We start from the raw sequence: 113,574 nt of genomic DNA on the forward strand, positions 1-113,574 counted from the left end.
GGGCCTTCGTGCGAGGCGGGTGCCGGAGGGGATCCGGCACCCTGCCTGTCAGGTGTTGGGACGCTTGCCGTGGTTGGCGCCGCGCCTCTTGCGGTCGCGGCGCTTGCGTGCTCGCTTGCTCATGTTCACTCCTTCGGATAGACCCGTTGATTCTCCCACAGCCGCAGACGAGCGGCAAAAGCGCGCAGGCTCAGTCCTCGCCGAGGACGTCCGGGACGCCCAGCCACTCGAACCACCCGCGATTGAGCACGAGCCAGGCGAGGAGACCGTAGCCCTCCTGCGCCGGTGTGCCTGAGCGCGAGGCGGCGAGTTCGCGCTGCCACACCGGGTGGGAGCGCAACGGGGTGAAGGCGTCCACGTAGGGGATGCCGCGGCGATGGGCGACATCGGAGAAGCCGGTGCTGAGCTCCGCGAGCCGGCGGTTGCTGTCGGCGTCGCGCACCGGGGTGGGCCCCACCACGAAGGCGGAGACCTCCTGCGTGAGCGCCGTGTCGAGGACGTTCGCGATGTTGAGGCGCGCGCGAGCCACCGAGATGCCGGTGTCCGCGTCCGCCGCGCCCAGACCCAGCACCAGGCGGTTCTCCGTGTCGTCGGAGAACCGGCGGCAGGCCTCCGTCATGCAGCGCTCGGACAGCCCGGTGGTGTCTTCCCCGGCGACGGCCAGGGCGTGGAAGTCCGCCTCCGGGGCGGAGGGATAGGTGCGTGCGGCGACGCGGCCCACCCAGCCCATTCCACGCCCATCGCCGTGGCCGGCGACCAGCTGGTCGCCGACCACGACGATGGTCTGCCTGCGCTTGGCGATCACCGAGCGAAGACCTGCTCGACGAGATCGGCCTGCTCGGCGTCGTGCACGTGCTTGAGACCGGTGGCCGGGGAGGCCGAGGCCGCACGGGCAATGACGCGGAGCTCACGGCCGCCCAGCACTGCGGGCAGGTTGAGCGCCATGAAGGGCCATGCGCCCTGGTTCTCCGGCTCCTCCTGAGCCCAGACGAACTCGACGTCCGGACCGTAGGCGCCCAGCGCCTGCTCGATCGAGTGCTCGTCGAGCGGGTAGAGCTGCTCGAAGCGGACGAGCGCGGTCTCGGTGTCCTCGAGCTTGCTGCGCTTGGCGAGGAGGTCCCAGTAGAGCTTGCCGGAGACCATGACCACGCGCTTGGTCTTCGCGGGCTCCACCGCGGTGTCCGCGATGACCGGCTGGAAGCTGCCGCTGGTGAACTGCTCCACGGACGTCGAGGCGGCCTTGAGGCGGAGCATCGACTTGGGGGTGAACACGACGAGCGGACGCTTCACACCGGCGTGCGCGTGGCGGCGCAGGAGGTGGAAGTAGGACGCGCCGTCCGCCGGGTTGGCGACCGTCATGTTGTCCTCCGCCGCGAGCTGCATGAACCGCTCGATGCGCGCCGAGGAGTGGTCCGGACCCTGGCCCTCGAAGCCGTGGGGGAGCAGGAGCACCACACCGGAGGTCTGCTGCCACTTCTGCTCGGACGCGGAGATGAACTCGTCGATGACGGACTGCGCGCCCTGGGCGAAGTCGCCGAACTGCGCCTCCCAGAGGACGAGGGCCTCCGGCCTCTCCACCGCGTAGCCGTACTCGAAGCCCATCGCGGCGTACTCGCTCAGCAGCGAGTTGTAGATCCAGAAGCGGCCCTGGTCCTCGGAGAGATTGGCGAGGGGGGTCCACTCGTTGCCGTTCTCGTAGTCGACGAACACGGCCTGGCGCTGGGTGAAGGTGCCGCGGCGGACGTCCTGGCCGGACATACGCACCGGCACGCCCTCGAGCAGGAGCGAACCGAATGCGAGCTGCTCCGCGAAGCCCCAGTCGATGCCGCCCGAACGCGTCATCTCCCGGCGCTTCTCCAGCAGGCTGCGCAGCTTCTTGTGGACGGTGAAGCCCTCCGGGATGTCCATGAAGGCATCGCCGATCCGCTCCAGCACATCGGTGCTCACGGCGGTCTCCGGTGCGGTGTAGCCCTCGATCTGACGCGAGTTCTGATCGATGCCGAACGCGGACGGACGGTTCTCCGACTTCTCCGCCTCGCGGGTCTCCGCGAAGGCGGTCTCCAGCTTCTGCTGGAAGTCCGCGAGCGCCTCCTGCGCCTCGTCCGCGGTCATGCACTTCCTGCCCACGAGCGATTCCGTGTAGATGCGGCGGACCGTGGACTTCTGGTCGATGAGGGAGTACATGATGGGCTGCGTCATCGAGGGGTCGTCGCCCTCGTTGTGGCCGCGGCGGCGGTAGCACACGAGGTCGATGACGATGTCGCGGTTGAAGGCCTCACGGTACTCGAAGGCGAGCTGGGCGGCGCGGTAGACGGCCTCGGGGTCGTCGCCGTTCACGTGGAGGACGGGAGCGCCGATGATCTTCGCGACGTCCGTCGAGTAGAACGAGGAGCGGGCCGAGGCCGGGGAGGTCGTGAAGCCCACCTGGTTGTTGATGACGAGGTGGATGGTGCCGCCGGTGCGGTAGCCGCGCAGCTCGGAGAGGTGGAGGGTCTCCGCCACGACGCCCTGACCCGCGAAGGCGGCATCGCCGTGGACCAGCACGGGGAGCACGGTGAAGGCCGTCTGGTCCGGGTCGATGACGTCCTGCTTGGCGCGGGTGATGCCTTCGAGGACCGGGTCCACCGTCTCCAGGTGGCTGGGGTTGGCGGCGACGTAGACCTTGGTCGTGTTGCCGTTGGGGGACGTGAAGGAGCCCTCGGTGCCGAGGTGGTACTTCACGTCGCCGGAGCCCTGCACGTTCGCCGGGGAGAGGGAGCCGTCGAACTCCTGGAACACCTGGCCGTAGGACTTGCCGGCGATGTTCGTGAGGACGTTGAGGCGGCCGCGGTGGGCCATGCCGATGGTGACCTCGTCCATGCCGGAGTCCGCGGCCTGGTTGAGGATCTCGTCGAGGAGGACGATGGTGGACTCGCCGCCCTCCAGCGAGAAGCGCTTCTGCCCGATGTACTTGGTCTGCAGGAAGGTCTCGAAGGCCTCCGCGGCGTTGAGCCGGCCCAGGATGTGGCCCTGCTCGTCGCGGGTGAGGTCCTCGTGCGGGACCTCCAGCTTCGACTGGAACCAGCGGCGCTGCTCCGGGTCCGCGATGTGCATGTACTCGATGCCGGTCGTGCGGCAGTAGGAGTCGCGCAGGAGCCCGAGGATGTCCCGCAGGGGCATCATGCGCTTGCCGCCGAAGCCGCCGGTGGGGAACTCGCGCTCGAGGTCCCAGAGGGTGAGGCCGTGCGTGTTGATGTCCAGGTCCGGGTGGGAGCGCTGGCGGTAGACGAGCGGGTCGATGTTGGCCATGAGGTGGCCGCGGGAGCGGTAGGCGTCGATGAGCTCGATGACGCGCGCGGTCTTGTTCACCACGTCGTAGTCGTCGGCGGAGACGTCCGGCACCCAGCGCACCGGCTCGTAGGGCAGGCGCAGGGACGCGAAGATCTCGTCGTAGAAGCCGTCCTCGCCCAGGAGCAGACCGTGGACCTGCTTGAGGAACTCCCCGGAGCCGGCTCCCTGGATCACGCGGTGGTCGTAGGTGGAGGTGAGGGTGAGGACCTTCGAGACCGCCAGCTTGTTGAGGGTCTCCTGGCTCGCGCCCTGGAACTCCGCGGGGTAGTCCAGCGCACCCACGCCGACGATGCAGCCCTGGCCCACCGTGAGACGGGGCATGGAGTGGACGGTGCCGATCCCGCCGGGGTTGGTGAGCGAGACGGTGGTGCCGGCGAAGTCCGCCGCCGTGAGCTTGCCGTCGCGGCCGCGTGCCACGAGGTCGTCGTAGGCGTCGACGAACTGCTTGAAGGTCAGCGTCTCCGCCTTCTTGATGTTCGGCACGAGGAGGCTGCGGGTGCCGTCCTTCTTGGGGACGTCGATGGCGATGCCGAGGTTCACGTGGCCGGGCTGGACCATCACCGGCTTGCCGTCGCGGACGTCGTAGTAGACGTTCTGGCTGGGGATCTCCCGCAGCGCGCGCACCACGGCGAAGCCGATGATGTGGGTGAAGGAGACCTTGCCCCCGCGGGTGCGGCGGAGGTGGGAGTTGACGACGATGCGGTTGTCGATCAGCGCCTTCGCCGGCAGCGCCCGCACGGAGGTGGCGGTGGGCAGCGTGAGCGAGTCGTCCATGTTCTTGGCGATGAGCTTGGCGGGCCCGCGCAGCTTGGTGACGACGTCCTCGACGTCCTCCTGCTGCGCCTGGGGCTTCTCCGGGAGGTTGTTCGCCCCGGCGGACTTGCTCTCTGCCTTGGTCGTCTCCGACTCCGCGACGGAGGGGGTCACGCCCTTGGGGGAGTCGGTGGCTGCGGCGGCTGTCCGCGCCGGCGCCTTGGCGGGCTCGGCGGTCTGCGCGGGAGCGGCCGACTGCGCCGGAGCGGTCTTCGCGGCGCCCACGGCACCTCCGTTCCGCTCGAACTCCTGGAAGACAGGCCACCAGGACTTGTCGACGGAGTTCCTGTCGGCCTTGTACTGCTCGTACATTTCCTCAACCAGCCACTCGTTCGAACCGAAGTCGGACGCAGTGGTCGCGGGGGTGCTCGTAGACACGGGGTTGTTCGCCCTCTTCCTCGTATGGAGATATCCCAGTGCGGCCAGTGTATCCGCGTTGGGTGCGGCTGCACGAGGATGGTTCACAATGGTCGTATGCGATTCATCACCGGCCGTCCCGAGACGGACCTCACCTACTCGGACGTGTTTCTCGTCCCCTCCCGTTCGCAGGCGGCCAGCCGCTTCGACGTGTCGCTCGAGACCGCGGACGGGACCGGCACGACCATTCCCCTCGTCGCCGCCAACATGACCGCCGTCTCCGGCCGGCGCATGGCGGAGACGCTGGCGCGCCGGGGAGGTCTGGCCGTCCTCCCGCAGGACATCCCCCTCGACGCCGCCGCGGCGACGATCCGCTGGGTCAAGGAGCGCCATCCGGTGCTGGAGACCCCGGTGCGTCTGGGACCGGACGACACCGCGCTCGAGGCCCTGCACCTGGTGCGCAAGCGCTCGCACGGGCACGTGGTGGTCACGGACGCCGAGCGCCGCGTGCTGGGAGTCGTGTCCGCGGACTCGCTGGAGTCCGTCGACCGCTTCACCCCGCTCTCACGGCTGCTGGACTCGTCCTCGCGCACCCTCGAGCTCGACGCCCTGGCCCACGCCCGCCCCACGCGGGCCGCGCTCTCCGCGCTCTACGACGACTTCGTCGCCTCCCGCTCCGCGTTCGTCCCGGTGGTGGACTCCGGAGAGCTCGCGGGTGTACTCACACCGCAGTCCCTCCTGCGGGCCTCGGTCTACAGCCCCGCGCTCGACGGCGAGGGCAGGCTGCGCATCGCGGCGGCGGTGGGGGTCAACGGCGACGCGGCGGGCCGCGCGGAGGCGCTCGTCGCCGCGGGGGCGGACGTCCTCGTCATGGACACGGCGCACGGACACCAGGAGAAGATGATCGAGGTCCTGCGTCAGGTGCGCGCCGCCGGCCTGGGCGTGCCGCTCGTGGCCGGCAACGTGGTGACCGCCGAGGGCGTGGAGGACCTCGTCGAGGCGGGGGCCGACATCGTGAAGGTGGGGGTGGGCCCGGGCGCGATGTGCACCACCCGCATGATGACGGCCGTGGGCAGGCCGCAGTTCTCGGCGGTCCTGGATGCCTCCGCACGTGCCCGCGAGCTGGGCGCGCACGTGTGGGCGGACGGCGGGGTGCGCTACCCGCGCGATGTCGCCCTGGCCCTGGCCGCGGGCGCCTCGCAGGTGATGATCGGCTCCTGGTTCGCCGGCACCTTCGAGAGCCCCGGCGACCTGCTCACGGACGCGAGCGGCCGGCAGTACAAGGAGAGCTTCGGCATGGCCAGCGCACGGGCGGTCGCGGCCCGCACGCAGTCGGAGGAGTCCGCCTTCGAACGCGCGCGCAAGGGCCTCTTCGAGGAGGGGATCTCCTCCGGGCGCATGCCGGTGGACCCGCAGCGGCCCGGGGTGGAGGACCTGCTCGACCAGATCACCTCCGGTGTGCGTTCGTCCTGCACCTACGCCGGAGCGCGGACGCTCGAGGAGTTCCACGCCCGCGCGGTGGCGGGCGTGCAGTCCGCGGCCGGCTACGAAGAGGGCAGGCCGGTCCAGAGCGGCTGGTGAGGCCTCCGTCCGGAGCGGAGGCTGAGAGATCCACGTGAAGGCGGGGCGGGGACGGTGCAGAGACGCCCTCGCCCCGCCTTCCTCGGTAGGATGTCTCCATGACGAGTGACAGTCCGTGCCGGCGTGAAGCCGGCACCCCCACGTTCTCCTTCCGTCCCGTCGCGCGGCCGGTGCACACCGCACCCGCTGCGCCGCCCCGTCCCCGGCGGAGAATCCTCCGCCGCCGCGAGGTGAGCGCCTGAGATGGAGTGGCTCCTCCTCTGCCTCGCCCTCGTCCTCATCGGAGGCACCGGCGTCTTCGTCGCCGCCGAGTTCGCCCTCCTCACCCTCGACAAGCACACCGTCGAGAAGGCGGTGGCCGACGGCTCGCGGTTCGCGGGCACCATCCAGAAGGCCACCACCCACCTGTCCACCCAGCTGTCAGCGGCGCAGGTGGGCATCACGATCACCACTCTGCTCACCGGCTACCTCATGGAGCCGTCGCTGGGCGCCCTGCTCACACCGGTGTTCACCGCGCTGGGCGTGCCGGAGTCCGCGGCCGCGCCCGTGTCCCTGGGACTCGCGCTGCTGGTGTCCACGATCCTCTCGATGGTCATCGGGGAGCTCGTGCCCAAGAACCTCGCGATCTCCTCGCCCCTGCACGCCGCGCAGATCGCGGTGCCACTGCAGTATGCGTTCTCCGTGGCGTTCAAGCCGGTGATCGCCGTGCTCAACGGCACCGCCAACCGCGCTCTGGTGTCCATGGGCATCGAGCCGCAGGAGGAGGGCTCGGCCGGTCGCTCGCCGGAGGAGCTCACCGCCCTCGTGCGCCACTCCGCGGAGGAGGGGACCATGGCCGAGCAGACCGCGGATCTTCTCGAGCGGACGCTCAGCTTCTCCGCACGCACCGCGGAGGACGTCATGACCCCGCGCACCCGGATGGTCTCCGTCGCCCGGGATGCGACCGCGGCGGACATCGTCGAGATCGCCCGCAGGACCGGCTACTCGCGATTCCCCGTGATCGGCGAGAACCGCGATGACGTCGTGGGCGTCGTGCACATCAAGTCCGCCATGTCCGTGCCGCTGGACAACCGTGAGGACGCCTATGCCGGCGGCCTCATGACCGAGGTGCAGCAGGTGCCGGAGACGCTGCCGCTCGACCGCCTGCTGCTGCGTCTGCGCGCGCGCTCCACGCAGATGGTGGTCGTCGTCGACGAGTACGGCGGCACCGCTGGTGTGGCGACCCTCGAGGACGCGGTCGAGGAGCTGGTGGGCGAGGTGGCCGACGAGCACGATCGCATGCGCGTCATGGTGCGCCCCGCGCGCGACGGCTCGTGGATCGTCCCCGGGCGGCTGCGCCCGGACGAGGTGGCGGCGGCGGTCGGGATCGAGATCCCGGAGGACTCCGAGTACGAGACGATCGCCGGATTCGTCATGCTCCGCCTCGGGCGCGTGCCGCAGGAGGGGGACGAGGTGCGACTCGAATCCGCCCGGCTGGTCGTCGAGCGCATGCACATGCGCCGGGTGGAGAGGCTGCGGCTCATCCCGGACCTCGTCGTCGCGACTCCGGGGGAGGTGAGCGCGCATGAGTGACTGGATGGGTCTCGTCTGGCTCGTGGTGCTGCTGCTGGGCAACGCGTTCTTCGTCGCGGCGGAGTTCGGCATCGTCTCCGCCAAGCGCTCGCAGATCGAGCCGTATGCGGACGGGGGCTCCAAGCGCGCGCAGACCACGCTGTACGCCATGAGCCACGTCTCGGTCATGCTGGCGATCTGCCAGCTCGGCATCACCGTCTGCTCGCTGCTGCTGGGCAATGTCGCGGAACCCGCGATCCACCATCTGCTGGTGGGTCCTCTCAGCGGTCTCGGCATCCCGGCCGGTCTCTCCGATGTCATCTCCTTCGTCCTGGCGCTGGCCGCCGTGACCTACCTCCACGTGGTGGTGGGGGAGATGATCCCCAAGAACATCGCCATCGCACTGTCCCGGCAGGCCGCGATGATGCTGGCGCCCCCGCTGGTGTTTCTCGCCCGGGTCTTCGGCTTCGTGATCCGGCCGCTCAACTCCTTCGCGAACGGCGTGCTGCGGCTGCTCGGCGTCACCCCCAGGGACGAGGTCAATGCGGCGTACACCGTCGAGGAGGTGCAGTCGATCGTCGTCGAGTCCCAGCGTGAGGGACTGCTGCGCGACGAGTCGGGGCTGCTCAAGGGCGCCCTGGAGTTCTCGGACAAGTCGGTGGCCGAGGCCATGGTCCCCCGGGCGGATCTCGTCACGGTCTCGGAGCAGGCCACCCCGGAGGAGGTCGAGGGACTGGTGGGCCGGACGGGGTACTCGCGGTACATCGTCACGGACTCCGCCGGCACTCCGCGCTCCTATCTCCACATCAAGGACCTCCTCTACGCGGACAACGAGGCGGACTACCGTGCTCCGGTGCAGTCCAAGCGCTTCCGCTCCATGACCTCGGTCGCCGCGGACGCGGAGATCGAGGACGCACTCGACGAGATGCGCAGTGCGGGCAGCCACGTGGCGCGGGTGCTCGACGCGGCGGGGGAGGCCGTGGGCGTGGTCTTCCTCGAGGACGTGCTCGAGGAGCTCGTGGGCGAGGTGGACGATGCCATGCAGCGGCACCGTGCCCGAGGCCTCCGCTGAGGCGGAGCAGCTGCGCTGTCGCTGCGGCCGGAGGGCTCTCCTCCGGCCGCAGCGCTCGTGACGCATGCCGTTCGTGGTGCACGCCGTTCATGGTGCACGTCACGGGATGTGGCATCGGATATATCAACTGGACGTCTTTGTAACGTTGTCGTTATAGTGTTGTGACAGATGGACGGAGACCCCGCTCAGCAGGGCGGGGTCGCACACTGTCGAGAGCTTTGGAGTGAGTGAATGGCCGAGGGAACCGCTGAACAGGTGTTCACCAGCCGTCGTGCCCGCCGCGAGGCGGAGGGACGCACCCGCCGTGAGACGCGGCGGACGTTCCGCACCGTGACGGAGGCGCCCGCCTCCGCGCAGGCGACGGACCAGGTGAACGCCGGCACGGTTGCCTTCCGCGGTTCGGACGGCTCCGTCGTCCGCTCCATGCGCCGCCGCCGTGCGGCGACGGTCTCCGCGCTGACCTCCGTGTCCGCGGCGGGTGTGGCGATCGCCGCCGTGCTCGTGGCCGGCAACGGCACCGGGCAGGCGCAGGCCGCAGAGGCTCCGGCCGAGGACGCTCCCCGCCTGACCGCTCTGGACGCGGAGTCCGTGAGCGCGGACGTCGCGGAGGCGGACGTCGCGGTGGGCAGCACGGCCTCGGGCTCCGTTCCCAGTGCCGAAGGCGGGAAGGCGGAGGCCGCGGGGCGCTCCATCACCAAGACGGTCCTTCCTGGCTGCTCAGCGGAGCACGACTGGGACGCGAACGTGAGCAACGGGCAGCTGCCCGAGGAGTGGCTGTGCGACCTGGGGATCGGCAAGCACCAGCTCCGCGCGGACGCGGCGGTGGCGTTCGCGAAGATGAATGCCGCCTACAAGGCTGACACCGGCAAGGAGTTCTCCATCACGGACTCCTACCGGAGCCTCGAGGGGCAGATCTCCGTGGCCGGCCGCAAGCCCGGCCTCTCCGCCCGCCCCGGCACCTCGCTCCACGGCTGGGGCATCGCCCTCGACCTCGGCGGCGGTGTCGAGAGCGAGTCCGGCCCCTGGAACTGGCTGGTGGAGAACGCCGGCGACTTCGGCTGGGAGAACCCGGACTGGGCGAAGTCCAGCAAGTACGAGCCCTGGCACTGGGAGTACGTCCCGGCGCGCGAGACGATCAAGGGCCACTGAGGGCCGTATGTGAGATATGCCACCGCATCCGGGCGGGTGCGGATATGACGGCGGAAGCCGGCGGTGCTAGAGTTGCACCGGTAAGCCCGCGTAGCTCAGTGGATAGAGCGTCTGCCTCCGGAGCAGAAGGTCGTAGGTTCGAATCCTGTCGCGGGCACCACGGAAGGCCCCTCACCTGGGAGAACAGGTGAGGGGCCTTCGTCATGCATCTTGCCGTGAACTGCGGGTTCGAGGCCTCCCGTGAGACCGATTGTCCGCGCGCACCGTCCACCCACTATCCTGTGCGGGTGACTCCGGAAGAACTCAGGGCTACCATCGCCCGCGCACTTGAGGAATACAGCACGCAGACCGGCACGGGGATCGAGGTGCCCGCCAAGCTCGTCGTCGAACGTCCCAAGAACCGCGACCACGGCGACTGGGCCACCAACGTGGCGCTGCAGACGGCGAAGAAGGCCGGGCTCGCCCCGCGCGATCTCGCGCAGGGGCTGGCTGCGATCCTCACGGACGTGGACGGCATCGAGTCCTGTGAGGTGGCCGGGCCCGGCTTCCTCAACATCACCCTCTCCGCCGGCGCCGCCGGGGCGCTGGCGGCGGAGATCGTGGCCGCAGGCAGCGACTACGGGCGCGGCGAGGCGCTGGCCGGGCACGTCGTCAACATGGAGTTCGTCTCCGCCAACCCCACCGGACCGCTCCACCTCGGCCACACCCGCTGGGCCGCGCTGGGCGATGCGATCGCCCGCGTCCTCGCCTTCGCCGGGGCGCAGGTCACCAGCGAGTACTACATCAACGACGCCGGCTCGCAGATGCTCGTCTTCGCGGACTCGGTGCTCGCCCGGATGAAGGGCCGTGAGGTGCCCGAAGGCGGCTACCCGGGCGCCTACATCCAGGACATCGCAGACCGGATCGCCCAGGAGCAGCCGGCGCTCGCGGACGCCTGCGAGGACACCATCCGCGAGGAGGTGCTGTCCCGCGCCTACGCGATCCAGCTGCAGGACATCAAGGACACGCTCGCGGAGTTCGACGTCCACTTCGACGTGTGGTTCTCCGAGAAGACCCTCCACGACTCCGGCGCGCTGGAGTCCTCCGTGGCGCGCCTGCGCGAGCAGGGCCACGTCTTCGACTCCGAGGGTGCCGTCTGGCTGCGCACCACGGAGTTCGGCGACGACAAGGATCGCGTCCTCATCAGGAAGGACGGCGCTCCCACCTACTTCGCCGCGGATGCCGCCTACTACCTGGACAAGAAGGACCGCGGCTTCGACGAGAAGGTCTACCTGCTGGGCGCGGACCACCACGGCTACGTGAACCGGCTCAAGGCGATCGCCGCCGCGGCGGGCGACGACCCTGAGCACAACATCGAGATCCTCATCGGCCAGCTCATCAAGGTCAACGGCGCCAAGCTGTCCAAGCGCGCCGGCAACATCATCGAGCTCCGCGATCTCGTGCAGTGGCTGGGCCGCGACGCCCTCCGCTACTCGCTGGCGCGCATCCCCGCGGACTCGCCGCTCACCCTGGACCCGGAGGTCCTGCGCTCGGCCAGCAACGACAACCCCGTCCACTACGTCCAGTACGCGCACGCCCGGTCCCGGGGCGTGGATCGGAAGGCCGTCGAGGCCGGCATCGATCCCACCGGCTTCGACGCGACGACGCTCACGGACGAGACGGAGTCGGCACTGCTCGCCGCCCTCGCGGACTTCCCGCGCGTGGTCGCCCAGGCCGCGGAGCTGCGCGAGCCGCACCGCATCGCCCGCTACCTCGAATCCCTCGCGGGCCTCTTCCACAAGTGGTACGACGCCTGCCGGGTGACCCCGCGGGCGGACGAGGAGATCGGCGCCGTCCACTCCTCGCGCCTCGTGCTCAACCGCGCCACGGCCCAGGTGCTGGCCAACGGCCTCCACCTCCTGGGCGTCTCCGCGCCCGAGCGGATGTAGGGGAGGCGCGCATGCCCGCACACATCTCCGGCGTCATGCACGCCGGGCCCTCGCCGGTCTGGCTACCCTTCCCGGAGGACGTCAACGCCCTCATGCCCAGCCTGTGGTCCGCGCATGCGGCCAAGGACGCGCAGGGCGTGCTCACGATCGCCGGCCACCGGGTCACCGATCTCGCCCGCGAATACGGCAGCCCGCTCTACCTGTTCGACGTCGAGGACTTCCGTGCCCGCGCCCGCGAGGCGGTCGGTGCGTTCGCAGCCGCCTTCGAGCGGGTGGGCACGTCCTCGCGCACGTACTACGCCGGCAAGGCCTTCCTCACCGTCGCCGTCGCGCAGATGGCGGCGGCGGAGGGGCTGGGCATCGACACCTGCTCGCTCGGTGAGCTGCTGCTCGCCCGCCGCGCCGGCGTGGATCCGCAGCTGGTGGGCCTCCACGGCAACAGCAAGTCCGACGAGGAGATCGAGCTGGCCCTGCAGTGGGGGATCGGCCGGATCGTCGTCGACTCCCTGCAGGAGATCGACCGGCTCGAGGCGGCTGCGGCCCGGCTGGGCGTGCGCGCACGGGTGATGATCCGCGTCACCGCGGGCGTCGAGGCCCACACCCACGACTTCATCGCGACGGCGCACGAGGACCAGAAGTTCGGCCTCTCCCTGCAGTCCGGCGCGGCCGCAGAGGCCGCCGCCAGGGTCATCGCCGCGGACCACCTCGACCTCATCGGCCTGCACAGCCACATCGGCTCCCAGATCTTCGACGCCTCCGGCTTCGAGGTCGCCGCCCGCAGGATCGTGGCGCTCCGCGCCCAGCTCCGCAGGCGTCACGGCGTGGAGCTCGAGGAACTGGACCTGGGCGGCGGCCTCGGCATGCGCTACACCTCGCAGGACACGCCCCCGCCGCTGCCGGAGATGGCGGAGAAGCTCGCGGACGCCGTCGCCAAGGAGTGCGCGGACGCCGGGGACCCCCTTCCCGTGCTCTCCTTCGAACCCGGTCGCTCCCTCATCGGTCCGGCGATGTGCACGCTCTACCGCGTGGGCACCGTCAAGCCCGTGGAGACCGACCACGGCGTGCGCACCTACGTGTCCGTGGACGGCGGCATGAGCGACAACGTCCGCACGGCCCTGTACGACGCGGACTACTCGTGCACGCTCGCCTCCCGCACCTCCGACGCGGCCCCCGCAGTGGTCCGCGTGGTGGGCAGGCACTGCGAGAGCGGTGACATCGTCGTCCGCGACGAGTACCTGCCGGCGGACGTGGCTCCCGGCGACCTGGTGGCGGTTCCGGGCACCGGTGCGTACTGCCAGCCGCTGTCCTCGAACTACAACATGGCGCCGAGGCCGGGGGTGCTCGCCGTGCGCGAGTCCGCCGTGGAGTGGATGGTGCGTCCGGAGACGCTCGACGACCTGTTCGCACGGGACTGCGGTCCGCTCGCCTGAGCCGGCCGCGGCCGTGCCCGCGCCCGCTGCGGCGCGCACGGCCAAGGAGATCGCGATCGCTGAAGGGACGAAGATGGAGAAGCTGACCATTGCACTGCTGGGCGGAGGCGTCGTCGGCAGCGAGGTCGCCCGCACCCTCCTCGAGGACGCGGAAGCGCTCGCGGAGCGCGTGGGCGCTCCGCTGGAGCTGCGGAACGTGGTCGTCCGCGACCTGGGGAAGGAGAGGCCGGGGATCCCCCGCGAGCTGCTCACGGACGACGCCGAGGCCGCTCTCGCGGACGCGGACATCGTCGTGGAGCTGATGGGCGGCATCGAGCCCGCCCGCTCGCTCATTCTCTCCGCGCTGGCACGCGGCTCCAGCGTCGTGACGGCGAACAAGGCACTGCTCGCGCAGAGCTTCCCGGAGCTGCTCGCGGCCGCTGACGAGTCCGCCGTCAGGCTGGAGTTCGAGGCCGCGGTGGCCGGTGCCATCCCCATCGTGCGCCCGCTCAACGACTCGCTGGCCGGCGACCGGGTCACCCGCGTCATGGGCATCGTCAACGGCACCACGAACTACATCCTCGACCAGATGGCGCGGGAGGGCTGGGACTTCGCCCACGCCCTGCGCACGGCGCAGGAGCTCGGGTACGCCGAGGCCGATCCCACGGCGGACATCGAGGGACTGGACGCGGCGGCGAAGGCGGCGATCATCGCCTCCCTGGCCTTCCAGGTGCCGGTCTCCATCGACGACGTCCACGTGGAGGGCATCACCGGTGTGAGCGCGGACATGATCGCCACGGCTCAGGCCCAGGGCTTCACCATCAAGCTGCTCGCGATCTGCGAGCGCCTCGAGGGCGAGGACGCCGGCGTGTCCGCACGCGTCTACCCGGCGCTCGTGAGCCGCGAGCACCCGCTGGCCAGCGTCTCCGGCGCCTACAACGCCGTCTTCGTCGAGGCTGACGCGGCGGGCTCCCTCATGTTCTACGGCCAGGGCGCCGGCGGCGCCCCCACCTCCTCGGCCGTGCTGGGCGACGTGGTCTCCGTGGCGCGCCGCCGCGTGCTGGGAGGACGCGGCCAGGCGGCCGCGCAGGTGCGGGGCGGGAGCCGCGTGCTGCCCATCTCCGCCGTCGACACCCGCTACCAGATCACGCTCGAGGTCGCGGACCGGCCCGGCGTGCTCCTCACCGTCGCGGAGGTGCTCGCGGCGGAGGGCGTCTCCGTGGAGCTCGCCTCGCAGACGCAGCTGGAGACCGCCGAGGACGGCGTCCCCCGCGCCAAGCTCGTCATCGCCACCCACACCGCGAAGGAGTCCGCCCTCGCCGCCACCGTGGAGACGCTCGCAGCACTCGACGCGGTCGCCTCCGTGAGGTCCGTGCTCCGGATCGAAGGCAGCTGAGCGGCACCCGCCAGGGCCGGTCGCAAGGATCCATGAGGAAAGAGGAACGCAAGCCAATGGCACCAGCACATCGTCATCAGTGGGCAGGAGTCGTCGAGGAGTACCGGGAGCTCCTCGACGTGGGACCGGACACCCCGGCCGTCACCCTGGGGGAGGGCGGGACCCCGCTCATCCGGGCGGAGGGGCTGTCCGCACGCGTGGGCGCGGAGGTCCACGTGAAGTACGAGGGCATGAACCCCACCGCGTCCTTCAAGGACCGCGGCATGACGATGGCGATCACCAAGGCGAAGGCGGCCGGGGCCAAGGCCGTCATCTGCGCCTCGACGGGCAACACCTCGGCCTCCGCCGCCGCGTACGCGACGAAGGCGGGCATCACGAGCGCCGTGCTGGTCCCCGCCGGCAAGATCGCGATGGGCAAGATGAGCCAGGCCGTGGCCCACGGCGCGACGCTGCTGGAGGTCGACGGCAACTTCGACGACTGCCTGACGCTGTGCCGCAAGCTGTCCGAGGCCTACCCCGTCCACCTCGTGAACTCGGTGAATCCTGACCGGATCGAGGGCCAGAAGACCGCGGCGTTCGAGATCGTCGACGCCCTGGGGGCGGCGCCGGACATCCACGTGCTGCCGGTGGGCAACGCCGGCAACATCACGGCCTACTGGAAGGGCTTCCGCGAGTACCGGGAGCTCGGGCTCGCGGGGTCCGTGCCGAAGATGTTCGGCTTCCAGGCGGCCGGCGCGGCCCCCATCGTCCTCGGGCACCCCGTGGACGAGCCGGAGACCGTCGCCACCGCCATCCGGATCGGCAATCCCGCCTCCTGGGAGCAGGCCGAGGCGGCCCGTGACGAGTCCGGCGGCCTCATCGACTCCGTGACGGATGCGGAGATCCTCGCCGCGCACCGCCTCCTGTCCTCCACGGAGGGCATCTTCGTGGAGCCGGGCTCCGCCGCCTCGGTCGCGGGCCTGCTCAAGGCCGCCGAGGCCGGACTGGTCCCCGCGGGATCGCTCGTCACCGTCACCGTCACCGGCCACGGCCTCAAGGATCCGCAGTGGGCGCTGAAGTCCGCGGACGGCGGGGACACGACGCCGGTCCGCGTTCCCGTCGACGCCGTGAGCGCGGCCCGGGCCCTGGGGCTCGAGGACGCATGAGCCGGCACACGGCGCCTCAGGGCTTCTCCGCGGAGATCGCCGTCCCGGCCACCTCGGCGAACCTGGGGGCGGGCTATGACTCGTTCGGCATGGCTCTGGCGATGCACGACACCGTCCGCGCCGCGATCGCCGGTGAGTCGGTGGACCCGGCACGGCGGGTGACAGTGACGGGCGAGGGGGAGGGCGAGGTGCCCAGTGACGCCTCGCACCTCATCCTCCGTGTCGCCTCCCAGGTGCTGGCCGCGCGCGAGGTCGCAGGGGGAGAGCGGCTCGTGCTCGAGTGCGAGAACCGCATTCCGCACTCCCGCGGGCTGGGTTCCTCTGCCGCCGCCGTGGTCGCGGGCATCTCCATCGCGGACGCGGTCTCCGTCGCCGCCGGCCTGCCGGAGCCCACGCCCGGGGAGAAGCTCGCCTGGGCGACGCACTTCGAGGGGCATCCGGACAATGCGGCCCCCGCCCTGTTCGGCGGCGTGACGGTGAGCTGGTACCCGGAGCCGGAGCGCGCACAGTCCATCTCGCTGCCGGTGCACGCGGACGTGCGCGCCGTCGTCGTGGTGCCGCACGCCCGGCTGGACACCGGGGTCGCCCGGGAGCTGCTGCCGGCCCGGGTGCCGCATGCCGACGCAGCGGCCAACTCGGCCATCGCCGGTCTCTTCGTGCACGCCGTCTGCCACGATCCCTCCCTCCTGTTCGAGGCCACGCGCGACCGGCTGCACCAGGAGTACAGGCGTCCGGCGATGGTGGGCTCGCTCGAGCGGATCGATGCGCTCCGGGAGTCCGGCCTCGCCGCCGTCGTCTCCGGCGCCGGCCCCACCGTCGCGGTGCTGGGCACGGGCGCGGGCCTGGAGGCGCGCGTGCGGACCGTCCTCTCCGGCGACGACGCCGCCGTGATCGCCGCTCCGCTGGCGGAATCGGGGGCGTCGACGCTGCTCCTCAGGGGCACGGCTGCGTGAGCTGTGCCGCCGGGCGCGGATTTCGCCCAGCGCCCGGCGGCATGTACCATGAGGGTGTTCCGCCTGCAGTCAGTTCTTCTGCAGTCACCGCCTTCGCCGCGATGCTTTGCCGCGAAGACACGGTGTCAGCGTCTTCAGCTGTGCGGAGACATCCCAGTCGCACTCGGCTCTGACCGTTCCTGCGACTTCCATGAGCATCCGATCGATGCCATCCGCCGCTGTGCCCCCTGAGCGCTTCACTGCGTGGCAAGCCGCGCACAGCCGAACGAGGGAGAAGGAACCTTCGTGACCGAAACCACCACGAACGACAATGCAGCGCGTTCGGGAAGCCTGACCGCGCTCCGCCTGCCGCAGCTGCAGGAGATGGCGTCCGGTCTGGGGATCAAGGGCTACCGCAGGATGCGGAAGAGCGACCTGATCGAGGCCATCCAGTCCCAGGGCAGCGGTGCTCCCGCGGAGAAGCCGGCTGCTGCCTCCGAGACCCCGCAGACCGAGGGCTCGCAGGCCGAAGCCTCTGCAGCAGGTCGCCGCGGCTCCGGCCGCGGTTCGCGACCTGCCCGTGCGGAGAGGCCCGCAGAGCCTGCCGCGGAGCCCACCCGCGAGCAGGGTGCCGAGGCTCCCGCGGCGGAGGCGGCCGTGAAGGCTGCCGCCGAGCCCGTGAAGGACGCGCCCGAGGCAGAATCCGTGAAGACGGCCGAGCCCGCGACGACGGCGGAGTCCGCCGAGCAGACCGAGCGTCCCGCAGACTCCGAGGACGAGCGCGGCGAGGGTCGCCGCAGCCGTCGTCGCCGCGGCGACCGCGACGGCCAGGGCGGCAGGGACAGCCGCGAGCAGAACCGCGCGGACCGCGGCGAGAAGAGCGACCGGAACGAGCGGGGAGACCGCTCGGACAGGAACGAGCGGGGCGGCCGGAACGACCGTTCCGAGAGGAACGAGCGCAACGACCGCGGCGACCGGAACGAGCGGCGCGGCCGTGGTCGCGACCGCGATCGCGGCGACCGGAACCGCCGGGGCCGCGGCGACGACCAGCTGCGTCCCGACGACGTCCTCATCCCGGTGGGAGGCATCCTCGACGTCCACGACAACTACGCCTTCCTGCGCACCTCCGGCTACCTCTCCGGCCCCAACGACGTCTACGTCTCCGCGGGTCTCGTGAAGAAGAACGGCCTGCGCAAGGGCGACGCCGTCACCGGTGCCATCCGCAAGCCGCGCGACGGCGAGCGCCAGGGCAAGCGCGAGAAGTTCGACGCCCTCGTCCGCCTCGACTCCGTCAACGGCCTCAGCATCGAGGACGCCAAGCGGCGCGTGGAGTTCTCGAAGCTCACCCCGCTGTACCCGCAGGAGCGCCTGCGGCTGGAGACCACGTCGAAGACGATCGCCACGCGGATGATCGATCTCGTCAGCCCCATCGGCAAGGGACAGCGCGGCCTCATCGTCGCCCCGCCCAAGGCCGGCAAGACGACGATCATGCAGCAGATCGCCAACGCGATCACGGAGAACAACCCTGAGGTCCACCTCATGGTCGTCCTCGTGGACGAGCGCCCCGAGGAGGTCACCGACATGCAGCGCGCGGTGAAGGGCGAGGTCATCGCCTCGACCTTCGACCGCCCGGCCGACGACCACACGACGATCGCGGAGCTCGCGATCGAGCGCGCCAAGCGCCTCGTGGAGATGGGCCAGGACGTCGTGGTGCTGCTGGACAACCTCACCCGCCTGGGCCGCGCCTACAACATCGCGCAGCCCGCGAGCGGCCGCATCCTCTCCGGCGGTGTGGACGCGAACGCGCTCTACCCACCCAAGAAGTTCTTCGGCGCGGCGCGCAACATCGAGGGCGGCGGTTCGCTCACCATCCTCGCCACGGCGCTCGTGGAGACCGGCTCCAAGATGGACGAGGTCATCTTCGAGGAGTTCAAGGGCACCGGCAACATGGAGCTGCGGCTGTCTCGTCAGCTGGCGGACAAGCGCATCTTCCCCGCCGTGGACGTCAACAGCTCGAGCACCCGCCGCGAGGAGAACCTCATGCGGCCGGAGGAGCGCAAGGTCATGTGGCAGCTGCGCCGCCTGCTCTCCGGACTGGAGCAGCAGCAGGCCGTCGAGCTGCTGCTGGACAAGCTCAAGGAGACCGGCTCCAACGCGGAGTTCCTCATGCAGGTGCACAAGACGACCCCGCTGCCCAAGTCGGCCGCGGACGAGCACTGAGCACGGGGTCGGCGGGCGTGGCGGAGGACGACCTCGCTGCACTGCAGGCCAGCGTGCGCTCCCTGCTCGACGAGCACGCGCGCGTCGAGCAGGAGCTCGCCGACCCCGCCGTCCATGCCAGCCCCGGCCGGGCCCGCGCGCTGACCAGGCGCTATGCGGAGCTCGACCGGGTCGCTCGCGTGTGGGCGCGGCTCCGGGCGCTGGACGAGGACCTCGCCGCAGGGCGCGAGCTCGCGGAGGATCCGGACTTCGCCGAGGAGTACGCGCAGCTGTGCGCGCAGGCGGAGACCGAGCGCCCCGCTCTCGTGGACGAGCTGCGTGAGCTCCTCGTGCCGCGGGATCCGGACGACGGGCGCGATGCGCTCCTCGAGATCCGCGCGGGGGAGGGCGGCGAGGAGTCCGCGCTCTTCGCCGGCGACCTCGCGCGGATGTACACGCGGTGGGCGGCGGCGCGGGGCTGGGTCGCCGAGATCCTCGACGAGAACCGCTCCGAGCTGGGCGGGGTCAAGGAGATGACCCTGGCGCTCAAGTCGTCCTCGGGCGGCGTCTACGGACTCACGAAGTTCGAGGGCGGTGTCCACCGCGTCCAGCGCGTGCCGGTGACGGAGTCGCAGGGGAGGATCCACACCTCGGCCGTGGGCGTGCTGGTCTTCCCGGAGGCGGACGCCCCGGAAGAGGTCGAGCTCAGCGATGCGGATCTCCGCATCGACGTCTTCCGCTCCTCGGGCCCCGGCGGGCAGTCCGTGAACACGACGGACTCCGCCGTGCGCGTGACGCACCTGCCCACGGGCATCACGGCGAGCTGCCAGAACGAGAAGTCGCAGCTGCAGAACAAGGAGGCGGCGCTGCGCATGCTGCGTGCCCGGATCCTCGCCGCCCGGGCGGAGGAGGCCGCGGCCGCGGAGTCCGCGCAGCGCAGGTCCCAGGTGCGCACGGTGGACCGCTCCGAGCGCATCCGCACCTACAACTTCCCGGAGAACCGGGTGACGGACCACCGCACCGGGTACAAGGCCCACAACCTCGACCAGGTGCTCGACGGCAGGCTCGACGAGGTCATCGCCTCGCTCACGGCCGCGGAGCGCGCCGAGCGCCTCGAGGGGATCGGGTGACGGAGGCCGGACGCGCGCCGGCCCTGCTGCGGGACGCGGAGGCCCTCCTGGCCCGTGCCGGGATCGACTCGCCCGGACCGGACGCGCTGACCCTCCTCGCACACGCCTGGTCCGTGCCGGAGCAGCGGGTGCGGCGGGCGCGGCTGTTCGACGAGGAGGTGCCCGGACCGGTGCACGCGGCCTTCGCCGGCCTCGTGGAGCGCAGGCGCGCCCGCGTGCCGCTGCAGCACCTCACCGGCACGGCGCACTTCCGCACCCTCACGCTGCCGGTGGGCCCGGGGGTGTTCGTGCCGCGGCCGGAGACCGAGCTCGTCGCCGAGGCCGCTCTCGCCGCACTGGCCGAGCTGCTCCCGGCGGGCGAGCCCGCCCGGGTCCTCGACCTGTGCACCGGCTCCGGCGCTCTGGGACTCGCGCTCGCGGCGGAGCGGCCGGGCACCCGCGCCGTGGGTGTCGAACGCGAGGCCACCGCCCTGGCCTGGGCGCGCCGCAGCGTCGCCGCGACCGCGGGGGAGCTGGAGGCCGCAGGCTCCGTGTTCCTCGTGGAGGCCGGTGACGCCGGGGACGCCGAGGACGTGGCCGGGATCTGCGCACGCACGCTGGGCGGACCGCCGCACCTCGTCGTCTCCAATCCTCCCTACGTCCTCAGCGACGGCACCACCACCGCGCCCGAGGCGGTCGTCCACGACCCCGCAGCCGCTCTCTGGGGCGGGGGAGAGGACGGGCTGGAGGTCCCGTTCCGCGTGATCACGGCCTCGGCCGCGGTCCTGGCGCCCGGCGGGATCCTCGTCATGGAGCATGCGGACGTCCAGGGTGAGGGCGTGAGGACCCTCATGCTGGAAGCGGGCTTCGCGGACCCGTGCACGCGCCCGGACTACACTGGGCGAGATCGATTCACCCTGGCTGTGCGCCGGGCCTAGACCCGCGCAGCCGCCTCACTCATGGGAAGAGAGCCGCATCCGATGTCACGGACCTTCGACATCCGCAACGAGCAGGTGCGCGAGCTGATCCTCGAGACGACCTCGCGGGTCGTCCGGGACGGCGAGCTGATCGTCATCCCCACGGACACGGTGTACGGGATCGGGGCGGACGCCTTCAGCCCTCGTGCCGTGGCCGCCCTGCTCGAGGCCAAGGGCAGGGGACGCGAGTTCCCGCCGCCCGTCCTCGTCAAGGATCCGAGTGTCGTCATGGCGCTCGCGGACAGGGTGGATCCGCGGACCACCGCCCTCACGGAGGCGTTCTGGCCCGGCCCCCTCACCCTGATCTGCCATTCCCAGCCCATGCTGGACTGGGACCTCGGCGACGCACAGGGCACCGTGGCGCTGCGCATGCCCGACGACCCGGACGCGCTCGCGCTGCTGGCGGAGACGGGTCCGCTGGCGGTCTCCAGCGCCAACACGCACGGGGACCCCGCCGCGGAGACCATCGAGGAGGCCGAGGCGATGCTGGGGGAGAAGGTCTCCGTCTACCTCGACGCGGGACCGCGCAGCGGCCAGGGCTCCTCGACCATCGTGGACATGACGGTGGAGCCGCCCCGCATCCTCCGGGACGGTCCGCTCACCGCCGTCGCGCTCCAGGCCGTCGTGCCGGAGATCGCACCGCTGGACGGCTGAGTGCGCGCCTACCTCTTCGTCCTCCTCGTCTCCGCGCTCATCTCCTACCTGCTCACCCCCATGGTCAGGAGGATCGCGGAGCGGGGCCTCATCTTCTCGCCGCTGCGCGAGCGGGACGTGCACTCCGTGCCCACGCCCCGCCTGGGCGGCGTCGCGATGTTCGCCGGCGTGATGGGCGGGCTCCTGCTGGCCTCGCAGACCCCGTTCCTCGCCCGGGTGTTCGACGAACCCGGTCCGGTGATCGGCATCGCGGGGGCGGCCGCGCTGCTCTGCCTGCTGGGCGTCGTCGACGACATCTGGGACCTCCACTGGTCGACCAAGCTCGCGGGGCAGGCGCTGGCCGCCGGATTCATGGCCCTCATGGGCGTGAGCCTCCTGTCGATCCCGCTGGGCGGGGTGATCATCGGCTCGCCGCGGATGTCCGTGGCGCTCACGGTCCTGGTCGTGCTCATCTCCATCAACGCCGTGAACTTCGTCGACGGCCTCGACGGCCTCGCCGCCGGAGTGGTGTCGATCGGCGGGGCGGCCTTCTTCGTCTACAGCTACGGCCTCGCCGTCGACGCGACGCCGGACAGCTACGCGAACCTCGCCTCGCTCATCGTCGCGGTGCTGGTGGGCGCATGCATCGGCTTCCTGCCGCACAACTTCAACCCGGCGCGGATCTTCATGGGCGACTCCGGCTCCATGCTCATCGGCCTCCTGCTCGCCGCCTCCACCATCCGTGTGACGGGACAGGTGGATCCCGCGCTCCTCACGCAGGAGCGCGCCTTCGCCGCGGCGATGCCCATCATCCTGCCGGTGGCGGTGATGGCGCTGCCGCTGCTGGACCTGGGGCTGGCGGTGCTGCGGCGGATGCTCGCCGGGAAGTCGCCGTTCTCCGCGGACGCCAAGCACCTCCACCACCGGATGCTGCGGCTGGGGCACTCGCACGCCCGCGCCGTGCTCCTGCTCTACCTCTGGACGGCGATCTTCGCATTCGGCTCCGTCTCGTTCCTCATGTTCCGCGCCTCGCACGTGCTGCCGGTGCTCGGAGCGCTCGTCCTCATCACCCTCGGACTCACGTTCTACCCGCTGGGCCGTCGCCTGGCCGCAAAGGAGAAGGCATGAACCCGCACAGCGATCCCTCGGAGACGGGCGGACAGCCGCACGCAGGGGAGACGGAGGTCCAGGCCGCCTGGCGGCGGGTCTACCGCTCCCTCCTCGTCCGCGGCTCCCTCCTCGTCCTCGCCATCCTCGTTCTGGGGGGCGGTGCCGGCTGGCTGTTCGTGGGGCGCGAGGGACTCTACGGCGGGCTCGTGGGCGGCGGGATCGCCGCGGTCTTCCTGCTCGTGTCCTTCGTCGTCGTCTATCTGGGGCGCAACCTCTCCATGCAGATGCTGGCCGGGGCGCTCGGGATCGGCTTCCTCTTCAAGGCGTTCCTCTTCATGATCCTGATCTCCCGGCTCGCGGGAGCGCCGTGGCTGCACGGGACGACGGCCTTCCTCACGATCGTCGCCGCCGTCATCGCGACCTCGCTGCTCGACGTGCTCACCGTGGCCCGCGCGCGGATCCCCTACGCGGACCCGGAGGCGCGGTGACGCCGGTGGTGACTCCGGTGGTGACGCCGGTGGTGACGCCGGCGATGACTCCGACCGCGGCGTCCGGGGGAGACGGGAAGACCCCCGTGCGCCCGCCTCGGGAACGCCCGCGGGACGCATGCCCGCGCGGGACAGGGCCGTTTGTCTACAGCTTGTCGAAATTTGTGTGCCGACTCAGAGTCTTGGTAGAGTCTCCAACGGTGTTCAAGGCGCTCACGGGCGTCGCGGACGGCTCCAACGGAGCGGTCAAGCTCGGACCTGGTCGAGATTCTCCTCCCGCTCCGCTGACCGGACCGACATGCTCTTTTCCGACGACCGGCCCGATGGTCTGCCATCGGCGTTCTACTGGGAGTGAAATCTGAACGTGGGAATCCTGACTGCTGCCCCCGGCACTCTCCTCGCATCCGCAAGCCACGACGAGGGCGGCTTCCACGCGCCCAGCATGGCGGAGTTCTTCCCGCCGGCGGTGCTCTTCGAGGGCACGGCCTTCGAGCTCAACCGCGTGATGCTCATCCGCATCCTCGCCGTCGTGGTGCTGGTGGTTCTCCTGGCCCTGTGGGCGAAGCGGATGAAGCTCATCCCCTCCCGCTTCCAGTCGTCGATGGAGATGGTGATGGAGTTCGTCACCGTGGGCATCGCGGAGAACACCATGGGGAAGACGAACGCGAAGAAGTACATGCCGCTCATCGTGACGCTGTTCTTCCTGGTCCTCTTCACGAACATCACGAAGCTGATCCCGTTCCTCAACATGCCGGGCACCGGCGTGATCGGCCTCCCGCTGGTCCTCGCGCTCGTCGTCTACGTGACCTACCACTGGGCGGGCGTGAGGGAGAAGGGCGTCGGGGGCTACCTCAAGTCGGCTCTGATCCTGCCCGGCGTCCCGCCGGTCATGCACGTCCTGCTGATCCCCATCGAGTTCCTCACCAAGTTCGTGATCCAGCCGTTCACACTGACGCTGCGGCTCTTCGCGAACATGATGGTGGGACACCTCCTGCTGGTGCTCTGCTTCTCCGCGACCTCCTTCCTGCTCTTCAGCGCGGACTTCGCGCTGAAGCCGCTGGGCCTGGTCACGATCGCAGGCGGATTCTTCGTCTACCTGCTCGAGATCCTCATCTGCGTCCTGCAGGCATACATCTTCGCGCTGCTCGCCTGCGTGTACATCGATTCTGCGGTCGCGGAGGAGCACTGAGCGTGCACCGAGCGATCGGCTCCTGACTGTCACTCGCGTGTGACCCTTCCGGGCCAACCCCCCGGATCGCTTATGAAAGGAAGCAATATCCATGGATATTCTCGCTGAAGTCTCCGGCTCGCTGTCGACGGTGGGCTACGGCCTCGCCGCCATCGGCCCGGGCATCGGTGTGGGCATCGTGATCGGCAAGACGATCGAGGGCACCGCGCGTCAGCCGGAGCTGGCCGGCCAGCTCCGCGGCAACATGTTCCTCGGCATCGCGCTGATCGAGGCGCTCGCGCTCATCGGCATCGCCACGCCGTTCTTCCTGCCCTGATCGCTCAAGGAGACAGTCATATGACTCTGGACATCATCGCCGCGGAGGGGGAGTCGAACCCGCTCCTCCCCGCGACCTATGACATCGTCTGGAGTGCGCTCTGCCTCATCGTCGTCTTCGTCGTCGTGTGGAAGTTCGTCCTTCCCGCCTTCAACAAGACGCTTGACGAACGCAGCGAACGCATCCAAGGCGGCATCGAGAAGGCGGAGCGGATCCAGGCCGAGGCCGATTCCGCTCTCGCCGAGTACCAGAAACAGCTCGCCGACGGCCGTGCAGAGGCCGCTCGACTCCGTGCCGAGGCACAGGAGGAGGGCGCGCAGATCATCGCGGAGATGAAGCAGCAGGCCACCGAGGAGGCTGAGCGGATCGCTGCGCAGGCCAAGGTGCAGATCGAGGCCGAGCGTCAGGCCGCCATGGTCTCGCTCCGCGCGGAGGTCGGCGGCCTCGCCACCGACCTCGCCTCCCGCATCGTCGGCGAGTCGCTCAGCGACGACGGCCGCGCCGCGGGTGTCGTCGACCGCTTCATCGCCGACCTCGAGGCGAGTGCGCCCGCGCAGACGAGCGTCGCTTCGAAGGAGGTCTGATGCTGCAGTCGAGCAGAATGTCCCTGCAGCAGACGGCGGAGAGCGTCGAGGCGCGGATCGCGGCGGAACCCGCGTCCGCGCGGGAGCTCGGCACCGATCTGCTCAGCATCGTCTCCGTTCTCGCCGGCGACGTGTCGCTGCGCAAGGCGCTCGCGGACGCGTCCAATGACGCGGAAGGCAAGCGGGCGCTCGTGGAGGGTCTCTTCACGGGCCAGGTCGCAGCAGGGGCCGTCGCGGTGGTCGCCGAGGCCGCGGGGCGCCGGTGGGTGCGCCCGCAGGACTTCGTGACGGCGGTGGAGAGCGCCGGCGTGACCGCGATCGCAGCCGCGGCGCAGTCGGAGAGCCGTCTGGGCCGGGTCGAGGAGGAGCTCTTCCGCTTCGCCCGCACCGTGGAGGCCGAGCACGAGCTCGGCTGGGCCCTGGCCTCGCCGGCCCCGGCGGACAGCAAGCGCACTCTCGTCGCAGATCTGCTCGGCTCGAAGGCTGCGGAGGAGACCGTTCTCCTCGCCCAGCAGGCGGTCGCCCATCCGCGCGGTGTGCGCGCCTCGGAGGCCCTCGGCCGGTACGGCGAGATCCTCGCCGCACGGCAGAACCGCTCCGTGGCAGAGGTCACGGTCGCCCAGCCGCTCTCCGCCGCACAGCAGGAGAGGCTCGCGGGCGTGCTGTCACGGACGTACGGCCGTGAGCTGCAGCTCAATCTGATCGTCGATCCGGACGTCGTGGGCGGCGTCCGCGTCCAGGTCGGCGACGAGGTCGTGAGCGGCACCATCGCAGACCGACTCGCGGACGTCCGCCGCCGGCTCGCCGGCTGAGGCGCAGGACACAGACTCAACCGACGCTGCGCTGAGCAGTCGCAGCCTCGCAGACATCCAAGGAAGCAGGGAAACCGCAATGGCGGAACTGACAATTCGCCCGGAGGAGATCCGGGACGCACTGGGGAAGTTCGTCGAGTCGTACTCGCCCCAGTCCGGTGACAAGACCGAGGTCGGCAAGGTCGTGACGGCCGGAGACGGCATCGCCCAGGTCTCCGGTCTGCCCGGGACCATGGCCAACGAGCTGCTGCGCTTCGAGGACGGCACCCTCGGCCTCGCACAGAACCTCGACGAGCGGGAGATCGGCGTCGTCATCCTCGGCGACCCGGCCTCCATCGCGGAGGAGCAGAGCGTCTACCGCACGGGTGAGGTGCTCTCCGTGCCCGTGGGCGACGGCTTCCTCGGCCGCGTGGTCGATCCGCTCGGCAATCCGGTGGACGGCCTCGGCGAGATCGAGGCGGAGAGCCGCCGCGAGCTCGAGCTGCAGGCCGCCGGCGTGATGGACCGCAAGGAGGTCAAGGAGCCGCTGCAGACCGGGATGAAGTCCATCGACTCCATGATCCCGATCGGCCGCGGCCAGCGTCAGCTCATCATCGGCGACCGCAAGACCGGCAAGACCGCGATCGCGATCGACACGATCCTCAACCAGAAGGCGAACTGGGAGTCCGGCGACCCCACGAAGCAGGTGCGCTGCATCTACGTGGCCTGCGGTCAGAAGGGCTCGACGATCGCCTCCGTGAAGCGCACGCTGGAAGAGGCCGGCGCGATGGAGTACACGACCATCGTGTCCTCGCCCGCCTCGGACCCGGCCGGCTTCAAGTACCTGGCCCCGTACGCGGGCTCCGCGATCGGCCAGCACTGGATGTACCAGGGCAAGCACGTCCTCATCGTCTTCGACGACCTGTCCAAGCAGGCAGAGGCCTACCGTGCGATCTCCCTGCTCCTGCGTCGTCCGCCGGGCCGCGAGGCCTACCCGGGTGACGTGTTCTACCTGCACTCCCGCCTGCTCGAGCGCTGCGCGAAGCTCTCCGACGAGCTGGGCGGCGGTTCGATGACCGGTCTGCCGATCATCGAGACCAAGGCGAACGACGTGGGTGCGTTCATCCCCACCAACGTCATCTCGATCACCGACGGTCAGATCTTCCTCCAGTCGGACCTGTTCAACTCCGGGCAGCGCCCGGCGGTGGACGTGGGCGTCTCCGTGTCCCGCGTGGGCGGTTCCGCGCAGACGAAGCCGCTGCGCGGCGTCTCCGGCACGCTGAAGATCTCGCTGGCCCAGTACCGCTCGCTCGAGGCGTTCGCGATGTTCGCTTCGGACCTCGATGCCGCCACGCGGCAGCAGCTCGATCGCGGTGCGCGCCTCATGGAGCTGCTCAAGCAGCCCCAGTACTCGCCCATGTCGGCGGAGAAGCAGACCGTCTCGATCTGGATGGGATCCGAGGGCCACCTCGACTCGATCCCGGTCGAGGACGTCCTGCGCTTCGAGGCGGAGTTCCACGACTACCTCGAGCGCAAGACCGAGCTGCTGCAGACCATCGCCGGTCAGAAGGACAAGCTGAGCAAGGATCAGCTCGCTGAGCTGACCGCCGCGGTGAAGGACTTCTCCGCGGGCTTCCAGACGTCCGATTCCGCCGCTGCCGGCTCCGAGGCCGTCAGCGCCGCTGACGAGTCCGAGGTCCAGCAGGAGCAGATCGTCAAGCAGAAGCGGTGAGCGCGACCGTGACGAGCCGGACGGAAAGGACGTAACAGATGGGCGCACAGCAGAGGGTCTACAAGGCGAAGATCAGCTCGACCTCGTCCCTGCGCAAGATCTTCAAGGCGATGGAGCTCATCGCGGCCTCCCGCATCCAGAAGGCGGTTGCGCGGGCCCAGGCCGCAAGTCCCTATGCCCGGGAGATCACCCGCGCGGTGTCGGTGCTCGCCACGCAGTCGAACGTGGACCACACGCTCACGACGGAGCCGAAGACCATCGAGCGCGCGGCGGTCGTCGTCATCGGCCCGGACCGCGGGTTCGCGGGGGCCTACTCGGCGAACGTCATCCGCGAGGCGGAGGAGCTCATCGCGCTGCTGCGCGAGGAGGGCAAGGACGTCGCGCTCTTCACCGTGGGCCGGAAGGCGGAGACCTACTACACCTTCCGCGACCGTGACATCGCCCGCTCCTGGACCGGCTTCTCGGAGTCGCCCACGGGCGAGCACGCACGCGAGATCGGTGAGGCGCTGCTCGCGGCCTTCGGCACGGACGCGGCCGACGGGGGAGTCGACGAGATCTACCTCGTCTCCACCGTCTACCGCAACGCCGTGGACCGCCAGCCCGAGTACAGGCGGCTCATCCCCCTCGAGGTCGTCGAGGAGGAGGTCGGCGGCACGTCCGCGGCAGGCTCCGCCTCCACCGAGGTCTTCCCGCTGTACGAGTTCGAGCCGGATGCCGCTCAGGTGCTCGACGCGCTGCTCCCGCGGTACGTCGACTCGCGCATCCTCTCGGCGCTGCTGAGTGCTTCCGCCGCGGAGCAGGCAGCGCGTCAGCAGGCCATGAAGACCGCGACGGACAACGCCGACGACCTCATCCGGACCTACACCCGCCTGGCCAACTCGGCCCGTCAGGCCGAGATCACGCAGGAGATCTCCGAGATCGTGGGCGGCGCGGACGCGCTGGCGGCGTCCGGAGCCGACGACTGATCACGGCGCCCCAGGCCCAAGAGAGCAGAAGAGAAAGCAGATATGACAGCCACAGTTACGGAAGCCCCCCAGGTGCAGGGGACCGTGGGCAGGATCACGAGGGTCATCGGACCCGTCGTGGACATCGAGTTCCCGCTCGACTCCGTGCCCTCCATCTACAACGCTCTGAAGACCGAGGTGACGCTCTCCGAGGGCGTCCGGAACATCACGCTCGAGGTCGAGCTGCAGCTGGGCAACGGCATCGTCCGTGCCATCTCCCTGCAGCCCACCGACGGCATGGTCCGCGGCCAGGAGGTCGTCGACACGGGTGCGCCCATCAGCGTGCCCGTGGGCGACGTGACCAAGGGCAAGGTCTTCAACACCGTGGGCGAGGTCCTCAACGACTCGATGCTCTCGGAGCCCTACGAGATCACCGAGCGCTGGCCCATCCACCGTCAGGCGCCCTCCTTCGACCAGCTGGAGTCCAAGACCCAGATGTTCGAGACGGGCATCAAGGTCATCGACCTGCTCACCCCGTACGTGCAGGGCGGCAAGATCGGCCTGTTCGGCGGCGCCGGTGTGGGCAAGACGGTGCTCATCCAGGAGATGATCACCCGTGTGGCCCAGGATCACGGCGGCGTCTCCGTGTTCGCCGGTGTGGGTGAGCGCACCCGTGAGGGCAACGACCTCATCTTCGAGATGGACGAGTCCGGCGTGCTGGACAAGACGGCCCTCGTGTTCGGCCAGATGGACGAGCCGCCGGGCACGCGTCTGCGCGTGGCGCTCACCGGTCTGACCATGGCGGAGTACTTCCGCGATGTGCAGAACCAGGACGTGCTGCTCTTCATCGACAACATCTTCCGCTTCACCCAGGCGGGCTCCGAGGTCTCGACGCTGCTGGGCCGCATGCCCTCGGCCGTGGGCTACCAGCCCACGCTGGCGGACGAGATGGGTGTGCTCCAGGAGCGCATCACCTCGACCCGCGGCAACTCGATCACCTCCCTCCAGGCGATCTACGTTCCTGCAGACGACTACACGGACCCCGCTCCGGCGACGACGTTCGCGCACCTGGATGCGACGACCGAGCTCAACCGCGACATCGCCTCGCGCGGCCTCTACCCGGCCGTGGACCCGCTGACGTCGTCCTCCCGCATCCTCGACCCGCAGGTCGTGGGCGAGGAGCACTACACGGTCGCCAACCGGGTGAAGGCCATCCTGCAGAAGAACAAGGAGCTCCAGGACATCATCGCGATCCTGGGCGTGGACGAGCTCTCCGAGGAGGACAAGCTCACGGTGCACCGCGCGCGGCGCATCGAGCAGTTCCTCTCGCAGAACACGTACACGGCTCTGCAGTTCACCGGCGTGGAGGGTTCGACCGTGCCGATCAAGGACACGATCGAGGGCTTCCGCGGCATCTGCGACGGCGAGTACGACCACATCCCGGAGCAGTGCTTCTTCAACGTCGGTCCCATCGAGGACGTGCTGCGCAACTACGACGAGCTCCAGAAGGAGAACTGATCCATGGCTCTCCTCGATGTCGCCGTCGTCTCCGCCGAGAAGGAGGTCTGGAGCGGTCAGGCCTCCCGCGTCGTGGCCCGCACCACCGAGGGCGAGATCGGCATCCTCTCCGGCCATGAGCCCCTCATGGGGCTCGTGGCCGGGGGTGAGGTCCGCATCCTCACCGAGGAGGGGAAGACCGTCCGTGCGCAGGCCGAAGGGGGCTTCCTCTCCGTCGCCAACGACAGGGTCTCTGTCGTCGCGGACGCCGCTGAGATCACGCAGATCCTCGACTGACCGCGCTCGGACAGGACTGGACCGCCGTGCTCGCCTCCGCGCTGCTGATCATTCTGCTCTCATCAGTGGGCGCAGCCGTGGTCGTGTCCGTCCTGTTCACTCTCAGGCGCCGGTCGCTCACTCGAGCGGCCGGCGCCTTCGACTGCTCCGCGGAGGTCCTCGGGAGGACGGCCCGCTGGCGGCTGGGCGTCGCCGTGTACGGCATCTCCGCCCTGGACTGGTACCCGGTCTTCAGCCTCCGGCCCCATCCGAGCTTCACGTTCCCGCGGGCAGATCTCGAGATCGTCGACAGGCGTGCGCCGGGCACGGACGAGCAGTACTCGATGCTGCCGGACGCGTATGTCATCGAGTGCCGCTACGATGTCTTCCGCGGCTCGCCCAAGTCGATCCGCCTCGCGCTCGACGCGGAGGCCCTCGCGGGTCTCGCCTCGTGGCTCGAGTCCGCGCCTCCCGGCGCCAACCACTCGATGGGACGGTTCACATGATGGAAGTCTTCGCAATCGACGGGCCTGCCGCCCTCCGCGGTGAGATCGTGGTCCGAGGCGCGAAGAACTCCGTCCTCAAACTCATGGCGGCGACGCTGCTGGCACCCGGCCGTTCCGTCATCTCCAATGTCCCGGCCATCGCCGATGTGCGGATCATGTGCGAGCTGCTCCGGCGGCTGGGCTGCGGGATCGACTACGACGCCGCGGCGGGCACCGTGGCCGTCGAGGTGCCCACGGAGGTCGGTATCACGGCCGACTACGAGCTCGTCCGGCTCATGCGCGCCTCGATCTCCGTCCTGGGTCCGCTGGTGGGCCGGATGCACGCGGCCGAGGTCGCGGTGCCCGGCGGGGACGCCATCGGCTCGCGCGGGCTCGACATGCACCAGCACGGGCTGGAGAGGCTGGGCGCGCAGGTGACGCTGGAGCACGGCTACTTCGTGGCCTCGGCCCCTGCCGGCCTGCGCGGCGCGGAGATCGAGCTGCCCTTCCCGTCCGTCGGGGCGACTGAGAATCTCGTGATGGCGGCGGTGCTCGCGGCGGGGGAGACCGTGGTGGAGAACGCCGCACGGGAGCCGGAGATCGTCGACATCTGCCGCATGCTCGTCGCGATGGGCGCCCGCATCGAGGGGATCGGCACCTCGCGGCTCGTCGTCACGGGTGTGGAGTCGCTGGCTCCCGTCTCCCACCGCTGCGTGGGTGACAGGATCGTCGCCGGGACCTGGGCGTTCGCGGCCGTGGCGACGGGCGGCGACATCGGCATCCGGGGTGTGCCGCAGGCCCTGCTGCCCAATGTCCTCGACAAGCTCGCGGAGGCGGGCGGCCGTATCGAGGATCTGCCCGGCACGGACTCGCAGGGCTCGGCCACCGCGGAGGCACCCGGCTTCCGCGTGCGCGGTCCGCGGCGTCCGCAGCCCATTCACGTGTCCACGCTGCCCTTCCCCGGCTTCCCCACGGATCTGCAGCCCTTCGTCATCGCGCTGAACTCCGTCGCGGATGGGGTGGGGCTGCTCACGGAGAACCTGTTCGAGGCCCGCTGGCGCTTCGTCAACGAGCTCTCACGGCTGGGTGCCAAGGTGAGCATCGACGGCAACCACGCTCTCGTGACCGGGGTGGAGAGTCTGTCCGGAGCCGAGGTGGAGGCGAGCGACATCCGCGCGGGCGCGGGCCTGGTGCTCGCCGGACTGCTGGCGCACGGCCGGACCGAGGTCTCCGGGGTGGACCACATCGACCGGGGCTACGAGGACTTCGTCCCCAAGCTCAGGGCGCTCGGGGCCTCCATCAGCCGTATCGAGAAGCCGGAGCCGGACTTCCTCTGAGGCGCAGCTCTCAGGCGCGCGAAAGCTCAGGCCGCACACGGCAACTGCGTGTGCGGCCTGAGCTTTCGTGACAGTCAGAAGAGGCGGGTCTCCGGGTCGTCCATGCCGCGGAGCGCGTCGTAGTCGAGGGTGACGCAGCGGATGCCGCGGTCCTCCGCGAGCGTGCGGGCCTGCGGCTTGATCTCCTGTGCGGCGAAGACGCCGGTGACGGGGGAGAGAGCGGGGTCCCGGTTCATGAGCTCGAGGTAGCGTGTGAGCTGCTCGACGCCGTCGATCCCGCCGCGGCGCTTGATCTCCACGGCGACGGAGGCGCCCGCGGCATCGCGGGCGAGGATGTCCACCGGACCGATCGCCGTCATGTACTCGCGGCGCACCGTCGTGAACCCGTCGCCCAGCGTCTCGATGTGTGCGGCGAGGAGCTCCTGCAGGTGCGCCTCGACTCCGTCCTTGATGAGGCCGGGGTCCGTGCCGAGCTCGTGCGCGACGTCCTCGAACACCTCGGCGATGGAGATGACGAGCGAATCGTCCGTCTTCCTGTGGCTGACGGTCCAGACCTGCGTGAAGCCGGCCTCGGCCTGCTCTGGGGTGGGTTCGCTCTCACGGAGCGTGCACGGGGGCGTCATCCAGTTGAGCGGCTTGTAGGAGCCGCCGTCGGAATGGACGAGCACGCTGCCGTCCGCCTTGATCATCAGGACCCTCGTGGCCAGGGGCAGGTGGGCCGTGAGCCTGCCTGCGTAGTCGACCTGGCACTTCGCTATCACCACTCGCACGGTCCACCACCCTACGGCACGGCGGGCGCGTGAGAGAATTCCGGCATGCCTCGTTCGTCGTCATCCCGCAGGTCAAACAAGTGGCAGCGCGAAAGGCGTGAGCTCTCCACCGGCTTCGCCACGCGCCGCCGGGTGGACGACGCCTCGGACGGCCAGTGGATCGTCCAGGAGGTGAGCGGGAACGGCAGCGGCAAGACCTACACCTGCCCCGGGTGCAACCAGACGCTGACGGCCTCCGTCCCGCACACGGTGGCGTGGCGGGAGGAAGCCGGCTACGGGATCAGCATCGGGCCGGGAGCGCGGAGGCACTGGCACACCTCGTGCTTCCGCTCCCGGCGCAGGTGAGGCGCAGAGAAGGCGCCCCCGCAGACCGCGAATGCCTGCCGCCGCTCCGGGCGCAGGGGAAACGGGTCAGCGCGGGCGCCTCGGCTCAGCGCAGGCGGTTGCCGGGCTGCTGAGCCCCGCGCAGGGAGGCGTCGGAGTTCTGCTGAGGCATCTCCTGCGTGGCGTCGTCCTCGTCCTCATCGGACTCGCCGGTGCCCTCGTCCGTGTCGGCTGAGCCCTCGGCGTCCGCATCGGCTGCGTCCGAGGCCCGCGTCTCCTCCTCGACGGTGTCCTCGGCCGTCGCGGTCTCGTCGTCCGCGTCGGGGCCCTCTGTAACGTCCTCGGCGTCCTCCAGACCCGCCTCCTGCCTGAGCCGGTCGAGTTCGTCGGCGCCCGCGATCCGCTCGGTGGGCACCGCACCGGCGGCGACCCGCTCCGGGCTCGGCGGCTGCTCCGCGTCCGTGACCGGCAGCAGGCCCGGGACGGCGAACATCGAACGCAGCTGATCCAGCTGCGCGGCGATCGTCTTGCGCTGCTTGGTGAGCAGGTCCACCTGGGACTGTGCGGCCTGGACGTTCCGGCGGGCCTCGGCCTGCGACTCCTCGATCGTGGCCTCGGCCGTCTGCCGGGCTTCGCTGATGAGCGTCTGCGCCCGCTTCTTGCCGTCGGCGATGATGGTGTCGGCCTGTTCGACAGCCTCGGCGCGGGTGCGCTCGGCCTGCTCCGAGGCGGCCTTCGCATCCGCCTCCGCGCTCTCAGCGCGGGCGCGGGCCTCGGCGATCAGCTCGTCGTTCGCGGCCTTGGTCTTCTCGAAGCGCTCCTTCTCCGCCGCCTCGAACTCGCTGCGGCGGGTGGCGAGCTCGAGCTCCAGCGCCTCGGCCCGCTTGGTCGTCTCCGTCTCCCGCTGCTTGGCCGCGGCGAGGAGCTCGTCGACCTCCTGCTGGGTCTTCGCCCGCAGCGCGTCCGTCTCGCTCTTCGCCTCGGCCCGGAGTTCGTCGACCTCCTGCTGCGCTGCGGCGCGCAGCTCCTCGGTCTCCCGCTGGGCGGTGCTGCGGAGCTCGTCCACCTCCTGCTGCGTCGTCTCGCGCAGTGCGTCGGTCTCCTGCTTGGCCTCGCTGCGCAGCCGGGCGCACTCCTCCTCGGCCGTCGCGCGGGCGCTGGCGAGCTCGCGGTCGAACGCCTCGCGCTCGTCCTTCGTCTCAGCGGCGGCGGTCTCGCGGATCCGATCGGCCTCGCGCTGCGCGGTCTCGACGATCTCCGCCGCCTTGTTCTCGGCAGCCGTGACGGTCTCGGAGGCCCGCAGCTCCGCCGAGGAGGTGATCGCCTCGGCCTCGGAGCGCGCGGAATTCAGCGTGTCGTTGGCCTCGGTGTGCATGCGGGCCCGCTGTCCGGCGGCATCGGCACGGGCCTTGTTGCGGATGGTCTCCGCGTCCGCCGTGGCCTGGGCGAGGGTCTCGCGGGCCTGCGACTCTGCGATCTTGAGCAGGTGGTCGATGCGGGTGCCGGGCGCGCCGTCCGCGTCTCCGGCCTCGCTCGTGGCCTTCTTCAGCTGCGCCTTGGCCTCCGACAGCTCACCGGCCACCTGCAGCTTGGCGCGGTCGGCGGCGACCACCTGGCTGCGTGCGTCCTTGAGCGCCTTGCGGAGGGAGTCGATCTCCGTCCGCAGCTGGCCGAAGCGCGTGTCGACCTCGTTCTTCTCGTACCCCCGCATCGCAGTGCGGAACTCCTCTGGCGGCGTCACCGTGTCTCCCGTCGTGTCAAGAACGCATCCGTTCACCGGACCTGCTGCCGGACCCGTGCAGGCTCCCCGCGGTGCAGGTCGCCCCGTGGATCCGGACACCTCCTCCCACTCTAGTCGTCCGATCCTGACGACGGGGTCAGAGTCGGCGGGCCCGGACCCGGGGGCCCGGACGCGTGCGCGGGCGGTCGGATACGCTGGGCGGAGTATGACCAGCGGCACATGCCCGGTCGCCCGGTGCGGGCGCTCCGGGGCTGAGACGGAGGAGGAGAAATGACGGAAGCCGTCATCGTGGGTGGTTCGCGGACCCCGTTCGGGAAGATGTCCGGGGCGCTCGGTGCGCTCAGCGCGGTGGACCTGGGCGCGCACGCCATCAAGGGCGCACTGGACCGGTCCGGCGTCGCACCGGCGGACGTGGGCTACGTGATCATGGGCCAGGTGCTGCAGGCCGGCTGCGGGCAGGGCCCCGGCAGGCAGGCGGCCGTGCAGGCCGGCATCCCCATGGACGTCCCCGGGATCACGATCAACAAGCTCTGCCTCTCCGGCATCAACGCGATCGCGCAGGCGGCGCTGCTGGTCCGCGCCGGCGAGTACGACATCGTCGTGGCCGGCGGGCAGGAGTCCATGACGAACGCGCCCCACCTCCTGGAGAAGTCCCGCGCCGGCTACAAGTACGGCACGGTGCAGGTGCGCGACCACATGGACTACGACGGTCTCTGGGACGCCTTCACCGATCAGGCAATGGGCGGTTTGACGGAGTCCGCCAACAATGCCGACGGCGGAGACCGGGCGTTCACCCGGGAGGAGCAGGACGCGTTCGCGGCGGCCTCGCACCAGAAGGCGGCCGCGGCGCAGGAGGCGGGCCGCTTCGAGAACGAGATCACCCCCGTGACGCTGCGCTCCCGCAAGGGGGAGACCGTCGTCTCCGCGGACGAGGGCGTGCGCGCCTCCTCCACCGCGGAGTCGCTGGCCGGGCTGCGGCCGGCCTTCCGCAAGGACGGCACGATCACGGCCGGCAACGCCTCGCAGATCTCGGACGGTGCCGTCGCCGTCGTCGTCGCCTCCAAGGAGAAGGCACTCGAGCTCGGCCTGCCCATCCTCGCGGAGATCGGGGCACACGGCTGGACCGCGGGCCCGGACTCCTCGCTGCAGCACCAGCCCTCGCAGGCGATCCGCGCGGCGGCTCAGCGGCAGGGCGTGGCGGCGGACTCCTTCGACCTCTACGAGATCAACGAGGCCTTCGCGGCCGTGGGACTCGCCTCCACCGCGGATCTGGGCGTGGATGCGGAGAAGGTGAACGTCAACGGCGGTGCGATCGCGCTGGGACACCCGATCGGGGCCTCGGGCGCGCGCATCGTCCTCGACCTCGTCCTGGAGCTGGGCCGCCGAGGCGGAGGCACCGGCGTGGCCGCGCTCTGCGGCGGCGGCGGACAGGGCGATGCCCTCGTCGTCACGGTCCCGGGGGAGTGAGCGGACATGCTCCTGGCATTCTCAGTGGCACCGTCCGGCGGTCCGGATCCTGAGGGCGACGGCGGCGTCCACGACGCCGTCGCGGCCGCGGTGAAGGTGGTCCGCGAGTCCGGACTGCCGCATCGGACGGATTCCATGTTCACCACCATCGAGGGGGAGTGGGACGAGGTGTTCGCGGTCGTGAAGGCCGCGACCGAGGCCGTGGCCCCCTTCGGTCCGCGCATCTCACTCGTGATGAAGGCGGACATCCGGCCCGGACGCACGGGCGAGATCGACTCCAAACTCGAGCGGCTGGAGAAGGCGCTGGGCGAGGCCGAGGCCTGAGGGCGGGACGCGGCACGAGGTGCTGTAGGATCGTGTCGCCTCCGTAGCTCAGCTGGATAGAGCAGCGGCCTTCTAATCCGCAGGTCACGGGTTCGAATCCCGTCGGGGGCGCCGCTGCCGGACCGCAGGGTGCCGGGACATCGCACAGGCGAAGTTCCGGCACCTTCGTCATTCATCCGCCGGTGCGGATGAGCGGGGCCGTGTCGCGAGGCCGTTCTGCGGGAAGTTCTGCCGGGAAATGATCCTGCAGGTGACCGTCCGCGGGATCGGGCACAGGAAATGCCGAAGAATCTGAGAATCCCATTGCCAAGCTCTGAATGCCGGTGCTACGGTGGTGGCGGATCTGCGGTGAGCGGCATTCTGTCGGAAAGAACGGACAGCGCCACCGCGATCACAAAGAGACAGGAATGACAGGGTGGTCCTCGGAGGACCGGTGGCCTGTCGAGGCGCATCTCGGTGCAGACTGCGAATGGAGGCGATGGCAATGGTGAATGCACAGCGGCATGAAGGACCTTTCCTCGGCTCCGCACGCTGGCTCGGCTCTCCGCGCCTGCTCGGAGGCCTCACATCCGAAGTGACGTGCGCGGCATCTGCACTCTCTGCGGCGAATCCGGGCGCGCGGGGCTGAATCGTCCCGCTGTTCCGCGGCTGACGCGTATGCCTGCGGTCCCCGCGGTCATGTGACGAGCGTGACGCCTGCGTCTCCCGCTCCTCGAGCGCGGGCGGCTCTGCCCGCACCTCTCCTCGAGGCAGCGACACGTCGTCCGTGAAGCTGTTTCTCGGATCCGCGTGGTCTCGCCTGCGAATGAGACCTGGTGCGGGAATCCCCGAAGCGAATGCATGAGCATTTCCGGGGATCCGGCTGCGCTCTCCTCTGCACGTGATGATTCTCCGCGTGCGCAGGAATGAGACGCAGCGCTGGTCTCTTTTCCTCTCCCTTTCTTTCGGCATGCCCGAATATGGCATTCGGGCTGCCCTGCACTCAAGGAACATCTGTGTCTGCAGTACCTCTGTATCCCATTCCCCGTCGACTGGCGCTGTCCGCCGGGATGCTCCTCGTCCGCTGGGCGCTGAGCCCGGTGCCCCCGCCGCCTGACCCAGTTCTCCCGCGGGCGGAGCTGATCCGCCGGCACCGGCTGTCGCAGCAGCTGGAGCGTGAGCGCGAGGCCGCGCTGCGCCGCGCGCTCACCGCACCGCTGGCGTGGTGAGACCCGCGGGTCCCTGGGGCAGAATGCCCCCATGACCCCTGCGGCCCTCTCCCTGCCGTCCGTCCTCCTCGCCCTGGCGCTGCTCACGCCGACGGCGTGCACGGTCACGGCAGCGCTGCGCCTGGAGCGTCCGTGGCTCCAGGCCTGGTCGCTGGCTCGCGCGGTCCTCCAGCTGGGAGCACTCTCGCTCGTGCTGCGCTTCATGATCGGAAGCGTGCCCCTCGTCCTGGCCTTCCTCCTCGTGATGGTGGCGGCCGCGGTGCCCGCCGTGCTCGTCTTCTCCTCCGGCGCGGTGCCGCCGCACCCGCGCTCTCGTCCCCAGCACGGACCAGACCCGGGTGACGGGTCTCGTCACGCTGCCCGGTGCCTTTGTGAGCGCAGTGTTCGGCGGCCTGCCCGTCGTGGAGGCCGCCCTCTTCCAGCTCGTCGTCCTCGCCTGCCTGCTGGCCGCCGGGGCGGTGGCCGTCGCCCTGTGGTCCCTCCTCCTCGGGGCACCGGCACGGCTGCCCGATGACTCAGCGGCCCGGACGGGCTGAGGGACGCGGGTGAGGGGGCGGCCGCTCACTCCATGTTCTGCGCCACCATCGCCTGCAGCCCGTAGCCCAGCTCGCCTCGGGAGTCCGCGAGGGCGTTGTGCACGATCCCGCCGTGCCCGGGAGTCGCGAGTGACTGCGCGCTCATCCGCAGCCACTGCCCGTGCATGTCCCGGTCGAGCGCCACGTGGAGATCGCAGTTGATGAAGCGGTGCACCCGCGGGTCGACGGCGAGGCTGATGCCACCGGCGGAGTCCGCCAGCACCAGAGTGCGCTGCCAGGGACTCGGCTCCTCGCCCTCCACCAGCTGATTGAGCTGTCGTCCCCATGCAACGGCGGGCCCGCCGGAGCCGGGCCCGCCCTGGACGAAGCGCCATTCCACGGAGCGCTGATAGCCGCTCTCGTGCCCGCCGGTCAGGACGACGGCACGGGACTCCCCACTGGCCTCGGGCACCGCCGGCACCTCCCCGTCCCGCCACCCGGACAGCGGCGGATAGTCCTCCGGTGCGCGCCGGATGCGCCAGGCACGTGCGGTCATCACGGTCCGCCCGTCCGCGCTCGCCGAGGCCTCCAGGAGCTCCATCGAGCGGCCGCTGCGCAGGGTGGACACACTGATGTCGAGAGGGCGGACGGGGACAGGGCCCAGGATGTCCGAGCGGACGTCCGCGAGCCGCATGCCCTCGTGCTGCCCGTGCTCCTCCATCGCCCTGACCAGCAGGGCGGCCGGCGGACCCGCGTGCTGGTGCTCCGGCGACCACACCCCGGTGGTCGCCGGCAGGGAGTCGAAGCGGTGTGCGTCCACCTGGCGGTAGAAGGGCTCCGGGCGGGTGGGCGGGTTCGTCATGGGTGCTCCTCGTCGTCGAGTGCGTGCGTGGCCGGTGCATACGCGCCGGTGCGTATCTGTACTGCGTCTGTGCGGGGCCCGTGCCGCAGCGGCGCCGGGTCGGACAGCTGATCGAGTGTTCGAACGTGTCTCCGCCAGCGTACGGTCGCCGGTCCGATTCCCAGCGAATCCCCAAGCTGTTCGGCGTGGTGGGTCGACGTGAGCGTCCCGAGCGTCGATGCTGGTCACGTGGATCGACGTGCGAAGAGCCCGGCCGCCGGAGCAGCGGCCCCGGCCCTGACTGAGCTGCTCCGGCGTATCAGCGACGCCCGCCTGCCGCTTGCCGCCCTGGGCGCGGAGGAGGGCAGAGCCCTGCGCCGCGAACTGGCCTCCCAGATCGAGGACTACCTCCTGCCGCGGCTGGAGCATCCGGACGCGCCGCTGCTCGTGGTGCTCGGCGGCTCGACGGGCGCGGGCAAGTCGACGCTGCTCAACTCGATGCTGCGGAAGCCGGTGACGGAGGCCGGGGTGCTCCGACCCACGACGCGGGTGCCCGTGCTCATCCACCATCCCGCCGACACCGCCCACTTCGCCGGTGCGAGCGTGCTGCGCGGCTTCGAGAGGACCACGGAGGCCCTCGCCCCACGGGCGGAGGAGGACCTGTCCGAACGGCCCCGCATCCGTCTCCTCGCAGACGAGGCCGTGCCGCAGGGGCTCGCGCTCCTGGACTCACCGGACGTCGACTCGGCGAGTGCGGGGAACCGGAGCGCCGCGAGGCAGCTCCTCGCCGCCGCCGATCTCTGGCTGTTCGTCACCACCGCCTCCCGCTACGCGGACGCCGTCCCCTGGAGCCTGCTCACCGAGGCCGAGGCGCGGGGGACCACGATCGCGCTCGTCCTCGACCGCGTGCCGGCGGCGGCCAACCGCGAGGTCCGCCACCATCTCACCGAGCTGCTCACCGGTGCCGGTCTCGGCGCGTCCCCGCTGTTCACCGTTCCGGAACTCGAGCTCGAGGACGGCCTTCTCCCGGAGTCCGCGGTGTTCACTCTCACCTCGTGGGTGATGAATCTGGGGCGGAGCGAGGAGGCCCGTCGCCGGGTGGCGAGCCGCACCCTCGGGGGAGCGCTCGCGGCCGTGCCGGAGACCGCTGAGCGCCTGGCGGACGGACTGGCCGCCCAGGAGGAGGCCCACGCCGCCCTCGCAACCGCCGTCGACGATGCGTTCGCCGCCGCGTCCTCCGCGCTCGCCGAGGCGCTCACCAGCGGCAGGGTGCTCCGCGGGGAGGTCCTGGCCCGCTGGCAGGACTTCGTGGGCACCGGCCAGTTCTTCCGGGGCCTCGAGCCCACGGTGGCACGCATCCGGGACAGGATCACCGCGACCGTCACCGGCAGGCGGGACACCGCCGGACCGCTGCGGCAGGCGATCGAGTCCGCAGCCGCGGTCCTCATCCGGGAGCAGGCCGTGGCGGCCGTCTCCACGGCGCGCATCCGCTGGGAGGAGGACCGCGCGGGGCGTGCGGTCATGGAGGAGTGCGGTGCGCCGGAGCGCTTCCGGGTTCCGGCGGACTTCGACGTGCAGGCCCGCACCGCCGTGTCCTCCTGGGCGGAGGAGGTCTCCGCCCTCGTGCGCGATCTGGGGCAGTCCGCGCGGGCCAAGGCCCGCATCCTGTCGTTCGGTGTGGACGGGGTGGCGTGCGTGCTCATGCTCGCGGCGCTCTCCGGACCCCACGACAGCCGGGGGAGGGGCACGCTCGCCGTGGCGGGCACGCTGCTGGCGACGAGCTTCGGGGAGGAGGCGGCGCGGGATCTCGCCGCCACGGTGCGGACGCGCCTGCTGGACCGCGCGCAGAGCCTGCTCTCCGGATGCCGCAGCGGCTTCGACATGACACTCTCCGCCGCCGAGGTCCCTCCCCGGCAGGCGGGCGCGCTCAGAGGCAGCGCAGGACGACTTCAGGAGGCACTCCGATGACCGCTTCGGCCCACGCCCGCACCCGCGAGGAGCTCGTGCGCCTCACCGAAGGGCTGCGGTACGCGCTGGACGAGGGACGTTCGGCCCTGAGCGCGGAGCTGGCGGTGGAGACGGCGCTGCTCCTGGGCCGGGTCGAGGAGCGGCTGGGGCTCGGCGACAACTTCACCGTGGTCGCCTTCGCCGGATCCACGGGTTCGGGCAAGTCCTCCCTGTTCAACGCGGTCTCCGGGCTGGAGATCGCGGATGTGGGGGTCCGCCGGCCCACCACCTCGAAGCCCACCGCCTGCGTGTGGGGCACCGGCGGCGAGGAGATCCTGGACTGGCTCGAGGTGCCGGAGAAGAACCGCACCTGGCGGGAGTCCGCGCTGGACGGCGACGACGAGACGGATCTCCACGGCCTCATCCTCGTGGATCTGCCGGACCACGATTCCACCGCGCAGGCCCATCGCCTCGAGTCCGACCGGATGGTGGGGCTCGTGGACGTCGTCTTCTGGGTGGTCGACCCCCAGAAGTACGCCGACTACTCCCTGCACAGCGGGTACCTGGCCTCCTTCGCCGAACACAGCACGGCGATGGTCTTCGTCCTCAATCAGATCGACAGGCTGAGCCCCGCGGACCGCGACCGGGCGCGCGCGCACCTCGCCTCCCTCCTCCGCGAGGACGGGATCGAGCAGGCGCGGGTCCACGGCGCCTCCGCGGTCACGCGCGACGGGGTGCCGGAGCTCCGGCGGATCCTGGCGGAGACGATCACCGCCCGCGAGGCCGCCACCGAGAGGCTGCTCGCGGACGTCCGCACCGCCGCGGCACGGGTGCGCGCGGAGATCGGGGAGCCGCCGGAGGACCTCGACGACCTCGCCCGCGCCCAGCCGCTGGTCGACGCGATGATGGATGCGGCGGGGGTGGACGCGCTGGTGAGCACGGTCCGGGAGGACTACCTCCGGCGCGCCTACCGGGCGACCGGCTATCCCGTGCTCGCCTGGGCGCAGCGCTCCCAGGCCGATCCGCTGGGCGCCAAGCACGGGAGCGAGCGGAGCGAGCTCCTGCGTGCGGCCGCACCGGAGGTCACGGGGGCCCAGAGCGCACGGGTGAGCCTCGCCGCCCATGAGCTGGTCGAGGACGCCGTGGCGGGGCTGCCGGCCGTGTGGCGCGGGAGGATCGCCAAGCAGGAGAGGTCCAGTGCGGAGGTGCTCTCCTCCGCACTGGACGACGCCCTCACCGCCGTGCCCCTCGAGCGCGAACGTCCCGGCTGGTGGTCGACGGCGAGGTTCTTCCAGATCCTCTTCTTCGTCTGCACCGTGGCCGGTCTGCTCTGGGTGCTCGTGCAGGGGGCTCTCGTGGCATTCACCGACCTCGAGGCGCACGTCCTTCTGTGGATGGTGCCCGCCGTCCTCCTCGTCGGAGGCGCTCCCGGCTCGTGGCTGACCTCCGCCTGGGCCGCGCGGGCACGTGTCCGGGGTGCGGAGGCAGCCGCCTCCGCCGTGGACGAGCGCCTGCGCAGCGCTGTGCTCTCCGCGGCCAGGGGGTCCTTCCTCTCTCCGATCACCGCGGTGCTCGACCGCCATCGCCGGCTCTGGGACGCGGTGCGCTGAGTGTGCGCGGCGGGCGTCCCACACGTCCCGCCGGCTGTCGCCTGCCGCGATGCGTCACCGCGGGTGTGCGGACTCCACCTGGAGTGCGCACACCGCGCTGTGGATCCCGCACGCTCCGTCCACAGCCGTCGTCGACCCCTTCCCGCCGGTTGGCGCAGCGGCCAGTGTGGTGGTGCACGGCGGCGCCGAAGGGGTCGGCGCCCGGCGGGGAAGGACAGCACCATGAAGGTCATGACGGCGATCGAGGGCAGCCTGGCTGCCAGGGCGCGCACCGGCACCACGACGGACGGTCGCGGCTACGCGAACTTCCGCGTGGCCGTCGATCAGGAGAGGCGGAACCCGGACACCGGGTTCTACGAGAAGGTCGGCACCAGCTGGTTCCATGTGAGCGTCTTCGGCACGCTGGCGGCGAATGCCGCCTACTGCCTGGGAAAGGGCGACAGGGTCGTCGTCGCGGGTGAGCTGAAGCTGCGTGAGTGGGACAACGGCGAGAAGAGCGGCACCAGCGGTGACATCACGGCCTATGCGATCGGGCCCAGCCTGCGGTTCGGCCTCGCACGGCTCACACCCACCAAGGCGCTCGAGAATCCGTCGCCGGTTCCGGCCGAGGATGAGCCTCCGGCGGGTGCCGCCGGAGGCTGGGACGGCATCGGTGAGACGGGCGGCGAGAGCCCGCCGGCGGTCTTCCCCGAATCCGCTGAGCCGGAGGAGGCGTTCGTGGGCGCGGTGCCCGGCGGTGCGGCGCCCGGTGCCGCCGTCCCGAGTGATGCGGTCTCGGGTGGGGAGGACCCTCCCTTCTGATCCGGACGGAACCGCTGCGGGCGGGAGCTCGCCGGGCGGTGGACGCCACGGCCAGTGAGGTCACATCGGTGTGGACTCGTGCGTGGAAGCGGTCCCTCGCCGCGGACGGTGCGGAATGACCGCATCCGCGCAGCGGTGCGGCTACAGTGGGACCGATCCGCCACCTCCGGAAGGGACGTCCATGACCCGAGCGCTCAGCCGATCCGCCGCACTGTGCGGCTCCGCGGTCCTGCTGGCTGTGCTGGCAGGCTGTTCGGTGTTCGCAGACACGCCCGCTCAGGAGCCGAAGGTCGTGGAGACCGAGGAGCCGGCGGAGGTGGACGAGGTGATCGCCGCTCTCGAACCGCTCCTGGGGGACGCGGAGTCCATCCCGAGCTCCGCGAAGGTGTTCGAGACGCTCATGGACGCCGGCTACGAGGCCGACCAGCTCGAGGCCACGCAGGACGAGACGCCGCTGGAGACCGGTGTGCCGTCCAAGCAGTTCGCGGTGCTCGTGGACGCGGGCTGCGTGGTGGGGGAGATCCGTGAGGGGAAGGCCGCGGCCACGCTCATGCCGCCCTCGGAGTCGACGGGCACCTGCATGTTCGGAGCCGTGGACCGGCCGGAGGGCGCCCCGGAGCCCAGCGGAGAGCCGCGGGACGAGGACGGCGAGGACAACGGCACGGGGCACATCCCCGGTGAGAGCTTCAGCACCGCCGAACCGAGCGAGGCTCCCAGTGAGGCCCCTGGGGAGAGCGGCGAGGGCGGGTCCGCCAGCCTGGGCGGCAACTGAGCCGAGCGCATTGGGCGGGAGGTCACCCGCCCCTATATGGTGGTGGCACTATGGCAGAGTTCATTTACACCATGCACAAGGCGCGCAAGGCGCACGGTGACAAGGTCATCCTCGACGACGTGTCGATGTCGTTCTACCCCGGAGCGAAGATCGGCATGGTCGGCCCCAACGGCGCCGGCAAGTCGACCATCCTCAAGATCATGGCCGGCCTCGACCAGCCCTCCAACGGCGAGGCCCGGCTGAGCCCCGGCTACACCGTGGGCATCCTCCTCCAGGAGCCTCCGCTCAACGAGGAGAAGACCGTCCTGGGCAACGTCCAGGAGGCAGTGGGGGAGATCAAGGGCAAGCTCGACCGCTACAACGCGATCTCCGAGGAGATGGCGAACCCGGACGCGGACTTCGACGCCCTCATGGAGGAGATGGGCAAGCTCCAAGAGGCCATCGACAACGCCGATGCCTGGGACCTCGACTCCCAGCTCGAGCAGGCCATGGACGCGCTTCGCTGCCCGCCGCCCGAGGCCGAGGTCACCCACCTCTCCGGCGGTGAGCGCCGCCGCGTGGCGCTGTGCAAGCTCCTCCTCGAGAAGCCGGACCTGCTGCTCCTCGACGAGCCCACCAACCACCTGGACGCGGAGAGCGTGCTCTGGCTGGAGCAGCACCTCTCCAGCTACCCGGGCGCCGTCATCGCGATCACCCACGACCGCTACTTCCTCGACCACGTGGCGGAGTGGATCGCAGAGGTGGACCGCGGACATCTCTACCCCTACGAGGGCAACTACTCGACCTACCTCCAGAAGAAGGAGGAGCGCCTGCAGGTGCAGGGCAAGAAGGACGCCAAGCTCGCCAAGCGCCTCCGTGAGGAGCTCGACTGGGTCCGCTCGAACCCCAAGGCCCGGCAGACCAAGTCGAAGTCGAGGCTCGCGCGCTACGAGGAGATGGCGGCCGAGGCGGAGAAGACGAGGAAGCTGGACTTCGAGGAGATCCAGATCCCGCCGGGCCCCCGGCTGGGCGACATCGTCATCGAGGCGAAGAACCTGCAGAAGGGCTTCGACGGCCGCACCCTCATCTCGGACCTGTCGTTCTCCCTGCCGCGCAACGGCATCGTCGGTGTGATCGGCCCCAACGGCGTCGGCAAGTCGACCCTCTTCAAGACCATCGTGGGCATGGAGCCGCTGGACGGCGGCGACCTCAAGGTGGGCGAGACGGTGAAGATCTCCTACGTCGACCAGTCGCGCGCCGGCATCGATCCGGACAAGTCGCTGTGGGAGGTCGTGTCCGACGGGCTCGACTTCATCCAGGTGGGTGCGGTCGAGATGCCCTCGCGCGCCTATGTCTCCGCGTTCGGCTTCAAGGGGCCGGACCAGCAGAAGAAGGCCGGCGTGCTCTCCGGCGGTGAGCGCAACCGCCTCAATCTCGCACTCACCCTCAAGCAGGGCGGCAACCTGCTCCTGCTCGACGAGCCGACCAACGACCTGGACGTCGAGACCCTCGGCTCGCTGGAGAACGCGCTCCTGGAGTTCCCGGGCTGCGCCGTGGTGGTCTCCCACGACCGCTGGTTCCTCGACCGTGTCGCGACGCACATCCTCGCCTGGGAGGGCACGGAGGAGAACCCGTCGAACTGGTACTGGTTCGAGGGCAACTTCGAGTCCTACGAGAAGAACAAGGTGGAGCGTCTGGGCGAGGAGGCCGCACGGCCGCACCGCGTCACCCACCGCCGCCTCACCCGCGACTGAGCGGACCCCGCCGCCGGCGGGACAGCGAGAAGCGCCCCTGTGCTGCGAGCACAGGGGCGCTTCGCATTGTCGAGCTGGGCGCCTCCGGGCGGCACCGCCGGAGGCGCTCAACCACATGCGCGGACTGTGCGTCGGATCCGGCCCGGCGGCTCAGCGCGGCAGGCGGATCATCCCCTGCTGTGCCACATCGGCGAGGAGACGGCCGTCCCGGGAGAAGATGCGGCCGGTGCCCAGGGCCCGCCCTCCGCCGGCCTGCGGCGAGGAGTAGTCGAAGAGCAGCCAGTCGTCGAGGTTGATGGGCGCGTGCCACCACATCGCGTGGTCGAGGCTGGCCATGCGCAGGCCGGGGGAGTACACCGCCACGCCCTGCCTGCGGAGTGCGGGTTCGAGGAGGTTGTAGTCGCTGGCATAGGCGGTGGCCGCCGCATTCAGCACCCGATCGCCGCCGAACGGCGCCGCGGCGCGGACCCAGAAGCGCGACTGCGCCACCTGTTCGCCCCGGAACACCCCCTGGATGGGCGGTTCCACGGGGCGGAGGTCGAAGGGGCGCTTGAAGACCCAGCCCTCGAGCAGCGGGTGCTCGTAGCCCGCGAGCAGCTCCGTAAGGCCGGAGAGCTCCTCGGGCTGGGGGATGTCCGCCGGGGGAGCGACCTGATGCTCCGCGCCGGCCTGCTCGTCCTGGAAGGAGGCCATGCCGGTGAAGATCGGCACGCCGTCCTGGTAGGCCTGCACACGGCGGGCGGAGAACGAGCGGCCGTCCCGGAGGACGTCCACGCCGAAGGTGATCTCCTTCTCCACCGCCCCGGCGCGCAGGAAGTACCCGTGGAAGGAGTGGATGGGACGGTCCTCGGGCACCGTGGCGGAGGTTGCGACGACGCACTGGGCGAGCACCTGCCCGCCGAACAGCCGCCCGCCGGGCTTCTGCTGATTCCAGCCCAGGAATGCGTGGGCCTCCCCGCCGATCCCGGGGGCGTCGAGCGGCTGGAGGCCGAGGACGCGTCTGAGCTCCCCGATGCTCGCCGCGCCCGCTCCCGCGGAGTCCGCCTGGGTGTCCGTTCCTGGTCCGTTGTCCATGTCTGCGTGCGACTCCGTTCGTACCGAGGGTGCCGGGCCGTTCGCCCGGCCGCTGTGCTGTGCGCCGGGCGAGGGATCGTCCAGCGGTGCCGGTACGAGTGTAGATCGTTCGTTCAGCCGCATGCTCCGGCCCACCCGCATGCGAGCGCCGCGTGCCGAGTGGCAGGATGAGGGCATGGACCATTCCCCCCTCACCAGCACCGTCCTGTCCGGCCCCTTCACGCGGGTGCTCATCGAGCTCCGCTGGGGCGACATGGACGCCTACCGCCATGTGAACAACGTGACTCAGCTCCGGATCCTCGAGGAGGCGCGCGTCCGCGCCTTCGGCTCGCCCACCGCCGCCCGGGACTCGGCTCCCGTCCGCGTCCCGGGAGTGGGGGAGTCCGTGCTGGGCGAGCCGCTGCCGGGCGTGCTGGGTGATGCGAGCGCGGACACGGACCTGCTCGTGCTCTCGCACCGCATCGAGTACCGGGAGCCCATCCCGTACAGGGAGGGTCCCGTGGCGGTGGACTGCGTGATCTCGGCGGTCTCGCCGGTCTCGATGACGGTGGGCTACGTGATCGCGGAGCCGGACGGCAGCGTCGCCTACACCGTCGCCGAGACGGTGGTCGTCTTCGTCGATTCCGCCACAGGCCGGGCACGCAGGATCAGGGACGACGAACGCGCCCGGCTGGAACCGGCGATTACGGCTCCGGTGCCGCTGCGCCATGTCTGAGGCGCCCGGTCCGCTGGTGCCCCAGGATCCGCGTGCGCTCGCGGACTGGCGCACGTTCGTCGCCCGGATCCAGCATGCGGAGGCGGATGCCGCTGTGCGGCTCAGCGTCACGGGAGACGTGCTCGTCCTCACCGCTGCGCCGCTGCACCCGCGGGGGCTCGGTGACTCCATGCCGCTGGTCCTCGGGATGCGCATGCTCCGGCTGGCGGATTCCGGTCACGACGGGCTGGACGCCGTGGTCGAGGCGCGGGCGCTGCTCGACAGGTTCGCCCGGATCGAGGCGGGCGCTCCCGGCGCCGCCTCCGCAGCGGCGTCAGACGCCGTGGGCGTGGCCGTGCCGCCGGTGGAGGTGAAGGCCGCGTGGGCCGGCATCTCCCCGCCTCGCGGCCCGTGGGAGCCGGTGGGGACGCTCAGCGTCCGCCGGCTCGCGGAGGCGGCGGAGGCGGGCATCGCCGAGGTCGCGGAGGGCACTCCCTCCGGCGCGGGCTCTCACGCCGTCGAAGCGCTGCGTAGGCAGGTCTGGTCCAGGACCGCCGCCGAGGTGGTCCCGGCTGAGGACGCGCATGCCGCGGGAGCGCGGGTGCCGGTGAGCGCGGGAGCGGCCTTCGGCGCCCACGTCCTCGGATTCCTTGGCCGCGCGGGCTCCCACGAGGCAGGCGGGCACGCGCGGCCCGACCCCCGCGTCCGGGTGCTGCGCTGCGGTGTGTGGCAGCGGCTCAGTCTCCCGGGCGGCCACATCCTCACCCGGTGACCAGCGTCGCCCGGGAGTGCACCCGGTGCGGCCGCGCGGGAGGCTGCATCCTCACACGCTGAGAGCCGGCCGGAGCCGTCCGCTCAGATGAGAGGGCTCGGCTGCCCCTCACCCGGCTGATTGATCATCGCCGTCGCGGCGCGCTGGAAGTAGTCCCACATGAGCTCGTCGTAGAGGGGCGGCAGCGCGATCTCGTCGAGCGCCGCACGCATGTGGGTCAGCCAGCGGTCCCGCGCCTCCGGCGTCACGGGAAAGGGCATGTGCCGCATGCGGAGGCGGGGATGGCCGCGCTGCTCGGAATAGGTGGTGGGCCCGCCGAAGTACTGCTCGAGGAAGGCGCACAGACGCCATTTCGCGCCCTCGAGCTCGTGGCCGTCCGGGTACATCGCGAGGAACGGCTCGTCCTGGGCCACACCTGCGTAGAAGGCGTCGACGAGCGCCTCGAAGGTGGGGTGGCCGCCCACCGCCTCGTACACGCTCTCCGGCTTCCCGCCCGTGGACAAGCTCACACTGCTGATCGCCACTCTCGCTCCTCCTCCGCGGCGGAGTCAGCTCCTGCTGTCCGCCTTCTCCCCCGTGCTCTCCTGGTCCGAGCCGTTCTGCTCCGCGCCCTTCTTCGCGGCACCTGCCGCAGCGCCGTCGGCAGGAGCGCCGGGAGCGGTCGTGCGGAGCACGGTCTGCTGGGTCCACGGTATCGCGAGTCCGTGGGCCGTGAGCTGTCGCTTGAAGGCCGCCCGGAACTGACGGCCCACGGAGAACTGGTCGCCCGGCGTCGTCTTGATGGTCGCGCGCACCGTGAGCGCCTCGCCGGTGATGTCCTGGACGCCCAGCACCTCCGGCTCCTCGATGATGCTCCGGTCCACGGCCGGATCGCGGCGGAGCTCGTCGAAGACGTCGCGGATGACGCCTTCAGCGGTGTGCTCGTCCGTGTCGTACGGGAAGGGCAGATCGAGGACAACCTGACCCCAGCCCTGCGAGTAGTTCCCCACGCGGAGGATCTCGCCGTTGCGCACGTGCCACAGGGTGCCGTCCAGGCCGCGCAGCTTGGTGGTGCGCAGACCCACCTCCTCGACGGCGCCCTCGGCCTCTCCGGCGTCGATGTAGTCGCCGATCCCGTACTGATCCTCGATGACGATGAAGAAGCCCGCGAGGTAGTCCTTCACGAGGGTCTGCGCGCCGAAGCCCAGCGCCAGACCCGCGATGCCCGCCGAGGCCAGCACGGGTGCGAGGTTGAAGCCCAGCTCCGTGAGGACGGTCATGGTGGTGATGAGCCAGATGACGATCGTCGCGATGGACTGCAGCAGCGAGCCGACGGTGTTGGCGCGCTGCGCGCGCCGCTCCCGCACGGACGGATCCGTCTTGAGGAACTCGGAGGTGACGGACCTCTTCTTCGTCTCTCCCAGCCTGCGCCGGGAATCGCCTTCCGCGATGGACTTGGCGAACTTGCGGATCACCCGCCGGATGATGAATGTGATGACGATCGCGACGACGAGGATCACTGCGACGCGCAGGGGTGTGCCGGTGATGAAGTCCCAGCCGGAGGAGGCGGACTGCTCAACCGCGCGCTGCACGTCCTCGACGGAGGTCGTGGGCGTGGGAGTCGGATCATCCATGGGAGTGGACGCGGGGGAGGAGGTCTGTGAACTCATACTGTCCCCACCGTAGGAGCCGACCCTGAGCCTGCGCCGAATGCCGAGCGTGGCCTACGTCGCACACCGGCGCGCACCTCGAGGGGCGCCTGCGGCCGCGGGAGGGGAGGCCCCCTCGCAGCAACTGCAGGGTCACCGCCGTCGGGCCTGCTGAGCGCGCTGGGCGCGGCGGGCGTTGTCGAGGTTCTCGCGCATGAGCCGCAGGAGTCCCTTGGGTGCCTGGGGATGGGTGCTCAGCCAGTTCTCAGCCGCTTCCACCGTCTTCGCAGTCGACGGCGGGAACAGGGCGAGGGTGAGCGTCTGCGCGATCTCCAGGGTGCGTGTCTCCCACCACCCGGTGACCCGGTCGAAGTACTCGCGGCTGAAGCTGGTGAGCGGCTCCTGCGCCGGGATGCAGTCGCCGGAGTCCAGCTGCAGCCCGCGGGAGAAGCCCTGCGCGATCGCGCTGATGCGCGCATTGGGGAGGTCGCGCTGGTCCACGAGGGCGAGGAAGGCACGAGACTTCGCCTCCGCCGTCGTCCGCGCCGCACGGGCCGTGTCCGCGTGACGCTGGCCGGCGGCGGTCCTGTCCGCGGCGAGGTGCGCGTCGATCTGTGCCTCGGTCAGCCTGTCCGCGCCTGCGAGCGCGATGACGATCGTCCAGACGAGGTCCGTGTCCACGACGAGTCCCGGCAGGCCTCCCGGTGCTTCGGAACCGGCGGCGGACGATCCGGGGGCCGTGGCGAGGACCTCCTCGAGCACCTCGAAGTGGGCGTCCGTGCAGGCATGACGGCACAGCGCCTGGAACAGCTGCAGCTGCTGATCAGAGCCGGGCTCCACCCCGTCCTCGCCGCGGGACAGGCCGAGCAGCCTGTCCGCGATGCGGGTGCGCAGCGCTGGGCGCTCCGCGAGCGGAACGTACTCGCCCAGGGCGGTGGCCAGCTGACGGAGCTGCACCAGCAGCCCCGAGGAGTGGGAGACCGCCGGCAGGTGGCGGTGCAGCAGCTCGACGTACTCGGCGGCCGGCAACTCACCGTCGCGCACCATGTCCCAGACCGTTGAGAGCACGAGGAGCTGGGTGAGCGTGTCCTCGAATCCGGAGAGGCGCTCCATCGCCAGGCGCAGGGAGACCTCGTCGAAGCGGGCCTTGGCATAGGTGAGATCGCCGTCGTTGACCACGACGATCTCCGCGGACTCCGCGCCCGCGGGGAGCGGGACCTCGGCGCTCCGCCCGTCCAGATCGACGTCGGCGCGCCCGAGCCGGGTGAGGCCCCCGCCGTCCTCGGTCCGGTAGAAGCCCACGCCCACGCGGTGCGGGCGCAGGCTCGGGACGGGCTGACCCGGCAGCACGTGGGGCTCCTGCGTGAGCGTGACGGAGGTGAGTGCGCCGTCCTCACCGCGCTGCGGCTCCGCCCGCAGGACGTTCACCCCGGACTCCTCGAGCCAGAGCCGGGACCAGGCGCCCAGGTCGCGGCCGGAGGCGCGCTCGAGCTCGGTGAGGAGGTCCGCCAGCTCCGTGTTCCCCCAGGCGTGCTTCGCGAAGTACTCGCGCAGGCCGGCGAAGAAGCTCTCCCGCCCCACATAGGAGACGAGAGCGGTGAGGACGGAGGCTCCCTTGGCGTAGGTGATCCCGTCGAAGTTCACCTCGACATCGGCCAGGTCCGTGATCTCCGCGACGATGGGGTGCGTGGAGGGGAGCTGGTCCTGCCGGTAGGCCCAGGACTTCTCCAGCGTGGCGAAGGTGGTCCACGCGTCCGTGAACTCCGTGCCCTCCGCGGTGGCGAGCGTGGACATGTACTCGGCGAAGGACTCGTTGAGCCACAGGTCGTTCCACCACCGCATCGTCACGAGGTCGCCGAACCACATGTGGGCGAGCTCGTGGAGGATGGTGACCGCCCGGCGCTCGACCATCGCCCGGGTGGGCCGGGAGCGGAAGACGTAACTCTCCAGGAAGGTGACGGCTCCGGCGTTCTCCATCGCACCGGCGTTGAACTCCGGGACGAACAGCTGATCGTACTTCTCGAACGGGTACGGCGTGCCGAAGAGGTCCTCGTAGAGGGCGAAGCCGGAGCGCGTGATCGCGAAGATGTCCTCGGCGTCCAGGTGCTCCGCCAGGGAGGCGCGGCAGTAGGCGCCGAGGGGGATCTCCCTGCCGTCCGTGCTCGTGAGCGAGGAGTGCACGGAGGTGTAGGGGCCTGCGACGATGGCCGTGATGTAGCTCGAGATGCGCGGCGTGGGCGCGAACTGCCAGGCACGCAGCCCGGGCGGCAGCTCGCCGAGCGCTCCTGCGGCCTCGGCGGCATCCGCGGGATGCGGTGTGGGGGAGTTGCTCACGACCGTCCAGTGCTCCGGCGCCAGCACGGTGAAGGTGAACGTGGACTTGAGGTCCGGCTGTTCGAACACCGCGAACACGCGCCGGGAGTCCGGCACCTCGAACTGCGTGTAGAGATAGGTCTCACCGTCGACGGGGTCCACGAAGCGGTGGAGGCCCTCGCCGGTGTTCATGTACCGGAAGCGCCCGTCGACGGTGAGGACGTTCTCCGCCGCGAGGCCGGGCAGCCGGATCCGGCCCGGGCTCACCAGCTCCGCAGGATCCAGCTCCACGCCGTTGAGCACGACCGAGTCGATGCTCTCCGCGATCGCGTCCACGAAGGTCTCCGCGCCCTCCTCCGCGGAGAAGGTCAGGGTGGTCACGGAGCGGAAGGTGTCCTGCGAGGGATCGAGGACGAGCGTGACGTCACAGCCGTGGGAGGAGAGCAGGGCCGCGCGGGCCTGTGCCTCCGCGCGGGTGAGATTGTGCTGGGGCATGCATTCCTCCGGTCGTGGCGGCGTGTGGCTGGCTGCTGTCCGTCATTCTGTCACGGAGGGAGGACGCCGGATCGAGGCGATGCGGCTAGGCTTGCCAGCGGCGGCCCCGTCGCGACGTCCGGAAGGCGCGCGGACCGCACGGAACAGCACGTGATCCTGCAAGGAGGACCCTCATGGCGACCACCCTCGATCTCTGGTTCGACCCCATCTGCCCGTGGGCCTGGATGACCTCGCGCTGGGCGCTCGAGGTCGAGAGGGTCCGGGACGTCGAGGTGGTCTTCCACCAGATGAGCCTCTCCGTCCTCAACGACGGCCGGGACCTGCCGGAGGACTACAGGGAGAAGATGGACCGGGCGTGGGCACCCGCGCGCATCGTGAATGCGGCGCGGGTGGAGCACGGCGAGGAGGTCCTGCGCGACCTCTACACCGCTGTGGGGACCCGCATCCACCCGGGCGGCGAGACCGACTGGGTGCGGGCCTGCGCCGAGGCCCTCGAGGAGGTGGGTCTGCCCTCCTCCCTGCTCGAGTACGCGGAGAAGGACACCTACGACGCACAGCTGCGGGCCTCCCACCAGGAGGGCATCTCCAAGGTCGGCGAGGACGTCGGCACGCCCGTCGTGGCCGTGGGCGAGGTCGCCTTCTTCGGCCCGGTCGTCACGCCCGCGCCCAAGGGCGAGGAGGCGGGCAAGCTCTTCGACGGCGTGCTCGCCGCCGCCTCCGTGCCCGGCTTCTTCGAGCTCAAGCGCACCCGCACCAGCGATCCGATCTTCGACTGACGGCTCTGCGGCCGACAGTCCGTCCCGCGGGGCTCTCCGCTTCGCGGCACACCTCCATCCCCTGCAACCCATCCGAGAGGAACCACTGTGCAGATCCACCTGGGCACCGACCATGCCGGCTTCGAGTTCAAGGAGGCGCTCAAGGCGCACCTGCGCGCTGCCGGACATGAGGTCGTGGACCACGGCGCCGCCGAGTTCGACGCGCTCGACGACTACCCCGCGTTCTGCATCGCCGCGGCCGAGGGCGTCGTGGCCGCCCGTGCCGCGGGCGAGGACGCGCTCGGCGTGGTGATCGGTGGGTCCGGCAACGGTGAGCAGATCGCCGCCAACAAGGTCGCCGGTGCTCGCTGCGCGCTGGCCTGGAACACGGACATCGCCCGGCTGGCCCGGGAGCACAACGACGCCCAGATCGTGTCCGTCGGCGCCCGTCAGCACCCTGAGGCCGAGGCGATCGCGATCGTGGACGCCTTCCTCGCCACCCCGTACTCCGACGACGAGCGGCACAACCGCCGGATCGCGCAGATCGCGGACTACGAAGCGCGCTGAGACCGGCAGCGCCCGGACCGGCAGCGCAGAGGGCTGGAAGCCGCATGCAGCGGTTTCCGGCCCTTCGCGGTCTCAGGGTGCTGTGCTCCCAGCCCCGTGCTCTCGGTCGGCCTCGGCCTCAGCCTGCCGCGGCCTCGCGGGCGAGCAGGCTGCGCTTGACGTCCAGGCCGTAGCGGAAGCCGCCCAGGCTGCCGTCGGTCCGCACGATCCGGTGGCAGGGGACGAACAGTGCGGCGGCGTTCATGGCGCAGGCGCCCGCCGCGGCCCGCACGGCTGCGGGGCGTCCGCTGCGCCGGGCGTACTCCGTGTAGGTGATCTGTTCACCGGGAGCCACTGTGCGCAGCACCTCCCACGCATGCGTGCGGAAGTCGCCGGAATGCTGGCGTACGGGAACCGTGCTCACCGCCGAGGGATCTCCGGCATAGTAGGCGCGCACCGCCTGTGCGGCAGCCCGCGCAGTGCGGACCGCAGCAGTCGGGGCGTCGTGCGCGGATGCCGCTGCCGGTGGTCCGGAGCCCGCGTCTTCGTCCAGGAGGTGAACCGCCCCCGCCTCGGGCCGGAGGCTCCCGTGGACGAGCGCGAGCAGTTCGGCGAGATCCTCCGTCCAGCCCGAGGCGAGGACGGATGCGTCGTCCGTGATGAGGGAGAACGGCCCGTCGGGGGTGTCGAGGGTGAGCGCTGCGGCCGAGGTCGTGGTCATGAGTGAGGTCCTTCCGGAGGAGCGGTGCTGGGATCGGTGCCCGGGCGGACACCTGAGGGCATGGGCGGTGCGTCGCCGAGGGCGGCGGCACGCCACAGGTGCAGGGCGGCATAGGAGCGCCACGGGGCCCACCGCTGCGCGTGTGCGGCGAGTTCCCGGTGCGCTCGTGCCCGCGGCGCGGAACCCATGGCGAACGCACCCGTCGCCGCTGCGCCGTGGAGGAGGGCGACGTCGCCGGGCAGCCAGGCATCCGGATCGCCGAGCACGCGCATGGCGACGTAGGCGGCCGTCCACGGCCCCACCCCGGGCAGGGCGAGGAGCCCTGCGCGCAGGGCCGGGGCCTCGGCTGCGGGGTGGACGGGCAGCTCCCCGGATGCCAGTGCCCGCGCGGCTGTGCGGACGGCGGTGATCGAGCGCCGCGGCAGGCGCAGCGGGCGGTGAGGATCGAGCGGGCCCTCGTCCGGGGGAGGCGGTACGGCCGCGAGGATGTCCTGCGGGGCGGGGAACACGTGGGTGAGACCTGCGAAACGCGAGGTGTGCGCCGTGCCCGCCGCCGCCACGAGCCTGCCGAGGTGCGTGCGGGCCGCCTGCACGGAGATCTGCTGGCCGACGAGGGCGCGGACGACGATCTCCGGGCCGTCGACGGCACCGGGGACGCGGATGCCCGGCACCGCGCGCACGCGGGGTGCGAGTGCGGGGTCCAGGCAGAGCGCGGCGTCGACGGCCTCCGGGTCCGCGTCCAGGTCGAACAGCCGGCGGATTCGGGCCAGGGCCGGCGGCAGGTCCGCGACGTCCGTGAGTTCGAGCTCCGCGTGCAGGGACCAGGTCCGTGTGCTTCGGCCGGCGGCCGCCTCGCACCTCGCCGTCACCTGTGCCGCCCCGGGGCCGTGCGGGAGGGAGAGGGTCCGCGCGTAGACGAGTGCCCCGTCATCGGAGGTGCGGACGTGCTCGACCCCTGCGACCGCGCGCCGTGCGAGGAAGTCGAAGACCCCGGGGGCATCGAAGGGCGGGCGCGTAGGCAGCGCGACGCGCACGAGGAGGCCGGGAGCGTGCACCCCAGCCGGGGCGACGGCTTGGCCCGGCGCGGCCGACTGGCCCGGTGGGACCGCCCCGTCCCGTGTGGCTGCGGTGCGCCGTCTGCGCGCGGCCGGACGCTGGGCGCGAAGCTGTGACGGTGAGACGGCGAAGACCTCGCGCACGGTGTCGTTGAACTGCCGCACGGATCCGAACCCCGCGGCGTGGGCGACCTGTGCGAGCGGCAGGTCCGTGTCCACCAGCAGCGAACGGGCGATCTGGGCCCGGTGCGCGCGGGCGAGGGCCGCCGGACCGGCGCCCAGCTCCGCGACGAGGATGCGGCTCAGGTGGCGCGGGGAGTACCCCAGCCGCTCCGCGAGAGCGGGGACGCCTCCCCTGTCCAGCTCGCCGTCGAGGAGGAGGCGCATGGCGCGGGCGGCGACGTCGCCGCGGAGGTTCCACGCGGGGGTGCCCGGCGCGGCCTCGGGCAGGCAGCGCTTGCAGGCGCGGAACCCGGCCTCGTGCGCGGAGGCCGCGGTGAGGTGGAAGACGACGTGCTCCCGCCGGGGCGTGCGTGCCGGGCACGAGGGGCGGCAGTAGATGCCGGTGCTCGTGACCGCGGTGTAGAACTGCCCGTCGAAGCGGGAATCGCGCGCGGAGATGGCGCGGTACCGCTCCTCGAAGACGGGATCGACTGTGCTCATGGGACCAGTCAAACACGCCGCGAGGACCCTGCGCTGGCGGAAATCGGACATGGGTGTGGGGCGGCCGGTGCGCGGAGGCACGGCGCAGGACGATCAGTACACGAAGATCGGCAGCCGGTCCGGATGATGCGCGTGGGCGATCGACAGGAAGACCACGAGGTCGAAGAGCAGGTGGACCGTGATCGTGTACGGCAGGGACTTCGTCCGTGTGAAGACGACCGCCTGGACGAGGGCGAAGGGGATCGTCAGCAGCGGTCCCCAGGAGCGGTAGCCCAGCTCCCAGAGGAAGCTCACGAAGATCACGGAGGTGAGCACGTTCGCCGTCCAGAAGGGGAAGTGCCGGGCGAGCAGGGTGAAGACCGTGCAGATGAAGAAGAGCTCGTCCCAGATGCCCACCGCGTTCACTCCCACGAACAGCCGGCCGATCTCGCTGGGCTTGGTCACAGCAGGCCAGTTCTCGTAGGCGCCGGAGCGGAGGAAGTAGAACGGCAGGACGAAGTATGCCGTGAGCAGCACGAAGGCGAGCCAGCCCCACTCCAGCCGCGACCAGCGGCGGCCACGTCTGCGGGGGAAGCGGATCGCGTCATCGCGGAGCACGAACCGGTGCACGAGCCAGGGTGCGACCACGGCGGCGGTGAGCACCCCGCCCATGAGGAAGTACCGGGGCCAGGCGATGTCGGCCTCGACGGAGATGGTGCTGATGATCCCCAGGCCCAGGACGATGAGCCCCAGGTCGCGGCCCAGTGGGCGGGACGCGGCGAAGCCCAGTGCCACCCCCGCCAGCAGCGGTGCATAGCCCCAGGGACTCATGAGGGCGAAGATCAGCACTGCACCTGCGGCGACGAGCGCGGCGGCCAGACCTCCCGGGCCGAGGAGGCGCTGGGGGACGGGAAGCCCGAAGAGCGGGGCGACCGGAGCCGTGCGGGCAGTGCTTGCGCCTGCGCCCGAGGTCGTGCCTGCGTCTGTGCCCGAGGCGCCGTCCCGTGCACCGGTGTCCGTGCCTGCGGCATCGGACGGCGCTGCGTTCTCCTCGGGTTCCGGCATGCTTCCAGCCTATGTGCGCGGAGCCCGGGTGCGGGAGGAGCCCGCCGGTCCCGGGGGTCGGAGGAGTGCGGCACCTCAGTCCAGCGCCGCGGTGAGGAACTCGTCCTCGGCGTCGTTGCCGCTGAGGGAGAGGGCACGGCGATACGCGCGGGCGGCAGCTTCCGCGTCCCCGAGCTCCTCGAGGGTGATCGCCCTGGCGATGTGGAAGGGGCGGAAGCGTGCGAGGGCGGGGTCGGACGCAAGGGCGTCGAGGCGGCGGAGGCCCTCCTCGGCTCCGTGCGCCCGGCCGAGTGCGACGGCCCGGCCGAGCCGCACCACAGGGCCGGGCTCGTGGGCTTCGAGCATGCGGTAGAGGACGGCGATCTGCCGCCAGTCGGTGGCCTCGGCAGACGGGGCCTCAGCGTGGACGGCGGCGATCGCGGCCTGGATCGCATAGGTGCCGGCTTCCGCCGAGGCCGCCGCGGCCTCGGCACACCCGATTCCCTCCGCGATGAGCGCGGCGTCCCAGCGCTCCCGGTCCTGCCGGGCCAGCGGGATCGGGACGCCGCCGGCGGAGATGCGGGCCGGGCGCCGCGCTTCGGTGAGGAGCAGGAGGCCGAGCAGGCCCGTGACCTCGCCGGCGGTGGGCAGCGACCGGTGGAGGACGCGGGCCAGGCGGATCGCATCGGCCGTGAGGTCGTCGCGCACATGGGTGTCGCCGGTCGAGCGCGCGTACCCCTCCGCGTAGAGGAGGTAGACCACCCGGAGCACTCCGTGCAGGCGCGGGCGGATCTCGGCGGGCGGGGGAGTGGTGAACGGAATTCCCAGGGTGCGGATGCGCTTCTTCGCCCGGACGATGCGCTGCTGCATCGTGGTGGTGGGCACGAGGAGGGCATGGGCGACCTCCTCGGTCGTGAGCCCGGCGACGAAGCGGAGGGTGAGGGCGACCCTGTCCTCGGGCCGCAGCGCGGGATGCGCGCACGTGAAGAACAGGACGAGGCGGTCGTCAGCGAGCGGGCCGGCACTTCTGCTGAGCGCGGCCTCGGCAGGATCCGCGCCCGAGGACGTGAGCGGCGCGCGCTCCTCCTCGATGCGCAGCTGTGCGAGCTTCTGCGCGAGCACGCCCTCGCGCCGGACCGCGTCGAGGGCACGGCGGCGGGCCGTCGTCATGAGCCAGGCGGCCGGTGCCGCGGGGACACCGGTCTTCGGCCAGGTCCGCAGGGCCTGGACGAAGGCGTCCTGGAGGGAGTCCTCGGCGAGGCCGAGGTCGCCGAACCGCCGAGCCAGGGACGCGAGGAGCCGGGCCCTGGCCTCCGGTCCGAATGCGGCGAGGGCGCGGCGGGCCCCCTCCTGCGCCTCGGCGGCGGAGGAAGGGGTGCCGTGCGGGGTGCGGTTCATGCTCAGGCTCAGTACGGGGCGAGCGGGCGGATCTCGACGTGGCCGCCGGCCGCCGAGGCCGGGCTCTTCTTCGCCCACGCGATCGCATCGTCGAGGTGCGGGACCTCGATGATGTAGCCGCCGCCCACGAACTCGCGGACCTCCGCGAACGGTCCCGCGGAGACGATGCGCTCGCCGTCGTCGCCCGTGCTCACCTGGACGGCCTGGTCCGGATCCTCCAGGGCGAAGGAGTCGACCACGACGCCGGCGGCGGTGATCTCCCGGTCGAAGGCGAAGAACTCCTCCGGATCCGCGCCGCCGTCCTCACCGCATGCCGGATCGTTCAGATGGCCCATCAGCAGAAGTGCGTACTTCATCGTTCCTCCTCGAAGAGTCGCGGTCCGGGACGCGCGTTCCTCGGACCGGACTGCGGATGCCGAACCGGATGGTCCGACACCATGATGACGGACGGGCGGCCGCGGGATCGACAGTTCTCACGAGAAGAAGGGGGAACCAAGAACGACGACGCGAGACAGACAGGGGCTGCACGATGTCGCGAGACACCCCGCGTCAGAAACGAGAAATGTGCCGCGACATCGTAGGAACGATGTCGCGGCACATCACACGGTCGAGGCGACAGGATTTGAACCTGCGACCCTCTGCTCCCAAAGCAGATGCGCTACCAAGCTGCGCTACGCCTCGCAACGAGGTCAATGATAGCCCACCGAGGCGCTTCGGCCGACAGCCGGGGCCCTGCCGACCCGTCAAGTGCCGTGCCTCACACTTCCCCCTGATCGCCTCTTCGAGTTGGCAGGCCGCGCGCCGGTGGTCTAAAGTTCATGGAGCACCCGGGGATGTAGCTCAATGGTAGAGCCTCAGTCTTCCAAACTGATGGTGCGGGTTCGATTCCCGTCATCCCCTCCGAGGACGAAAGCCGCTGGTCACAGCGGCTTTCGTCATTCACGGCACCGGCAGCCGCGCGGTGTTCGGTGCCTGCAGGGTCGCGTGCGGGTCGGCCCTGCACAGGCCTGGAGCGGATCTTCCGCGGGTCGGCTTGGCATGCTTCCGTGCATGGGGCTCACGGACACCGCCGCCGTCTCCTCTGTCTTCGACGACGTCCGCCGGCACACGGGAGGGGACTTCCTCTCCGGACCGGATTCCTCGGCCGCCTGTACCCACATGGGCCTCTTCCTCTCCTGGGCCGTGACCCGAGGCTTCGCGAGCACCGCGTTCCGGCGGGAGCACCCCGCACCCTCGCCGCTCTGCCGGACGGCGCGGTCACCGGCTCCGAGGTGCTGGAGCGCTGCTGGGACGACGCACTGGTGGCGGAGGCATCCACGGAGAAGCTCGAACGGCGCTGAGCCGTCCGCGTCGCCCTCCGCGTCACCCGCCTATCGGCGAGCACCTGTTCGCGGCGGCCACCTCGGACTCGATTTGCGAGACCGTTCCCGCGTCCGGCACCCGGGGGATTCCGTCGGAGCCGATCACCATCGGCTGGAACTCGAAGTCCGTCACGCGTGTGCCGGGATCCTCAGCGCCGGGGAAGGGGACCTCGACGTCGAGGGAGAGCACCCCGGTGTGCGAGGACGGTCCGCTGCCCCCGGTGTACCAGACGAAGTTCCCGAGGCCGTAGGCGACGAAGGCCTCGCCGCTCGGGCCCATGTCCTGGTGGCCCATCCCCGCTAGCCGGTGGGCGTGGGCGGCGACGACGATGTCCGCGCCGGCATCCACCAGCTGCTCGGCGCGGCGGGCGTCGACGTCCCGCACGCAGGTCGATCCCTCCTCGCCCATGTGCATGTAGGCGATGACGACGTCGTGGGTCCTCGCCGCGGCCTCCACCTCCGTCAGCATCCGCTCCGGTTCCACGAAGGCCGCGATGCCGGGGGCGGTGTCCGTCGCCTCGTGGTGCTCGTACGTGTCCTCCCACAGCGCGCTCGAGGCGAGCACCGCCACCTCTGCCCCGTCCAGGTGGGTGGAGAGAGGGGCGAACGCCGCATCCGCGTCCTCGCCGATCCCGAAGATCTCCACGGGGGAGTCCTGCGCCGCGGCGAGGGTGTCCGCCAGGCCGGAGTCCCCGTAGTCCGCCGCGTGGTTGTTCGCCATCGTGATTGCGTCGATCCCCGCGTTCGCCAGTGTGGTGAGGGCGGACTCCGGTGCCCGGAAGGCGAAGTCCTTGGTGGGCAGACGCGTGCCGCCGGAGGTGATCGCGGTCTCCAGGTTCACGACGGCGAGGTCTGCGTCCGCGAAGTACGGACGCAGCGCCGCCAGACCCTCCGGATCGTCCGCCACGCTGCGGAGCTGCCGCTCGAAGTGCACGTCGCCGGCGAAGGCGAAGGAGAACGAGGCCGGGTCCGAGGCCCGTTCCGGGGCCGCAGCCGGCCGACCGTCCTCGGACCTCGCGGGTGAGGAGGCGCGCGGCGCCGAGGCCGTCCCGTCCGCCGCGTCCGTGTGCCGCACCGCGAACGTCACTGCGACAGCCCCCGCGCCCACCAGCGCGAGCGCGGTGACGGCGGCGGCGAGTCCCGTCCCGTGCCGCCTTCCGGCACGGCGCCCGTCTGCGCGCCTGTGCGCGGTGCCGGTGGACGCGCGCGCGCCCTCGGCGGGGCCCGAGCCTGCGGGACCCTTCGCTGCGGCGGGCAGAACGGATGCCGGAGGGATGACGGCACCGTCCGGGCGGCGTTCGGCCAGGAGGTATACGGGACGGCGGCGCTTCGACATGCCGCACATCCTCTGCCAGGCACACGCCCGGGGCAAAGCCGGACGGCGCCCCGGTGGATCAGGGCGGCGCCTCGGCGGGTCAGGGCAGCGCCTCGCCGGGTCCGGGGTGCGTCCGTAACCCGACGCCGCACCCAGTGCGCCCGCCGCCCTGCGCGGTGTGCGATTCGGCATCTGCAGGGCCCACGCGTAGTATGGAGCGCGCGCATTGCGGGGTGCCTTTCGTGGTGCCCGCATGAACGACCCGCACACTTCCGCCGCGGTCCCGGCCTGTCTCCGGCGACAGCGGCTGCCAGACTACGAGAGGGAAACCGTGAAGAGCTCCGTCGAGAACATCGACCCCACCCGGGTCAAGCTCAGCATTGACGCGCCTTTTGCCGAACTCAAGCCGAGCGTCGACGAGGCCTACAAGGAGATCGCCAAGCAGGTCAGCATCCCCGGCTTCCGCCGCGGCAAGGTGCCCGCCCGCATCATCGACCAGCGCGTGGGCCGCCCCGCCGTCATCCAGGAGGCAGTGAACAACAGCCTCGACGGCTTCTACCGCCAGGCGATCGCCGAGAACGACCTCACCCCTCTCGGCCAGCCCGAGGTCGAGGTCTCCGAGGTCCCCGGCCTCGACGGCAAGGACGAGGGCGATCTCTCCTTCACCATCGAGGTCGACGTGGCCCCGGCCATCGAGCTCCCCGCCTACGACTCGATCGAGGTCTCGGTCGACGCCGTCGAGGTCACGGATGAGGACGTCGAGGCCCAGCTCACCGAGCTGCGCACCCGCTTCGGCACGCTGGTGGGCGTGGACCGCCCGGCGACGAAGGACGACTTCGTCACCCTCGATCTCGTCGCCAAGATCGACGACGAGGAGATCGACACCGCTTCCGACATCTCCTACCAGGTGGGTGCCGGAACCATGCTCGAGGGCATGGACGAGGCTCTCGAGGGGCTCTCCGAGGGCGAGTCCACCACCTTCGAGACCACGATGGCCGGCGGCGACCACGCGGGTGAGAAGGGTCAGGTCACGCTCACCCTCAAGGCCGTCAAGGTCCGCGAGCTGCCCGAGGTGGACGACGAGTTCGCCCAGCTGGCCAGCGAGTTCGACACGGTCGAGGAGCTCCGGGAGGACCTGCGCAGGCAGGCCGCGGAGAAGAAGGAGTTCGACCAGGGCGTCGAGGCCCGCGACAAGGTCCTCGAGGCCCTCCTCGAGAAGATCGACCCGCCGGTCCCGGCCAAGCTGGTCGAGGACGAGGTGCACCGCCACCTGGAGGGCGAGAACCGCCTCGAGGACGACGAGCACCGTGCCGAGGTGACGGAGGAGACCACCCGCAACCTGCGCGTGCAGTTCATCCTCGACGCCGTCGTCAAGGCGGAAGAGGTCGAGGTCTCCCAGCAGGAGCTCATCGAGTACATCATCAACGCCTCCCAGCAGTACGGCATGAACCCCAACGAGTTCGCGCAGATGCTGGACCAGGGCGGTCAGGTGCAGGCCATCATGGGCGACGTGGCGCGCCGCAAGGGCCTCGCCGAGGTGCTGGCCAAGGCCGTCGTGAAGGATCCCGCGGGCGAGGTCGTCGACATGACGGCCTTCACCACCCCCGGTGGCGCCGCTGCCGCGGCGGCCGCTGAGGAGGAGGCCGAGGCGGAGACCGCCGAGGCCGAGCCGGTCGAGGCCGAGGAGGCCGCGGCCGAGGAGAAGTGACCTCCTGACCGCTTCATCCGCATGAGCGGAACGACCCCCGGGCACGCCGAGTGCCCGGGGGTCGCGCGCATCCGCGTCGCGCCGACGGGGCGCCCTTCACGCTGAGGGCGAACACCGGGCACTCCGCGGACTATTGCGGAGTCCGCGCGGGTTAGGCTTCGAGACGGATACGACACCCTCAGGAACAGGAGTGAGACGTGGCAGACGGAGGAAGCTCCTCGATCGTCCGGACGATGGCGCAGTCGCCCACCATGGCGGAGCAGTCCAGCGGGCTGGGCCTCGACGATCACATCTACAGCCGGCTCATGCGCGAGCGCATCATCTGGCTGGGTTCGGACGTGCGGGACGACAACGCGAACGTCATCTGCGCGCAGATGATGCTGCTGGCGGCCGAGGACCCGGACAAGGACATCCGGCTCTACATCAACTCGCCCGGCGGCTCCGTGACGGCGGGCATGGCCATCTACGACACGATGCAGTACATCCAGCCGGACGTCGCGACGGTGGCCATGGGCATGGCCGCCTCGATGGGGCAGTTCCTGCTGTCGTCCGGCGCCAAGGGCAAGCGGTTCGCGACCCCGCACGCGCGGATCCTCATGCACCAGCCGCTCGGCGGGATCGGCGGCACCGCCACGGACATCAAGATCCAGGCGGAGCTCATCCTGCACATGAAGCGGCAGATGGCCGAGCTCACGGCGGAGCAGACGGGGAAGTCCGTGGAGCAGATCCTCCGCGACAACGACCGCGACCACTGGTTCACCGCGGACGAGGCCCTGGAATACGGCTTCATCGACGGAGTGGTGACCAACGCGAGCGACGTCCCCACCGACTCGGGCCAGTGACGGCAGGCACTTCACACAAAGGACTCAGGATGAATCACACCCCTTGGGCGGCCGCGGGCCAGATGCCCTCCTCCCGCTACGTCATGCCGCAGTTCGAGGAGCGCACCCCCTACGGCTTCAAGCGCCAGGACCCCTACACCAAGCTGTTCGACGACCGCGTCATCTTCCTGGGCGTCCAGGTCGACGACACGAGCGCCGACGACGTGATGGCTCAGCTCCTCGTCCTGGAGTCCCAGGACCCGGACCGGGACATCACGCTCTACATCAACTCGCCCGGCGGCTCGTTCACGGCGATGACCGCAATCTACGACACGATGCAGTACATCAAGCCGGAGATCCAGACGGTGTGCCTGGGCCAGGCGGCCTCGGCGGCCGCCGTGCTCCTGGCCGCGGGCACCCCGGGCAAGCGCCTGGCGCTGCCCAACGCCCGCGTGCTCATCCACCAGCCCTCCATGCAGGGCGGCGGGCAGGGCCAGGCCTCGGACCTGGAGATCCAGGCGAACGAGGTCCTGCGCATGCGCACGTGGATGGAGGAGACCCTGGCCCAACATTCGAACCGGACGGCGGAGCAGGTCTCCAACGACGTCGAGCGCGACCTCTTCCTCACGGCGGAGGAGGCCAAGGACTACGGCCTCGTCGACCAGGTGCTGACGTCGCGGAAGGCGGCGCTGCAGGGCTGAGCGCCCGTCTGCGGCACGGACCGCGGCCCCGCGCCGGACGGATCCGGGCGATGACACGCCAGGAGCCGTCCGGCGCGTGTGCATCCGTGGCCTGTGGGATGCTTGGGACCAACGAGACAGCGGAGTATCTTGGAGGCACGGAGCTTCCAGGGAGGCAGTGAGAAGTGGCGCGCAGTGCAGAGGGAGCGGAACTCCTCAAGTGCAATTTCTGCGGCAAGTCGCAGAAGCAGGTCCGGAAGCTCATCGCCGGACCCGGGGTATACATCTGCGACGAGTGCATAGGGCTCTGCAACGAGATCATCGAGGAGGAGCTCAACCAGGCGGTCGAGGAGGCGGGTGAGGGGGCGCTCCCCACACCGCGGGAGATCTTCGACTTCCTGGAGGAGTACGTCGTGGGCCAGGAGCCGGCCAAGCGCGCCCTCGCCGTCGCCGTGTACAACCACTACAAGCGCATCCGCTCCCAGGCGGAGGCCTCCGAGGACGACGTGGAGATCGCGAAGTCCAACATCCTCATGGTGGGCCCCACGGGATCCGGCAAGACCTACCTCGCGCAGACCCTGGCGAAGAAGCTGGACGTGCCCTTCGCCGTGGCGGACGCCACGGCGCTCACGGAGGCCGGCTATGTGGGTGAGGACGTGGAGAACATCCTCCTCAAGCTCATCCAGGCCGCGGACTTCGACATCGAGAAGGCCCAGAAGGGCATCATCTACATCGACGAGATCGACAAGGTGGCCCGCAAGTCGGAGAACCCCTCGATCACCCGTGACGTGTCCGGCGAGGGCGTCCAGCAGGCGCTGCTGAAGATCCTCGAGGGCACGGAGGCGGCGGTGCCTCCGCAGGGCGGCCGGAAGCACCCGCACCAGGAGTTCCTCACCATCGACACGACGAACGTCCTGTTCATCGTCGCCGGAGCCTTCGCCGGACTGGAGGAGATCATCTCCTCCCGCCGGGGCAAGCACGGGATCGGGTTCGGTGCGCTCATCCAGTCCAAGGACGATCAGGAGGACGTCTTCGCGGAGCTCCAGCCGGAGGACCTGCACAAGTTCGGCCTGATCCCGGAGTTCATCGGCCGTCTGCCTGTGCTCGCGACGGTGGGGGAGCTGGATCGCGCCGCGCTCATCCAGATCCTCACGGGCCCGCGCAATGCGCTCATCAAGCAGTACCAGCGGATGTTCGAGTTCGACGGCGTGGAGCTGGTGTTCGAGGAGGAGGCCCTCGACGCGATCGCGGACCTCGCGCTGCTGCGCGGCACCGGAGCTCGCGGACTGCGCTCGATCATGGAGGAGGTCCTCCAGCCGGTCATGTTCGAGATCCCCTCGCGTGACGACGTGGACCGTGTGGTCGTCACGAAGGACACGGTGGAGGACAACGTCGCCCCCACGATCGTGCCCAAGCAGGCACCGGCGAAGCGCACGTCCCCGCGCCGCAAGAGCGCCTGAGCACAGAGTGCGAGGGCCCCGACCGTCTCCAGGACGGTCGGGGCCCTGCGGGTTCCGGGCGGGCCTCGGCGGGTCCGGCTCCCGTGAGGGTCCTCAGAGTTCGGAGGGCTGCACCACCACGAAGCCGGGACCGTGGAAGCGCATCTGCACGCTCTCCCCGGAACCGCGGCCCACGAACGAGCCGAGGGAGACGTCCGTGTGGATGTCCGGGCTGAGGTTCGCGGACCAGCACACCGCGGCCTGCGGATCGACGAAGGTGGGCTGCTGGGAGCAGTCGAGCACGAGCGGATCCCCCTGGCACGCGATCGCGGCCATGCCGTGCCCGGAGAGCACCACGTTGAACAGGCCCGCGCCCGAGGCCAGCGCACCGAGCCCCTTCACCCTGCGGATGTCGTCATTCAGGGTGGGGTCGTAGGCCAGCAGCGACTGGGAGTTGACGCTCAGCGCGTCGTTCTGCCCCTCCAGCTGCATCATGAAGATGTTGGCCGCGTTGCGGGCGAAGAACACCTCGCCCTGGCCCTCCGCGCGCATCATGGGGGTGTCCTCGCCGGTCATCTGCTTCTTGAGGAAGTTCCCCACAGAGCCGGAGCCCTGATGCTTGAACTGCACGCTGCCCTGATAGGCGACCATCGCACCCTTCGTGGCGACGACCGGGGTCTGCGGCGTGACGAGAGTGCGCAGCATCTTCTGCGACTGCAGGGTCCAGCGTTCGGTGGACTGGATCTCTGCGTTCCTCTTGGCGAACAGCTCAGAGCGCATCTGAGGTCTCCTCTGTGTATGGGTGCGCCGCGTGCCGGGCCGGCAGGGCGTGGTGACGGGAAAGACGAGGGGCGGAGCAGGTTCCCCCTGCTCCGCCCCTCAGCGTAGTCCTCCCCGGCAGCCGGCCCGCCGCCGGCGGTGTGGCAGATCCGTCACCGCCGCGCGCCGCACACGGGAGGCCGCGTCACTCCGCCTTGGCCTCGAACACCACGTCCGTGACAGTGACGGCCTCCGCGTCCGTGCCTTCGCCGGAGGCCCCCGCCGCGGCCTCGGCGGTGGTGAGCGCCTCCACGCGTCCGGCGGCGAGCAGATCCCCGCGAGCGGCCTCGAAGGCGGCCAGCACGGCGGCGGGTGCCGTGAGCACCGCGGACTCGATGCGGGTCTTCTGCGAGGCCTTGGCCTCGGTCTTGGCCTTGCGGACCTCGCCCAGGACAGCGGCGACGCGGGGCAGCAGGCCCTCCTCCGCCTCGGGGGCGGAGACGTCCCCGGTGGTGGGCCAGGCGGCGCGGTGCACGCTGCCGGTGCGCCACCAGGACCAGACCTCCTCCGTGACGAACGGCATGAACGGGGCGAAGAGCCGCAGCAGGACGTCCAGCGCGGTGGCCAGCGTGGCATGGGCGGAGAGCTGGCCGGCCTCGCCCCGGGCCCCGTACGCGCGGTCCTTGACGAGTTCGACGTAGTCGTCCGTGAAGTCCCAGAAGAAGGACTCCGCCAGGCGCAGCGCGTGGGCGCCGTCGTAGTCGGCCATGCGGGTGCCGCACTCCTCGACGACGGTCCTCAGCTGTGCGAGCACGGAGGCGTCGAGGGATTCCGTCACGAGGTCCGTCCGGCCCACCAGGCCGGAGTGCACACCCTGGGCGAGCGCGAACTTCGAGGCGTTGAGCAGCTTCATCGCCAGGCGGCGGCCGATCTGCATCTGCGCCGTGTCGTAGGCGGTGTCCGCGCCGAACTTGGCGCTCGCGGCCCAGTAGCGCACGGCGTCCGGCCCGAATCCGGGCTTGGACTCCGCGAGGATGTCCGAGGGCACGACCACGTTGCCCTTGGACTTCGACATCTTCTTGCGGTCCGGGTCGAGGATCCACCCGGACAGCGCGGTGCGGCGCCACGGCACGGAGTCGCACAGGGAGTTCGCCCGGACCATGGTGGAGAACAGCCAGGTGCGGATGATGTCGTGTCCCTGCGGTCGCAGGTCCATGGGGAAGGTGCAGGCGTTGAGGTCCTCGTCGCGCTTCCAGCCGGTGACGAGCTGCGGGGTGAGCGAGGAGGTCGCCCACGTGTCCAGCACGTCCGGATCCGCGGTGAAGCCGCCCGGCTGGTCCCGCTGCGCCTCCTCGTAGCCGGCCGGTGCCTGGGCCTGCGGGTCCACGGGCAGCTGCTCCGGAGCGGGCACGATCGGGTTCTCGTAGTCCGGGGTGCCGTCCGCGTCCAGGGAGTACCAGAGCGGGATGGCGACGCCGAAGTAGCGCTGGCGGCTCACCAGCCAGTCGCCGTTGAGTCCCTCGACCCAGTTCTCGTAGCGGGACCGCATGTAGCCGGGGTACCACTCGACCTCGCGGCCGCGGGCCAGCAGCTCCTCGCGCAGCTGGGCGGAGCGGCCGCCGTTGCGGATGTACCACTGCCGGGAGGTGACGACCTCGAGCGGCTTGTCGCCCTTCTCGTAGAACGGCACGGGGTGCGTGATGGGCTCCGGTTCGCCGATGAGGTCGCCGGACTCGCGGAGCAGATCGACGATCTCCTTGCGGGCGGAGAAGGTGGTCTTGCCGGCCAGCCGGCCGTAGAGCTCAGCCGCATCCGCCTTGGGGGAGTCCGCGATCCATGCCGGGGTCTCCCGGGCGAGGCGGCCGTCGCGGGTGATGACGGCGCGGGTGGGCAGGTCGAGCTCGCGCCACCAGGTCACGTCCGTGAGGTCGCCGAACGTGCAGACCATGGCGATGCCCGTGCCCTTGTCGGACTTCGCGAGCTCGTGGGACCGCACCTCCACCGCGACGCCGAACAGCGGGGAGACCACCGTCGTGCCGAAGTGCGGCCGGTAGCGCTCGTCGTCGGGGTGGGCGACGAGCGCGACGACGGCGGGGATGAGCTCCGGCCGCGAGGTGAGGATGACGATGGGTTCGGCATTCAGATCCGCGGTGCCGTCCCCGGCGGCCGGATAGAAGTTCACCCGGTGATAGGCGCCCTCCTTCTCCCGGTCCTCGAGCTCGGCCTGCGCCACGGCTGTGCCGAACGTCACGTCCCACATGGTGGGCGCGTCCTGCGAGTAGGCGTTGCCGCTCGCCAGGTCATCGAGGAAGGCCCGCTGGGACAGCGCGCGGGACGAGTCGTCGATCGTCCGGTAGGTGTACTTCCAGTCGACGGAGAGCCCCACTGTCCGGAACAGATCCTCGAAGACCTTCTCGTCCTCCGCGGAGAGGGTGAGGCAGAGCTCGATGAAGTTCTGACGGGAGACCTTGACGAAGTCCCGCGCGTTCCTGGCGGGCTTGGCCGGAGGGGTGAAGTCCGGGTCGTACGGCAGCTGCGGGTCGCAGGTGACGCCGTAGTAGTTCTGCACGCGGCGCTCCGTGGGCAGGCCGTTGTCGTCCCAGCCCAGCGGGTAGAAGACGTTCTTGCCGGTCATCCGCTGGTACCGGGCGATGACGTCCGTCTGCGTGTAGGAGAAGACGTGTCCCACGTGGAGCGAACCCGAGGCGGTGGGCGGGGGAGTGTCGATCGAGTAGACGGCCTCGCGGGTGGTGTCCGGGTCGAAGGCGTAGGTGCCCTCGGACTGCCACCGGGAGTCCCACTTGTCCTTGAGGCCCTCGAGCGCGGGCTTGGCCGGAAGATGCACCGTGTCGTGTGTGCTGGATTCGGGAATCGTCATGCGTGCGATTGTCCCACAGCGCCGCATGCCGCCGGACCGGTGCCCGCGTGGCCCCGGGCGGTGCTTCCGTGGCAATGTTGCAGCCATGGCTCTGATCGACAGGATCGACGAGGTGGGTCCGCCTCCGCGGTCCACGCAGTGGATGAACCCCGCCCGCACCCTCGCGATCCTCGCGGTCATCGCGATCCACACGATCGCCGACACGGTGGGCACGCGCTTCGCCGAACACGGCTCCGAGGCGTGGTGGATCGCGAACGTGATCGACAGCGCCTCACGGTGGTCCGTGCCGGTCTTCCTCATGATCTCCGGTGCGCTCGCCCTGGACCCGGCCAAGGGCGGCAGCCCGCGGGAGTTCCTCTCCAAGCGCTTCTGGCGGATCTTCGTCCCGCTGGTGGTGTGGACCGGCGTCTACATCCCCTACCGGCTCTTCGCCATGTCCGGCTACGAGACGGGCTGGAACCCGGTCCTCGCGATCCTCACCGGGTCCCCCTTCGTCCAGCTCTACTTCCTCTACGTGCTCGCCGTCCTCACGCTGCTGACGCCGTTCATGCGCCAGCTCACCGTCCACGGCTCCCGGCGCGCGCAGTGGGGCACCGCAGCGATCCTGCTGGGCATCGGCATGCTCGACCACTTCGCCAGCTACGTCTTCGACGTGGGCGACCCCAACATCGCCACGCGGTTCCTCCCTCTCATGGGCTACTACCTGCTGGGCTGGATCATGCGCGATCACCTGCTGCGCGGGGCGCAGGTGGTGTGGGCCGCGCTCGTCTTCCTCGCCGCCGTGGCGGTGACGATCCTCTGGGCGGGGCTGGGACCCGGGGCCGCGCCGTGGACGGCGGTGTACGAGTACCTCTCGCCCACGGTGGTCGTGATGAGCCTCTCCGGGTACCTCCTCCTCCACCGGCTGTTCGACGCGGACGGGCGCGGCTATCTGGGCCTGCGCCGCCTCTACCCGTACTCGTTCGGCGTGTTTCTCCTGCACCCGCTGTGCGTGTACACCTTCCGCGACTGGATCGGGGTGCCGGACTCCGTCCCGGCCGTCCTCGTCCACGGCCTCGTGCTCCCCCTCGTCTACGCGCTGCTCTGCACGGCGGTGACGTGGGCGGCGCTCAAGGTGCCCGTGCTCCGCGTGGCCTTCGGCGAGGTGCCGCGCAACGCCCCCGTGCCGGCGCCCCCGCCTCCGCCGGGGCACGCCTGAAGCCCGTTGTACGATGCGGGGCATGACAGTGCCCATGAACAGGATCTCCGTCGGCTGGCGGGTGGGAGCGGCCGCTCTCGCCTTCGGCATCCTCTGCGGCGGACAGGCGCTGGACACGAACGACTGGTTCCCGCTCGGCTCCCTCTCGCAGTACTCCGCCGCCAGGGACCTCGACGCGACGGTCTCCCGGACCGTCCTGGAGATGAGGTTCGAGGGCGAGGAGGAGTTCCGGGCCGTCGGCATCTCGCACGGGAACGTGGGCATCGTCCCCGGTGACCTGGACTCCCACCTGGGCGAGCTGCGCCGGGACCCCTCCCTGCTGGAGCCGCTGGCGCGCAACTACGCGAAGCTCCATCCGGACTCGCCCCCGGTCGAGGAGGTGCGCCTCACGCGGCGCGTCCACCAGCTGGAGAACGGCCGCGCCGTGGGCGAGCCGACGTTCGACGAGGTCGCGGAGCTGAAGGTGGGGGCCGCGTGAACCCGGTGCTCCGCTTCCTGCTCCCTGCCGTCCCGCTGGCGCGCGTGGCCTGCTTCCGCGTGATCGTCTACGCCTTCGTGCTGGTGGATGTGTGGACGCTGTCCAACGATGTCCTGCGGCACTCCCTCATCCCGGAGTTCTACTCGCCGCTGCTGCTGCCGCGGCTGCTCGGCATCCCGCCGGTGACGCAGGCAGGCGCGATCGCCCTCCTCGTGATCGTGACGGTGAGCTCACTGGTCGCGATGACCGGACGGCTCCCGCGGACCAGCGGGTGGATCGCGGCGGGCTCCTTCTGGTGCTGGATGTTCTACTCGCAGGGCTACGGCTACGTCGCCCACGACCACATGGCGCTCATGATCGCGGTGGTCGTGCTGCCCACGGTGGGTGCGGCCGGATTCCGGGACGACCGGCTTTCCCGGGCCGCCGGCTGGGCCCTGCGCTGCGTGCAGATCGCCGTGGTGCTCACCTATTTCTTCTCCGTCTGGTCCAAGTGGGTGCGCTCCGGGAACCTCGCCAACTGGGCCAACGGCGCGGTGTTCGTGTGGGCGATCATGCGGCGGGGCTCCTGGATCATCAGCTGGACGCTGGCCTTCCCCTGGCTGCTCATCGTGGCGCAGTGGTGCCTGCTCGTCGTCGAGATCCTCTCGCCCGTCGCTCTCTTCCTCAGGGATAGGTGGCTCTACCTCACGGTGGGCTTCTTCATGCTGTTCCACCTGGCGACGTTCCTGTCACTGGGCATCAGCTTCCTCCCCACTGTGATCTGCTGGGCGGCGTTCCTGCCGCTCGAGCGCGTGCTGTGGAAGGCGCGTCCGGGCCTCGCGCCGCAGCCGGCCGCGAGCGGGAGCTGAGCTTCCCTCAGCCCTCCGGTGACCCCTCAGCTCTCCGGTGACAGAGAGGGCAGCTCGCGGATGCCGAACTCCCGCCTGAGTGCGCTGCGCGCCGCGAACCAGCCGTTCATGCCGTGCACGCCGGGGCCGGGGGTGGTCGCGGCCGAACACAGGTAGTAGCCCGCAGCCGCCGGCCCGCCCACGGCCTCGCCGGCCTCGGAGCGGCTCACCAGATGCGGATCCCAGGTGAGCGCGGGCCGCGCCACCATCGTGAGCAGGGAGACGGTGCCGGTGGCGATGTCGCCGCCCACCAGGTTCTCGTTGTGCGCGGCCATCTCGGAGGCCGGGACGGAGGCGCTGGCCACGACGGTGTCGTGGAAGCCGGGGGCGAAGCGCTCGATCTGCCGGGTGACGGCCTCGGCGGGATCGATCGGCGAGTCGAAGGGGACGTGCGCGTACGCCCACACCGGCCGCAGCCCGCCGTGCGCGCGGGTGGGATCCACCGTCGCGGGATCGGAGACCAGCGTCACCGGGCGGGCGGGGAAGCGTCCGGCGGCCACCTGGGCCTCGGACGCAGCCATCTGCGCGCGCGTCCCGCCCAGGTGGACGGTGCCGGCGCGGGCCACGCGGGGATCCCGCCACGGCACGGGGGCGTTCACCACGAAGTCCACCTTCGCGGCGGCCGCACCGTGGCCCAGCGCCCGCAGCCGGTTGCGGGTGCGCGCCGGGAGGCGGGTGCCCAGGATCCTCGCCGCGGCCTCGGCGGTGGTGTCGAACAGGACGGCACGGGCGGCAGGGAGGTCCGCGGCACTCGTCACCCGCACACCGGTGCGCACGCTGCCGCCGTGGGCCTCCAGGTCCGCACGCAGCGCGTCGACGATCGCCTGGGAGCCGCCCCGGGGTACAGGCCAGCCGCCCGCATGGGCGAGCACCGCGAGGAGCATCGCCGCCGCCGAGGTGCCGGTCGAGGGAAGCCTGCCGATCGAGTGGGAGGCGACTCCGGTGAAGAGGGCCCGGGCCGGTTCGGTGGTGAGCGGTCGGGTCCAGGCGGGGGTGGACTGCTGGAGCATCCGGGCGACGAAGCCCGCCGCGAACGCCAGCTCGTCGGGCGAGCGCAGCTCTGCGGGCAGGGAGCGCTTGTCGCCCAGGCCCAGCGCCACCACCTGGTCCACGTGAGCCACGAGCGGGGCGAAGAAGCGGCGCCAGTGCGCGCCGTCGCGCCCCAGTCCCTCCGCCGTGCGCTCGAGGCTGTGCCAGGCGATCGCGGCGGGGCCGTCGTCGAGCGGCTGGGCGTAGGAGGCCTCGGGCACGTGCAGGCGCACGCCCCGGGCGGCGAGGTCGAACTCGCGCAGGAAGGGGCTTGCCAGCGCCATGGGATGCACGGCGGAGCACACGTCGTGCACGATGCCCTCGGCCAGACCGAGGTCCAGCGTCCGGGCGCCGCCGCCCACCGTGTCCTGGGCCTCGAGCACCTCCACCCGGAGACCGGCGCGCGCCAGGGTCACCGCGGCGGCGAGCCCGTTGGGCCCGGAGCCCACCACGACGGCGTCCGGGCCGGCGGCGGGGGTGGCCGGTGGACCGGCGGGGCGGGCATCGGAGTGTGCGGCGGAGGTCATGCGCCCAGACTAGCGGCGGTCGCCGCGTGTCCGCGTGCAGGAGTGCGACGGCGGATCAGCGGGGTCCGGAGTGCGGGACGGGTGACCTCCTTTACAGTGGGGGCGAACCGCAGAACCACTCCCTCAGGAGGAACTCATGACCGCTCTCCGCGCCGTCGTCACAGGAGCCAGCTCGGGAATGGGCGCCGCCACCGTCCGCCGCCTGCGTGCGCAGGGGTGGGACGTCGTCGCGGTCGCCAGGCGCGAGGAGGAGCTCCGCGCGCTCGCGGAGGAGACCGGCTGCGAATTCATCGTGGCGGACATGACCTCGGACGAGTCCGTGACGGCGATGGCGGAGCAGGTGCTCGCCGGAGGCCCGGTCAACTCCCTCGTCGCCAATGCGGGGGCCGCCTACGGACAGGACGAGGTCGCGGACTCGGATCCTGAGGACTGGGCCGGGATGTTCGACCTCAACGTGCTGGGCGTGGTGCGCTGCGTGAAGGCGCTGCTGCCCGCACTGGTGGAGAGCGGGCGCGGGGACATCGTCGTGATGTCGTCCACCGCCGGTCACATCGTCTACGAGGGCGGCGGGGGCTACGTCGCCTCGAAGCACGGAGCGCACACCGTGGCGGCGACGCTGCGGCTGGAGCTCGCGGGCAAGCCGGTGCGCGTCATCGAGATCGCTCCCGGGATGGTCGCCACGGAGGAGTTCTCCCGCAAGCGGCTGGGCTCGCAGGAGGCCGCGGACAAGGTCTACGCCGGCGTGGAGAAGCCGCTCACGGCGGATGACTGCGCCGACGCCGTCGTCTGGACCCTCACCCGGCCGCACCACTTCAACGTGGACCTCATGGTCATCCGGCCCATCGCCCAGGCGGCGCAGCACAAGGTGGCGCGCAACCAGGGACTCTGAGGCTCCCGTGCCGAGGGAGCTGACGGAGCGGGAGCGCGAGGTCGCCCTCGCCCTGATCCGCCGCGCCACGCCCTCGCCGGAGGCCGCGGACCGGGCCGGCTTCACGGCTGAGCAGGAGGTCGCATGGGAGCGGCCGGAGTCCCTCACGGCCGCGCAGCGGACACGGTGGGAGGAGCATCTCGCCGAGGCGGTGGTCACCCACGAGTGCGGGTGCGGCACGTGCCCCACGGTGGGGATGCGTCCGCGGGACCGCGCGGATGATCCGCGCCGGGACGATCGGGGCGGGCCCGGTGACTTCCGTGAGCGGATCATCCTGGAGGCCGCCGCGGAGAACGCGCAGCTCCTGCTGTTCGTGGACGACGGTGTCCCCGGCTGCATGGAGCTGGCCCCGATCTGCGAGGAGGGGCACCTGTGGACGGAGTTCCCGCCGCCGGAGGAGATCACGTTCTGAACGGTGCGTGCGGAAGCCTCACCCGCAGCGTGCGTCCACCCACTCCTGCCAGGCCGCGGTGAGCGGAGCCAGCGCCGCTGCGCCCTCCTCGCCGTAGAGGTAGCCGCGCACCATCACGTGACGCGAGTCCCCGTAGGTGAACTCGCCGACCTCGAGAAGCCCCGGGCACGGGTCCGTGAGCCGCAGTGAGACCACATCGTCCTCACAGGCGAGAACCGTCCCGGCGACGCGGACGCTCGCGCTCTCCTCGCCCGTCCCGCCCACCACGGCCTCGGCGACGGTGCCCGGCTCACCTGCCAGGCCCGAGGCCGCCGCGGCGGGTGAGTCCTCTCCGCGCCCGGCAGTGCGCTCCCGCTGCACGAGCAGCTGGCTCGTGGCTGCGGGGGCGAAGTGCTCGAGGTACTCGCCGAGGTTCGTGAGCGCGCCGTGCCAGCCCGGCAGGGTGGACTCGACGACATCTGCGTGGGCGGCACCGTCCTCGGGGAATCCCGAGGTCAGCGTGACCCTGACCTGCTCCGCGCCGTCCGGGCCGGCGGGCAGGGCCTCGACCGTCACCTCGGTGTGCCACTCCGGCAGCTCGGGTTCGTTCTCCACGTATGCGAGCCTGTGCGGAGCCTCGAACGCGGTGAGCGTGCCGTGGGAATCACCGAAGTCCCCGTGCCGCGTGGTGAACTCCTCGCCGGGTGCCGTGCCCACGACTGCGGGGACGAACCAGGCGCCCACGCCCTCTCCCGTCGCGACGGCCTCCCAGGCGGCGTCGACGGAGCCGGCCGCGGTGACCTGGGCGATTGCGACGACGCACTCGCCCTCTGCTGAGAGCCTGCTGGTGACGTGGGACATGGGGTTCCTCCCGGGTCGGTGCGTGTGCGTCCCAGGCTAGCCGTCGTGTCCAGCGGGCCGCGGTCCGTGCGGGGGAGCGGTGCGGTATCATCGTCGGTGCGTCGATCCGGCCATCACCGGGGAGCATCCGGAAGAACGGCCCAGCGGCTCAGTAGAACCGGACGGGCAGGCCCGTCACAGCCGAATGAGCGATCCGCCGGCACGCGATCCCCGCTCCGGGGAGTGCGGACAGGGCGGATAAGCGGGGTGGTACCGCGGCAGCGCTTCCTGCGCCGTCGTCCTCGCACGGGAGACGACCGTAAACAGGGTCGGACGCCGCGTGAGGTGCCCGGCCCGCGCACAAAAGGACGCTCATGAGCGAGAACATCTACCCCAAGCAGGGCTCGGCCTTCGGGCTGAGCGCCGCGCCCTCCTTCCCGGAGCTCGAGCGGCGGATCCTGGACTTCTGGGACGCGGACGACACCTTCCGCGCCAGTGTGGAGTCCCGTGACGCAGGCGAGAACGGCGAGAACGAGTTCGTCTTCTACGACGGACCCCCCTTCGCCAACGGCCTGCCGCACTACGGCCACCTGCTCACCAGCTACGTCAAGGACGTGGTGCCGCGCTACCAGACGATGCGCGGGAAGAAGGTCGAGCGCCGGTTCGGCTGGGACACGCACGGGCTGCCCGCGGAGCTCGAGTCCATGAAGCAGCTGGGGCTCAAGACCAAGGACGAGATCCTCGAGATGGGGATCGACAGGTTCAACGACGCCGCCCGCGAATCCGTCCTGCGCTACACGGACGAGTGGCAGGCCTACGTCAACCGCATGGGCCGCTGGGTCGACTTCGAGAACGACTACAAGACCCTCAACCCCACCTTCATGGAGTCCGTCCTCTGGGTGTTCAAGACCCTGTACGACAAGGGCCTCATCTACGAGGGCTACCGCGTGCTGCCCTACTGCTGGTCGGACGAGACGCCGCTGTCCAACCACGAGCTGCGCATGGACGACGATGTCTACAAGTCCCGGCAGGACCCGGCGGTGTCGATCGGCTACCGGCTGCTGGACAAGCCCGCCGGGCTGGAGGACCGCGAGGTCTGGGCCGTCATCTGGACCACCACGCCGTGGACCGTGCCGTCCAACCAGGCGATGGCCGTGAACCCGGAGGTCGACTACGTCGCCGTCACACCGGATCCGGAGCACTCCGCCGGCGAGCTGGCCGGGAAGACCCTCCTGTTCGCCGAGGCCCGTCTGGGCGCCTACGCCCGCGAGCTGGGCGAGAACCCGGAGATCGTCGCCTCCTACACCGGTGAGCAGCTGCTCGGCCTGCGCTACGAGCCGCCCTTCCCGTACTTCGAGGACCAGCAGGAGCGCTGGGGCGAGAAGACGCACACCATCCTCGCGGCGCCCTTCGTCACGACGGACGACGGCACCGGCATCGTCCACCAGTCGCCCGCGTTCGGTGAGGAGGACAAGGAGCTCACGGACACCTACGGCATCACCGCCGCCCGCCCCGTGGACGACGCCGGCCGCTTCGACTCCCAGGTGCCGGACTACGCCGGCCAGCAGGTGTTCGAGGCCAACAAGGCGATCATCGCGGACCTCAAGCACCACACCGGCCCGCTCGCCGGCCGCTCCGCGCTGCTCGTGCGCCACGAGACCTACGAGCACTCCTACCCGCACTGCTGGCGCTGCCGGAACCCCCTCATCTACCGCGCGGTGTCCTCCTGGTTCGTCTCCGTGACGAAGATCAAGGAGACGATGCTCGCGACCAATGAGGACATCACCTGGGTGCCGGGCAACGTCAAGCACGGCCAGTTCGGCAAGTGGCTGGAGAACGCCCGCGACTGGTCGATCACCCGCAACCGCTTCTGGGGCTCGCCCGTGCCGGTGTGGGTCTCCGACGACCCCGCACACCCGCGCACGGACGTCTACGGCTCGTTCGCGGAGCTGGAGCGGGACTTCGGCAGGCTGCCCACCGGACCGGACGGGGAGCCCAACCTCCACCGCCCCTACATCGACGAGCTCACCCGGCCCAACCCGGACGACCCCACGGGGAAGTCGACCATGCGCCGTGTGAGCGACATCCTCGACGTCTGGTTCGACTCCGGCTCCATGCCGTACGGCCAGGTGCACTACCCGTTCGAGAACGCGGACTGGTTCGAGAGCCACTACCCGGCGGACTTCATCGTCGAGTACATCGGGCAGACGCGCGGCTGGTTCTACACGCTGCACATCCTCGCCGCCGCGCTGTTCGGCAAGCCCGCGTTCCGCGACGTCATCTGCCACGGCATCGTGCTGGGCTCGGACGGGCAGAAGATGTCCAAGAGCCTGCGGAACTACCCGGACGTCAACGAGGTGTTCGACCGCGACGGCTCCGACGCCATGCGGTGGTTCCTCATGTCCAGCCCCATCCTGCGCGGCGGCAACCTCGTCGTCACGGAACAGGGGATCCGCGACGGCGTGCGCCAGGTGCTGCTGCCGCTGTGGAACGCCTGGCAGTTCTTCGCCACCTACGCCAACACGGCCGACGGGCCGGCGGGGCCGGGGACCGGGTACGAGGCCCAGGCCTCGCTGGAGTCCTCCCAGGTGCTCGACCGCTACCTCGTGGCGAAGACGCGCGAGTTCCTCGACGCCTTCCAGGCGCGGATGGACTCCTATGACATCTGGGGCGCCTGCGCGCTCACCCAGAGCCACATCGACATGCTCACCAACTGGTACGTGCGCCGTTCGCGCCGCCGGTTCTGGGACGGCACCCCGGACACGCACGAGACGTTCGACGTCTTCGCGACGGCCTTCGAGGCCACCCTCACCGCGATCGCGCCCCTGCTGCCGTTCGCCGCGGAGGAGATCTTCAAGTCCCTCACGGGCCGCCGGTCCGTGCACCTCGAGGACTTCCCCCGCGCGGAGGCCTTCCCCGCGGACCAGGGCCTCGTCGACGCGATGGACTTCACCCGCACCGTCTGCTCCGCCGGCTCCGCGCTGCGCAAGGCCAAGGGTCTGCGCGTGCGCCTGCCGCTGGCGGAGCTGGTCCTGGTGACGGACATGGAGCTGGGTGCGGAGTTCACGGAAATCATCGCCGACGAGCTCAACGTCAAGAGCGTTCGCGTGCTCACCTCCGCCCAGGCCCGCGAGGCCGGCTTCGTGTTCGAGCGCAGGCTCACGGTCAACGCCCGTGCCGCCGGCCCGCGCCTGGGCAAGGACGTGCAGTTCGCCATCCGCGGCTCCAAGTCCGGTGACTGGTCCGCCGAGGCCGGTGTGGTCACCGCCGGCGGCATCGAGCTGGTCGAGGGCGAGTACACGCTCGAGGAGATCGCGGAGTCCGCGAGCGAGTCGCAGGTGCTCGCGACTGTGGAGGGCGGCTTCATCGCTCTGGACACCTCTGTCACGGAGGAGCTGCGGGCGGAGGGGACCGCGCGTGACGCCGTCCGCGCGGTCCAGGGTGTGCGCAAGCAGCTCGACCTCGCGGTGACCGATCGCATCAGCGTGACCGTCTGGGCCGATGACCGCACGCGAGCGGCACTCGAGACCCACCGGGACCTCGTCGCAGGGGAGACCCTCGCCCGCGAGCTCACAGTCGCTCCTGCGGCCGAGGCCCCTGCCGCCGAGGCCGCGGCCGGGGTGTTCGCGACGGAGGAGCTGGGCGGCGACGCGCGCGTCCGGGTCGTCCGGCTCGATGCGGAGGCGGTGCGCGCATGAGCGCCGGGGACGTCTCCGCAGCCGGAAACGCCGCCGCTGCCGCGGAGTCCCCGCACGCCGAGGCCCTCGCACGGGTGTACGCCGCTCTGCTGGCCCGTGCGGGGGAGACCCTCGTGGAGCTGCGGCTGGACGCCACCCGGCGGGCATGCGAACTGCTGGGCGACATCCACACCGCGGCGCCGGCCATCATGCTCACGGGCACCAACGGCAAGACCTCGACCGCCCGCATGGTCGACACGCTGCTGACCGCCCACGATCTGCGGGTGGGGCGCTTCACGAGCCCGCACCTCACCCGGGTGACGGAGCGGATCAGCGTGGACGGCGAGGAGGTGGCGATCCAGGACTTCGTGCGCGTGTACGACGAGATCGCGCCGTTCCTCGAGATCGTCGACGCGCAGCTGGCCGCCGAGGAGCGCGCGCCGCTCACGTTCTTCGAGGCCCTCACCGTCCTCGCGCTCGCCGTCTTCGCGGACGCACCGGTGGACGTCATGGTCCTCGAGGTGGGCATGGGCGGCGAGTGGGACTCCACCAACGTCGTCGATGCCCAGGTCTGCGGCTTCACCGCTGTGGGCCTCGACCATCAGGCGTTCCTGGGGGAGACCCCGGGGGAGATCGCGCGGACCAAGGCGGGGATCCTCGACCGGAACGTGGATCCGTCGCCGGCACCCGCGCCCTTCGCCGTCATCGCCGCCCAGCCGGAGGAGGACGCCGCCGCCGCGCTCGCCGAGGAGGTGAGCCGCCGCGGCGTGACGGCCTGGCTCGAGGACCAGGGGTTCGGCCTCTACGAGCGCAGCCTCGCCGTGGACGGCCAGCTGGTGAGCATCCGCGGGATCGGCGGTGACTACCCGGAGCTCTTCCTGCCGCTGCACGGTGAGCACCAGGCGCACAACGCCGCCGTCGCGCTGGCGATCGCGGAGGCCTTCCTCACGGGAGGCGAGCGTCCCCTCGGGGCGGAGCCTGTGACGGACGCCTTCGCCGCGATGACGAGTCCGGGGCGGCTGGAGGTGCTCAAGGCCGAGCCGACGATCCTGGTGGACGGCGCGCACAATCCGGCGGGGGCGGCTGTCCTGGCAGCGGCCATGGAGGAGGCGTTCGATCTCACGGACACCACCGCCGTGCTCGGCATGTTCGCGGACAAGGACCCGCACGGAGTGCTCGAGCACGTGAGCCGGTTCGCGGACCGGGTGGTGGTGACGCAGGCGCTGAGCGAGCGTGCGATGGACCCGGAGGAGCTGGCGAAGGCCGCTCGGGAGTGGTTCGATCCGGACGACGTGACGCTTGCGCCCACCGTCAAGGACGCGCTCATGCGTGCGATCGACCTCGCCGATCTCGCGGAGTCCCGCAGCGGTGATCAGGCGCGCTCGGGGATCGTGGTCACCGGATCGCTCCTCACCGTGGCCGAGGCCCGCGTGCTGCTGCACCGGGGTGACGCCTCGTGAGCGCGGGCGGCGCATCCGCCCCCAGGTCCCAGCTGCCCGTGCTCTGCGGGACGGTCCTCGTGAGCGAGGTGCTGTGCCTCTACTTCGCCGGTCTCACCGGCTTCGGCCTGCGGCCGGAGCTGATGGGCTTCGGCGCGTTCATCGCGGTGCTCAGCGGCATTGCGGTCCTGCTCATCGCCGCGGCGGCCACGCTGCCGAGGAGGCGGGGCCAGAACCGGCCGGGCATCCTGCTGGGGTGGATCGGTCAGGTGCTCCTGCTGGCGATGGGCATCGTCCAGCCGGCGATGGTGGTGGTCGCGGTGGTGTTCGGGACGATGTGGGCGGTGGGCGTCTACTGGGGGAGAAGGATCGACCGGGAGAAGACCGCCCGCGGCGAGTGACGGGGCGCAGATTCCACCCGGGGACGAAGGGCCGACCGGGAGAAGACCGCCCGCGGCGAGTGACGGGGCCGGCCCCGTCTAGAATCGTGTGCGGAGCGGTCGGTCCCACCGGCCCGTCGCAGCAGTGAACGAACCTCTAGGAGAGTCATGACCGAACGCACCCTCATCCTCGTCAAGCCGGACGGAGTGGCCCGCGGCCTCTCCGGCGAGGTGCTCGCTCGGATCGAGCGGAAGGGCTACGTCCTCGAGGGCGTGGAGCTGGTGAACGCCACGGCGGAGCAGCTCGCCGCCCACTACGCCGAACACGAGGGCAAGCCCTTCTACCAGCCGCTCGTGGACTTCATGTCCTCCGGCCCGGTGCTCGCGGTGATCGCCTCCGGCGACGGCGTGATCGCGGGCTTCCGCTCGCTGGCCGGGACGACCGATCCCACGACGGCGGCGCCCGGCACCATCCGCGGCGACCTCGGCCGTGACTGGGGCGAGAAGGTGCAGAAGAACATCGTGCACGGCTCGGACTCGGTCGAGTCGGCGGAGCGCGAGATCGCCATCTGGTTCCCCGGCCGCTGAGGCGGGCCCGGCACCGAGCACGAAGGCTCAGGTCATGCACGCGATTGCGCGCATGACCTGAGCCTTCGTGCGAGCACGGCGGCGGATCAGAGCTGTGTGCTGAAGAACGTCCAGAACTGCACGAGGACGACGGCCGCGATGACGAACATCCAGAGGCAGGCCAGCAGCACGGGCATGCCGGAGAGCACCCGGGTGACGGCGTGGTCGCGGAGCCCGGCGCCGAAGGCCCCCGTGCGCACGTTGTGTGCCGTGACGACGCAGAACTGGAGGATGGTGACGGCCCAGACGACCATGCACCACGGGCAGCCGGCGCCGATCTCGAAGAGGGAGGCGTACTGCAGGTAGGTGACCATGACGACCCCGCCGGCCAGGCCGATGTTCAGGCCCACCAGCGCCCACCGCGGCAGGGGGGTGCGGGCCATGAGGAGCGCACCCAGCAGGACGGGGACGGCGAACGCGCCGATGCCCAGGAACTGGTTGGGGAAGCCGAAGATCTCCGACTGCGGGTAGACCATGACGCTGCTGCAGGAGAAGAACGGGTTGAGGTCGCAGGACAGCGCCGCATCCGCATCGCGCAGCAGGCGGATCTTGTCGATCGAGAGTTCGAAGGCGGAGAGCAGCCCCACCGCTCCCGTGACGAGGAGCAGGACGCCCAGGGGCACGCTGCGGACGAACCAGGGCCGGCTGATTTCGGGATCGGTACTCACGCTGAGAAGGATGCCAGGGTGCGGACAGCCTGTGCAAAGCCCGTGAGCCCCCGGGCGGACGCCTGCTGTGACATACTGTGAGCGGTGCAGATCCGACCACACCCGGATCGTTCGTCCGCTTCCACCGAGCTGAGCTGCGTGCCCTCCGGCGCTGACATCCCCAGCCGGTCGCCAAGCAGAAGCGGGACGCCACAGGCCGCCGCGCGCACTGCGCGAGCCTCACGTGGCTGACGCGCACCGCAGGTTTCGATGCCCGCCGCAGGCGTGCGGGCACAGCCGAACACCGTGGGACGGGGCAGGTGTGGCGCCGTCGCCGCGAACAGGAGAACCACCGCATGTCCACTTCAGACGACGGCCGTCTCGACCCGACGGCCGGCATCCTCGCAGATCTCGAATCGCTCCGCGCCTCCCGCCGCCAGGCGGAGGAGGGGACCGGAGCGGACTCCCGCCCGGAGGCCAAGGCCCTCCTCGACGACATCGCAGAGGCGGCCGCCCATCTCCGCGACGACTCACCGCAGGCTCCCGCGGAGCCCGAGGCGCAGCCGGCTGAGCGTCCCGCCCCCAAGTCCGCCCGCGCCTCGGTCGCCAATCGCGGGCTGGTCTTCGAGTCCTACATCGCAGACACCCACGACGCGGACGAGGACGACTCCGCTGAGGAGGAGCCTGGCACGGAGGAGACGGCGCCGGCACCGGCGGTGAGCGTCTCCAACCCCTTCTCGCACTTCGCGGACTCCGGGACCGGGGTCTTCACGCCGGTGGCGGCTCCTGCCGGCGGCGGTCTGCTGTTCCAGCCCCCGCAGGAGGACCTCGCGCAGCCGGTCGAGCCGGAGTGGTTCGACGACGAGGACGACGACTACGATGACGAGGAGCCCGCTGAGGACGGCGGCGACGGATCCGAGGACGAGAGCGCCGGCGACGATGAGCGCTCCGGCGACGACGAGGACCGCGGCCGTTCGCGGCGCCGGCGCGGTGGGCGCGGCCGGCGTTCGCGCGGCCGGGGACGCGATGCCGAGGCCGGGGACGACGAGACGACGAACGGCGGACGCCGGTCCGGAGAGTCCCAGGACCCGGGAGATTCCGACGGCCGCGACGAGGCGGCGGACGAGGACTCGGGCGAGGACGGCGACAGGCGCGGCCGCGGCAGGGGCCGGCGCCGTCGCGGAGGCGACGCCAAGGGCGGAGCCGATGCCAAGGGCGGTGAGTCCGGCGACGGCGGGGCCGCGCAGGACGGCAAGGACGACCGCAGGCAGGACCGCAAGGGCGGCGAGTCCGCAGACCGCGAGGCGGACGGCGGCGGGAACCGCTCCGGCGAGGCCGCAGGGTCCGCCGGCGGCGACCGTTCCGCGCGGTCCGAGGGGGGAGACGCCTCCGCGGAGGCGGACTCCGGCGAGGACGCGGACGACGAGGGCTCCCGCCGCCGGCGCCGGCGGCGGGCACGCGGCTCCCGCAAGGAGAGCGGTTCCTCGGAGGACGAGGTCACCGGCGTCAAGGGTTCCACCCGGCTCGAGGCCAAGCGGCAGCGCCGCCGTGAGGGCCGTGAGGCCGGTCGCCGGCGTCCGCTGCTCACCGAGGCGGAGTTCCTCGCGCGCCGCGAGTCGGTCACGCGCACCATGCTCGTCCGTGAGACAGCCGGACGCACTCAGCTCGTCGTGCTCGAGGACGGCATTGCCGTGGAGCACTACCTCAGCGAGCACAAGGCACAGGCCTCCCTGATCGGCAACGTGTACCTGGGCAAGGTCCAGAACGTGCTGCCCTCGATGGAGGCGGCATTCATCGACATCGGCAAGGGCCGCAATGCGGTGCTCTACGCCGGCGAGGTGAACTGGGACGCGCTCGGCATGAACGGCAAGCCGCACCGGATCGAGCAGGCGCTGAGCTCCGGCGATCCCGTGCTGGTCCAGGTGACGAAGGACCCGGTGGGCCACAAGGGTGCCCGGCTGACGAGCCAGATCTCGCTTCCCGGCCGCTTCCTCGTGTACATCCCCGGGAACTCCATGACCGGCATCAGCCGCAAGCTGCCGGACAACGAGCGCGCCCGCCTGAAGAAGCTCCTCAAGGAGATCCTGCCCGCGGACGCCGGCGTGATCGTGCGCACCGCCTCCGAGGGAGCCTCGGACGAGGAGCTCCGCCGGGACGTCGAGCGGCTCTCCAAGCGCTGGGAGTCGATCAGCAAGAAGTCGACCGCACCCAAGACCGGCGCGCCCAAGCTGCTCTACAGCGAGCCGGACATGATCGTGCGCATCATCCGCGACGTCTTCAACGAGGACTTCGACAGCCTCGTCATCGACGGTGACGGGGCCTGGGACACCATCCACGAGTACGTCGAGGCGGTGGCCCCGGATCTCCTGGAGCGCGTGAGCCGCTACGGTGCGCCGGGCACGGAGACGGAATCGCCCGCTGCCGAGGGCACGGACATCTTCGACCATTTCCGGGTGAGCGAGCAGATCGAGAAGGCGCTGAACCGGAAGGTGAATCTGCCCTCCGGCGGTTCGCTCGTCATCGACCGGACCGAGGCGATGACGGTCATCGACGTCAACACCGGCAAGTTCACCGGTTCCGGCGGGAATCTCGAGGAGACCGTCACCAAGAACAACCTGGAGGCGGCCGAGGAGGTCATCCGCCAGCTCCGGCTCCGCGACATCGGCGGCATCATCGTCGTCGACTTCATCGACATGGTCCTCGAGGCCAACCGTGACCTCGTCACGCGCAGGCTGGTGGAGTGCCTCTCGAGGGACCGCACGCGGCATCAGGTCGCCGAGGTGACCTCGCTGGGGCTCGTGCAGATGACGCGCAAGCGGATCGGCACCGGGCTGGCGGAGTCGCTCGTGGCGGCGGGAGAGGACCTCTCCGGTCGCGGCCTCCTGCTGCCGGGCACGGAGCCCGGCGAGGCACAGGGCGGCGGCCGCAGTGAGAAGGGGGACCGGCAGGAGCGCAGGTCCCGGAAGAAGGGGCGTGGTCAGAACGCGGAGCAGGGCGGCTCTCAGCAGGAGACGCCGGAGGCCGACGAACGGACCGAGCAGTCCCGGAACGCCGTTGCCGCGATCGCGAAGGCGACCCTCAAGCAGGAGGAGAAGCCCGGGGATCCCGAGGACGGCCGCGCGGACGGGGACGTGAAGTCCGGTGGGAAGGGGTCGTCTGCGGCGGAACCCGCTGCGGACGGACAGGGTGCGGCTGCGGACGCGCAGGACGGTGCGACCCCGCGCAAGCGCTCGCGCAGCCGCCGGTCGCGCGGTCGCCGTGACTCGACGGCTCTGCCGGAGGCCGCAGGCTCCGGCGGCGAGGCCGGGCAGGTCCAGGAGACGAAGCCGGCGGAGGCGGCCGAGCAGGAGCCCGCGGCGGAGAAGGCCGCGCAGGAGCCGGCACCTCTGCCCGAACCCTCCGGCCCGGCGCCGCTCATGATCGGTGCCGATGCCACCACGAGCGTGCAGCGCGCTCCGCGGAAGAAGGCCCCGGCGAAGAAGGCCCCGGCGGTGAAGGAGGCTCCGGCCCCGGTGGAGGAGAAGGAGCAGGCGCCCAAGGCCCCGGCAACGCCGATACTCCTCTTCGGCATGGAGGACTGATCGTCTCCGCCGAGGGCTGACGGGTCCTCCGCCTCCCCCGCCCCGTGGGGTGGGGGAGGAGCGGCAGGAGAGACTGCGGAGGGTGGGAGCGGAGCGCCGCTCCCGCCCTCCGCTCCGTTCGGGAGACGTTGCGGGCTTCGGTGGAGCGTTCGGGGAATCGGCCGCTCGTTCGACGCGGTCGAATCTCCGCGGCCAGTATGTCACGATTCGATAACGACAGTGATCCAGATCACCCATCCGTCCGAATGTGACGCCCCTCACCGCTACGGTCGAACGTCATGAACACACAACTGAGCACAGCCTTCCTTGCGCAACCCGCAGGGCAGGAGCAGGTCAACCGGATCGAGGAGGCGGTCAACGGCGTCCTCGATCCGGTGGTGACCGGATTCTCCAACGTCGTCTTCTTCCAGGTGGGCCACTTCCCCATCATCGTCGTCTGGCTGATCGCCGGCGCCCTGATCTTCAGCATCTACTTCGGCTTCATCCAGTTCCGCGGCTTCAAGGTCGCGCTCGAAGTGGTGCGCGGCAAGTACTCGAACCCCCGCGACCCCGGTGAGGTCACACACTTCCAGGCGCTCACCTCGGCCGTCTCGGGCACCGTGGGCATGGGCAACATCGCCGGCGTCGGCGCAGCGCTCGCAATGGGCGGTCCCGGTGCCGCGTTCTGGATGATGGTGGCGGGTCTGCTCGGCATGTGCACCAAGTTCGTCGAGTGCACGCTGGGCGTGAAGTACCGGCAGATCGACGAGGACGGGGTCGTCAACGGCGGGCCCTTCAAGTACCTGCCGATCGCCTTCGCCCGCTTCAGCTCCCCCGTGGCCAAGGCGCTCACCGGATTCTTCGCGATCGCGATCCTGCTCTTCGGAGTGGCCGGCGGCGGCATGTTCCAGGCCAACCAGACGGCCGTGCAGCTGCGTGATGTCACGGGCGGCGACGGCAGCGTCCTCGCCGGCCCGCTGGGCGGTCTCTTCATGGGTCTCGTCATCGCGGCCGTGGTCGGTCTCGTCATCATCGGCGGCATCAAGTCCATCGGACGTGTGACGGACAAGCTCGTTCCCGCCATGGGGATCTTCTATGTCGTCTCCTGCCTCATCGTGATCGGCGGCAACGCCGAGCACATCCTGCCGGCCCTCGGCGAGATCCTCTCCGGGGCGTTCTCGCTCGAGGCCGGTCTGGGCGGCCTCATCGGCACGATGATCGTGGGCTTCCAGCGTGCGGCCTTCTCCAACGAGGCCGGCGTCGGCTCCGCGCCCATCGCGCATTCGGCGGTGAAGACGCGGCGTCCGGTCTCCGAGGGGTTCGTCGCCCTCCTCGAGCCGTTCCTCGACACCGTGGTCATCTGCCTCATGTCCGCTCTCACCGTCGTCATCGCCGGAGGCGTCGCCTACGACGAGGGGCGCGCGTACTTCCAGGAGACGGGGCAGGCGCCGGATGGCATCACGCTCGTCTCCTCGGCGTTCTCGACCATCACGGACTGGTGGCCCATCCTGCTGGCGATCGCCGCCATGCTCTTCGCGATCTCGACGCTCATCACCTGGGCGTACTACGGGGAGAAGGCCTGGCACTATCTGTTCGGCCGCAGGAAGGCGACCGACACGCTGTTCCGCCTCATCCTCATGGCGTTCATCGTGATCGGCTGCATCGCCTCGTTCGGCACCATCGTCGACTTCGCCGATGCCGCGCTGTTCTGCTGCGCCTTCGTCAACATCCTCGGCCTGTACCTCCTCATGCCGGTGGTGAAGAAGGAGATGAAGGAGTACCTCGCGGACAGGAAGTCCGGTCGCCTCCACGAGCTGGGGGCCGGGGACGAGGCGGACCTCGCCCGCATCCGTCAGGAGCAGGGCAACGCCTGAGGCCTCCCTTCTGCGCGGCTCCGAGCGCGCGTCCCGGCGTGTCCGGGGTGCGCGCTCCGCCGTGTGCGGGGGTGCAGTGCCGCAGGGCCTGTCGCCTGCCGGCCGGATGCCGGCCGCCGGAGGTCCGGCCCGCACCCGCTGTGTATTCTTGAGCCGACGATCGGAGACACGTGCAGAAGGGCGAGGCATGGCAGCAGACGTTCCCGAGGAGCTCGCCGCGTTGCGGGCGAGCATCGACAACCTCGACTCCGTCCTCATCCACGTGCTCGCCGAGCGCTTCAAGCTCACGGAGCGGGTGGGGAGGCTCAAGGCGGAGCGCTCGCTGCCCCCCGCCGACCCCTCCCGGGAGGCGCTGCAGGTCGAGCGTCTGCGGGCGCTCGCGGAGGAGTCCCACCTGGACCCGGAGTTCGCGGAGAAGTTCCTCGCGTTCATCGTCGCGGAGGTCATCCGGCACCACGAGCGGATCGCCGGCGAGGCCGAGCGGGGCTGACCCCGGCGCACGGTCCGGAGCGCGGTCGAGGGAGTGTGAGCGAGGACACCGCTCCGCGCGGCCTTTGATCCGCGGGCGTGCGTGCGGTAGAGTAATGCGTCGGTGCCTTCAGGGCATGCGGGCAGATTCCCCCTCGTAATGGGTACTGGCGGGCGCACCGCGACTTTCCCGGTCGCGCGCCCCGAGGAGCCAAGGTGGGAATCGCCCGGTCCGAACATCATCGAAGACGCGCGGCGCAGTGCTGTGCGCAGGAGCAGAAGGGGACGTACATGGTCTATGCCATCGTTCGTGTCGGCGGCCACCAGGAGAAGGTCAGCGTCGGCGACGTCATCACCGTCAACCGCATCAAGGCAGAGGCCGGCGATCCCGTCGAGCTCCCCGCAGTGCTCCACGTGGACGGCGACGCCGTGACCACGGACGCAGATGCGCTTGCGAAGATCTCCGTGTCCGCCGAGGTGCTGAACGAGCGCCGCGGCCCCAAGATCGTGATCCAGAAGTACAAGAACAAGACGGGCTACAAGAAGCGCCAGGGCCACCGCCAGGAGCTCACCCGTCTGAAGATCACCGGAATCGCCTGAGCGACCCAAGTTAAGGAGACAAGCGTATGGCAAGCAAGAAGGGCGTCAGCTCCAGCAAGAACGGCCGCGACTCCAACGCTCAGCGCCTGGGCGTCAAGCGCTTCGGCGGTCAGCTCGTGAATGCCGGTGAGATCCTGGTCCGCCAGCGCGGCACCCGCTTCCACCCCGGCTCGAACGTGGGCCGCGGCGGCGACGACACGCTGTTCGCGCTGTCCGCGGGCACCGTCGAGTTCGGTGCCAAGGGCGGCCGCAAGGTCGTCAACATCGTCGCTGGCTGAGCATCAGCCGCACGCATGCGAGAGCGGGGCGAGTCGGTTTCGACTCGCCCCGCTCGCGTATCCTTCTGTCGTCTGCCCCACCCCTTCTCCCGCCGCACCGGTGGGACCATCCGTCTCAGCCGCGCCCGCGCTGAGAGTCCGCGAGGAGACCATGGCCACTGAGTTCATCGACCGCGTCACTCTGCACGTCGCAGGAGGCGACGGCGGCGACGGCTGTGTGTCCGTCCGGCGTGAGAAGTTCAAGCCGCTCGGCGGGCCGGACGGCGCGAACGGCGGCAACGGCGGCAGCATCGTGCTGGTGGTCGACGAGCAGACGACGACGCTGCTGCCCTACCACCGGAGTCCCCACCGGAGCGCGGACAACGGAGGGATCGGCCGGGGCGACCTGCGCCACGGCGCGGACGGGGAGGACCTCGTGCTGCCCGTGCCGGAGGGCACCGTCGTGAAGTCCACGGACGGCGAGATCCTGGCCGATCTCGTGGGCGCGGGCACGCGCTTCGTGGCGGCGGAGGGCGGCCGCGGCGGCCTCGGCAATGCCGCGCTGGCCTCGACCAAGCGCAAGGCGCCGGGCTTCGCGCTGCTGGGTCTGCCCGGTGAGCGGCGGGACATCGTCCTCGAGGTGAAGACGATGGCGGACATCGCGCTCGTCGGCTTCCCCTCCGCGGGCAAGTCCAGCCTCATCGCGGCGCTCTCCGCGGCGCGTCCCAAGATCGCCGACTACCCCTTCACGACGCTCGTGCCCAATCTGGGCGTCGTCGAGGCGGGAGGGACGCGCTTCACCGTGGCAGACGTGCCGGGTCTCATCCCGGGCGCGGCTCACGGCAAGGGCCTCGGTCTGGAGTTCCTGCGTCACGTGGAGCGGTGCGCCGCACTGGTGCACGTGGTGGACCTCTCGACCTGGGACACCTCCCGTGACCCCGTGGGAGACCTCCGGGCCATCGAGGAGGAGCTCGCGCAGTACGCGGTCGACATCGCCCACGGGGGCGATCTGCTCCCGCTGGACGAGCGTCCCGCGCTCGTGGCGCTCAACAAGGTCGACGACCCCGACGGCCGGGAGCTCGCCGCCCTGGTCCGTCCGGAGCTCGAGGAGGCCGGCTACCGGGTCTTCGAAGTCTCCGCGGTCGCGCGCACCGGCCTCCGCGAGTTGTCCTTCGCGATGGCCGAGCTCGTCGAGGCGGAGCGCACGCGCCGGGAGTCGCAGCCCGAGGTGCGCGAGCGGATCGTCCTGCGCCCGCGCGCCGTCGACGACAGGGGCTTCTCCGTCGTCGCGGAGCACGACGCGGAGGGCCCGGTCTTCCGGGTGCTCGGCGCCAAGCCGGAGCGCTGGGTGCTGCAGACGGACTTCTCCAACGACGAGGCCGTCGGCTACCTGGGCGACCGCCTCGAGCGTCTGGGGGTCGAGCAGGAGCTCTTCCGCGCGGGCGCGGTTCCCGGCGACACCGTGGTGATCGGCCCGGACGACGGCGTCGTCTTCGACTGGGACCCCACCATGGTGGGCGGCGCGGAGCTGCTGGGCTCCCGCGGCACGGATCTGCGCCTGGACGAGTCCGGGCGCGCGACCCGCAAGGAGCGCAAGGCCGCCTTCCACGACCGCATGGACGCCAAGGCAGCGACCCGGGCGGAGTTCGAGGAGGAGCGTCTGGCCGAGAAGCGCGCGCAGCAGGCCGCCGAGGGCGAACGATGAGCGCGGAAGCCGAGGCGCGGGCGCGGGTCCGTGACGCCCGGCGCGTGGTGGTGAAGGTCGGCTCGTCCTCGCTGACGACGGTGGAGGGCGGTCTCGACCACGACCGGGTGCGGCGGATCGCCTCCGCGCTCGGCGCCCATCGTGCGGGCGGGCGCGAGGTCATCCTCGTGTCCTCGGGTGCGATCGCCGCCGGTCTGGAGCCCATGGGCCTCGACCGCCGGCCGCGCGACCTCGCCACGCAGCAGGCGGCCGCGGGGGTGGGACAGAGTCTGCTCATGGCCGCGTACACCTTCGGTCTGCGCGACTACGGCCTCGTCCCGGCGCAGGTTCTGCTCACCGCCGACGATCTCATCCGCCGCACCCACTACCGGAACGCGCAGCGGGCGCTCGATCGGATGATCTCGCTGGGCATGATGCCGGTCGTCAACGAGAACGACGCGGTGGCCACGCATGAGATCCGGTTCGGCGACAACGACCGGCTCGCGGCGCTCGTCGCGCACCTCGCGCACGCCGATGCGCTCATCCTCCTCTCCGACGTGGAAGCGCTGCTGACCGCTCCGCCGGAGCGCGCGGGCAGCCAGCGGGTCTCCTTCGTGAGCGGGCCCGGTGACCTCGAGGCGCTGAGCATCGGCGGGATCGGCGCCGCCGGGATCGGCTCCGGGGGCATGGTGACGAAGGTCCAGGCGGCGACCATGGCAGCGGACTCCGGCATCCCCACGATCCTCACCTCCGCCCCGCACATCGAGGACGCCCTGCGCGGCGGCGAGCGGGGCACGGCCTTCGGCATCACCCATCGCAGGCGCGCCACCCGGCTCCTCTGGCTCGCCCATCTGGCGCGGACGATGGGCACCGTCAGGATCGACGACGGCGCCGTGCGTGCGGTCTCCCGCCGCGGCACCTCGCTGCTGGCCGTGGGGGTGACGGGCGTGAGCGGCGACTTCGAGGCCGGCGATCCCGTCGACGTCCGCGGGACCGACGGCACGCTCGTGGCCCGCGGCATCGTGAACTTCTCCGCCGAGGAGCTCCCGCAGATGTGCGGGATGTCCTCAGAGGAGTTGGGCGACCGGCTCGGTGCCGACTACCGTAGAGAGGTCATCCACCGGAACGACCTGGTCCTCACCGAAGCGGTCTTCGAGAAAGCGGAGATATGACGACTACCGAACCCAGCGTTCGCGCCACACGGGGCGTGACCCGCATCGTCGCAGCCGCGAAGCAGGCCTCGAGCGCACTCGCGCAGGCCTCCTCGCAGCAGAAGGACGCAGCGCTCGAGGCGATCGCCCTCGCGCTCGAATCCAATGTCGATGACATCCTCGCGGCCAATGCCGAGGACATCGAGACGGCGCACAAGAAGGGCACCGAGGCCCCGCTCATCGACCGCCTCACCCTCACGGAGGCACGGGTGCGGGACATCGCCGGCGCGGTGCGCGAGGTGGTGGGCCTGCCGGATCCCGTCGGCACCGTCGTCGCGGGCCGGACGATGCCCAACGCGATGCGCGTGACGCAGGAGCGGGTGCCCATGGGCGTCGTCGGCGCCATCTACGAGGCGCGCCCCAACGTGACGGTCGACATCGCCGCTCTCGCCCTCAAGGCGGGGAATGCCGTGGTTCTGCGCGGCGGGTCCGCCGCCCGGTCGTCCAACACGCTGCTGGTCGATCTGCTGCGCGGCGCGGTGGCCTCCGCGGGCTTCCCGGAGGACGTCGTGGCGAGCATCGACGAGTTCGGCCGCGAAGGGGCGGCGGTCCTCATGCAGGCACGTGACTACGTCGACCTGCTGATCCCCCGCGGGGGAGCGGAGCTCATCTCCACCGTGGTCCACGAGTCCCTCGTCCCGGTGATCGAGACCGGTGTGGGGAACGTGCACATGTTCCTCGACTCCTCGGCGCCGGTGCGGATGTCGACGGACCTGGTGCTCAACTCGAAGACGCACCGGCCCAGCGTCTGCAATGCGCTGGAGAACCTGCTGGTCCATGAGAAGGCCGCGCGCCGGGTCCTGCCCAAGGTCCTCACTGCGCTCAGCGAGGCGGGCGTGACGATCCGTGCGGACCGCGCCGTGGAGGAGTTCGCGCCGGAGGGCGTGAAGATCCGCCGGGTCACCCGGCGGGACTGGGCCAAGGAGTACCTGGGACTCGAGATCGCGGTGAAGCTCGTCGCGAGCATCGATGAGGCGATCGAGCACATCCAGGCGTACTCCTCCGGCCACACCGAGGTGATCGTCACCAACGACCTCGCCAATGCGGAGACGTTCGTCCAGGCCGTGGACGCCGCCGCGGTGGGCGTCAACGTCTCGACCCGCTTCACGGACGGCGGTCAGCTGGGGCTGGGCGCCGAGGTCGGGATCTCCACGCAGAAGCTGCATGCGCGGGGGCCCATGGGCCTCGAGGCGCTCACCACGACCAAGTGGATCATGCGCGGAAGCGGGCAGGTCCGGTCCTGAGAGACCGTGGGGGAGGGCACACGTTCACCCCGCCGTGGGCGTAAGGCCCACAACCGTGAGAGAATAGGCGCGGCCAGAAGCCGCTCCACGCATACAGAAGGATGAACACCATGCAGACCGAGGTCCTCGCCGCTGTCGAAGAGACGGTGCACGTCGTCCACGAACTCCCGATGCCGCCGCTGGCCTTCGGCCTCATCGCCTTCGCCTCGCTCATGACCCTGGGCGTCATCACGCTGTCCTGGAAGGGCATCGCGCACCGTCACTGACGGTTCCCTGCGGCCGGTGGCGCTCAGCTGACCGGCCGCAGACCGCAGGGATCTCGCATCGCAGTGAACGCACAGCAGACAGCCTCCCGCCCGCGCCGCGTGGGCGTCATGGGCGGTACATTCGACCCCATCCACCACGGCCACCTTGTCGCGGCGAGCGAAGCCGCCGCGACGTTCGATCTGGACGAGGTGGTCTTCGTGCCCACCGGGCGACCGTGGCAGAAGTCCGAGTCACGGGTCACGGCGGCGGAGCACCGCTACCTCATGACGGTCATCGCCACCGCCTCCAACCCCCGGTTCACGGTCTCGCGGGTGGACATCGATAGGGGCGGGCAGACGTACACCATCGACACGCTCACGGATCTCCGCGAGGTGTACGGTGAACAGACGGATCTGTACTTCATCACCGGTGCGGACGCGCTGGAGCAGATCCTGTCCTGGAAGGATGCGGACGTGCTGTTCTCGCTCGCGCACTTCGTGGGGGTCTCGCGCCCCGGCCACGATCTGAGCGGGGACGGGTTGCCGGAGGGCGATCTGAGCCTGCTCCAGATCCCCGCGCTGGCGATCTCCTCGACGGACTGCCGACGGCGGGCGCGGGTGGGCCTGCCGGTGTGGTACCTGGTCCCGGACGGGGTCGTGCAATACATCGCGAAGTACAACTTGTACAGGAGTGACATTGGCTGAGAAGTTCATGACGCGACGCGAGCGCCGCGAAGCCGAGCAGCGCGCGAAGCAGGCCGCAGAGGCTGCGGAGGCCCCTGCCGCGCAGTCGGCACCGTCCGTTCCCGCCGCGCCGCCTCAGCCGTCCACACCGCCGCAGCCGGTGGTCGCTCCGCAGCCCAGCGCGGCACCGCAGCAGGAGCCCGTGGCCCCGGCACAGCCGGCCGCGTCCGTGACCCCGGCCCACTCCGAGTCCGCTCCGTCCCCGCGCATCCGTTCGCAGCGGTCCGCTCCTCCGGTGACCGTCTCCGGCGAGGCGGCGCCGGCTGCTCCCCGGACTCCGGCCCCCGCTCCGGCGGGAGCGCCCGCGACGCCTGCGCCCAAGGCCTCCGCGTCCGAGCCGCCTGCGCCTGCCGCACCCGCCCCGTCGCCGGAGGACTTCGAACTGCCCACGTTCGCCACGCGGGGAGAGCGCAAGCGGTTCCTCCGTGAGCACGGTCTTCCGGTGGACATCCCCACCGCCTCGATCCCCGTGGTCCTCGCCGAGCGCGCCGCTCAGCGGACCCAGCCCGTGGAGGAGCCGCAGGACGGAACCTCCGAGGAGGCCGCCGCTCCTGCACCGGCGGCAGATCGCCCCGACGTCTCGGAGTCACAGCCGGAGGCCGTCGAACAGCCCGCGCAGCCGGAGGCCGCCGCCCAGCACGGGTCCGCCGAGCAGCCGGAGCCCGTCGCACAGCCCGAGGCCCCCGCACAGCCGGAGCAGCCGGCGTCCCCGGCACCGGTGAGCTCGCCGCCGGTGAGCCCTGCCCCGTGGGCGGCTGCGGAACCCTCCGTCGAGGAGGCCGCCCCGGAACAGGACGAGGCACCTGCGGAGGACGCGGCGCGTCCGGAGGACACCGGCCCCGGTGAGGCCGCTGTGTCGCCCGCTCCGGAGGGGCCGGCAGACGAGCCGTCCGCCGGCGCTCCTGCCGAGGAGGCCGTGGAGGCTCCGCGGGTGAGCAGGTCGTCCCTGTTCGACGTGCAGAGCGCCTTCGCCCATCACGACAAGCCGCTGGCGGACCTCGCCCAGCGCCGGATCGACTCCTCGCCCTCCGGCCCGGACTTCGCGACGAGTTCCACCGCCGTCATCACGCCGGCGGGGCGCGGCGACCAGAACCCGCCCGCTCGTCGCCGGACCCCGGTGATCCAGCCGCCCACCAGTGGGAACATCCGGGTGGTGACGGGTGCACTGCCCATCACCCCGGATCCGGCCGACGGGCCGGCGGACCCGCCCACCACTCCCATCGATGCCATCGACCTGCCCGCCGAGGAGCAGGCCGTCGGACCCGACGGCGGCGCTCCTGCCGCCGGGGGAGCGAGCGGCGCGGCGAGCACCTCTGCAGGCCAGCGCCGGCTGTCCGCGGGTGCGGAGCAGTGGCGCGGTCTGGGCATCGACGGCCTGCCGGACGAATCGGACGACGTCGAGGGCGCGGAGCTCGCCTCGCCGCCCGTGGGCCCGATGAGCGCGCGCTCCGTCACCCACGAGGACGGGGAGATCCTCGTGGGCGAGCGCGGCTCCATGGTGCCCTACATCGCACTCGGCGCAGCCGGAGTCGTCGCGCTGGCCCTCGTGGTCATCGCACTGTTCCTGCTCCTCTGATCCTCACGGGCGCGGGTGTCCGCGCCCGTCACCGTTCTGCGCGCAGCCGTTGCGCGCAGCGCCCGCCCGACTGGGAAGGACCCCGTGACCGCCACACCCGAATCGATCGCACTCGCTCGCACCGCCGCCTTCGCCGCCGCAGACCGGCTGGGAACCGACATCGTCGCCCTGGACGTGAGTGAGCAGCTCGTGCTCACGGACGCCTTCGTGATCGTCTCCGCACCGTCCGAACGTCAGGTCAGGGCGATCGTCGACCGGGTCGAGGAGGAGCTCCACACCCGTCACGGCATCAAGCGGATCCGGAGGGAGGGACAGGCCAGCGGCAGGTGGGTGCTGCTCGATTTCGCGGATCTCATCGTCCACGTCTTCGCGGAGGAGGACCGGGAGTTCTACGCGCTCGAGCGCCTCTGGAAGGACTGCCCCGTCATCGACGTCAGCGCGGCGGTGGCGGAAGCCGGCGCGCCGGACGCGGAGGCCTGAGCCGTGGTCGCCGCACTGATCCTCCTGCGCCACGGGCGGACGGAGTTCAACGCCGAGGGCCGGTTCCAGGGCCAGATCGACGTGCCCCTCGACTCTCTGGGAACGGCGCAGGTGCGTGCCGTGGGCGCACACCTGGCCGCTGCCCAGCCGATCACGCGCATCGTCTCCTCCGACCTCACCCGTGCCCGGCAGACGGCGGACGCCCTAGGGGCTGCGGCGGGGGTCGAGGTCGAGCTCGACGAGCGCCTGCGGGAGATCACGGTGGGCGAATGGGAGGGGCTCACCCGTGCCGAGGTGAAGGAGACCTGGCCCGCTGAGCTGCAGGACTGGCTCGACGGTGTGGACATGCGTCCGCCGGGAGGGGAGAGCCGCCGGGAATCGGCCGCCCGCGTGCATGCGGCGGTCGAGGACCTCGTCATCCGGACCCCGGATGAGGGGGTGCTGGCGGTCGTCGCCCACGGCGCCGTCATCCGCGGCGCCGCGGAGCTCCTGCTGGGCTTCGAGGACTCCGCGAAGGGGACTCTCGGGGTGCTCACCAACGCCACGTACGCGCTCCTCACACCGGGCCGGCACGGCTGGATCCTGCGGCAGTGGGGCGGAGGCGCCGAGGCCGTGGCCGCCGCACAGGGCTGAGGATCCGCCGCGGCGGGCCGACGGTCCGGGAGGCGAGTGAGGGGGTGGGACGCGGAATGCGTCCCACCCCCTCGGCGCTGCCCCGTCCGCCGCTCGCGCCGGGATCGCAGGCTCCGTCTCAGCATGCGCGTGAACGCTGTGCGTGGACCTCCCGGGCGAGGTCGAGGAGCCGGGCGGCGGAGTCGTCCCAGGAGAAGGCGGCGGCACGTGCGGGGGCGGCCTCCGCGGCGGCGGCCCAGGCCTCGGCGTCCTCGAGTTCGCGGACCCGTGCGGCGAGATCTGCGGGAGCCTGGGGGTCGAAGAAGCGTGCCGCGGGCGCTCCCTGCGTGATCTCACGGAAGATGGGCATGTCCGTGAGGACCACGGGCAGACCGCGGGCCATGGCCTCGACCACCGGCAGACCGAAGCCCTCTGCGCGTGAGGCGCTCACGAGCGCCGTGGCGCCGTCCAGGAGCCGGGCGTACTCCTCGTCGCCGAGGCCTCGGTGGAAGACCACCCGGGCGCAGTCCGGCACCAGGCCGCGCAGCCGCGCCTCGATCTCCGGCGTCGCCCTCGAGACGAGGTGCAGTGTGTACCCGGGCAGATGCGCGAGCGCGCGGATGAGGGTCTCGACGTTCTTGTAGGGCAGGTAGGAGCCCATGTAGACGAGGGCGCGCGCGTCATGACCGCTGGGGCGTGCAGCGGGAGGGGCCAGGGGGTCTGCCGCATTGGGCACGACGGTGACCGGGCGCCGGGTGAGGCGGTGTTCCGCGATGAGCGAGGCCGTGGTCTCCGAGACGGTCGCCACCGCGTCCGCGCGGTCCAGCAGCAGCCGCTGGGGCCAGTAGGCCAGGTGGTAGAGGCGCCACAGACCGCGGACGGGCGCGGGCATGTCCCGTGGCGGAGTGGGGTGGGAGTAGTAGATGAGGTCGTGGAGGGTGAGGATGAGGCCGTAGTCCCGGCCCCAGGTGCCCATCGTCTGCATGGGGGAGAACACCACGTCCGGGCGCAGGGGGTTGATCTGCGCCGCGAGCAGCGGCTCACGCGGGGAGGTGGGTGCGGAGACGCGGTGCCAGTCCACCTCAGGCAGCATGGTGAGCTGCTCCTCGTCGGAGACGAGCGCGCTCACCTGGACCTCCGGATCCTCACGGGTGAGCCGCAGGAGCCCCGCGAGCACTCCGGCCCCGTACCGGGAGATGCCGTCGTGGCGGGGGGTGCGGGTGTAGCGCGCGTCGAAGAGGAGCCTCATGGCGCACCAGCCTAGTGGCGGGCTCCTGTCAGCCCCCTGAGGGCTCTGCGGGGAGCCGGCGGGCGAACGCGGAGATCGCCTCCGCCGTCTCCGCCGCTCGCTCGTAGTGGAGCAGGTGGCCCACGCCGTGCAGCTCCTCCACAGTCACCGTCAGGGAGGCTGCGCGGAGCGAGTCCGCGAAGGCGCGGGTGTCTGCGATCGGGGCGATGAGGTCAGCGTCACCTGCGACGAGCAGGACGGGGCGGGCGGCCTCGGCGAGACCGGGGGCGGCCTCGGCCACGGTGTGCCGGATGGAGATCTCATAGGCCTGTGCGAGCGAGTCCCGGTCCGCGTAGTCGGAGAAGTGCTGCGCGTGCTGGTCGTGGATGTAGGCGCGGAGGCGGCGGTCCCGGGTCGTCGCCATCACCTCGCTCATGGCCCGGACGATGAGTGGGTGGGAGAGCAGGGCCGCTCCCGCGCGCTCGGGCAGGCGGGAGCCGGCGGCGTAGTACAGGCGGGTAAGCCCGGTGAGGAACCGTGCGGAGCCCTCCAGCGCAGGTGTGACGATGGGGCTGAGCAGACCCAGGCCGGGGGAGATCCGCGGGTGTGCGGCGAAGGTGTGGGCGGCGAGGATCGATCCGAAGCTGTGACCCACGAGCAGCGGCGCCTGTCCCGTGTCCTGGGCGAGGGCCTCCGCGAGCGCGGCGATGTGGGCGGTGTAGGCGTCGAGGCTCAGCCCGTCCGGCGGCGGGGGAGTGCGACCGAATCCTGGCAGGTCCGGGACGTAGACGTCGTGCGCACGCAGCTCGTGGGCGATGAGCCCGAGGCCGTGGTGATCGCCGCGGAAGCCGTGGATGAGGAGGACGGGGCGAGTTGCGGAGGTCCCCGCACGTGCACGCGCGGGGTGGAAGTGGACGGCGGGAGCTGGGCCCGGGCCCAGCCAGGGGAAGTCCGTTCCGGCGGTGAGCGGGCGGGACGGGGGGAAGTGCATGCGGTCAGTCTAGTGAGGGTCCGGGCCGGCGGGAGCCCAGGCCGGCGACGGTCCTGCGAGCGCCCGGACCGCGGGCGCCCGGACTGTGAGCGAGGTTACCGTTCCGCGATTTGTCCCGTGCTCTGCGGTTCGCCTATTATGTAACTCGTTGCCGGGGCGACCTGGGAACGAGTACGGGGGTATGGCGCAGTTGGTAGCGCGTCTCCATGGCATGGAGAAGGTCAGGGGTTCGAATCCCCTTACCTCCACGTAAAGTTGAACGTTCGAACCTTGCCCCACATGATCGCGGGGCAAGGTTCTTTCGTTGTGTGGCCTGGGACTGGCGTCGAGGATCGTCTGGATCGCTTCGGTCGGTTGGAGGGTGGCGTCGTCCTCGTCATCGATGGTGATGCGGTCGAACAGTGCCCGATTGAGCATCCGTCGTTCCGCGGGTTCGGCTTTGGCGTAGACGTCGCCGATGTCGGTGAGGAGTTCGAGGATCGCGTCGAGGCCGACCTTGGCCTGGTCGTAGGTCGTGGCCAGGGTGTCGAGCCGGTTTGTGATGGCTTGGAGGCTGGCGCGGATGCGGTCTTGCTCGGTCTTGAGCAGGTCGACGGGGATGGCGTCGGCGTAGTGGGCTTGGAGGAGCTTGACCTGTTCGGCTTCGAGCTTCGCCTTCTGCCCGGCGAGGAGCTTCTTCTCATCGCTGGTGGACTCGGCGAGGGTGTCGAACACCTGCCCGAGCACTGACTCGATCTTCGCTGCTTCCTCCTTGGTGACGGAGACCTGCTTGTACTGGTTCTCGATGGACTGCTCGACGCGGTGGGTGAGGACGGCGGTGCGCTGGCAGGTGTTGCGCTTGAACCGGCGGCCAGTGCAGGTGAAGTAGTCGTAGGCGACGCCCTGGTGGTTGCGGGGCCGCTCGAACATGAGCCGTTTCCCGCAGCCGCAGTAGATCGAGCCTTTGAGGTAGTGGTCGTACTTCTGGGGCTTGTCGCCGACGACGTGATTCTGCCGCAGGATGGTCTGCACCTGCTCGAACGTCTCCGGCGTGACGAGCGGGTCATGGGTGCCGGGGTAGGTGATCTCGCGGAACGTGACGATGCCCTGGTAGTAGGGGTTCGTGAGGACTTTGTGCAGCGCGGTCGAGGTGAGCGGCTTCGCAGGGAACGACGGCGTGGGCCGGGTGGTGAGGCCGCGGGTCTCCAGCTCGCGGGCGAGCTTCGAGAGTGACCAATTGCCGGTGGCGTAGGCGGTGAACGCGAACCGGATCAGCTCGGCCCGGTCGGGGTCGAGTTCCACGTCGCGGACCTCGTGCCCGTTCGCGTCGGTGGTGCGGATGTTGAGGTAGCCGATGGGCGCCTTGTGCGGGGTGCCGCCGATCGTGGCTTTCTGCACGAGCCCCTTGGTGACCTCCTGCGCGAGGTTCAGGCTGTAGAACTCGGCGATCGAGGCCATGATGCCGTGCATCAGCATCCCGGACGGGGTCTCGTCGATGTTCTCCATGACGGACACGAGCGTGACCCCGGCCTGGCGGAGGGTGGCGTGGATGATCGCGTCATCGAGCCGGTTGCGGGCGATGCGGTCGACCTTGTTGATGATGCAGTACCGGACGGGGTGCTCGGCGAGGTAGTCCAGCATCTCCTGGAGCGCTTTGCGACGCGCTGTCTTCCCGGACTCGCCGGGCTCGATGAACTCCGCGACGATGACCGCGTTCAGCTGGTCGGCCTTGCGCTGCGCTGCTTCGCGCTGCGCGGGAATGGACAGGCCTTCTTCGAGACCGTTGCGGGTGGCCTGGTCCTTGGTGGAGACCCGCAGATACGAGATCGCGGGCACCTTCCCATCAGGAAGGGCCGTCTCCTCGTGGGAGGGTTTCGGGCCGATGGCGAGGGTGCGCAGGGCTCCGAGGTCGAGGCCGGCGGGGAGGTCGAGGAGCGTCATGGTCGTGACTGCCTTTCGGGCTCTCACCCAACCCCGAACAGTGGGGGTGGGTGCGGGCGCCGACTGGCGGTCACGACACAGATTGGAGGCCTGCCGAACCGCGTCGGGTTCGGGCGACAGATGGGTAAGCCGGTAGCGCCCTGGGGTGGACGTACAACAGGGATTCTACCGTTCGCTGCCCAGCAGCGCCCGGAGCTGGTCTCCGGCCTGACCGACCGGGCTTCCGGTGCCGGCCTCGCGCAGGGCGACGCGGATGAGGACTTCGGCGACCTTCTCGGTGTCGATCTGCTCCCGCCGGGTGAAGATGACCCGCAGCCGCCGATCCGATGATGGGCGTTGGGTCTTGCGCTGATAGTTCCGCACCATCACCGCTCACCCGCCTTCGGGGTCGGCACCCTCGTCGGGGTCGGCGTCGATGTCGAGGTCGGCGTCGTCGAGGCGGGCGAAGAAGGCGTCTTCGGCGGCTTTGCGGCGGGCGACCTGTTCGATCACGAAGGCCACGAAGTCCTCGCGCCGGTTCGTGATCGGGATGTCTTCGACCGGCGGGGCCGGGGGCTCGCCTGGCCAGGCGGTCTGCCGGTCGGGGCGGTCGCGATCCAGACGGGTGCCGGAGGCGGCGACCCAGTCCCGCAGCCGCTGCCGGGCGGCGGCGAAGTCGCGGTGCCACCCGACCGCGGCCGAGGCGTCCTGTTCCGGGTCGTACGTGGCGAGCCAGTGCAGATGCAACGCGGAAAGCTCCCACTTGAGCGCCGGATGCCGGTGCCACAACGGCGGGATCACCGAGGCGGGCAGCGCGTACTCTCTCCTGACCCACTCGACCCACCGGTTCAGGGCGAGCCATTCCTGCTCCAGATCGTGCGCGAGCAGCAGGTTCCAGTTCACCGGCCGCGGCGGCCCCGGCACATCATCATCGGGGCCGGTCGGACCGAAGTCCTCGTCCTCCCACTCCTCGGGTTCGGGGCGGTCGTGCGGGGTGGTGGTGTCGTTCATCGCGTCCGCGTCCGTTCACATGGCCCGTGCGGGCTGCTCGTGGGCGGGCTGTTCCTGCTCGGGCGGCTCGAACCCGCCCTGCCGCTGCGGCTGCTGCCGGTTCGGGGACTCCATCTGCGACAGCCGGCGCGGCGTGCCGATCTCGATGTTCATCCGGGCGGCGTCGTGGCCGAACCGGTTCGCGATGAACTCCTTGCTCTCGACCCCGGTGTTCGGGTTCGTGCTGGTTTCGAGGCGGCCGTGCGCGAGGAACCAGTCCTGCTTGGACAGCATCTCGCCACCGCTCTTAGCGGCGCCGCGAAACGCGACGACATCGTGGAAGGTGGTCGGTAGCTTGGTGCGCGACCCGTCCGGGCCGTACTCGTAGTGCTCCTGCCCGGCTTTGAAGTATAGGCGCGGCTTGCCGTCGTGCCAGGTCAGCTGCGGTTCGGAGGCGACGAACCCGTAGAAGGCCTGCCCGATCTCCGGGTCTACGTCTGGTTTCTGCTCGCTCATCGTGTGCTCCTGCTCTGCTCATGCCGCCCGCTCGTCGTGGGGGCTGCTCGTGGCAGGCAGGTGCACTCGACCACCCCAGCCGCCGGCGTCGTCTACTCGCGGTGGGCGCCGTGCAGGAGCTGTTCGACCTCGGCTCGATCCGACTGGATCTGTTTGCCGTCGGGTCGGTCGGGCCAGGCCCGCAGGTCGGTGATGATCGGGGGCGCCGAGCGCAGCAGGGTGACGGCGGTGCCGAACGGCAGGCGTCGGATGTGATCGGGCGGGAGGATCGCGACCCGCCGCACCGAGCGTTGGTTGGAGCGGGAGCCGTGGTCGCCGACGGTGGTGGTGTCGGTGAGCTCGTCGCGTTCCCCGATCAGGGTCGAGAGGTCCTGGAGGTCGCGGCTGTTGGAGGCGCCGCCGAGGATGATTTTCACGATGGACGCGTCCCAGATCGCGCCGGCCTGGTGCTCGTTCCACTTGTCCCGCGCCTGCGCGAGGGACTGGAGTACGGCGAGGGTGGTGATGCCGGTGCCGCCGCCTTCGGCCATCAGTGTCGGCAGGCTGGGAAGGGGTGCGAGGTTCCCGATCTCATCCAGGCACAACAGCATCGGCGGGTCGAGTCTCGCGCCGGTGGAGCGGGCGGCCATGCGGCGGGCGGTCTCCACGAGGTCCTCGACCAGCGCGGCGACGAGCGCGGCACTGTTCCCGGCCCCGGCACCGGTGGCGAGGAGGAACAGAGTGCCCCGCTCACGGATGAATGCCTCGGGGTCGAACTCCTCACCCTCGGCGGGTGAGACGGCATCGAGCACCCGCGGGTCCGCCAGCGCCGCCAGGGAGAGGCTGACGCCCTGCCAGATCGAGTCGCGGGTGCGGGGGTCGGCGTCGATCATGGAGGCGAGCGAGTCGGCCCATCCGGTTGCGGCGTCGGGGTGGTTGGTGAGGATCGCGACCGCGTCCGCCGCGCTGGTGGGGTCGAGGGTCCACCGGAACAGCTCAGACGGTGACCGGCGGTCGAGGGCGGCGGCGTGCAGCAGCGCTTGCAGCGCGGCTTTGGTTTTGCCTTCCCAGAAGTCGCCGCCTTCGACCCTGCCCGCGGACAGGCCGGTGGCGGAGGCGAGGCCGGCGGCGCGGATCATCGCGGTCTGCGGGGACTCGCACCCGCGGATCGGTGACCACCGCATTTCCGCAGGCAGGCCCTCGGCGAGATGCTGGGGGTCGAACACCGCGACCGGGCCGATGCGTTTGCGGGCGCGGAGGCACGCAGTGACGTTATCCGGCCGGGTGCTGGTGGTGACGACGGCGCCGGGGGCGTCGAGGATCGCGGGGATGATCAGGTGCAGGCCTTTGCCGGAGCGGGGCGGGCCGATCAGCAGGATCGAGTCCTCCACGCTCGCCCACACCTCCTGCCGGTGCGCGGTGCCGAGCCGATACCCGACATCACCCGGCCGCGGGTTATCCAGGCTGGGGCGCAGGGTGCCGGCCCGCCGCATGAGCGCTTTCGCCGACGCAGCCGTCGCGACCTCGTGCCCGGTGGCGGTGCCCTCCTGCCGGTGCGGATCGCCCGCGGCCTGCCGGGTCAACCGTCGGATCAGGCTCCAGGCCCAGAGCCCTGCCGCGGTCAGGGCGGAGAGCATGAGGGCGGCGGTGATCCAGTAGACGACCGGGTTCAGGCCGTCGGCACCGAGCTGCCCACCCGGGTCCGCCGGGTCGAAGAACACCGCCACCCCACCCGTCGCCCCTGCCGTGGGTTGCGGGGTGCCGGTGAGGAACGCAGCGACGCTGCCCGCGGCACGGAGCACGAACGCGACCCAGAGCAGCCCGCCGATCGCGACGAGCAGGATGTTGGTGAGTTCGTCGCCCAGCGGCTGGCCGGGGCGGCCCTGCGGGCCGGTCACGCCAGGCCCCGTACGGCGATCGTGCCCGAGACCCGCCCGACCAGCACCACCTCGTCCGCCTTCGTCGCGGTGACGACCTGCGGGTCGATGAGTGCGCGGGCTCGGCCGTCGGGCGTCGCGTCGGTGTGGGCGACGATCAGGGCGACGGCGATGTCTTCGCCGGCGATGAACCCGTCACCGCCGTCGACCTCGATGGGGTCGACCCCGCGCCGCCGCTTGCTCGGCCTCTTGGTCCATTCCGGCTCCGGCTGCGAGTTGGTCTCGGGTTTCGGGGTGGGGCGTTTGGCGGCGGGGAGGATGTCAGTGAAGGTGCTGCCGTCCACCTCGTGCACGGTCACGCGCACCGGGATCGCCCGGTCGTGGGTGACGTGATCGATGATCTGCGCGAACATCGCCCGCCGCCACGCCCCCACATCCTCCGGCGCGGCGACCGGGTGGCGGTTGAGGGTCGCGGTGAGGGTGCCGTCCTCGCGCACGTCGAGCACGAGATGCGGCACCACCACCGGCGCGGAACTCGTCGAATCAGCAGGATCAGGGGTAAGTCTCATGCCCGCCAGGTGCACCCCGTCCCCCGGCGGTGGATGCGCATGTTCGCCGGAGACCGTCGAGAATTCCGACCGAAGCTCATCAATGCTGACGAACCGTCAGGAATCGTGAACAACGATCAGGAATCCCGCGAACGTTCACACTTTCGCGGCCGCGCGGGCGCTCGTGTCGAACAGCCGGTTTTCGGCGGGGTGGAGTTGGTGTTGGACGACGTAGGAGGAGCCCTTGATCTTCCACAGCCCCTGCCCGACCCCGAGGGTGGGCAGCAGGGACTGTTCGGTGCCGGTCAGCCCGAGCGCGGCGGAAGTGGGGCCGAGCTGATCGGATTCCTGCCGGTAGATGATCCGCGTCTCCGCGTTCGCCAACAACGAGTTGGCGAGGCCCCGCATCGCGGAGCCTTGGTCGCCGACGTTGTCGAGGTCGCTGACTTTGTGGAAGATCATCGCGTTCGCGATCCCATACGCCCGCGCCAGCCGCCAGTGCGCATCCATCCGCCTGAGCAGCGCGGGCTGGGACATGAGGCGCCAGGCTTCGTCGTAGATGCACCAGCGCTGTCCGCCGGCGGGATCGAGGAGGGCGGCTTCCATCCACGCGCTGGAGCAGGTCATGAGCGCGGAGATGAGGGTGGAGTTCTCGGTGACCTGGGACAGGTCGAGGGAGATCATCGGCAGCGACGGATCGAAGACCTCCGTCGAGGGTCCGTCGAACAGGCCGGCGAGGTCGCCGGCGACCAGGCGGCGCAGGGCGTGGCCGACCATCCGGCCGTCCTCCTTCAGGCGTCCGTCGCCGTCGTGGGCGGGGTTGAGGAGGTGGTCGACGATCATCGGCAGGATCGGCACCGCATTGCCGCGCATGGTGGCGGCCAGGGCGGTGTCGATTGCGGTGTGCTCCAACGGCGACATGGGCCGCGCCAGCACCGTCTCCGTGAGCGCCCCGATCAGGTCGCGACGGCGAGAGACGACGGTGGCGGTCCATTGCTCGTCGCTCATCCCGGCCGGACGGTAGCCCTCGTCGAGGGGGTTCAGGCGTGAGGGCAGGCCGTGGCCGAGCTTGATCGCCCGCCCTCCGACGGCCTCGGCGACGGCGGTGTGCTCGCCTTTCGGGTCGCCGGGGATGTAGACCCGTCTGCCGAACCCGAGCGAGCGCGTGTAGAGGGACTTGGCGAGCGAGGATTTGCCGGAGCCGACGATGCCGGCGACCACGACGTTCGGGGCGGTGATGACCCCGTTCGCATACAGCACCCACGGGTCGTAGACGAAGCTCCCGCCGGAGTAGAGGTCTTGGCCGATGAACACGCCCTGGGAGCCGAGGCCGCCTTCGGCGAGAAACGGATACGCCCCCGACAGCATCGCCGAGGTGTCCTGATGCCTGGGGAGGCGGAACCGGCCCGGCGTGCGCAGCGTCGCGGGGCCGGACTCACCGGCGGCGGGCAGATACCGAGTCGCCCGCCGCTCAGCCTGCTCGGCGGCCTTCCTCTCCCGCGCCTGAGTCCGCTCCTTCTGCCGCTGCTCGGCGACGAGCTCCGCGGCCGCCTGCCGGCGTTGCTTGCGTAGCCGGCGGCGCTCTTTCGCGGGTGCGACGAGGACGGCGGAGTGCAGCTTCTCGCGGTCGCCGCTCACCGGAACAGCCCCCTGTTCTCGGCGACCTCATCGATCACATCCGGCCGAAACCACGACGACGCCCTTGCCTGTCCGCGACGCCGCCCCCGCCGCGGCTCAGGCTTCGACAGGGGCGGTGTTGCGGTGCCGGAGGCGGGAGCGTCCGGGTTGGGGGCGTCGATACGGCGGGAGAGGCCGACGTAGTTCAGATCGGTGCTGTAGGTGAGGGCGTAGTCGCCGGAGGTGACGAGCCGGTCGGCGGCGCTCTGCGGGGCGGTGTCGTAGACGTACCCGTTCTCCATCGCATCACTGACCGTCTCCTCGCCGAAATCCCAGCCGGCGAGGTAGGCGATCGCGGCGTCAGTGCCCTGCCGGTCGATGATCTCCATCACCGGGTCGGCCTCCTCGCCTTGGAGGAACACGATGCTGACCCACCTGTGCTGCGGATCGTCGGGCTTCCACGCGATCTGCCCCGCCTTCCCGGACGCCTGATCGAGAGAAACTTCGGCCTGATCCAGGCGGGCGGACGCGGTGCGCAGCGCGTCGATCGTGTCGCTGATGAGCGTTCTTGTGGCGAGCGGATCACCGTGATCAGTCGTCGCCCGTGCCGCACTGCGGTGATGGTTCTGGGCGAGCTGATCGGTGACCTGAGCCAGATACCGGGTGCTGGCCAGCAGGTTCCCGATGACCTCATACATGGTGCGCGGGTCCTCAATGGCGGCCGTGGCGTGCGCGAGCCTGCGCAAGGCCTCGGCGGTCTCGCGGGCATCGGCGTGGAGGTCGTGGAACGTCGGCATGATGGCCTCTTCTCGCGTCAAGGGTAGGGCAAGGGCAGCGCCCCGACCCCGGAGGTGAAGGGGGTCGGGGCGCTGTGCCTGCCAGGTGCACCCACCCGCACACCGCCGCGGAGGGTGTTAGATGCGGCGGGCGATGGGCAGGGCGGCGGCGGTGAACGCGACCGCCTGCTGCCCGACCAGCCGCCTCGTTTCGCAGGAGGCTTGGATCGCTGCCTGCTCGATCGCCGCGACCGCGGTGTCGAGCTCCTCAACGGTGGGGGCGGTGACGGCGATGAGGCCGGTGTAGCGCAGCACCCCGTGCCCGGCGGTCAGGTCGGCTTCCTGGCGCAGCACGTCCTCGTACTCGGCGGTCTGGGAGGCGTCTTGGATCTGGCCGATCTTCGCCCGCTGGGCGCGGTCGCTGATGTATTCCACCTTCTTCTTGCGGATGTCGCGGACGGCCTGGTCGGTTCTGAGCGGGGTGCAGATCAGCGAGATCGACCGCTGTATCCCCGTCGACAACGTCACCGGGGCGAGGAACCCGGGATAGACCATCGCGCGGGGCCATTCGCTGATCCAGAGCACGGCGTGGTACCCGGAGTCGGTGCGCAGGCGCTCCCACGTCTCGGCGACCGCGACCGGGCCGGCGGCGGCGAGGTCCTGGCCGAGCTGGCCGTGGCGTTCCAGGGTCGGCCCGATCGCGGGATCGTAGGCGGTGCGCAGCATCACCGCCAGCTCACCCGTGGACAGCCAGCCGGAGGGGGTGAGGTCGGCGGCGCGGAGCGCGGAGTTGAGGGTGGTCATCTCCTGGCGGAGCACGTTCGCCGCACCTTTGAGGCCGCCGCCGGCGGTGCGGATCTGCCGGCCCGCCGCCTTCATATCCAACGACAGCGACAGCGTCGTGGCGTGGCGTTCCCCGGCAGGCCCGGCCCGGTCGATCAGCTCGCTATAGGTGGTCGAAGCCCAGGAGGTGTCGTGGGTGCCGTGTTCGGCCCACCATTCGGCGAGCCCCTGCCCGGAATCGGGCAGGGTGCGTTCCAGGACTTGGAGGGTGGCGACGCGGCCGGAGCGGCAGATCGTGGCGAGCACGCGGCCCCAGGCGGTGACGCGGCGGTGCTGCTCGGAGGGGTCCAGCAGCACGAACGCCGGATGCGTCACCGACACCACCACGGTCAGCGTGTTCGCGGTCGGGTCGTGGATCATCCCGGCCCCGGTCTCGGGGTGGGTGTACTCGCGCAGCCGGGCCATATCTCCCGGCAGGGCGAGCGTGCCCTCGGGTCTCGGGGCGACGATCCGGCGCCGGTAGGCGAGCTGTCCACCGGTGGTGCGCCAGGCCCACCAGGCGCAGACGGGTATCCATTCGACCAGGGCCCGGCCCCCGGTCTTCACCCAGGTCAGGGCGATCGCAACCGCCCAGATGGGGGCGGAGTAGGCGATGAGGATGCCGCCGCCGGCATACAGCGCTCCGATCAGGGAGGCGCCGCCGATGCCGAGGGCGATCATCTGCGACAGCGACAGGCCCAGGATGAGGCCGCGTCGGGTGAGGCGGGAGAACTTCACCGGCACCAGCTCGCCGGTAGTCGTGGTGGTGTCGTCGGTGCGGGGCATCGCCTACTCCTTCCCGCCGGCCGGGCCAGGGTCCGCCGGCGCGGGGGCGGCCGGTTCGGTCGGGGTGTTCGGCACCGGCGCCGACGGAGCCGGCAGCGCACCGCCGCCCGGGCCGCCGTCGCCGTTACTGTCGTTGGTGGTGTTGCCGGTGTTCTGGGCTCCCGCGGCGGCGGTGTCGGCCTGGGTGCCTACCTCGTGGCCGGCCTCGGGGCCGGCCTCGGCGGCTTCTTTGGCGACGATCACGCCGGCCACGACCGGGGCGGCAGGTCCGCTGCTCGCGGCGGTCTCCGTTCCCGCCTCGGCGGTCGCGGTCTCCGTGCCCGCGGTCTCGGTGCTGGCGGGCGGCTTCGTAGGCGGGCTCCCACCCCCATCACCGTCACCCCCGCCGTCTCCGCCGCTGGAGCCGTCGAGGATCTTCTTCGGGCCCTCGCCGCCCCGGGTGGGGACCGGGAGGGGCCGGTTCATGGCGTTCTTGGCGTCCTGTTCGGCGCCCATGGTGTTGTAGAGGTCGAAGCCCACGAAGCTCAGGAGTCGGTAGACCATGTAGGGGGCGAAGGCCGCGATGCCGAGCAGCACGATCCCGGCGATGGGCTCGGTCACCGCGGTTAGGCCGGCGTCGATGGGGGTCGCGACCTGCGTGATCGCGACCAGGAACACCACGACGAGCACCAGCTTCGAGACGATCAGGGCGATCAGGAACGTCACCCACTTCCCGATCCACCCCTTGGTCACATCCCACGACGCCCCCGACAACGCCAGCGGGGCCAGCACCACGGTGACGAGAATCAGCGCCTTGCGGATCAACAAGCTGAACCAGACGATGCCGATCGCGGCGATCATCAACCCGGCCAGGAAGATCGACACGATCGCGCCGACGCCGGGAGCCGTGATGTTCAGCCCCGCGAGGGCGCCAGCGAGCAGGAGGAGTTGGTTGCCCATCGACTCGGTGGTCTCCCCGGCGGCCTGGATGAGGCCAATGCAGAGCTGGTCGACGATCTCCAGCAGCACCGTCGTCAACGTGATGACCACGAAGCTGCCGAGGATCGACTTGCCCGCCCCGAGCGCGGCACGGGACAGGGCGCCCGGGTCGCGCTGGATCATCCCGGTGATCAGTTGCAGGAAGAAGAAGATCGCGATGATGAACAGGGCGATCCCGAAGACGATGTTGTAGACCGAGACGAACCCGTCCTGGTTCAGGTCGACCAGGGTGGTGGTGTCGAAGACGGTCCACATCGTCTCCATCAGCCAGGCCGCGGCCCCGGCCATCGAGGAGGCGAGCCAGTCGAACGGGGCGGCGATCAGGGACGCGGTGCCCTCACCGACGGCGTCGCACACGTTGGAGATGACGGGGATGTCGCACACGCTCACGGCGCACCCCTCCTTTCACACGCAGAAGAGAGGGGTTAGACCTGCTGGCCGACCGACCAGCCGAAGTTCACCAGCGCGACGGCGGCGCCGCAGATCACGGCCGCGCCGCAGGAGATCAGCAGCCCCGTCTTCCCCCGCCCGGCGAGGTGCGGGTTGGACGAGTTGGAGCCGTAGGCCCAGACGATCGCGGAGACGATCAGGGCCAGCACGCTGAGGATGAGGCCGACGGTCATCACGGCGCCGACGATGGTGCGCAGCTGCTCGATGCCCGGCAGTCCGCTGGAGTTGGGGTCGATGTCGATCACGATGTGCCCTTTCACGAGACGAGAGACAGTTCCGACCGCCAGGTGCACCACCCGCGCCCAGGGGCGCACGAAAGACCCGCCCCGAGGTGCCGAAGCACCCGAGGGGCGGGCCAGAGAAAACCGAAGACGGCCGCGGCGGGGTTAGAGCTGGTTGCCGATGGTGATGAGCCAGTTCAGCCAGGCGACGCCGGCGCCGGCGAGGATCGCGCCGGCGAAGGAGACGAACACGCCGGCCCGGCCACGGTGAGCGAGCTGGTAGTTGCCGTTGCTGGAGCCGATCGCCCAGCAGATGCCGGAGACGATGAGCATCAGCACCGCGACGATGAGCACGAACATCAACAGCGCGCCGGCGACCTCCCGCAGGTCCTCGATCCCCGACAGCCCCTCGAAATCCGGGAACACTCCCATCACGCCTCACCGGCTTTCACGGTGATGTGGAGGTGGTCGAAGTGCCCGCCGGTCACATCTGAGGGGTTGTGCATCTCGCCGCCGCTGTAGTCGCGCCAGCCCTCGCCGGCGCGGTTGACGTTCCAGATTTTGCCCTGCCAGATCAGGTATTCGACGTCGAGGGTCTCGGCGTGCTCTTGGAGCCAGTCGGTGACCTGCCACCCGTACTCGAGCTGGGCCGGGGTCGGGTACTGGCCGATCGCGTTCCCGAACGCCACATCACAGGCTCTGCCGATCGGGTGCTCGGACTTGCTGCCGGGGCGGGGCGAGTAGCACGCCCACGTCGACTCCGGGAACGCGGCGAGGGTCTGTTCGTAGACGCTGCGCATCCGCACCGTGATCTGCCCATCCGTGGTGGGGTCGTCCACCAGCTCGTCCGGGTCACCGTCGACCGGGGCCGGATCACCCGGCGTGCCCTGCTCGGTGTCGCAGTCCTCGTGCTGTCCGGGCGGGGTGACGTCGGACTCGTCGAGGTCGGCGGCGTCATGGTCGTTGAGCCACTTCGCGGGATCGATGTACTCGCCGTCGGTGCCGCCGTCGCGGACCTCGAAATGCAGATGCGGCCCCGTCGACATCCCCGAGCTGCCGACGTCGGCGATGTGCTGCCCCGCCCGCACCGTGTCACCCGGCGCGACGTGGATGCCGTCCTCCCAGGAATGCGCGTACGCGGTCGCCATGGTCTTCCCGTCGATGCGGTGCTCGATGACGACGAGACCCCCGTAGCCGCCGGAGAACTCCGAGACCGTCACGGTGCCGTCCGCGGCCGCGAGGATCGGGGTGCCGTCCGGGGCGGAGAAATCGTTGCCGGTGTGGAAGGACTGCTCCCCGGTGATCGGATGCGTCCTCGGCCCGAACGGGCTGGTCGGCACCCACGTGCCCTCCGGGAGCGGGAACACCACCCGCGCAGACTCGACCGGCTCCGCACCCACCAGGACCGGGGCACGTGCGGGGCCGGGATCGCCGCTGGCGCTGCCGCTGCCGGTGAGGGCGGCGAGGATGTCTTCGGCGACGGGCTCGTAGTTGTCGTACCGGTCCGGGAACGCGCTGACTTCCACGGCTTGGGCGGCCTCGCCCTTGCCCATCTGCTCCCAGCCGGGAATGTCCAGCAGCCCCCTGGGTGAGCCGGTGTTGGGGCCGCCCGGGCCACCATAGAACGCGGCGGCCTGATAGTCGGGGTCCATGAGCTCGGCGACGGTGCCCCACCCGGAGGCCGGCCGCATCTGAAACAAACCGAGGGAGTCGTGATCCGAGCCGTCGCCGTCGTTCGGGTACTCGCCGCTCTCCGGATACGCGGAGGTGTTGGCGAGCATCCGCATCCGCGACTCGGTCAGCGCCGCCATC

The 113,574-nt window shown here is 70.7% G+C and carries 99 protein-coding genes, 5 tRNA genes and 3 pseudogenes (1 of these 107 running past the window's edge); 71 read left to right on the top strand and 36 right to left on the bottom strand.

Annotation, left to right across the window (positions count from 1 at the left end):
- Nucleotides 1-48: 48 nt before the first annotated feature.
- The 3 genes from ABD240_RS17070 to ABD240_RS01775 form a co-directional block, all read right to left on the bottom strand.
- Nucleotides 49-123: a 50S ribosomal protein bL37 gene (locus ABD240_RS17070; RefSeq protein ID WP_425546990.1), complete on the bottom strand. Its 75-nt coding sequence runs from the start codon at nt 121-123 to the stop codon at nt 49-51.
- A gap of 67 nt (nt 124-190) precedes the next feature.
- Nucleotides 191-802 (bottom strand): GDSL-type esterase/lipase family protein, encoded by a 612-nt coding sequence (locus ABD240_RS01770; protein ID WP_291794652.1) that lies wholly within the window; start codon nt 800-802, stop codon nt 191-193.
- Entirely contained in the window at nt 802-4,521 is a 3,720-nt protein-coding gene (locus tag ABD240_RS01775) for a multifunctional oxoglutarate decarboxylase/oxoglutarate dehydrogenase thiamine pyrophosphate-binding subunit/dihydrolipoyllysine-residue succinyltransferase subunit (RefSeq protein WP_344334657.1), read from the bottom strand. Before ABD240_RS01775 ends, ABD240_RS01770 begins: the two co-directional genes overlap by 1 nt.
- Nucleotides 4,522-4,617: 96 nt before the next feature.
- Here ABD240_RS01775 and guaB1 point away from each other — a divergent pair, with 96 nt between their 5' ends.
- From guaB1 to murA, 26 genes are all read left to right on the top strand, one after another.
- Entirely contained in the window at nt 4,618-6,081 is a 1,464-nt protein-coding gene (gene guaB1 / locus ABD240_RS01780) for a GMP reductase (RefSeq protein ID WP_344334659.1), read from the top strand.
- A 243-nt stretch (nt 6,082-6,324) separates the two neighbouring features.
- Nucleotides 6,325-7,653: a hemolysin family protein gene (locus ABD240_RS01785; protein ID WP_291795876.1), complete on the top strand. Its 1,329-nt coding sequence runs from the start codon at nt 6,325-6,327 to the stop codon at nt 7,651-7,653.
- On the top strand, nt 7,646-8,704 hold the full coding sequence (locus ABD240_RS01790; RefSeq protein ID WP_291795878.1) for a hemolysin family protein: 1,059 nt from the start codon (nt 7,646-7,648) through the stop codon (nt 8,702-8,704). The genes ABD240_RS01785 and ABD240_RS01790 overlap by 8 nt, the downstream gene beginning before the upstream one ends.
- 231 nt (nt 8,705-8,935) lie before the next feature.
- Complete coding sequence (locus tag ABD240_RS01795) at nt 8,936-9,853, top strand: M15 family metallopeptidase (protein WP_291795880.1); 918 nt, start codon at nt 8,936-8,938, stop codon at nt 9,851-9,853.
- A gap of 84 nt (nt 9,854-9,937) precedes the next feature.
- Nucleotides 9,938-10,013, top strand: a tRNA-Arg gene (locus ABD240_RS01800).
- Between the two features lie 127 nt (nt 10,014-10,140).
- Complete coding sequence (gene argS, locus ABD240_RS01805; protein ID WP_344334662.1) at nt 10,141-11,781, top strand: arginine--tRNA ligase; 1,641 nt, start codon at nt 10,141-10,143, stop codon at nt 11,779-11,781.
- Nucleotides 11,782-11,792: 11 nt separating this feature from the next.
- Nucleotides 11,793-13,211 carry a diaminopimelate decarboxylase gene (gene lysA / locus ABD240_RS01810; protein ID WP_344334664.1) on the top strand — a complete coding sequence of 473 codons (1,419 nt, stop codon included), beginning with the start codon at nt 11,793-11,795 and terminating at the stop codon, nt 13,209-13,211.
- A 73-nt stretch (nt 13,212-13,284) separates the two neighbouring features.
- Nucleotides 13,285-14,586 (top strand): homoserine dehydrogenase, encoded by a 1,302-nt coding sequence (locus tag ABD240_RS01815; protein ID WP_344335592.1) that lies wholly within the window; start codon nt 13,285-13,287, stop codon nt 14,584-14,586.
- A 56-nt stretch (nt 14,587-14,642) separates the two neighbouring features.
- Nucleotides 14,643-15,731 carry a threonine synthase gene (gene thrC / locus ABD240_RS01820; protein WP_344334666.1) on the top strand — a complete coding sequence of 363 codons (1,089 nt, stop codon included), beginning with the start codon at nt 14,643-14,645 and terminating at the stop codon, nt 15,729-15,731.
- Nucleotides 15,728-16,684: a homoserine kinase gene (gene thrB / locus ABD240_RS01825; RefSeq protein WP_344334668.1), complete on the top strand. Its 957-nt coding sequence runs from the start codon at nt 15,728-15,730 to the stop codon at nt 16,682-16,684. Before thrC ends, thrB begins: the two co-directional genes overlap by 4 nt.
- A gap of 285 nt (nt 16,685-16,969) precedes the next feature.
- Nucleotides 16,970-18,883 (top strand): transcription termination factor Rho, encoded by a 1,914-nt coding sequence (gene rho / locus ABD240_RS01830; RefSeq protein ID WP_344334670.1) that lies wholly within the window; start codon nt 16,970-16,972, stop codon nt 18,881-18,883.
- Nucleotides 18,884-18,900: 17 nt separating this feature from the next.
- Nucleotides 18,901-19,992, top strand: coding sequence for a peptide chain release factor 1 (gene prfA, locus ABD240_RS01835; protein ID WP_291799212.1), 1,092 nt, complete (start codon nt 18,901-18,903; stop codon nt 19,990-19,992).
- Nucleotides 19,989-20,909, top strand: a complete 921-nt coding sequence (locus tag ABD240_RS01840) for a N5-glutamine methyltransferase family protein (protein ID WP_344334673.1) — start codon at nt 19,989-19,991, stop codon at nt 20,907-20,909. Before prfA ends, ABD240_RS01840 begins: the two co-directional genes overlap by 4 nt.
- A gap of 42 nt (nt 20,910-20,951) precedes the next feature.
- Nucleotides 20,952-21,602 carry an L-threonylcarbamoyladenylate synthase gene (locus tag ABD240_RS01845; RefSeq protein WP_344334675.1) on the top strand — a complete coding sequence of 217 codons (651 nt, stop codon included), beginning with the start codon at nt 20,952-20,954 and terminating at the stop codon, nt 21,600-21,602.
- Nucleotides 21,603-22,709, top strand: coding sequence for an MraY family glycosyltransferase (locus ABD240_RS01850; protein WP_291799202.1), 1,107 nt, complete (start codon nt 21,603-21,605; stop codon nt 22,707-22,709).
- The gene (locus ABD240_RS01855) at nt 22,706-23,179 is read left to right on the top strand and encodes a Cg1360 family ATP-synthase-associated protein (RefSeq protein WP_344334677.1); all 474 of its coding nucleotides are present in this window, start codon (nt 22,706-22,708) and stop codon (nt 23,177-23,179) included. The genes ABD240_RS01850 and ABD240_RS01855 overlap by 4 nt, the downstream gene beginning before the upstream one ends.
- 364 nt (nt 23,180-23,543) lie before the next feature.
- Nucleotides 23,544-24,368: a F0F1 ATP synthase subunit A gene (gene atpB / locus ABD240_RS01860; protein ID WP_344334679.1), complete on the top strand. Its 825-nt coding sequence runs from the start codon at nt 23,544-23,546 to the stop codon at nt 24,366-24,368.
- Nucleotides 24,369-24,459: 91 nt separating this feature from the next.
- Nucleotides 24,460-24,684, top strand: coding sequence for a F0F1 ATP synthase subunit C (atpE, locus tag ABD240_RS01865; RefSeq protein ID WP_291799196.1), 225 nt, complete (start codon nt 24,460-24,462; stop codon nt 24,682-24,684).
- A gap of 20 nt (nt 24,685-24,704) precedes the next feature.
- On the top strand, nt 24,705-25,268 hold the full coding sequence (locus ABD240_RS01870; protein ID WP_291799193.1) for a F0F1 ATP synthase subunit B: 564 nt from the start codon (nt 24,705-24,707) through the stop codon (nt 25,266-25,268).
- Nucleotides 25,268-26,080, top strand: coding sequence for a F0F1 ATP synthase subunit delta (locus ABD240_RS01875; protein ID WP_344334682.1), 813 nt, complete (start codon nt 25,268-25,270; stop codon nt 26,078-26,080). The genes ABD240_RS01870 and ABD240_RS01875 overlap by 1 nt, the downstream gene beginning before the upstream one ends.
- A 79-nt stretch (nt 26,081-26,159) precedes the next feature.
- The gene (gene atpA, locus ABD240_RS01880; RefSeq protein ID WP_291799188.1) at nt 26,160-27,791 is read left to right on the top strand and encodes a F0F1 ATP synthase subunit alpha; all 1,632 of its coding nucleotides are present in this window, start codon (nt 26,160-26,162) and stop codon (nt 27,789-27,791) included.
- A 38-nt stretch (nt 27,792-27,829) separates the two neighbouring features.
- Nucleotides 27,830-28,756, top strand: a complete 927-nt coding sequence (locus ABD240_RS01885; protein ID WP_291799185.1) for a F0F1 ATP synthase subunit gamma — start codon at nt 27,830-27,832, stop codon at nt 28,754-28,756.
- Nucleotides 28,757-28,798: 42 nt separating this feature from the next.
- Nucleotides 28,799-30,253 (top strand): F0F1 ATP synthase subunit beta, encoded by a 1,455-nt coding sequence (gene atpD, locus ABD240_RS01890; protein ID WP_344334685.1) that lies wholly within the window; start codon nt 28,799-28,801, stop codon nt 30,251-30,253.
- A 3-nt stretch (nt 30,254-30,256) separates the two neighbouring features.
- A complete protein-coding gene (locus ABD240_RS01895) occupies nt 30,257-30,529 on the top strand; it encodes a F0F1 ATP synthase subunit epsilon (protein WP_291799180.1) in 273 nt (90 codons plus the stop codon).
- Between the two features lie 65 nt (nt 30,530-30,594).
- Nucleotides 30,595-31,014, top strand: coding sequence for a DUF2550 domain-containing protein (locus ABD240_RS01900; RefSeq protein ID WP_291799177.1), 420 nt, complete (start codon nt 30,595-30,597; stop codon nt 31,012-31,014).
- A complete protein-coding gene (murA, locus tag ABD240_RS01905) occupies nt 31,011-32,330 on the top strand; it encodes a UDP-N-acetylglucosamine 1-carboxyvinyltransferase (protein ID WP_425546980.1) in 1,320 nt (439 codons plus the stop codon). The genes ABD240_RS01900 and murA overlap by 4 nt, the downstream gene beginning before the upstream one ends.
- A 74-nt stretch (nt 32,331-32,404) precedes the next feature.
- Here the strand turns inward: murA and nucS are convergent, their stop codons facing one another.
- On the bottom strand, nt 32,405-33,100 hold the full coding sequence (gene nucS, locus ABD240_RS01910) for an endonuclease NucS (protein WP_291799172.1): 696 nt from the start codon (nt 33,098-33,100) through the stop codon (nt 32,405-32,407).
- Nucleotides 33,101-33,145: 45 nt separating this feature from the next.
- Here nucS and ABD240_RS01915 point away from each other — a divergent pair, with 45 nt between their 5' ends.
- A complete protein-coding gene (locus tag ABD240_RS01915; RefSeq protein WP_291799169.1) occupies nt 33,146-33,445 on the top strand; it encodes a hypothetical protein in 300 nt (99 codons plus the stop codon).
- Between the two features lie 85 nt (nt 33,446-33,530).
- On the opposite strand, the gene ABD240_RS01920 is transcribed toward ABD240_RS01915, so the two are convergent.
- Nucleotides 33,531-35,165, bottom strand: a complete 1,635-nt coding sequence (locus ABD240_RS01920; protein ID WP_291799166.1) for a coiled-coil domain-containing protein — start codon at nt 35,163-35,165, stop codon at nt 33,531-33,533.
- Between the two features lie 270 nt (nt 35,166-35,435).
- Between ABD240_RS01920 and ABD240_RS01925 the strand changes: the two genes are divergently transcribed.
- From ABD240_RS01925 to ABD240_RS01945, 5 genes and pseudogenes are all read left to right on the top strand, one after another.
- Nucleotides 35,436-36,632 (top strand): acetyl-CoA C-acetyltransferase, encoded by a 1,197-nt coding sequence (locus ABD240_RS01925; RefSeq protein WP_344334689.1) that lies wholly within the window; start codon nt 35,436-35,438, stop codon nt 36,630-36,632.
- Nucleotides 36,633-36,638: 6 nt separating this feature from the next.
- Complete coding sequence (locus tag ABD240_RS01930; protein WP_344334690.1) at nt 36,639-36,956, top strand: thiamine-binding protein; 318 nt, start codon at nt 36,639-36,641, stop codon at nt 36,954-36,956.
- A 37-nt stretch (nt 36,957-36,993) separates the two neighbouring features.
- Nucleotides 36,994-37,067: transfer RNA gene (locus ABD240_RS01935), tRNA-Arg, on the top strand.
- 884 nt (nt 37,068-37,951) lie between these two features.
- Nucleotides 37,952-38,164 carry a hypothetical protein gene (locus ABD240_RS01940; RefSeq protein WP_344334692.1) on the top strand — a complete coding sequence of 71 codons (213 nt, stop codon included), beginning with the start codon at nt 37,952-37,954 and terminating at the stop codon, nt 38,162-38,164.
- 314 nt (nt 38,165-38,478) lie between these two features.
- Nucleotides 38,479-38,700 (top strand): annotated as a pseudogene (locus ABD240_RS01945) (ABC transporter permease); the annotation flags it as partial.
- 25 nt (nt 38,701-38,725) lie between these two features.
- On the opposite strand, the gene ABD240_RS01950 reads toward ABD240_RS01945, so the two are convergent.
- A complete protein-coding gene (locus tag ABD240_RS01950) occupies nt 38,726-39,541 on the bottom strand; it encodes a thioesterase family protein (protein WP_291794553.1) in 816 nt (271 codons plus the stop codon).
- A 228-nt stretch (nt 39,542-39,769) separates the two neighbouring features.
- Here ABD240_RS01950 and ABD240_RS01955 point away from each other — a divergent pair, with 228 nt between their 5' ends.
- The 5 genes from ABD240_RS01955 (at nt 39,770) to ettA (ending at nt 46,383) form a co-directional block, all read left to right on the top strand.
- Nucleotides 39,770-41,488, top strand: coding sequence for a dynamin family protein (locus ABD240_RS01955; RefSeq protein WP_344334695.1), 1,719 nt, complete (start codon nt 39,770-39,772; stop codon nt 41,486-41,488).
- A complete protein-coding gene (locus tag ABD240_RS01960; protein WP_344334697.1) occupies nt 41,485-43,077 on the top strand; it encodes a GTPase in 1,593 nt (530 codons plus the stop codon). Before ABD240_RS01955 ends, ABD240_RS01960 begins: the two co-directional genes overlap by 4 nt.
- Nucleotides 43,078-43,299: 222 nt before the next feature.
- Nucleotides 43,300-43,878: a single-stranded DNA-binding protein gene (locus ABD240_RS01965; protein ID WP_344334699.1), complete on the top strand. Its 579-nt coding sequence runs from the start codon at nt 43,300-43,302 to the stop codon at nt 43,876-43,878.
- Nucleotides 43,879-44,059: 181 nt separating this feature from the next.
- A complete protein-coding gene (locus ABD240_RS01970; protein ID WP_344334700.1) occupies nt 44,060-44,650 on the top strand; it encodes a DUF6993 domain-containing protein in 591 nt (196 codons plus the stop codon).
- A gap of 50 nt (nt 44,651-44,700) precedes the next feature.
- Nucleotides 44,701-46,383, top strand: coding sequence for an energy-dependent translational throttle protein EttA (ettA, locus tag ABD240_RS01975; RefSeq protein WP_291794542.1), 1,683 nt, complete (start codon nt 44,701-44,703; stop codon nt 46,381-46,383).
- Between the two features lie 150 nt (nt 46,384-46,533).
- Here the strand turns inward: ettA and ABD240_RS01980 are convergent, their stop codons facing one another.
- Nucleotides 46,534-47,457, bottom strand: coding sequence for an acyl-CoA thioesterase (locus tag ABD240_RS01980; RefSeq protein WP_344334702.1), 924 nt, complete (start codon nt 47,455-47,457; stop codon nt 46,534-46,536).
- Nucleotides 47,458-47,632: 175 nt separating this feature from the next.
- Here ABD240_RS01980 and ABD240_RS01985 point away from each other — a divergent pair, with 175 nt between their 5' ends.
- Both ABD240_RS01985 and ABD240_RS01990 read left to right on the top strand, forming a co-directional pair.
- Nucleotides 47,633-48,172: an acyl-CoA thioesterase gene (locus ABD240_RS01985; protein ID WP_291794538.1), complete on the top strand. Its 540-nt coding sequence runs from the start codon at nt 47,633-47,635 to the stop codon at nt 48,170-48,172.
- A complete protein-coding gene (locus tag ABD240_RS01990) occupies nt 48,165-48,923 on the top strand; it encodes a DUF8185 domain-containing protein (RefSeq protein ID WP_344334704.1) in 759 nt (252 codons plus the stop codon). The genes ABD240_RS01985 and ABD240_RS01990 overlap by 8 nt, the downstream gene beginning before the upstream one ends.
- An 83-nt stretch (nt 48,924-49,006) precedes the next feature.
- Here the strand turns inward: ABD240_RS01990 and ABD240_RS01995 are convergent, their stop codons facing one another.
- The 3 genes from ABD240_RS01995 to pepN form a co-directional block, all read right to left on the bottom strand.
- The gene (locus tag ABD240_RS01995) at nt 49,007-49,447 is read right to left on the bottom strand and encodes a globin (protein WP_344334705.1); all 441 of its coding nucleotides are present in this window, start codon (nt 49,445-49,447) and stop codon (nt 49,007-49,009) included.
- A 24-nt stretch (nt 49,448-49,471) separates the two neighbouring features.
- Nucleotides 49,472-50,572, bottom strand: a complete 1,101-nt coding sequence (locus tag ABD240_RS02000; RefSeq protein WP_344334707.1) for a mechanosensitive ion channel family protein — start codon at nt 50,570-50,572, stop codon at nt 49,472-49,474.
- Nucleotides 50,573-50,704: 132 nt separating this feature from the next.
- Nucleotides 50,705-53,359: an aminopeptidase N gene (gene pepN / locus ABD240_RS02005; RefSeq protein WP_344334709.1), complete on the bottom strand. Its 2,655-nt coding sequence runs from the start codon at nt 53,357-53,359 to the stop codon at nt 50,705-50,707.
- A gap of 173 nt (nt 53,360-53,532) precedes the next feature.
- On the opposite strand from pepN, the gene ABD240_RS02010 reads away from it, so the two are divergent.
- Together ABD240_RS02010 and ABD240_RS02015 are read left to right on the top strand one after the other, a co-directional pair.
- Nucleotides 53,533-54,135, top strand: a complete 603-nt coding sequence (locus ABD240_RS02010; protein WP_344334711.1) for a mycothiol-dependent nitroreductase Rv2466c family protein — start codon at nt 53,533-53,535, stop codon at nt 54,133-54,135.
- A gap of 87 nt (nt 54,136-54,222) precedes the next feature.
- Nucleotides 54,223-54,681 carry a ribose-5-phosphate isomerase gene (locus ABD240_RS02015; protein WP_291794526.1) on the top strand — a complete coding sequence of 153 codons (459 nt, stop codon included), beginning with the start codon at nt 54,223-54,225 and terminating at the stop codon, nt 54,679-54,681.
- Nucleotides 54,682-54,799: 118 nt separating this feature from the next.
- On the opposite strand, the gene ABD240_RS02020 is transcribed toward ABD240_RS02015, so the two are convergent.
- The 6 genes from ABD240_RS02020 to ABD240_RS02045 form a co-directional block, all read right to left on the bottom strand.
- Nucleotides 54,800-55,381: a methylated-DNA--[protein]-cysteine S-methyltransferase gene (locus tag ABD240_RS02020; protein ID WP_291794524.1), complete on the bottom strand. Its 582-nt coding sequence runs from the start codon at nt 55,379-55,381 to the stop codon at nt 54,800-54,802.
- Nucleotides 55,378-57,099, bottom strand: a complete 1,722-nt coding sequence (locus ABD240_RS02025) for a DNA-3-methyladenine glycosylase 2 family protein (protein WP_344334713.1) — start codon at nt 57,097-57,099, stop codon at nt 55,378-55,380. The genes ABD240_RS02020 and ABD240_RS02025 overlap by 4 nt, the downstream gene beginning before the upstream one ends.
- A gap of 93 nt (nt 57,100-57,192) precedes the next feature.
- Complete coding sequence (locus ABD240_RS02030; protein WP_344334715.1) at nt 57,193-58,143, bottom strand: CPBP family intramembrane glutamic endopeptidase; 951 nt, start codon at nt 58,141-58,143, stop codon at nt 57,193-57,195.
- A 75-nt stretch (nt 58,144-58,218) separates the two neighbouring features.
- Entirely contained in the window at nt 58,219-59,520 is a 1,302-nt protein-coding gene (locus ABD240_RS02035) for an RNA polymerase sigma factor (RefSeq protein WP_344334717.1), read from the bottom strand.
- A gap of 8 nt (nt 59,521-59,528) precedes the next feature.
- Nucleotides 59,529-59,876 carry a YciI family protein gene (locus ABD240_RS02040; protein WP_344334719.1) on the bottom strand — a complete coding sequence of 116 codons (348 nt, stop codon included), beginning with the start codon at nt 59,874-59,876 and terminating at the stop codon, nt 59,529-59,531.
- A 251-nt stretch (nt 59,877-60,127) separates the two neighbouring features.
- Nucleotides 60,128-60,201: transfer RNA gene (locus tag ABD240_RS02045), tRNA-Pro, on the bottom strand.
- 148 nt (nt 60,202-60,349) lie between these two features.
- Here ABD240_RS02045 and ABD240_RS02050 point away from each other — a divergent pair.
- Nucleotides 60,350-60,420: transfer RNA gene (locus ABD240_RS02050), tRNA-Gly, on the top strand.
- A gap of 150 nt (nt 60,421-60,570) precedes the next feature.
- A pseudogene (locus ABD240_RS17165) lies at nt 60,571-60,735 on the top strand (DUF7832 domain-containing protein); the annotation flags it as partial.
- Nucleotides 60,736-60,882: 147 nt separating this feature from the next.
- On the opposite strand, the gene ABD240_RS02055 reads toward ABD240_RS17165, so the two are convergent.
- The gene (locus ABD240_RS02055; RefSeq protein ID WP_344334721.1) at nt 60,883-62,217 is read right to left on the bottom strand and encodes a CapA family protein; all 1,335 of its coding nucleotides are present in this window, start codon (nt 62,215-62,217) and stop codon (nt 60,883-60,885) included.
- A gap of 310 nt (nt 62,218-62,527) precedes the next feature.
- Between ABD240_RS02055 and tig the strand changes: the two genes are divergently transcribed.
- The 4 genes from tig to clpX all read left to right on the top strand — a co-directional run bounded on the left by tig (nt 62,528) and on the right by clpX (nt 66,865).
- Nucleotides 62,528-63,904: a trigger factor gene (gene tig, locus ABD240_RS02060; RefSeq protein WP_291794510.1), complete on the top strand. Its 1,377-nt coding sequence runs from the start codon at nt 62,528-62,530 to the stop codon at nt 63,902-63,904.
- A gap of 233 nt (nt 63,905-64,137) precedes the next feature.
- On the top strand, nt 64,138-64,746 hold the full coding sequence (locus tag ABD240_RS02065) for an ATP-dependent Clp protease proteolytic subunit (protein ID WP_291794557.1): 609 nt from the start codon (nt 64,138-64,140) through the stop codon (nt 64,744-64,746).
- A gap of 29 nt (nt 64,747-64,775) precedes the next feature.
- Complete coding sequence (locus tag ABD240_RS02070) at nt 64,776-65,426, top strand: ATP-dependent Clp protease proteolytic subunit (protein ID WP_344334723.1); 651 nt, start codon at nt 64,776-64,778, stop codon at nt 65,424-65,426.
- A gap of 164 nt (nt 65,427-65,590) precedes the next feature.
- Nucleotides 65,591-66,865, top strand: coding sequence for an ATP-dependent Clp protease ATP-binding subunit ClpX (clpX, locus tag ABD240_RS02075; RefSeq protein WP_291794506.1), 1,275 nt, complete (start codon nt 65,591-65,593; stop codon nt 66,863-66,865).
- A gap of 93 nt (nt 66,866-66,958) precedes the next feature.
- Here the strand turns inward: clpX and ABD240_RS02080 are convergent, their stop codons facing one another.
- Together ABD240_RS02080 and valS are read right to left on the bottom strand one after the other, a co-directional pair.
- A complete protein-coding gene (locus ABD240_RS02080) occupies nt 66,959-67,624 on the bottom strand; it encodes an AIM24 family protein (protein ID WP_291794504.1) in 666 nt (221 codons plus the stop codon).
- 184 nt (nt 67,625-67,808) lie between these two features.
- On the bottom strand, nt 67,809-70,481 hold the full coding sequence (gene valS / locus ABD240_RS02085; RefSeq protein WP_291794502.1) for a valine--tRNA ligase: 2,673 nt from the start codon (nt 70,479-70,481) through the stop codon (nt 67,809-67,811).
- 85 nt (nt 70,482-70,566) lie between these two features.
- Here valS and ABD240_RS02090 point away from each other — a divergent pair, with 85 nt between their 5' ends.
- From ABD240_RS02090 to ABD240_RS02100, 3 genes are read left to right on the top strand one after another with little or no spacing between them, the layout of a single operon-like run.
- A complete protein-coding gene (locus ABD240_RS02090; protein ID WP_291794500.1) occupies nt 70,567-71,679 on the top strand; it encodes an acyltransferase in 1,113 nt (370 codons plus the stop codon).
- Nucleotides 71,680-71,701: 22 nt separating this feature from the next.
- Entirely contained in the window at nt 71,702-72,157 is a 456-nt protein-coding gene (locus ABD240_RS02095; RefSeq protein ID WP_291794498.1) for a hypothetical protein, read from the top strand.
- Nucleotides 72,154-73,005 (top strand): hypothetical protein, encoded by an 852-nt coding sequence (locus tag ABD240_RS02100; RefSeq protein WP_344334725.1) that lies wholly within the window; start codon nt 72,154-72,156, stop codon nt 73,003-73,005. Before ABD240_RS02095 ends, ABD240_RS02100 begins: the two co-directional genes overlap by 4 nt.
- 26 nt (nt 73,006-73,031) lie before the next feature.
- Here the strand turns inward: ABD240_RS02100 and ABD240_RS02105 are convergent, their stop codons facing one another.
- Entirely contained in the window at nt 73,032-74,600 is a 1,569-nt protein-coding gene (locus ABD240_RS02105) for a phytoene desaturase family protein (RefSeq protein WP_344334727.1), read from the bottom strand.
- 136 nt (nt 74,601-74,736) lie between these two features.
- Here ABD240_RS02105 and ABD240_RS02110 point away from each other — a divergent pair, with 136 nt between their 5' ends.
- Entirely contained in the window at nt 74,737-75,489 is a 753-nt protein-coding gene (locus tag ABD240_RS02110) for an SDR family oxidoreductase (protein ID WP_291794177.1), read from the top strand.
- Nucleotides 75,490-75,496: 7 nt separating this feature from the next.
- Nucleotides 75,497-75,940, top strand: coding sequence for a hypothetical protein (locus tag ABD240_RS02115; RefSeq protein WP_291794175.1), 444 nt, complete (start codon nt 75,497-75,499; stop codon nt 75,938-75,940).
- An 18-nt stretch (nt 75,941-75,958) separates the two neighbouring features.
- Here ABD240_RS02115 and ABD240_RS02120 read toward each other — a convergent pair whose 3' ends face one another.
- Entirely contained in the window at nt 75,959-76,780 is an 822-nt protein-coding gene (locus tag ABD240_RS02120; protein WP_291794173.1) for an SRPBCC family protein, read from the bottom strand.
- A gap of 353 nt (nt 76,781-77,133) precedes the next feature.
- On the opposite strand from ABD240_RS02120, the gene ileS reads away from it, so the two are divergent.
- The 4 genes from ileS to ndk all read left to right on the top strand — a co-directional run bounded on the left by ileS (nt 77,134) and on the right by ndk (nt 82,843).
- Nucleotides 77,134-80,457 carry an isoleucine--tRNA ligase gene (gene ileS / locus ABD240_RS02125; protein ID WP_344334731.1) on the top strand — a complete coding sequence of 1,108 codons (3,324 nt, stop codon included), beginning with the start codon at nt 77,134-77,136 and terminating at the stop codon, nt 80,455-80,457.
- Complete coding sequence (locus ABD240_RS02130; protein ID WP_344334733.1) at nt 80,454-81,896, top strand: bifunctional folylpolyglutamate synthase/dihydrofolate synthase; 1,443 nt, start codon at nt 80,454-80,456, stop codon at nt 81,894-81,896. Before ileS ends, ABD240_RS02130 begins: the two co-directional genes overlap by 4 nt.
- Nucleotides 81,893-82,276, top strand: a complete 384-nt coding sequence (locus tag ABD240_RS02135; RefSeq protein ID WP_291794167.1) for a DUF4233 domain-containing protein — start codon at nt 81,893-81,895, stop codon at nt 82,274-82,276. The genes ABD240_RS02130 and ABD240_RS02135 overlap by 4 nt, the downstream gene beginning before the upstream one ends.
- Nucleotides 82,277-82,423: 147 nt before the next feature.
- Entirely contained in the window at nt 82,424-82,843 is a 420-nt protein-coding gene (ndk, locus tag ABD240_RS02140; RefSeq protein ID WP_344334735.1) for a nucleoside-diphosphate kinase, read from the top strand.
- An 86-nt stretch (nt 82,844-82,929) separates the two neighbouring features.
- Here ndk and ABD240_RS02145 read toward each other — a convergent pair whose 3' ends face one another.
- The gene (locus ABD240_RS02145; RefSeq protein WP_291794164.1) at nt 82,930-83,550 is read right to left on the bottom strand and encodes a vitamin K epoxide reductase family protein; all 621 of its coding nucleotides are present in this window, start codon (nt 83,548-83,550) and stop codon (nt 82,930-82,932) included.
- Between the two features lie 335 nt (nt 83,551-83,885).
- On the opposite strand from ABD240_RS02145, the gene ABD240_RS02150 reads away from it, so the two are divergent.
- From ABD240_RS02150 to ABD240_RS02210, 13 genes are all read left to right on the top strand, one after another.
- Nucleotides 83,886-87,110 carry an Rne/Rng family ribonuclease gene (locus ABD240_RS02150; RefSeq protein WP_344334737.1) on the top strand — a complete coding sequence of 1,075 codons (3,225 nt, stop codon included), beginning with the start codon at nt 83,886-83,888 and terminating at the stop codon, nt 87,108-87,110.
- 278 nt (nt 87,111-87,388) lie between these two features.
- Complete coding sequence (locus tag ABD240_RS02155; protein ID WP_291794162.1) at nt 87,389-88,963, top strand: alanine/glycine:cation symporter family protein; 1,575 nt, start codon at nt 87,389-87,391, stop codon at nt 88,961-88,963.
- 187 nt (nt 88,964-89,150) lie between these two features.
- Complete coding sequence (locus ABD240_RS02160) at nt 89,151-89,453, top strand: chorismate mutase (RefSeq protein WP_291794160.1); 303 nt, start codon at nt 89,151-89,153, stop codon at nt 89,451-89,453.
- 269 nt (nt 89,454-89,722) lie between these two features.
- A complete protein-coding gene (rplU, locus tag ABD240_RS02165) occupies nt 89,723-90,031 on the top strand; it encodes a 50S ribosomal protein L21 (protein ID WP_291794158.1) in 309 nt (102 codons plus the stop codon).
- A 26-nt stretch (nt 90,032-90,057) separates the two neighbouring features.
- A complete protein-coding gene (rpmA, locus tag ABD240_RS02170) occupies nt 90,058-90,309 on the top strand; it encodes a 50S ribosomal protein L27 (protein WP_029088797.1) in 252 nt (83 codons plus the stop codon).
- A gap of 151 nt (nt 90,310-90,460) precedes the next feature.
- Nucleotides 90,461-91,993 (top strand): GTPase ObgE, encoded by a 1,533-nt coding sequence (gene obgE, locus ABD240_RS02175; protein ID WP_291794155.1) that lies wholly within the window; start codon nt 90,461-90,463, stop codon nt 91,991-91,993.
- Nucleotides 91,990-93,144, top strand: coding sequence for a glutamate 5-kinase (gene proB, locus ABD240_RS02180; protein WP_344334742.1), 1,155 nt, complete (start codon nt 91,990-91,992; stop codon nt 93,142-93,144). Before obgE ends, proB begins: the two co-directional genes overlap by 4 nt.
- Nucleotides 93,141-94,427, top strand: coding sequence for a glutamate-5-semialdehyde dehydrogenase (locus tag ABD240_RS02185; protein ID WP_291794151.1), 1,287 nt, complete (start codon nt 93,141-93,143; stop codon nt 94,425-94,427). Before proB ends, ABD240_RS02185 begins: the two co-directional genes overlap by 4 nt.
- Before the next feature lie 110 nt (nt 94,428-94,537).
- Nucleotides 94,538-94,693 (top strand): hypothetical protein, encoded by a 156-nt coding sequence (locus ABD240_RS02190; protein WP_291794149.1) that lies wholly within the window; start codon nt 94,538-94,540, stop codon nt 94,691-94,693.
- Between the two features lie 63 nt (nt 94,694-94,756).
- Nucleotides 94,757-95,377 (top strand): nicotinate-nucleotide adenylyltransferase, encoded by a 621-nt coding sequence (gene nadD / locus ABD240_RS02195; protein ID WP_291794147.1) that lies wholly within the window; start codon nt 94,757-94,759, stop codon nt 95,375-95,377.
- Nucleotides 95,370-96,992 (top strand): hypothetical protein, encoded by a 1,623-nt coding sequence (locus tag ABD240_RS02200; protein WP_291794145.1) that lies wholly within the window; start codon nt 95,370-95,372, stop codon nt 96,990-96,992. Before nadD ends, ABD240_RS02200 begins: the two co-directional genes overlap by 8 nt.
- A gap of 84 nt (nt 96,993-97,076) precedes the next feature.
- Entirely contained in the window at nt 97,077-97,472 is a 396-nt protein-coding gene (gene rsfS / locus ABD240_RS02205) for a ribosome silencing factor (RefSeq protein WP_291794143.1), read from the top strand.
- 3 nt (nt 97,473-97,475) lie between these two features.
- A complete protein-coding gene (locus ABD240_RS02210) occupies nt 97,476-98,105 on the top strand; it encodes a histidine phosphatase family protein (protein ID WP_344334745.1) in 630 nt (209 codons plus the stop codon).
- Between the two features lie 118 nt (nt 98,106-98,223).
- Here the strand turns inward: ABD240_RS02210 and ABD240_RS02215 are convergent, their stop codons facing one another.
- On the bottom strand, nt 98,224-99,333 hold the full coding sequence (locus ABD240_RS02215; protein WP_344334747.1) for a glycosyltransferase family 4 protein: 1,110 nt from the start codon (nt 99,331-99,333) through the stop codon (nt 98,224-98,226).
- Between the two features lie 28 nt (nt 99,334-99,361).
- Nucleotides 99,362-100,303: an alpha/beta fold hydrolase gene (locus ABD240_RS02220; RefSeq protein ID WP_344334749.1), complete on the bottom strand. Its 942-nt coding sequence runs from the start codon at nt 100,301-100,303 to the stop codon at nt 99,362-99,364.
- Between the two features lie 175 nt (nt 100,304-100,478).
- Between ABD240_RS02220 and ABD240_RS02225 the strand changes: the two genes are divergently transcribed.
- Both ABD240_RS02225 and ABD240_RS02230 read left to right on the top strand, forming a co-directional pair.
- Nucleotides 100,479-100,551, top strand: a tRNA-Ala gene (locus ABD240_RS02225).
- A gap of 31 nt (nt 100,552-100,582) precedes the next feature.
- A complete protein-coding gene (locus ABD240_RS02230) occupies nt 100,583-101,032 on the top strand; it encodes a hypothetical protein (protein WP_344334751.1) in 450 nt (149 codons plus the stop codon).
- Between the two features lie 318 nt (nt 101,033-101,350).
- Here ABD240_RS02230 and ABD240_RS17075 read toward each other — a convergent pair.
- The 12 genes and pseudogenes from ABD240_RS17075 to ABD240_RS02295 all read right to left on the bottom strand — a co-directional run.
- Nucleotides 101,351-102,223 (bottom strand): annotated as a pseudogene (locus ABD240_RS17075) (recombinase family protein); the annotation flags it as partial.
- Between the two features lie 372 nt (nt 102,224-102,595).
- On the bottom strand, nt 102,596-103,213 hold the full coding sequence (locus ABD240_RS02245; protein ID WP_344334757.1) for a hypothetical protein: 618 nt from the start codon (nt 103,211-103,213) through the stop codon (nt 102,596-102,598).
- 15 nt (nt 103,214-103,228) lie between these two features.
- Nucleotides 103,229-103,708: a single-stranded DNA-binding protein gene (locus tag ABD240_RS02250; RefSeq protein ID WP_344334759.1), complete on the bottom strand. Its 480-nt coding sequence runs from the start codon at nt 103,706-103,708 to the stop codon at nt 103,229-103,231.
- 92 nt (nt 103,709-103,800) lie between these two features.
- Nucleotides 103,801-105,585 (bottom strand): type IV secretory system conjugative DNA transfer family protein, encoded by a 1,785-nt coding sequence (locus tag ABD240_RS02255; protein ID WP_344334761.1) that lies wholly within the window; start codon nt 105,583-105,585, stop codon nt 103,801-103,803.
- A complete protein-coding gene (locus ABD240_RS02260) occupies nt 105,582-106,133 on the bottom strand; it encodes a hypothetical protein (RefSeq protein WP_344334763.1) in 552 nt (183 codons plus the stop codon). The genes ABD240_RS02255 and ABD240_RS02260 overlap by 4 nt, the downstream gene beginning before the upstream one ends.
- 135 nt (nt 106,134-106,268) lie before the next feature.
- Entirely contained in the window at nt 106,269-107,750 is a 1,482-nt protein-coding gene (locus tag ABD240_RS02265; protein WP_344334765.1) for an ATP-binding protein, read from the bottom strand.
- Nucleotides 107,747-108,526 (bottom strand): hypothetical protein, encoded by a 780-nt coding sequence (locus ABD240_RS02270; protein WP_344334767.1) that lies wholly within the window; start codon nt 108,524-108,526, stop codon nt 107,747-107,749. The genes ABD240_RS02265 and ABD240_RS02270 overlap by 4 nt, the downstream gene beginning before the upstream one ends.
- 117 nt (nt 108,527-108,643) lie before the next feature.
- On the bottom strand, nt 108,644-110,113 hold the full coding sequence (locus tag ABD240_RS02275; protein WP_344334769.1) for an SCO6880 family protein: 1,470 nt from the start codon (nt 110,111-110,113) through the stop codon (nt 108,644-108,646).
- 3 nt (nt 110,114-110,116) lie between these two features.
- Nucleotides 110,117-111,481, bottom strand: coding sequence for a conjugal transfer protein TrbL (locus ABD240_RS02280; RefSeq protein WP_344334770.1), 1,365 nt, complete (start codon nt 111,479-111,481; stop codon nt 110,117-110,119).
- Nucleotides 111,482-111,516: 35 nt separating this feature from the next.
- Nucleotides 111,517-111,801 (bottom strand): DUF6112 family protein, encoded by a 285-nt coding sequence (locus ABD240_RS02285; protein WP_344334772.1) that lies wholly within the window; start codon nt 111,799-111,801, stop codon nt 111,517-111,519.
- Between the two features lie 126 nt (nt 111,802-111,927).
- Complete coding sequence (locus ABD240_RS02290; RefSeq protein ID WP_344334774.1) at nt 111,928-112,194, bottom strand: DUF6112 family protein; 267 nt, start codon at nt 112,192-112,194, stop codon at nt 111,928-111,930.
- A protein-coding gene (locus ABD240_RS02295; protein ID WP_344334776.1) for a M23 family metallopeptidase crosses the window boundary here: on the bottom strand, nt 112,194-113,574 show its 3' portion. Its footprint extends 278 nt past the window's final position; 1,381 of the gene's 1,659 nt are visible here — the last part of the coding sequence; the start codon falls outside the window, past its right edge; the stop codon is at nt 112,194-112,196. Before ABD240_RS02295 ends, ABD240_RS02290 begins: the two co-directional genes overlap by 1 nt.

Source organism: Brevibacterium salitolerans, from assembly GCF_039531405.1.
GTDB lineage: Bacteria > Actinomycetota > Actinomycetes > Actinomycetales > Brevibacteriaceae > Brevibacterium > Brevibacterium salitolerans.

What these genes read in the sequence shown, in the direction of transcription:
- atpA (WP_291799188.1), top strand. Translation starts at nt 26,160, where the DNA reads ATGGCGGAACTGACAATTCGCCCGGAGGAGATCCGGGACGCACTGGGG.
- ABD240_RS02065 (WP_291794557.1), top strand. Translation starts at nt 64,138, where the DNA reads ATGGCGCAGTCGCCCACCATGGCGGAGCAGTCCAGCGGGCTGGGCCTC.
- ABD240_RS01985 (WP_291794538.1), top strand. Translation starts at nt 47,633, where the DNA reads ATGGACCATTCCCCCCTCACCAGCACCGTCCTGTCCGGCCCCTTCACG.
- ABD240_RS02030 (WP_344334715.1), bottom strand. Translation starts at nt 58,143, where the DNA reads ATGCCGGAACCCGAGGAGAACGCAGCGCCGTCCGATGCCGCAGGCACG.
- ABD240_RS01925 (WP_344334689.1), top strand. Translation starts at nt 35,436, where the DNA reads ATGACGGAAGCCGTCATCGTGGGTGGTTCGCGGACCCCGTTCGGGAAG.
- ABD240_RS01990 (WP_344334704.1), top strand. Translation starts at nt 48,165, where the DNA reads ATGTCTGAGGCGCCCGGTCCGCTGGTGCCCCAGGATCCGCGTGCGCTC.
- ABD240_RS02110 (WP_291794177.1), top strand. Translation starts at nt 74,737, where the DNA reads ATGACCGCTCTCCGCGCCGTCGTCACAGGAGCCAGCTCGGGAATGGGC.
- ABD240_RS02000 (WP_344334707.1), bottom strand. Translation starts at nt 50,572, where the DNA reads ATGAGTTCACAGACCTCCTCCCCCGCGTCCACTCCCATGGATGATCCG.
- ABD240_RS02040 (WP_344334719.1), bottom strand. Translation starts at nt 59,876, where the DNA reads ATGAAGTACGCACTTCTGCTGATGGGCCATCTGAACGATCCGGCATGC.
- ABD240_RS02220 (WP_344334749.1), bottom strand. Translation starts at nt 100,303, where the DNA reads ATGCACTTCCCCCCGTCCCGCCCGCTCACCGCCGGAACGGACTTCCCC.
- ABD240_RS02190 (WP_291794149.1), top strand. Translation starts at nt 94,538, where the DNA reads ATGCAGACCGAGGTCCTCGCCGCTGTCGAAGAGACGGTGCACGTCGTC.
- ABD240_RS02270 (WP_344334767.1), bottom strand. Translation starts at nt 108,526, where the DNA reads ATGCCGACGTTCCACGACCTCCACGCCGATGCCCGCGAGACCGCCGAG.
- ABD240_RS01960 (WP_344334697.1), top strand. Translation starts at nt 41,485, where the DNA reads ATGACCGCTTCGGCCCACGCCCGCACCCGCGAGGAGCTCGTGCGCCTC.
- ABD240_RS02025 (WP_344334713.1), bottom strand. Translation starts at nt 57,099, where the DNA reads ATGAGCACAGTCGATCCCGTCTTCGAGGAGCGGTACCGCGCCATCTCC.
- ABD240_RS01970 (WP_344334700.1), top strand. Translation starts at nt 44,060, where the DNA reads ATGACCCGAGCGCTCAGCCGATCCGCCGCACTGTGCGGCTCCGCGGTC.
- rpmA (WP_029088797.1), top strand. Translation starts at nt 90,058, where the DNA reads ATGGCAAGCAAGAAGGGCGTCAGCTCCAGCAAGAACGGCCGCGACTCC.
- ABD240_RS01980 (WP_344334702.1), bottom strand. Translation starts at nt 47,457, where the DNA reads ATGGACAACGGACCAGGAACGGACACCCAGGCGGACTCCGCGGGAGCG.
- ABD240_RS01950 (WP_291794553.1), bottom strand. Translation starts at nt 39,541, where the DNA reads ATGACGAACCCGCCCACCCGCCCGGAGCCCTTCTACCGCCAGGTGGAC.
- ABD240_RS02090 (WP_291794500.1), top strand. Translation starts at nt 70,567, where the DNA reads ATGGCTCTGATCGACAGGATCGACGAGGTGGGTCCGCCTCCGCGGTCC.
- ABD240_RS02070 (WP_344334723.1), top strand. Translation starts at nt 64,776, where the DNA reads ATGAATCACACCCCTTGGGCGGCCGCGGGCCAGATGCCCTCCTCCCGC.
- thrB (WP_344334668.1), top strand. Translation starts at nt 15,728, where the DNA reads ATGAGCCGGCACACGGCGCCTCAGGGCTTCTCCGCGGAGATCGCCGTC.
- ABD240_RS02215 (WP_344334747.1), bottom strand. Translation starts at nt 99,333, where the DNA reads ATGAGGCTCCTCTTCGACGCGCGCTACACCCGCACCCCCCGCCACGAC.
- ABD240_RS02080 (WP_291794504.1), bottom strand. Translation starts at nt 67,624, where the DNA reads ATGCGCTCTGAGCTGTTCGCCAAGAGGAACGCAGAGATCCAGTCCACC.
- ABD240_RS02245 (WP_344334757.1), bottom strand. Translation starts at nt 103,213, where the DNA reads ATGAACGACACCACCACCCCGCACGACCGCCCCGAACCCGAGGAGTGG.
- rplU (WP_291794158.1), top strand. Translation starts at nt 89,723, where the DNA reads ATGGTCTATGCCATCGTTCGTGTCGGCGGCCACCAGGAGAAGGTCAGC.
- thrC (WP_344334666.1), top strand. Translation starts at nt 14,643, where the DNA reads ATGGCACCAGCACATCGTCATCAGTGGGCAGGAGTCGTCGAGGAGTAC.
- ABD240_RS02250 (WP_344334759.1), bottom strand. Translation starts at nt 103,708, where the DNA reads ATGAGCGAGCAGAAACCAGACGTAGACCCGGAGATCGGGCAGGCCTTC.
- ettA (WP_291794542.1), top strand. Translation starts at nt 44,701, where the DNA reads ATGGCAGAGTTCATTTACACCATGCACAAGGCGCGCAAGGCGCACGGT.
- ABD240_RS02275 (WP_344334769.1), bottom strand. Translation starts at nt 110,113, where the DNA reads ATGCCCCGCACCGACGACACCACCACGACTACCGGCGAGCTGGTGCCG.
- ABD240_RS02035 (WP_344334717.1), bottom strand. Translation starts at nt 59,520, where the DNA reads ATGAACCGCACCCCGCACGGCACCCCTTCCTCCGCCGCCGAGGCGCAG.
- ABD240_RS01785 (WP_291795876.1), top strand. Translation starts at nt 6,325, where the DNA reads ATGGAGTGGCTCCTCCTCTGCCTCGCCCTCGTCCTCATCGGAGGCACC.
- murA (WP_425546980.1), top strand. Translation starts at nt 31,011, where the DNA reads ATGATGGAAGTCTTCGCAATCGACGGGCCTGCCGCCCTCCGCGGTGAG.
- ABD240_RS02150 (WP_344334737.1), top strand. Translation starts at nt 83,886, where the DNA reads ATGTCCACTTCAGACGACGGCCGTCTCGACCCGACGGCCGGCATCCTC.
- ABD240_RS01795 (WP_291795880.1), top strand. Translation starts at nt 8,936, where the DNA reads ATGGCCGAGGGAACCGCTGAACAGGTGTTCACCAGCCGTCGTGCCCGC.
- ileS (WP_344334731.1), top strand. Translation starts at nt 77,134, where the DNA reads ATGAGCGAGAACATCTACCCCAAGCAGGGCTCGGCCTTCGGGCTGAGC.
- ABD240_RS01930 (WP_344334690.1), top strand. Translation starts at nt 36,639, where the DNA reads ATGCTCCTGGCATTCTCAGTGGCACCGTCCGGCGGTCCGGATCCTGAG.
- ABD240_RS02055 (WP_344334721.1), bottom strand. Translation starts at nt 62,217, where the DNA reads ATGTCGAAGCGCCGCCGTCCCGTATACCTCCTGGCCGAACGCCGCCCG.
- ABD240_RS02290 (WP_344334774.1), bottom strand. Translation starts at nt 112,194, where the DNA reads ATGGGAGTGTTCCCGGATTTCGAGGGGCTGTCGGGGATCGAGGACCTG.
- ABD240_RS01885 (WP_291799185.1), top strand. Translation starts at nt 27,830, where the DNA reads ATGGGCGCACAGCAGAGGGTCTACAAGGCGAAGATCAGCTCGACCTCG.
- lysA (WP_344334664.1), top strand. Translation starts at nt 11,793, where the DNA reads ATGCCCGCACACATCTCCGGCGTCATGCACGCCGGGCCCTCGCCGGTC.
- ABD240_RS02230 (WP_344334751.1), top strand. Translation starts at nt 100,583, where the DNA reads ATGATCGCGGGGCAAGGTTCTTTCGTTGTGTGGCCTGGGACTGGCGTC.
- obgE (WP_291794155.1), top strand. Translation starts at nt 90,461, where the DNA reads ATGGCCACTGAGTTCATCGACCGCGTCACTCTGCACGTCGCAGGAGGC.
- ABD240_RS02120 (WP_291794173.1), bottom strand. Translation starts at nt 76,780, where the DNA reads ATGTCCCACGTCACCAGCAGGCTCTCAGCAGAGGGCGAGTGCGTCGTC.
- ABD240_RS01895 (WP_291799180.1), top strand. Translation starts at nt 30,257, where the DNA reads ATGGCTCTCCTCGATGTCGCCGTCGTCTCCGCCGAGAAGGAGGTCTGG.
- ABD240_RS02160 (WP_291794160.1), top strand. Translation starts at nt 89,151, where the DNA reads ATGGCAGCAGACGTTCCCGAGGAGCTCGCCGCGTTGCGGGCGAGCATC.
- ABD240_RS01870 (WP_291799193.1), top strand. Translation starts at nt 24,705, where the DNA reads ATGACTCTGGACATCATCGCCGCGGAGGGGGAGTCGAACCCGCTCCTC.
- ABD240_RS01915 (WP_291799169.1), top strand. Translation starts at nt 33,146, where the DNA reads ATGCCTCGTTCGTCGTCATCCCGCAGGTCAAACAAGTGGCAGCGCGAA.
- ABD240_RS02010 (WP_344334711.1), top strand. Translation starts at nt 53,533, where the DNA reads ATGGCGACCACCCTCGATCTCTGGTTCGACCCCATCTGCCCGTGGGCC.
- ndk (WP_344334735.1), top strand. Translation starts at nt 82,424, where the DNA reads ATGACCGAACGCACCCTCATCCTCGTCAAGCCGGACGGAGTGGCCCGC.
- ABD240_RS01845 (WP_344334675.1), top strand. Translation starts at nt 20,952, where the DNA reads ATGTCACGGACCTTCGACATCCGCAACGAGCAGGTGCGCGAGCTGATC.
- ABD240_RS02130 (WP_344334733.1), top strand. Translation starts at nt 80,454, where the DNA reads ATGAGCGCCGGGGACGTCTCCGCAGCCGGAAACGCCGCCGCTGCCGCG.
- ABD240_RS01965 (WP_344334699.1), top strand. Translation starts at nt 43,300, where the DNA reads ATGAAGGTCATGACGGCGATCGAGGGCAGCCTGGCTGCCAGGGCGCGC.
- ABD240_RS02155 (WP_291794162.1), top strand. Translation starts at nt 87,389, where the DNA reads ATGAACACACAACTGAGCACAGCCTTCCTTGCGCAACCCGCAGGGCAG.
- ABD240_RS01790 (WP_291795878.1), top strand. Translation starts at nt 7,646, where the DNA reads ATGAGTGACTGGATGGGTCTCGTCTGGCTCGTGGTGCTGCTGCTGGGC.
- valS (WP_291794502.1), bottom strand. Translation starts at nt 70,481, where the DNA reads ATGACGATTCCCGAATCCAGCACACACGACACGGTGCATCTTCCGGCC.
- ABD240_RS02105 (WP_344334727.1), bottom strand. Translation starts at nt 74,600, where the DNA reads ATGACCTCCGCCGCACACTCCGATGCCCGCCCCGCCGGTCCACCGGCC.
- ABD240_RS02095 (WP_291794498.1), top strand. Translation starts at nt 71,702, where the DNA reads ATGACAGTGCCCATGAACAGGATCTCCGTCGGCTGGCGGGTGGGAGCG.
- proB (WP_344334742.1), top strand. Translation starts at nt 91,990, where the DNA reads ATGAGCGCGGAAGCCGAGGCGCGGGCGCGGGTCCGTGACGCCCGGCGC.
- atpE (WP_291799196.1), top strand. Translation starts at nt 24,460, where the DNA reads ATGGATATTCTCGCTGAAGTCTCCGGCTCGCTGTCGACGGTGGGCTAC.
- ABD240_RS02185 (WP_291794151.1), top strand. Translation starts at nt 93,141, where the DNA reads ATGACGACTACCGAACCCAGCGTTCGCGCCACACGGGGCGTGACCCGC.
- pepN (WP_344334709.1), bottom strand. Translation starts at nt 53,359, where the DNA reads ATGCCCCAGCACAATCTCACCCGCGCGGAGGCACAGGCCCGCGCGGCC.
- guaB1 (WP_344334659.1), top strand. Translation starts at nt 4,618, where the DNA reads ATGCGATTCATCACCGGCCGTCCCGAGACGGACCTCACCTACTCGGAC.
- atpD (WP_344334685.1), top strand. Translation starts at nt 28,799, where the DNA reads ATGACAGCCACAGTTACGGAAGCCCCCCAGGTGCAGGGGACCGTGGGC.
- ABD240_RS02020 (WP_291794524.1), bottom strand. Translation starts at nt 55,381, where the DNA reads ATGACCACGACCTCGGCCGCAGCGCTCACCCTCGACACCCCCGACGGG.
- ABD240_RS02260 (WP_344334763.1), bottom strand. Translation starts at nt 106,133, where the DNA reads ATGAGACTTACCCCTGATCCTGCTGATTCGACGAGTTCCGCGCCGGTG.
- ABD240_RS01875 (WP_344334682.1), top strand. Translation starts at nt 25,268, where the DNA reads ATGCTGCAGTCGAGCAGAATGTCCCTGCAGCAGACGGCGGAGAGCGTC.
- ABD240_RS01855 (WP_344334677.1), top strand. Translation starts at nt 22,706, where the DNA reads ATGAACCCGCACAGCGATCCCTCGGAGACGGGCGGACAGCCGCACGCA.
- ABD240_RS01815 (WP_344335592.1), top strand. Translation starts at nt 13,285, where the DNA reads ATGGAGAAGCTGACCATTGCACTGCTGGGCGGAGGCGTCGTCGGCAGC.